120 protein-coding genes and 2 tRNA genes (1 of these 122 running past the window's edge) are annotated in these 108,328 nt (G+C 66.1%); 78 read left to right on the forward strand and 44 right to left on the reverse strand.

Translation table 11 applies throughout. From position 1 onward, the window contains the following. Positions 1-111: 111 nt before the first annotated feature. Positions 112-1,245, reverse strand: coding sequence for a LysM peptidoglycan-binding domain-containing protein (locus SSKA14_RS04395; RefSeq protein WP_008266069.1), 1,134 nt, complete (start codon positions 1,243-1,245; stop codon positions 112-114). A 126-nt stretch (positions 1,246-1,371) separates the two neighbouring features. On the opposite strand from SSKA14_RS04395, the gene def reads away from it, so the two are divergent. From def to SSKA14_RS04420, 5 genes are all read left to right on the forward strand, one after another. Then, positions 1,372-1,884 (forward strand): peptide deformylase, encoded by a 513-nt coding sequence (gene def, locus SSKA14_RS04400; protein ID WP_008267110.1) that lies wholly within the window; start codon positions 1,372-1,374, stop codon positions 1,882-1,884. A gap of 120 nt (positions 1,885-2,004) precedes the next feature. Further along, positions 2,005-2,928 (forward strand): methionyl-tRNA formyltransferase, encoded by a 924-nt coding sequence (gene fmt / locus SSKA14_RS04405; RefSeq protein WP_008266183.1) that lies wholly within the window; start codon positions 2,005-2,007, stop codon positions 2,926-2,928. A 3-nt stretch (positions 2,929-2,931) separates the two neighbouring features. After that, positions 2,932-4,263, forward strand: a complete 1,332-nt coding sequence (gene rsmB / locus SSKA14_RS04410) for a 16S rRNA (cytosine(967)-C(5))-methyltransferase RsmB (RefSeq protein ID WP_008268814.1) — start codon at positions 2,932-2,934, stop codon at positions 4,261-4,263. Between the two features lie 23 nt (positions 4,264-4,286). Continuing rightward, complete coding sequence (locus SSKA14_RS04415; protein ID WP_008268228.1) at positions 4,287-5,996, forward strand: glycosyltransferase family 39 protein; 1,710 nt, start codon at positions 4,287-4,289, stop codon at positions 5,994-5,996. Positions 5,997-6,154: 158 nt separating this feature from the next. Further along, positions 6,155-7,411 carry an O-antigen ligase gene (locus SSKA14_RS04420; protein WP_050413331.1) on the forward strand — a complete coding sequence of 419 codons (1,257 nt, stop codon included), beginning with the start codon at positions 6,155-6,157 and terminating at the stop codon, positions 7,409-7,411. Positions 7,412-7,438: 27 nt separating this feature from the next. Here SSKA14_RS04420 and SSKA14_RS04425 read toward each other — a convergent pair whose 3' ends face one another. Beyond that, positions 7,439-8,245, reverse strand: coding sequence for a glycosyltransferase family 2 protein (locus tag SSKA14_RS04425; protein WP_008268536.1), 807 nt, complete (start codon positions 8,243-8,245; stop codon positions 7,439-7,441). On the opposite strand from SSKA14_RS04425, the gene SSKA14_RS04430 reads away from it, so the two are divergent. Next, positions 8,244-9,302 (forward strand): CDP-glycerol glycerophosphotransferase family protein, encoded by a 1,059-nt coding sequence (locus SSKA14_RS04430; RefSeq protein WP_008266086.1) that lies wholly within the window; start codon positions 8,244-8,246, stop codon positions 9,300-9,302. The genes SSKA14_RS04425 and SSKA14_RS04430 overlap by 2 nt on opposite strands. A gap of 76 nt (positions 9,303-9,378) precedes the next feature. Here SSKA14_RS04430 and SSKA14_RS04435 read toward each other — a convergent pair whose 3' ends face one another. The 4 genes from SSKA14_RS04435 to SSKA14_RS04450 form a co-directional block, all read right to left on the reverse strand. Further along, positions 9,379-10,917, reverse strand: a complete 1,539-nt coding sequence (locus tag SSKA14_RS04435; protein ID WP_008268762.1) for a PH domain-containing protein — start codon at positions 10,915-10,917, stop codon at positions 9,379-9,381. After that, positions 10,914-11,414, reverse strand: a complete 501-nt coding sequence (locus tag SSKA14_RS04440) for a PH domain-containing protein (protein WP_008268436.1) — start codon at positions 11,412-11,414, stop codon at positions 10,914-10,916. Before SSKA14_RS04440 ends, SSKA14_RS04435 begins: the two co-directional genes overlap by 4 nt. Positions 11,415-11,489: 75 nt before the next feature. Then, on the reverse strand, positions 11,490-12,623 hold the full coding sequence (gene ribA, locus SSKA14_RS04445; RefSeq protein ID WP_040007000.1) for a GTP cyclohydrolase II RibA: 1,134 nt from the start codon (positions 12,621-12,623) through the stop codon (positions 11,490-11,492). Positions 12,624-12,725: 102 nt separating this feature from the next. Continuing rightward, positions 12,726-13,646, reverse strand: coding sequence for a lauroyl acyltransferase (locus tag SSKA14_RS04450; protein WP_008267479.1), 921 nt, complete (start codon positions 13,644-13,646; stop codon positions 12,726-12,728). A gap of 62 nt (positions 13,647-13,708) precedes the next feature. Between SSKA14_RS04450 and dtd the strand changes: the two genes are divergently transcribed. The 4 genes from dtd (at position 13,709) to SSKA14_RS04470 (ending at position 16,787) form a co-directional block, all read left to right on the forward strand. After that, the gene (gene dtd, locus SSKA14_RS04455) at positions 13,709-14,149 is read left to right on the forward strand and encodes a D-aminoacyl-tRNA deacylase (RefSeq protein WP_008265680.1); all 441 of its coding nucleotides are present in this window, start codon (positions 13,709-13,711) and stop codon (positions 14,147-14,149) included. A 90-nt stretch (positions 14,150-14,239) separates the two neighbouring features. Beyond that, on the forward strand, positions 14,240-16,093 hold the full coding sequence (rpoD, locus tag SSKA14_RS04460; protein ID WP_008265787.1) for an RNA polymerase sigma factor RpoD: 1,854 nt from the start codon (positions 14,240-14,242) through the stop codon (positions 16,091-16,093). A 266-nt stretch (positions 16,094-16,359) separates the two neighbouring features. Continuing rightward, positions 16,360-16,671 carry a hypothetical protein gene (locus SSKA14_RS04465; RefSeq protein WP_040007002.1) on the forward strand — a complete coding sequence of 104 codons (312 nt, stop codon included), beginning with the start codon at positions 16,360-16,362 and terminating at the stop codon, positions 16,669-16,671. A 40-nt stretch (positions 16,672-16,711) separates the two neighbouring features. Continuing rightward, positions 16,712-16,787, forward strand: a tRNA-Ile gene (locus SSKA14_RS04470). Positions 16,788-16,864: 77 nt separating this feature from the next. Here SSKA14_RS04470 and SSKA14_RS04475 read toward each other — a convergent pair. Genes SSKA14_RS04475 through SSKA14_RS04490 form a run of 4 tightly spaced genes read right to left on the reverse strand, consistent with a single transcriptional unit; the run spans position 16,865 to position 18,261 of the window. Then, on the reverse strand, positions 16,865-17,119 hold the full coding sequence (locus SSKA14_RS04475; RefSeq protein ID WP_008265763.1) for an AlpA family phage regulatory protein: 255 nt from the start codon (positions 17,117-17,119) through the stop codon (positions 16,865-16,867). After that, positions 17,106-17,516 (reverse strand): hypothetical protein, encoded by a 411-nt coding sequence (locus SSKA14_RS04480; RefSeq protein WP_040007003.1) that lies wholly within the window; start codon positions 17,514-17,516, stop codon positions 17,106-17,108. The genes SSKA14_RS04475 and SSKA14_RS04480 overlap by 14 nt, the downstream gene beginning before the upstream one ends. Continuing rightward, positions 17,513-18,085, reverse strand: coding sequence for a hypothetical protein (locus SSKA14_RS04485; RefSeq protein ID WP_040007005.1), 573 nt, complete (start codon positions 18,083-18,085; stop codon positions 17,513-17,515). The genes SSKA14_RS04480 and SSKA14_RS04485 overlap by 4 nt, the downstream gene beginning before the upstream one ends. After that, positions 18,082-18,261, reverse strand: coding sequence for a hypothetical protein (locus SSKA14_RS04490; protein ID WP_008268485.1), 180 nt, complete (start codon positions 18,259-18,261; stop codon positions 18,082-18,084). Before SSKA14_RS04490 ends, SSKA14_RS04485 begins: the two co-directional genes overlap by 4 nt. A gap of 290 nt (positions 18,262-18,551) precedes the next feature. On the opposite strand from SSKA14_RS04490, the gene SSKA14_RS23735 reads away from it, so the two are divergent. Then, positions 18,552-19,379, forward strand: coding sequence for a hypothetical protein (locus tag SSKA14_RS23735; protein ID WP_157635907.1), 828 nt, complete (start codon positions 18,552-18,554; stop codon positions 19,377-19,379). Positions 19,380-19,396: 17 nt separating this feature from the next. Here the strand turns inward: SSKA14_RS23735 and SSKA14_RS04500 are convergent, their stop codons facing one another. Continuing rightward, the gene (locus SSKA14_RS04500) at positions 19,397-21,364 is read right to left on the reverse strand and encodes a DNA cytosine methyltransferase (protein WP_050413333.1); all 1,968 of its coding nucleotides are present in this window, start codon (positions 21,362-21,364) and stop codon (positions 19,397-19,399) included. Here SSKA14_RS04500 and SSKA14_RS23740 point away from each other — a divergent pair. Beyond that, positions 21,363-21,689, forward strand: a complete 327-nt coding sequence (locus SSKA14_RS23740) for a hypothetical protein (RefSeq protein ID WP_157635908.1) — start codon at positions 21,363-21,365, stop codon at positions 21,687-21,689. The genes SSKA14_RS04500 and SSKA14_RS23740 overlap by 2 nt on opposite strands. Positions 21,690-21,715: 26 nt before the next feature. Here the strand turns inward: SSKA14_RS23740 and SSKA14_RS23745 are convergent, their stop codons facing one another. The 10 genes from SSKA14_RS23745 to SSKA14_RS04550 form a co-directional block, all read right to left on the reverse strand. After that, a complete protein-coding gene (locus SSKA14_RS23745; RefSeq protein WP_008267118.1) occupies positions 21,716-21,886 on the reverse strand; it encodes a hypothetical protein in 171 nt (56 codons plus the stop codon). Further along, a complete protein-coding gene (locus SSKA14_RS04505; protein ID WP_040007008.1) occupies positions 21,879-22,532 on the reverse strand; it encodes a hypothetical protein in 654 nt (217 codons plus the stop codon). The genes SSKA14_RS23745 and SSKA14_RS04505 overlap by 8 nt, the downstream gene beginning before the upstream one ends. Further along, positions 22,529-23,029: a hypothetical protein gene (locus tag SSKA14_RS04510; protein ID WP_008265697.1), complete on the reverse strand. Its 501-nt coding sequence runs from the start codon at positions 23,027-23,029 to the stop codon at positions 22,529-22,531. Before SSKA14_RS04510 ends, SSKA14_RS04505 begins: the two co-directional genes overlap by 4 nt. Positions 23,030-23,040: 11 nt before the next feature. Continuing rightward, entirely contained in the window at positions 23,041-23,286 is a 246-nt protein-coding gene (locus SSKA14_RS04515) for a hypothetical protein (RefSeq protein WP_008264978.1), read from the reverse strand. After that, on the reverse strand, positions 23,267-23,491 hold the full coding sequence (locus tag SSKA14_RS04520; RefSeq protein ID WP_040007009.1) for a hypothetical protein: 225 nt from the start codon (positions 23,489-23,491) through the stop codon (positions 23,267-23,269). The genes SSKA14_RS04515 and SSKA14_RS04520 overlap by 20 nt, the downstream gene beginning before the upstream one ends. 15 nt (positions 23,492-23,506) lie before the next feature. Continuing rightward, positions 23,507-23,752, reverse strand: coding sequence for a hypothetical protein (locus tag SSKA14_RS04525; protein ID WP_008267954.1), 246 nt, complete (start codon positions 23,750-23,752; stop codon positions 23,507-23,509). A 190-nt stretch (positions 23,753-23,942) separates the two neighbouring features. After that, entirely contained in the window at positions 23,943-24,239 is a 297-nt protein-coding gene (locus SSKA14_RS04535) for a hypothetical protein (RefSeq protein WP_232281361.1), read from the reverse strand. Beyond that, on the reverse strand, positions 24,236-24,460 hold the full coding sequence (locus SSKA14_RS04540) for a hypothetical protein (protein ID WP_008268131.1): 225 nt from the start codon (positions 24,458-24,460) through the stop codon (positions 24,236-24,238). Before SSKA14_RS04540 ends, SSKA14_RS04535 begins: the two co-directional genes overlap by 4 nt. Further along, a complete protein-coding gene (locus SSKA14_RS04545) occupies positions 24,457-24,741 on the reverse strand; it encodes a helix-turn-helix domain-containing protein (protein ID WP_040007012.1) in 285 nt (94 codons plus the stop codon). Before SSKA14_RS04545 ends, SSKA14_RS04540 begins: the two co-directional genes overlap by 4 nt. After that, the gene (locus SSKA14_RS04550) at positions 24,738-25,256 is read right to left on the reverse strand and encodes a hypothetical protein (protein ID WP_083797301.1); all 519 of its coding nucleotides are present in this window, start codon (positions 25,254-25,256) and stop codon (positions 24,738-24,740) included. Before SSKA14_RS04550 ends, SSKA14_RS04545 begins: the two co-directional genes overlap by 4 nt. A gap of 260 nt (positions 25,257-25,516) precedes the next feature. Here SSKA14_RS04550 and SSKA14_RS23750 point away from each other — a divergent pair, with 260 nt between their 5' ends. After that, positions 25,517-25,882: a hypothetical protein gene (locus tag SSKA14_RS23750; RefSeq protein WP_157635909.1), complete on the forward strand. Its 366-nt coding sequence runs from the start codon at positions 25,517-25,519 to the stop codon at positions 25,880-25,882. A gap of 18 nt (positions 25,883-25,900) precedes the next feature. Here SSKA14_RS23750 and SSKA14_RS04560 read toward each other — a convergent pair whose 3' ends face one another. Further along, positions 25,901-26,602, reverse strand: a complete 702-nt coding sequence (locus SSKA14_RS04560; protein WP_040007017.1) for a S24 family peptidase — start codon at positions 26,600-26,602, stop codon at positions 25,901-25,903. Positions 26,603-26,680: 78 nt separating this feature from the next. On the opposite strand from SSKA14_RS04560, the gene SSKA14_RS04565 reads away from it, so the two are divergent. Next, complete coding sequence (locus SSKA14_RS04565; protein WP_050413334.1) at positions 26,681-26,944, forward strand: hypothetical protein; 264 nt, start codon at positions 26,681-26,683, stop codon at positions 26,942-26,944. A 95-nt stretch (positions 26,945-27,039) separates the two neighbouring features. Here the strand turns inward: SSKA14_RS04565 and SSKA14_RS04570 are convergent, their stop codons facing one another. Continuing rightward, positions 27,040-27,342: a hypothetical protein gene (locus tag SSKA14_RS04570; RefSeq protein ID WP_157635910.1), complete on the reverse strand. Its 303-nt coding sequence runs from the start codon at positions 27,340-27,342 to the stop codon at positions 27,040-27,042. 126 nt (positions 27,343-27,468) lie between these two features. Here SSKA14_RS04570 and SSKA14_RS04575 point away from each other — a divergent pair, with 126 nt between their 5' ends. The 12 genes from SSKA14_RS04575 to SSKA14_RS04630 all read left to right on the forward strand — a co-directional run bounded on the left by SSKA14_RS04575 (position 27,469) and on the right by SSKA14_RS04630 (position 35,647). After that, positions 27,469-28,071, forward strand: coding sequence for a hypothetical protein (locus tag SSKA14_RS04575; RefSeq protein WP_050413335.1), 603 nt, complete (start codon positions 27,469-27,471; stop codon positions 28,069-28,071). Next, complete coding sequence (locus tag SSKA14_RS04580; protein WP_040007019.1) at positions 28,068-28,406, forward strand: hypothetical protein; 339 nt, start codon at positions 28,068-28,070, stop codon at positions 28,404-28,406. The genes SSKA14_RS04575 and SSKA14_RS04580 overlap by 4 nt, the downstream gene beginning before the upstream one ends. After that, complete coding sequence (locus SSKA14_RS04585) at positions 28,403-28,756, forward strand: hypothetical protein (protein WP_040007020.1); 354 nt, start codon at positions 28,403-28,405, stop codon at positions 28,754-28,756. Before SSKA14_RS04580 ends, SSKA14_RS04585 begins: the two co-directional genes overlap by 4 nt. Then, complete coding sequence (locus SSKA14_RS04590; RefSeq protein ID WP_008266407.1) at positions 28,753-29,733, forward strand: YdaU family protein; 981 nt, start codon at positions 28,753-28,755, stop codon at positions 29,731-29,733. Before SSKA14_RS04585 ends, SSKA14_RS04590 begins: the two co-directional genes overlap by 4 nt. Before the next feature lie 16 nt (positions 29,734-29,749). After that, positions 29,750-30,310, forward strand: a complete 561-nt coding sequence (locus SSKA14_RS04595; RefSeq protein ID WP_232281362.1) for a hypothetical protein — start codon at positions 29,750-29,752, stop codon at positions 30,308-30,310. Further along, positions 30,297-30,827 carry a hypothetical protein gene (locus tag SSKA14_RS04600; RefSeq protein WP_040007022.1) on the forward strand — a complete coding sequence of 177 codons (531 nt, stop codon included), beginning with the start codon at positions 30,297-30,299 and terminating at the stop codon, positions 30,825-30,827. Before SSKA14_RS04595 ends, SSKA14_RS04600 begins: the two co-directional genes overlap by 14 nt. Beyond that, the gene (locus SSKA14_RS24045) at positions 30,827-31,339 is read left to right on the forward strand and encodes a hypothetical protein (protein WP_232281363.1); all 513 of its coding nucleotides are present in this window, start codon (positions 30,827-30,829) and stop codon (positions 31,337-31,339) included. Before SSKA14_RS04600 ends, SSKA14_RS24045 begins: the two co-directional genes overlap by 1 nt. 5 nt (positions 31,340-31,344) lie before the next feature. After that, positions 31,345-32,127: a phage antirepressor KilAC domain-containing protein gene (locus SSKA14_RS04610; RefSeq protein ID WP_040007023.1), complete on the forward strand. Its 783-nt coding sequence runs from the start codon at positions 31,345-31,347 to the stop codon at positions 32,125-32,127. Next, complete coding sequence (locus tag SSKA14_RS04615; protein ID WP_008266921.1) at positions 32,127-32,555, forward strand: HD domain-containing protein; 429 nt, start codon at positions 32,127-32,129, stop codon at positions 32,553-32,555. The genes SSKA14_RS04610 and SSKA14_RS04615 overlap by 1 nt, the downstream gene beginning before the upstream one ends. A gap of 56 nt (positions 32,556-32,611) precedes the next feature. Next, positions 32,612-32,986 carry a hypothetical protein gene (locus SSKA14_RS04620; RefSeq protein WP_008265745.1) on the forward strand — a complete coding sequence of 125 codons (375 nt, stop codon included), beginning with the start codon at positions 32,612-32,614 and terminating at the stop codon, positions 32,984-32,986. Next, positions 32,986-34,734, forward strand: a complete 1,749-nt coding sequence (locus SSKA14_RS04625; protein ID WP_008265056.1) for a DEAD/DEAH box helicase — start codon at positions 32,986-32,988, stop codon at positions 34,732-34,734. Before SSKA14_RS04620 ends, SSKA14_RS04625 begins: the two co-directional genes overlap by 1 nt. Before the next feature lie 148 nt (positions 34,735-34,882). Continuing rightward, on the forward strand, positions 34,883-35,647 hold the full coding sequence (locus SSKA14_RS04630) for a Lar family restriction alleviation protein (RefSeq protein ID WP_050413336.1): 765 nt from the start codon (positions 34,883-34,885) through the stop codon (positions 35,645-35,647). Positions 35,648-35,701: 54 nt separating this feature from the next. On the opposite strand, the gene SSKA14_RS04635 is transcribed toward SSKA14_RS04630, so the two are convergent. Further along, positions 35,702-36,043 (reverse strand): hypothetical protein, encoded by a 342-nt coding sequence (locus tag SSKA14_RS04635; protein WP_040007025.1) that lies wholly within the window; start codon positions 36,041-36,043, stop codon positions 35,702-35,704. Between the two features lie 219 nt (positions 36,044-36,262). Between SSKA14_RS04635 and SSKA14_RS04640 the strand changes: the two genes are divergently transcribed. The 24 genes from SSKA14_RS04640 to SSKA14_RS04755 all read left to right on the forward strand — a co-directional run bounded on the left by SSKA14_RS04640 (position 36,263) and on the right by SSKA14_RS04755 (position 58,306). Then, positions 36,263-36,337: transfer RNA gene (locus SSKA14_RS04640), tRNA-Gly, on the forward strand. A 278-nt stretch (positions 36,338-36,615) separates the two neighbouring features. Further along, complete coding sequence (locus tag SSKA14_RS04645) at positions 36,616-37,128, forward strand: glycoside hydrolase family 104 protein (RefSeq protein WP_008264497.1); 513 nt, start codon at positions 36,616-36,618, stop codon at positions 37,126-37,128. Between the two features lie 8 nt (positions 37,129-37,136). Beyond that, a complete protein-coding gene (locus SSKA14_RS04650; RefSeq protein WP_232281364.1) occupies positions 37,137-37,580 on the forward strand; it encodes a hypothetical protein in 444 nt (147 codons plus the stop codon). Further along, positions 37,577-38,059, forward strand: coding sequence for a hypothetical protein (locus tag SSKA14_RS04655; protein WP_008268292.1), 483 nt, complete (start codon positions 37,577-37,579; stop codon positions 38,057-38,059). Before SSKA14_RS04650 ends, SSKA14_RS04655 begins: the two co-directional genes overlap by 4 nt. A gap of 1 nt (position 38,060) precedes the next feature. Continuing rightward, the gene (locus SSKA14_RS04660; RefSeq protein ID WP_040007027.1) at positions 38,061-38,348 is read left to right on the forward strand and encodes a hypothetical protein; all 288 of its coding nucleotides are present in this window, start codon (positions 38,061-38,063) and stop codon (positions 38,346-38,348) included. Positions 38,349-38,541: 193 nt separating this feature from the next. Continuing rightward, positions 38,542-39,045, forward strand: a complete 504-nt coding sequence (locus tag SSKA14_RS04665) for a DUF1441 family protein (protein WP_008265668.1) — start codon at positions 38,542-38,544, stop codon at positions 39,043-39,045. Positions 39,046-39,094: 49 nt separating this feature from the next. Continuing rightward, entirely contained in the window at positions 39,095-41,107 is a 2,013-nt protein-coding gene (locus SSKA14_RS04670; protein ID WP_232281365.1) for a terminase gpA endonuclease subunit, read from the forward strand. Between the two features lies 1 nt (position 41,108). Then, positions 41,109-41,324, forward strand: a complete 216-nt coding sequence (locus SSKA14_RS04675; RefSeq protein ID WP_008268422.1) for a hypothetical protein — start codon at positions 41,109-41,111, stop codon at positions 41,322-41,324. Next, the gene (locus SSKA14_RS04680; protein WP_008264973.1) at positions 41,317-42,798 is read left to right on the forward strand and encodes a phage portal protein; all 1,482 of its coding nucleotides are present in this window, start codon (positions 41,317-41,319) and stop codon (positions 42,796-42,798) included. The genes SSKA14_RS04675 and SSKA14_RS04680 overlap by 8 nt, the downstream gene beginning before the upstream one ends. Beyond that, positions 42,788-44,149 (forward strand): S49 family peptidase, encoded by a 1,362-nt coding sequence (locus SSKA14_RS04685; RefSeq protein WP_050413337.1) that lies wholly within the window; start codon positions 42,788-42,790, stop codon positions 44,147-44,149. The genes SSKA14_RS04680 and SSKA14_RS04685 overlap by 11 nt, the downstream gene beginning before the upstream one ends. A gap of 2 nt (positions 44,150-44,151) precedes the next feature. Next, complete coding sequence (locus tag SSKA14_RS04690; protein WP_008266372.1) at positions 44,152-44,841, forward strand: head decoration protein; 690 nt, start codon at positions 44,152-44,154, stop codon at positions 44,839-44,841. An 86-nt stretch (positions 44,842-44,927) separates the two neighbouring features. After that, entirely contained in the window at positions 44,928-45,929 is a 1,002-nt protein-coding gene (locus SSKA14_RS04695; protein ID WP_008267083.1) for a major capsid protein, read from the forward strand. A gap of 45 nt (positions 45,930-45,974) precedes the next feature. Next, complete coding sequence (locus SSKA14_RS04700; RefSeq protein ID WP_008268121.1) at positions 45,975-46,733, forward strand: hypothetical protein; 759 nt, start codon at positions 45,975-45,977, stop codon at positions 46,731-46,733. After that, positions 46,730-47,062 (forward strand): hypothetical protein, encoded by a 333-nt coding sequence (locus SSKA14_RS04705; protein ID WP_040007029.1) that lies wholly within the window; start codon positions 46,730-46,732, stop codon positions 47,060-47,062. Before SSKA14_RS04700 ends, SSKA14_RS04705 begins: the two co-directional genes overlap by 4 nt. Beyond that, positions 47,055-47,510: a hypothetical protein gene (locus tag SSKA14_RS04710; protein WP_040007030.1), complete on the forward strand. Its 456-nt coding sequence runs from the start codon at positions 47,055-47,057 to the stop codon at positions 47,508-47,510. Before SSKA14_RS04705 ends, SSKA14_RS04710 begins: the two co-directional genes overlap by 8 nt. Positions 47,511-47,546: 36 nt before the next feature. Beyond that, on the forward strand, positions 47,547-48,302 hold the full coding sequence (locus SSKA14_RS04715; protein WP_008266196.1) for a hypothetical protein: 756 nt from the start codon (positions 47,547-47,549) through the stop codon (positions 48,300-48,302). An 11-nt stretch (positions 48,303-48,313) separates the two neighbouring features. Then, on the forward strand, positions 48,314-48,724 hold the full coding sequence (locus SSKA14_RS04720) for a hypothetical protein (RefSeq protein ID WP_157635913.1): 411 nt from the start codon (positions 48,314-48,316) through the stop codon (positions 48,722-48,724). A 26-nt stretch (positions 48,725-48,750) separates the two neighbouring features. Further along, positions 48,751-48,948, forward strand: a complete 198-nt coding sequence (locus tag SSKA14_RS04725) for a hypothetical protein (protein ID WP_008268133.1) — start codon at positions 48,751-48,753, stop codon at positions 48,946-48,948. After that, positions 48,941-51,730, forward strand: a complete 2,790-nt coding sequence (locus SSKA14_RS04730) for a phage tail tape measure protein (protein ID WP_008264613.1) — start codon at positions 48,941-48,943, stop codon at positions 51,728-51,730. Before SSKA14_RS04725 ends, SSKA14_RS04730 begins: the two co-directional genes overlap by 8 nt. Beyond that, positions 51,730-52,086 carry a hypothetical protein gene (locus tag SSKA14_RS04735; RefSeq protein ID WP_040007035.1) on the forward strand — a complete coding sequence of 119 codons (357 nt, stop codon included), beginning with the start codon at positions 51,730-51,732 and terminating at the stop codon, positions 52,084-52,086. The genes SSKA14_RS04730 and SSKA14_RS04735 overlap by 1 nt, the downstream gene beginning before the upstream one ends. Beyond that, positions 52,083-52,544 carry a DUF1833 family protein gene (locus SSKA14_RS04740; RefSeq protein ID WP_008265867.1) on the forward strand — a complete coding sequence of 154 codons (462 nt, stop codon included), beginning with the start codon at positions 52,083-52,085 and terminating at the stop codon, positions 52,542-52,544. The genes SSKA14_RS04735 and SSKA14_RS04740 overlap by 4 nt, the downstream gene beginning before the upstream one ends. Next, positions 52,544-52,939, forward strand: a complete 396-nt coding sequence (locus SSKA14_RS04745) for a hypothetical protein (protein ID WP_008267071.1) — start codon at positions 52,544-52,546, stop codon at positions 52,937-52,939. The genes SSKA14_RS04740 and SSKA14_RS04745 overlap by 1 nt, the downstream gene beginning before the upstream one ends. A 77-nt stretch (positions 52,940-53,016) precedes the next feature. Next, positions 53,017-57,942 (forward strand): host specificity factor TipJ family phage tail protein, encoded by a 4,926-nt coding sequence (locus tag SSKA14_RS04750; RefSeq protein WP_232281366.1) that lies wholly within the window; start codon positions 53,017-53,019, stop codon positions 57,940-57,942. Position 57,943: 1 nt separating this feature from the next. Continuing rightward, the gene (locus SSKA14_RS04755) at positions 57,944-58,306 is read left to right on the forward strand and encodes a hypothetical protein (RefSeq protein WP_008268132.1); all 363 of its coding nucleotides are present in this window, start codon (positions 57,944-57,946) and stop codon (positions 58,304-58,306) included. A 53-nt stretch (positions 58,307-58,359) separates the two neighbouring features. On the opposite strand, the gene SSKA14_RS04760 is transcribed toward SSKA14_RS04755, so the two are convergent. Next, on the reverse strand, positions 58,360-58,617 hold the full coding sequence (locus tag SSKA14_RS04760; RefSeq protein WP_040007038.1) for a hypothetical protein: 258 nt from the start codon (positions 58,615-58,617) through the stop codon (positions 58,360-58,362). A gap of 128 nt (positions 58,618-58,745) precedes the next feature. On the opposite strand from SSKA14_RS04760, the gene SSKA14_RS04765 reads away from it, so the two are divergent. Continuing rightward, positions 58,746-59,678 (forward strand): SOS response-associated peptidase family protein, encoded by a 933-nt coding sequence (locus tag SSKA14_RS04765; protein WP_008267816.1) that lies wholly within the window; start codon positions 58,746-58,748, stop codon positions 59,676-59,678. Between the two features lie 543 nt (positions 59,679-60,221). Beyond that, positions 60,222-60,662 (forward strand): hypothetical protein, encoded by a 441-nt coding sequence (locus tag SSKA14_RS04770; RefSeq protein ID WP_157635914.1) that lies wholly within the window; start codon positions 60,222-60,224, stop codon positions 60,660-60,662. 66 nt (positions 60,663-60,728) lie between these two features. On the opposite strand, the gene SSKA14_RS04775 is transcribed toward SSKA14_RS04770, so the two are convergent. From SSKA14_RS04775 to SSKA14_RS04785, 3 genes are all read right to left on the reverse strand, one after another. Then, positions 60,729-61,979, reverse strand: a complete 1,251-nt coding sequence (locus tag SSKA14_RS04775; protein ID WP_008265331.1) for a Y-family DNA polymerase — start codon at positions 61,977-61,979, stop codon at positions 60,729-60,731. Continuing rightward, the gene (gene umuD / locus SSKA14_RS04780) at positions 61,963-62,445 is read right to left on the reverse strand and encodes a translesion error-prone DNA polymerase V autoproteolytic subunit (protein ID WP_008264929.1); all 483 of its coding nucleotides are present in this window, start codon (positions 62,443-62,445) and stop codon (positions 61,963-61,965) included. The genes SSKA14_RS04775 and umuD overlap by 17 nt, the downstream gene beginning before the upstream one ends. A 384-nt stretch (positions 62,446-62,829) precedes the next feature. Then, a complete protein-coding gene (locus tag SSKA14_RS04785; RefSeq protein ID WP_157635915.1) occupies positions 62,830-64,176 on the reverse strand; it encodes an integrase in 1,347 nt (448 codons plus the stop codon). Between the two features lie 366 nt (positions 64,177-64,542). Between SSKA14_RS04785 and SSKA14_RS04790 the strand changes: the two genes are divergently transcribed. Next, positions 64,543-65,109, forward strand: coding sequence for an AAA family ATPase (locus SSKA14_RS04790; protein ID WP_232281367.1), 567 nt, complete (start codon positions 64,543-64,545; stop codon positions 65,107-65,109). A 133-nt stretch (positions 65,110-65,242) separates the two neighbouring features. Here SSKA14_RS04790 and SSKA14_RS04795 read toward each other — a convergent pair whose 3' ends face one another. The 3 genes from SSKA14_RS04795 to SSKA14_RS04800 form a co-directional block, all read right to left on the reverse strand. Next, positions 65,243-65,803, reverse strand: coding sequence for a fasciclin domain-containing protein (locus tag SSKA14_RS04795; protein WP_040007043.1), 561 nt, complete (start codon positions 65,801-65,803; stop codon positions 65,243-65,245). Between the two features lie 178 nt (positions 65,804-65,981). Then, the gene (locus SSKA14_RS23270; RefSeq protein WP_083797305.1) at positions 65,982-66,233 is read right to left on the reverse strand and encodes a hypothetical protein; all 252 of its coding nucleotides are present in this window, start codon (positions 66,231-66,233) and stop codon (positions 65,982-65,984) included. 529 nt (positions 66,234-66,762) lie between these two features. Beyond that, positions 66,763-67,593, reverse strand: a complete 831-nt coding sequence (locus SSKA14_RS04800) for an alpha/beta hydrolase (protein WP_008267413.1) — start codon at positions 67,591-67,593, stop codon at positions 66,763-66,765. A gap of 201 nt (positions 67,594-67,794) precedes the next feature. Here SSKA14_RS04800 and SSKA14_RS04805 point away from each other — a divergent pair, with 201 nt between their 5' ends. Beyond that, positions 67,795-68,787: a helix-turn-helix domain-containing protein gene (locus tag SSKA14_RS04805; RefSeq protein WP_008265174.1), complete on the forward strand. Its 993-nt coding sequence runs from the start codon at positions 67,795-67,797 to the stop codon at positions 68,785-68,787. A gap of 76 nt (positions 68,788-68,863) precedes the next feature. On the opposite strand, the gene SSKA14_RS04810 is transcribed toward SSKA14_RS04805, so the two are convergent. After that, entirely contained in the window at positions 68,864-69,262 is a 399-nt protein-coding gene (locus SSKA14_RS04810; protein ID WP_040007048.1) for a DoxX family protein, read from the reverse strand. 120 nt (positions 69,263-69,382) lie between these two features. Here SSKA14_RS04810 and SSKA14_RS04815 point away from each other — a divergent pair, with 120 nt between their 5' ends. Both SSKA14_RS04815 and SSKA14_RS04820 read left to right on the forward strand, forming a co-directional pair. Further along, positions 69,383-69,802, forward strand: a complete 420-nt coding sequence (locus SSKA14_RS04815; protein ID WP_008264957.1) for an H-NS histone family protein — start codon at positions 69,383-69,385, stop codon at positions 69,800-69,802. 49 nt (positions 69,803-69,851) lie between these two features. Further along, positions 69,852-70,259 carry a hypothetical protein gene (locus SSKA14_RS04820; protein ID WP_008267978.1) on the forward strand — a complete coding sequence of 136 codons (408 nt, stop codon included), beginning with the start codon at positions 69,852-69,854 and terminating at the stop codon, positions 70,257-70,259. Positions 70,260-70,282: 23 nt separating this feature from the next. Here the strand turns inward: SSKA14_RS04820 and SSKA14_RS04825 are convergent, their stop codons facing one another. Further along, positions 70,283-70,924 (reverse strand): glutathione S-transferase family protein, encoded by a 642-nt coding sequence (locus SSKA14_RS04825; protein WP_008265466.1) that lies wholly within the window; start codon positions 70,922-70,924, stop codon positions 70,283-70,285. A 474-nt stretch (positions 70,925-71,398) separates the two neighbouring features. Here SSKA14_RS04825 and SSKA14_RS04830 point away from each other — a divergent pair, with 474 nt between their 5' ends. After that, entirely contained in the window at positions 71,399-71,851 is a 453-nt protein-coding gene (locus tag SSKA14_RS04830) for a PA2169 family four-helix-bundle protein (RefSeq protein ID WP_008267995.1), read from the forward strand. Between the two features lie 149 nt (positions 71,852-72,000). On the opposite strand, the gene SSKA14_RS04835 is transcribed toward SSKA14_RS04830, so the two are convergent. Beyond that, entirely contained in the window at positions 72,001-75,360 is a 3,360-nt protein-coding gene (locus SSKA14_RS04835; RefSeq protein ID WP_008268300.1) for an autotransporter domain-containing protein, read from the reverse strand. 188 nt (positions 75,361-75,548) lie between these two features. Between SSKA14_RS04835 and SSKA14_RS04840 the strand changes: the two genes are divergently transcribed. Together SSKA14_RS04840 and SSKA14_RS04845 are read left to right on the forward strand one after the other, a co-directional pair. Further along, a complete protein-coding gene (locus SSKA14_RS04840) occupies positions 75,549-75,749 on the forward strand; it encodes a hypothetical protein (protein WP_006472022.1) in 201 nt (66 codons plus the stop codon). Positions 75,750-75,870: 121 nt separating this feature from the next. Continuing rightward, positions 75,871-76,221: a VOC family protein gene (locus SSKA14_RS04845; protein ID WP_008265639.1), complete on the forward strand. Its 351-nt coding sequence runs from the start codon at positions 75,871-75,873 to the stop codon at positions 76,219-76,221. Between the two features lie 15 nt (positions 76,222-76,236). Here SSKA14_RS04845 and SSKA14_RS04850 read toward each other — a convergent pair whose 3' ends face one another. After that, positions 76,237-76,854: a TetR/AcrR family transcriptional regulator gene (locus tag SSKA14_RS04850; protein WP_008264561.1), complete on the reverse strand. Its 618-nt coding sequence runs from the start codon at positions 76,852-76,854 to the stop codon at positions 76,237-76,239. Positions 76,855-76,979: 125 nt separating this feature from the next. Between SSKA14_RS04850 and SSKA14_RS04855 the strand changes: the two genes are divergently transcribed. After that, positions 76,980-78,452 carry an MFS transporter gene (locus tag SSKA14_RS04855; RefSeq protein ID WP_008265207.1) on the forward strand — a complete coding sequence of 491 codons (1,473 nt, stop codon included), beginning with the start codon at positions 76,980-76,982 and terminating at the stop codon, positions 78,450-78,452. An 11-nt stretch (positions 78,453-78,463) separates the two neighbouring features. On the opposite strand, the gene SSKA14_RS04860 is transcribed toward SSKA14_RS04855, so the two are convergent. Together SSKA14_RS04860 and SSKA14_RS04865 are read right to left on the reverse strand one after the other, a co-directional pair. Further along, positions 78,464-78,766, reverse strand: a complete 303-nt coding sequence (locus tag SSKA14_RS04860; protein ID WP_008266579.1) for a KGG domain-containing protein — start codon at positions 78,764-78,766, stop codon at positions 78,464-78,466. Positions 78,767-78,929: 163 nt separating this feature from the next. Beyond that, complete coding sequence (locus SSKA14_RS04865; RefSeq protein WP_008265190.1) at positions 78,930-79,394, reverse strand: MarR family transcriptional regulator; 465 nt, start codon at positions 79,392-79,394, stop codon at positions 78,930-78,932. Between the two features lie 50 nt (positions 79,395-79,444). Between SSKA14_RS04865 and SSKA14_RS04870 the strand changes: the two genes are divergently transcribed. The 4 genes from SSKA14_RS04870 (at position 79,445) to SSKA14_RS23945 (ending at position 84,481) form a co-directional block, all read left to right on the forward strand. Further along, positions 79,445-80,356 carry a S41 family peptidase gene (locus tag SSKA14_RS04870; RefSeq protein ID WP_008267655.1) on the forward strand — a complete coding sequence of 304 codons (912 nt, stop codon included), beginning with the start codon at positions 79,445-79,447 and terminating at the stop codon, positions 80,354-80,356. Positions 80,357-80,454: 98 nt separating this feature from the next. Further along, entirely contained in the window at positions 80,455-81,348 is an 894-nt protein-coding gene (locus SSKA14_RS04875; RefSeq protein ID WP_040007053.1) for an NAD(P)-dependent oxidoreductase, read from the forward strand. 210 nt (positions 81,349-81,558) lie between these two features. Beyond that, a complete protein-coding gene (locus SSKA14_RS24240; RefSeq protein ID WP_008266489.1) occupies positions 81,559-84,090 on the forward strand; it encodes a methyl-accepting chemotaxis protein in 2,532 nt (843 codons plus the stop codon). Positions 84,091-84,310: 220 nt separating this feature from the next. Continuing rightward, on the forward strand, positions 84,311-84,481 hold the full coding sequence (locus SSKA14_RS23945; protein WP_005419553.1) for a hypothetical protein: 171 nt from the start codon (positions 84,311-84,313) through the stop codon (positions 84,479-84,481). A 58-nt stretch (positions 84,482-84,539) separates the two neighbouring features. Here the strand turns inward: SSKA14_RS23945 and SSKA14_RS04885 are convergent, their stop codons facing one another. Further along, the gene (locus SSKA14_RS04885) at positions 84,540-86,591 is read right to left on the reverse strand and encodes a TonB-dependent receptor (protein ID WP_040007054.1); all 2,052 of its coding nucleotides are present in this window, start codon (positions 86,589-86,591) and stop codon (positions 84,540-84,542) included. A 489-nt stretch (positions 86,592-87,080) separates the two neighbouring features. On the opposite strand from SSKA14_RS04885, the gene mdoH reads away from it, so the two are divergent. The 5 genes from mdoH to hemC all read left to right on the forward strand — a co-directional run bounded on the left by mdoH (position 87,081) and on the right by hemC (position 92,964). After that, entirely contained in the window at positions 87,081-89,006 is a 1,926-nt protein-coding gene (gene mdoH / locus SSKA14_RS04890) for a glucans biosynthesis glucosyltransferase MdoH (RefSeq protein WP_040007055.1), read from the forward strand. 50 nt (positions 89,007-89,056) lie between these two features. Continuing rightward, positions 89,057-89,716, forward strand: a complete 660-nt coding sequence (locus tag SSKA14_RS04895) for an alpha/beta hydrolase (RefSeq protein ID WP_008268349.1) — start codon at positions 89,057-89,059, stop codon at positions 89,714-89,716. 3 nt (positions 89,717-89,719) lie between these two features. Further along, positions 89,720-90,763 (forward strand): sensor histidine kinase, encoded by a 1,044-nt coding sequence (locus SSKA14_RS04900; protein WP_008264821.1) that lies wholly within the window; start codon positions 89,720-89,722, stop codon positions 90,761-90,763. Positions 90,764-90,773: 10 nt separating this feature from the next. Beyond that, positions 90,774-91,505 (forward strand): LytTR family DNA-binding domain-containing protein, encoded by a 732-nt coding sequence (locus SSKA14_RS04905; protein WP_008266949.1) that lies wholly within the window; start codon positions 90,774-90,776, stop codon positions 91,503-91,505. A 547-nt stretch (positions 91,506-92,052) separates the two neighbouring features. Beyond that, positions 92,053-92,964, forward strand: a complete 912-nt coding sequence (gene hemC / locus SSKA14_RS04910; RefSeq protein WP_008266348.1) for a hydroxymethylbilane synthase — start codon at positions 92,053-92,055, stop codon at positions 92,962-92,964. A gap of 117 nt (positions 92,965-93,081) precedes the next feature. Here hemC and SSKA14_RS04915 read toward each other — a convergent pair whose 3' ends face one another. Together SSKA14_RS04915 and SSKA14_RS04920 are read right to left on the reverse strand one after the other, a co-directional pair. Then, on the reverse strand, positions 93,082-93,858 hold the full coding sequence (locus SSKA14_RS04915) for a DUF481 domain-containing protein (RefSeq protein WP_006471539.1): 777 nt from the start codon (positions 93,856-93,858) through the stop codon (positions 93,082-93,084). Between the two features lie 106 nt (positions 93,859-93,964). Further along, positions 93,965-94,567: a hypothetical protein gene (locus tag SSKA14_RS04920; protein WP_040007058.1), complete on the reverse strand. Its 603-nt coding sequence runs from the start codon at positions 94,565-94,567 to the stop codon at positions 93,965-93,967. Between the two features lie 81 nt (positions 94,568-94,648). Here SSKA14_RS04920 and SSKA14_RS04925 point away from each other — a divergent pair, with 81 nt between their 5' ends. After that, positions 94,649-95,620, forward strand: coding sequence for a YafY family protein (locus SSKA14_RS04925; protein WP_008267051.1), 972 nt, complete (start codon positions 94,649-94,651; stop codon positions 95,618-95,620). 26 nt (positions 95,621-95,646) lie between these two features. After that, positions 95,647-96,441 (forward strand): MetQ/NlpA family ABC transporter substrate-binding protein, encoded by a 795-nt coding sequence (locus SSKA14_RS04930; RefSeq protein WP_008264544.1) that lies wholly within the window; start codon positions 95,647-95,649, stop codon positions 96,439-96,441. Between the two features lie 106 nt (positions 96,442-96,547). On the opposite strand, the gene glpK is transcribed toward SSKA14_RS04930, so the two are convergent. The 3 genes from glpK to SSKA14_RS04945 all read right to left on the reverse strand — a co-directional run bounded on the left by glpK (position 96,548) and on the right by SSKA14_RS04945 (position 100,397). Then, positions 96,548-98,047, reverse strand: a complete 1,500-nt coding sequence (gene glpK / locus SSKA14_RS04935) for a glycerol kinase GlpK (protein ID WP_008268321.1) — start codon at positions 98,045-98,047, stop codon at positions 96,548-96,550. A gap of 79 nt (positions 98,048-98,126) precedes the next feature. After that, entirely contained in the window at positions 98,127-99,608 is a 1,482-nt protein-coding gene (glpD, locus tag SSKA14_RS04940) for a glycerol-3-phosphate dehydrogenase (RefSeq protein WP_008266132.1), read from the reverse strand. Positions 99,609-99,761: 153 nt separating this feature from the next. Then, the gene (locus tag SSKA14_RS04945; protein ID WP_008267632.1) at positions 99,762-100,397 is read right to left on the reverse strand and encodes an OmpW family outer membrane protein; all 636 of its coding nucleotides are present in this window, start codon (positions 100,395-100,397) and stop codon (positions 99,762-99,764) included. Between the two features lie 186 nt (positions 100,398-100,583). Between SSKA14_RS04945 and SSKA14_RS04950 the strand changes: the two genes are divergently transcribed. The 3 genes from SSKA14_RS04950 to lpdA all read left to right on the forward strand — a co-directional run bounded on the left by SSKA14_RS04950 (position 100,584) and on the right by lpdA (position 104,886). Beyond that, positions 100,584-101,153 (forward strand): DNA-deoxyinosine glycosylase, encoded by a 570-nt coding sequence (locus SSKA14_RS04950; RefSeq protein WP_083797308.1) that lies wholly within the window; start codon positions 100,584-100,586, stop codon positions 101,151-101,153. Positions 101,154-101,266: 113 nt separating this feature from the next. Then, on the forward strand, positions 101,267-102,970 hold the full coding sequence (gene aceF / locus SSKA14_RS04955; protein WP_008268821.1) for a dihydrolipoyllysine-residue acetyltransferase: 1,704 nt from the start codon (positions 101,267-101,269) through the stop codon (positions 102,968-102,970). Between the two features lie 107 nt (positions 102,971-103,077). Further along, the gene (gene lpdA, locus SSKA14_RS04960; protein WP_008267618.1) at positions 103,078-104,886 is read left to right on the forward strand and encodes a dihydrolipoyl dehydrogenase; all 1,809 of its coding nucleotides are present in this window, start codon (positions 103,078-103,080) and stop codon (positions 104,884-104,886) included. A 449-nt stretch (positions 104,887-105,335) separates the two neighbouring features. Here the strand turns inward: lpdA and SSKA14_RS04965 are convergent, their stop codons facing one another. Beyond that, positions 105,336-106,154: a hypothetical protein gene (locus SSKA14_RS04965; protein WP_040007060.1), complete on the reverse strand. Its 819-nt coding sequence runs from the start codon at positions 106,152-106,154 to the stop codon at positions 105,336-105,338. Between the two features lie 459 nt (positions 106,155-106,613). Here SSKA14_RS04965 and SSKA14_RS04970 point away from each other — a divergent pair, with 459 nt between their 5' ends. The 4 genes from SSKA14_RS04970 to SSKA14_RS04985 form a co-directional block, all read left to right on the forward strand. Further along, positions 106,614-106,979: a hypothetical protein gene (locus tag SSKA14_RS04970; protein WP_006471338.1), complete on the forward strand. Its 366-nt coding sequence runs from the start codon at positions 106,614-106,616 to the stop codon at positions 106,977-106,979. A gap of 31 nt (positions 106,980-107,010) precedes the next feature. After that, positions 107,011-107,811, forward strand: a complete 801-nt coding sequence (atpB, locus tag SSKA14_RS04975; protein WP_008267476.1) for a F0F1 ATP synthase subunit A — start codon at positions 107,011-107,013, stop codon at positions 107,809-107,811. 73 nt (positions 107,812-107,884) lie between these two features. Further along, positions 107,885-108,190 carry a F0F1 ATP synthase subunit C gene (gene atpE / locus SSKA14_RS04980; RefSeq protein ID WP_005411133.1) on the forward strand — a complete coding sequence of 102 codons (306 nt, stop codon included), beginning with the start codon at positions 107,885-107,887 and terminating at the stop codon, positions 108,188-108,190. A 106-nt stretch (positions 108,191-108,296) separates the two neighbouring features. After that, positions 108,297-108,328: the start of a F0F1 ATP synthase subunit B gene (locus SSKA14_RS04985; protein WP_005419512.1), read on the forward strand. The gene runs 439 nt beyond the window's last position; only the first 32 of its 471 coding nucleotides appear in the window; it begins with the start codon at positions 108,297-108,299; its stop codon lies beyond the right edge, outside the window.

Consider the following 108,328-nt stretch of genomic DNA (forward strand, 5'->3'; position numbering starts at 1 on the left):
GCAACAAAGGCGCCCTCGGGCGCCTTCGCATGTACGTGTCAGGTTTTGCCGGAGGTGTCTGCCGGCCAGCGGCCGGCACTACCTGGGGTGGCCGGGGCAGCCCGGCAACCGTTATTTCGCGTCCGGGTGCAGCGCGTTGTAGCCCACCCGCACCGGCTTCACGCCCTGCATCACCAGCGCGTAGCTGACGTTGTCGAAGGTGCGGAACACCATCGCGTGCGCCGCGTACTCCTCCGGCAGCGCAACCCGGCCGACACTGCCGCTGAGCGCATCGTCCATGCGCGACGACGTCGGGTACTTGAGGCGGTTGGCCACATGACGACCCTGCCGCCACAGCGAGAACACGGTGCCATTGTCCACGCCCTGGGCGCGGCCGGCCGAAATCGCGATCACGTCGCGCGGGCCGCCGGCGGTGAACATGTCGGTCACCGCGAGCACGCGCACGTCCACGCCTTCCACGCCTGCGGCCGGCACATGCGGCACGAACTGCAGGTCGTAGGGACGGGCCTCGACCGGGACCAGGCGGTCTCCGACACGGACTTCGCGGCCGCCCGTGCTCTTGTCCAGCGCCAGCGTGGAGGCCCCGGCCTTGCCGTCGGCAACCCGGGTGATGGTGCCGGTGGCGAGCTGGGCCAGTTCATAGCCCAGCACCCCGCGGCGCGCGTTGGGTGCGTTGTAGGCCTTCCACAGGTTGCCGCTGCCCGGGGTGACGTCGCCGTTGGCGTTCAGGTCTTCGCTCGGCTTGGGCTGGGCGTAGCGCACGGTCGGGCGGACCACGGCCCAGCGCTGTCCGAGCTGGGCATCGGCCAGGTTCACGTAGGCGGCATCGCCACCGGACACGCGCAGGCGGTTGTCTTCCAGGCCGACCACCTGGGGCAGCTGCTCGATGCTGTCGACCACGCTCAGCTGCTTCAGGAACGGCTCGACCTGGGCCAGTGGAATGGCATCGATCGGGGCGTCCTGGCGCGGGCCGGGCTGGGCCGCCACGGTCACCCGGTCCAGATAGGCCAGGCTGAGCACGTCACCGGGATAGATCAGGTGCGGATTGGCGATCTGCGGATTGGCCTGCCAGATCTCCGGCCACAGCCACGGCTTCTGCAGGAAACGTGCGGCGATATCCCACAACGTATCCCCTTTTCGGACCACATAGGTGTCCGGGTGCCCGCCATTCACTTCCACGGCGGTAGCATAGGCAGCCACGGCCAGCATCGCCGCGGCGACGACCGTACGAAAACGAAGCAACATAGGTGTGAAGCCCTGATTCCCCAACAGGTCCGCGCACTATAGTCCAGAAACCGGGGCGCAAGGCAAGCGTTGGAGCTAGAATCTGCGACGTATGCCGGCGTGCCGGCCCCCTATCCGGAAACAGCCATGGCCCTTCTCCCCATTCTCGAGTTCCCCGATCCGCGCCTGCGTACCAAGGCTGCGTTGATCGAAGCCGCCGAAGTCACCACGCCGGCCTTCCAGGAACTGATCGACAACATGTTCCTGACCATGTACGACGCGCCGGGCATCGGCCTGGCCGCCACCCAGGTAGACGTGCACAAGCGCTTCATGGTCATCGACGTCAGCGAAGAAAAGAATGAACCGCATGTGTTCATCAACCCGGAAATCGTCGCCAAGGACGGGGGCCGGGTGTACCAGGAAGGCTGCCTGTCGGTGCCGGGCATCTTCGCCGACGTGACCCGCGCCGACACCATCACCGTGAAGTACCTGGACCGTAATGGCCAGGAACAGCAGCTGGAAGCCGGCGAAGTGCTGGCGACCTGCATCCAGCACGAGATGGATCACCTGGATGGCAAGCTGTTCATCGACTATCTGTCGCCGCTCAAGCGCGAGATGGTGCGCAAGAAGCTGGCCAAGCAGCGCAAGCACGTGGCGTGATCGCCCATCCGGGCCACCCCTCGGGTGGCCCGTGCCTGCGCGATGCGCGCGGGCTGTACGGCGCCGGCCGACGGCGCCGTTTTCTTTCCTGCACGAATCCATCCTGCAAGTGGGGTAGCCATGAGGATTGTCTTTGCCGGTACGCCGGAATTCGCGGTGTCATCGCTGCGCGCGGCTGCGCGCCATCACGAGGTCGTGGCCGTCTACACCCAGCCTGATCGACCGGCCGGTCGTGGCCGTGGCCTGGCGCCGTCGCCGGTCAAGCTCGAAGCCGTGGCCCGTGGCATCCCGGTCTACCAGCCCGAATCGCTGAAGGGCGACGCTGCCCAGCAGCAGCTGCGCGACCTGCAGCCGGACCTGATGGTGGTGGTGGCCTACGGCCTGATCCTGCCCAAGGCCGTGCTGGCCATTCCGACCCATGGCTGCTGGAACGTGCACGCCTCGCTGCTGCCGCGCTGGCGCGGTGCCGCGCCGATCCAGCGTGCGATCCAGGCTGGCGACGCCAAGACCGGCGTGTGCCTGATGCAGATGGAAGCCGGCCTGGATACCGGCCCGGTGCTGCTGCACCAGGAGCTGCCGATTGCCGTTACCGATACCGGCGGCCAGCTGCACGACAAGCTGGCCGAACTGGGCGCGCAGGTGCTGTCCGATGGCCTGGGCCTGCTGCGTGCCGGCATCAAGCCGATCGCGCGGCCGCAGCCGGAGCAGGGCGTGACCTACGCGCACAAGCTGGACAAGGCCGAAGCGAAGCTGGACTGGGCGCAGGATGCCGCTGCGCTGGCGCGCACCGTGCGCGCGTTCAATCCGTGGCCGATCGCCGAGGCGACGCTGGCCGGCGAGCGCGTGCGCATCCATGGCGCGGTGGCGCTGGATGAGGCCCACGGCCAGGCGCCGGGCACGGTGCTGGCCGCCGGCCGCGACGGCATCGACATCGCCTGTGGCCAGGGTGTGCTGCGCCTGCGCGTACTGCAGCGCGAAGGCGGCAAGGCGATCACCGCCGCCGACTACCTCAACGCTCGCCGCGACCTGCGCGTGGGGGCATAAGCGGTGTCGAAGCAGAACGATTTCTCCATCGCCAAGGCGGCGCCGGGCGCGGCCACGCGCATGCTGGCCGCACGCGTGCTGGCGCAGGTATTCACCCGTGGCCGTTCGCTGAAGGCCGAACTGGCCTGGGCGTTGCCGAAGCTGGCCGACAGCCGTGACCGCGCGCTGCTGGAGGCACTGTGTTTCGCCGTCCTGCGCCGCCGCAGCACCTATGACGCCGCGTTGCAGTCGTGGATGCAGAAGCCGCTCTCGGCGCGTGATGCCGACCTGCGCACCCTGCTGATGGTCGGCTTCGCCCAGCTGGATGTGCTGGAACTGCCGGCGCATGCCGCACTGTCGGCCACGGTCGATGCTGCCCGTGCACTGGGCCGCGAACGGCAGGCTGGCCTGGTCAACGCGATCCTGCGCCGCGCGCAGCGCGAAGGGTTCCCGGAGCAGCCCGCGCGCGATGCCTTCCCGGAATGGCTGGCCGAGGCGATCGAACGGGATTGGCCGGCGCAGGCCGAAGCAGTGTTCAACGAAAGCCTGCAGCCTGCGCCGCTGTGGCTGCGCGCCAACCGCCAGCACGGTGGCCGCGACAAAGCCCTGGCAGCGCTGGCTGAAGCCGGCATTGCCGCAGAAACCAGTGCGCTCAGTCCCGATGCGTTGCGCCTGGCGGCACCGGTGGCGGTGAACCAGCTGCCCGGCTTCGCCGAGGGTGCGCTGTCGGTGCAGGACCTGTCGGCACAGTGTGCGGCGGATGCACTGGCGCCCGCCGCCGGCTCGCGCGTGCTGGATGCCTGCGCAGCGCCCGGCGGCAAATCGGCGCACCTGCTCGAACGCGACCCGAGCCTGCGACTGCTGGCGCTGGATATCGACGCCCGGCGCCTGGCGCGCGCCCGTGACACCTATGCCCGTACCGGCGTCGGCGAACATGCGCAGACCCTGGTGGCCGATGCCAGCGATCCCGGTTCCTGGTGGGACGGCGTGCCGTTCGACGCGATCCTGCTGGATGCACCGTGTTCGGCCACCGGCGTGATCCGCCGCCAGCCGGACGTCATGTTCCACCGCCGTGCCGAGGACATCGATGCGCTGGTGGGAGTGCAAGCGCGCCTGCTGGAGGCCTGCTGGTCGATGTTGCGCCCGGGCGGCGTGCTGCTGTATGCGACCTGCTCGATCCTGCGTGCCGAGAACATCGACCAGGTGCGCGCGTTTCTCAAGTGGCATCCGGATGCCGAGGCGCAGCCGCTGGGCGACGCATTCGGCGTGGATTGCGAAGGCGTGGCGCGCCAGCGTCTGCCAGGTGACAACGATGCTGACGGTTTCTTCTACGCGCGTCTGATAAAAGCAGGCTGATCCCCGCTGCCGTTTCGAGTCCCATGCTGAAAACCCACGCGTCGCGACAGACGTGGCTGTTGGTGGTGATGGCCCTGCTGGTGCTGGGGGCCGGCCTCGGCCTCCGCGATCCATGGCCGTCGGACGAGCCGCGTTTCGCGCTGGTGGCCAAGCAGATGGTCGACAGCGGCTACTGGTTGTTCCCGCATCGTGGGCCCGAGCTTTACTCGGACAAGCCTCCCATGCTGATGTGGTGGCAGGCCACGCTGTACGGCCTGGTCGGCCACTGGCGCGTGGCCTTCCTGCTGCCTTCGCTGCTGGCAGCGCTCGGCACGCTGTGGTGCGTGGTGGATCTTGGCCGGCGCCTGTGGACACGGCGGGTCGGGCTGTATGCCGGCTGGGCGCTCCTGTTCGCGCTGCAGTTCACCTTCCAGGCGAAGAAGGCGCAGATCGACCCGCTGCTGCTGCTGTTCATCACGCTGGCCAACTATGGCCTGCTGCGCCACCTGTTGCTGGGCCCCGCCTGGCGCTGGTGGTGGCTGGGCTGGTTCTTCGCTGGCATCGGAGTGATCACCAAGGGCGTGGGCATGCTGGCGCTGCTGATGATCGTGCCAGCGGCGATCGCAGCGGCACTGCGATGGCCACGGGTAGGCCTGCACGCGCGCGACGTGCGTTTCTGGGCGGCGCCGCTGGCCTTCCTGCTGGCGGTATCGTTGTGGCTGGCACCGATGCTGCTGGCCGGCCTGGCCACCGGCTCGGACGAGTACCGGGCCTACATGGACGACATCCTGTTCCAGCAGACCGCACGGCGCTACATGCAGTCCTGGGATCATCACCAGCCAGGGTGGTACTTCCTGGCGATCATGCCGTCGATGTGGCTTCCCGCCTTCCTGCTGCTGCCCTGGGCGCTGCCTGCCTGGTGGCGTCGGCTGCGCCGCCGCGACCCGCGTTACCTGCTGCCGCTGGCCTGGTGGCTGCTGGTGGTGCTGTTCTTCTCGATTCCTGACGGCAAGCGCGATGTGTACATCCTGCCGGCGTTGCCGATGTTCTGCCTGGCATTGGCACCGTTGTTGCCGGGGTTGCTGAAGCGGCGCGATGTGCAGGCCGTGGCGGGGCTGTTCACCGGGGTGTTGTCGCTGGGCCTGGCACTGGCCGGCGCGTTGGCAGTGCTGGGCGACCCGGCCTTTGAGCTGCGCCTGACCCACAGCCGCGGACTGCCCCCCGGGGCTGTCGACGCACTGGCCTGGACGATCCTGGCGATGGGTCTATGGGGCGGACTGAGCCTGTTGGTCTGCGGCCGTCGCAGGCACCATGCGCTGGTGTCGACGTTGGCGATGGTCTGGCTGCTCTACAGCCTGGTCGGCTATCCACTGTTGAACGATTCCAGCTCCGCCCGTGGGCTGATGCGCACCGTCGGAAGTCGTATCGGCCCTGATGCGGAGCTGGGGCTGGTGGCCTGGAAGGAGCAGCATCTGTTGCTGGCCGACCGCCCTGCAGCGACCTTCGGTTTCCGGGTGCCGTGGGACGAGCAGCTGGTCGCCGCCACGCGCTGGCAGCGGCTGGTGCCCGCGCGCCGTTGGCTGCTGGTCAACGAGAACGCAATGCTGTCATGCGTCGACCGCAGCCGCTCCGAACTGGCCGGCGTGGCCAACCGGCGGCGCTGGTGGCTGGTGCCCGCAGCGGCGGTGACGGTGCCCTGCGTGGTCACCGCAGAGGAACGCGAACGTGGGAGGCGTCTGCAGGAACATGACTGACTGCCACGATTCCCGCTTGTCCGGTCTGCCCAAGCAGGGCCAAAGGCAGTAAAGTGAAATGGCAGGCTGGGACGGCCCCTGTCGGGGCATTCCTGTTCTTTCAGTAGATTGCAGCGATACTTCCTGACGTGCCAGCCTCAGCGGACAATCTGAACCCCATGGCCGGCGATCCGCTGGGCGTCCCCGTCGGTGGACGGCACGGAGTGGCACATGCACTGGCCCAGCTGGGCCTGTTCTGCCTGCCGGCACTTGTGTTGACCGTGCCGATCAACCTGTTGCCCTATGGTCTGCTGCTGCTGCTCAGCACTCTGCTGGCGCCGGAGCTGCTGTGGCGCGCGCGCGGCATGGCCGGTCAGCCGGTGAAGGTGCTGGCCTGGCTGATGCTGGCGGTGCTGGCCTTGGGCTTACTGTCGGTGCTGCTGTTCGAGCAGGGGCTGCGCGACGTCGACAACCGCTCGCGGTTCGTAGTGATCCCGTGGATCGCGCTCTGGGTCTGCGCGCTGCGTCCAAACCTGCGCTGGCTCTGGTACGGCGCGCTGGCCGGCCTGCTTGTCACCTTCGGGATGTCGCTGTGGCAGGTGCTGCGCGGGGCTCCGCGCGCGGAGCTGTTCACCAACGCCATCGTGCTGGCCGACATCGTGATGGTGCTGATGGTGCTGCTGGTGTTCTGCCGTCCATCACGCCGCTGGTCGCTGGTGATCCTCGGCATGGCTGCCGGCTGCGGCACCATCGTGCTGACCGGCAGCCGTGGCGTGTTTGCCGCGTTGCTGGCGCTGCTGGTGGTACTGGCGCTGAGCCTGCGCTGGCGTACCGGCGTGGCACGGCTGTCGGTGCTGGCTGGCATGCTGGCGATCGGTGCGACCCTGCTGCTGTCGGTGCCTGAGCTGCGCCATCAGGTCCGCCTCAGCGAGCTGCACAGCGATGTGCAGCGGTTGGAGCAGGGCGACAGTGATTCGTCCGCCGGTGCCCGGGTGGAGCGCCTCAAGGTGGCCTGGGAGACCTTCCTCGACCATCCGCTGGTGGGTGTCGGCATCGGTCATTTCGACAGTGCAATGCAGCGCGTGCCGGTCTGTCGCGAGAACCCGGGTGAGGCGCGCTGCCACCTTGGGCATGCGCACAACGACGTGGCCGAATGGGCCGCAACCCAGGGAGTGCCTGGCCTGGCACTGCTGCTGGCGGTGTACGGCATCCCGTTGTGGCTGTTCGTGCGCCTGCACCGTCGCAGTGGACGGGTGACCTTCCGTGGGCCGGCCGCGGCCGGCGTCATGCTGGTGATCACCTATGCGTTGTGCGGCCTGACCCAGTCGATGTTCGCCCACCAGATGACGGCCAGTTTCTACGTGACCCTGGTCGGCCTGCTGACCGGCCTGTCGATTCTCGAAGGTGCGCGCCACCGGGCGATCATGGGGTCGTGATGCTGTGGCGCTGGCACGGCCCGGCGATCAACGGTCCGGGGGATCCGCAACGGCCTGGCCGTTGCCCAGCATCCACAGCATGATGGTCTTCTGCCGCACGTAGTTGGCACGCACATAGGCGTAGACCAGGCCGTGCCAGCCGTCGCGGAAGCCACCGCGGAACAGGAAGCCACGCCAGAATCGCCAGGCCGGGGCCAGCACCAGCTTGCCGAGCGTGGCCCGCTTGCCGCGTGCGAACTCGTGCTCGGCCATCATCCGGGCGTACTTTTCCGTCTTCGCCAGCTGCTGCTGCAGTGAGCGGTACGGGTAGTGGATCAGGTCCCCGTGCAGGGTGCCGACGCTGCCGTCAACGCTGGCCGCCTCGTGGATCTCGCGCTTGCCGCGCCAACCGCCGCGGCGGCGATCAAACAAGCGCATCACCCGGTCGGGGTAGGCATTGCCATGGCGCAGGAACCTGCCGAAGTACTCCGACAGGCGCGCGAAGCGGTAGCCGGCGTGGCCGGCGAAGCCGCCGTCGCGGGCCTGCTCGATGGCCGTGCGCAGTTCCGGGCTGATGCGCTCATCGGCGTCCAGGCACAGCACCCAGTCATGGCTGGCCTGCTCGACGCAGAACGCCTTCTGGCTGCGGAACCCCTCGAACCGCCGCTGCAGCACGCGGGCGCCGGCGGCCTCGGCAAGGGCCACGGTGGCATCGGTGGACTGCGAATCCACCACCACGATTTCATCGCAGAAGGCCAGCGAGGCCAGGCAGTCGCCGATGCGCCCGGCCTCGTTGAACGCGATAATGCACGCCGAGATGCGAGGCCGTTCGATGGGAGCGGTCGTGGAGGACATGATGGCCGGGTACCTGTTGTTTGCGACGGAGCGCTATGCGCTGCCTATTCTCGCCCCGTTGGCGCAGGCCTTGCACGCGTCCGGGCAGGACGTGGCCGCCTGGTTCGAGGGCGGCGCGGCCGGCAGCAGCCTGTCCGGGGTCCCCAACATCGGCCTGAAGCAGGCCCTGGCGATGCGCCCGCGCGCGGTGTTCAGCGCCGCCAACTGGGTGCCGACCTTCCTGTCCGGCGCCAAGGTGCAGCTGTTCCATGGCTTCAACGTGGAGAAGCGCGACAGCGCCCGCGGCCACTTCCGGGTGCGCGGCATGTTCGACCTGTACTGCACGCAGGGCCCGGCCACCACCGTGCCGTTCCGCGAGATCGCGGCCCAGCAGGGCCACTTCGCGGTGGCCGAGACCGGTTGGCCGAAGCTGGACCCACTGTTCCGCGACGATGGCGGCGAGGGTGCCGCGCTGCGCGCGCCGGCCGCTGGCCGCCCGGTGATCCTGTTCGGTTCGACCTTCACCGAGCGGTTGAGCGCGGCCCCGCACCTGCATGCGCAGATCGCAGCCGACATCGCCGCCGGCGACCGCTACTGGCTGCTGACGCTGCACCCGAAGTGCGCGCCGGAACTGTTCGAGCGTTACCGCGCGCTGGCCGGTGCCAATGCCCGCTTCATCGAGCCGGAACAGGTGATGGCCGCGCAGCGTGCCGCCGACGTGCTGGTGTCGGATACCTCGTCGATCGTTTCGGAGTTCATTGTCCAGCACAAACCGGTGGTGACCTTCCGCAATCGCGTGCCCAAGCCGCACATGATCGATTTCGATGACCCGGCACAGCTGCCGGCGATGCTGCAACGCGCGCTGCACCCGGATGCCGCGCTGCAGGCGGAGATCGTGCGATACGCCGATGCCATCCATCCGTACCGCGATGGCCGCTCCAGCGAGCGGGTGATCGCCGCGACCGAGGATTTCCTGTCCGGCGAAATGGGCGCGCTGCGGCGCAAGCCGTTCGGCACCTGGCTGCGCGACCTGCAGATCCGCAAGGACCTGGGCTACTGGGGCCCGTCGCGGAGGTGAGGTAGTGCCGGCCGTTGGCCGGCAAGCCCGGGCACGTCTGTGATTGCCGGCCAGCGGCCGGCACTACCTGCATGGCTCACCAGCGCAGCTTGCGCCGTGCCAGTGCCGCCGCCAGCTGTTCCATCACCCGTTGTGCCTGTTCGTGTGGCAGGTAATGCAGGGTCAGTGCCACATCACCATGCGCACCGGCGGTATCCAGCTGCAGGCTGCTGGTGCCGAGCAGCTTGTCCAGCGGCGAGCGCTGCAGGCGCAGGCCCTGCACCTTGTCCAGCTCGGCCCAGCGCCACCAGCGCTTCCACCAGCCGCCGCGTACCGCCACGAAGTGATCGTCCAGGTACCAGCCCATGCGTGCCATCTGCCGACGCGCGATCAGCAGTGCCATCGGCATCCAGGCCAGCACCACCAATCCCCATGATCCCCATCGCCAGTACGCGGCCGCCGCCAGCAACGGCGCCAGCAGCAGTGCACCCAGGCACAGCCGCCACCAACCGCGCTGCGGAATGGACTGCCACTGTACCGGCGGCCATTGCAGCTGCGGCAGCAGGTGCTGCACCAGCTGCTCGCAACGCGTGCGTGGAGCCAGCGGCGCCAGTTCGCGCAGGGCACGGTCCTCATCGCGCGAAGGCCCGCCGGCGGCGCTGTCGATGCGCAGCTGGCGCAGCCCGAACCAGCGATGCAGGGTGCTTTCGCGCAGGGTCCAGGCCTGGATGCGGCGACGCGCCACGCTGCTGCGGGTGCGGCTGAGCAGGCCGGCCGAGACGGTCAGGCGGCGCTCCTGCTCGCTGAGCGTGAAGCCGTGGTAGCGCAGCAGGGTCAGCACCACCGACAGCACGCGCAGCGCCAGCCAGCCCAGCAGGAGCGCAGTGCCCGCCAGAAGGAACGCGCCGGCCACGCCCGGGTGCAGGTGGCTGGCGTAGCCGAACGCCTCGCGGCCACCGCGCTGGAGGGCGTCATCCATCACCGGCCGTGGCACGGTCTGGAACAGCACGCCGACGGCGGCGATCGCCAGCGCCCAGCCACGGTTGGACAGCAGGCCCATGCGCACCACGTCCCAGCTGGACAGGCGCAGCAGCACGTGTTCATTGCCGGTGTCGGCGATGTCGGCCACCGCAACCGCTTCGCTGGCCTGCGGCGCTTGCCCGCGCTGGCGCACCAGCCGCTCCAGGGCCAAGGCCTGGTCCAGCTTCAGCACCCGCATTTCCGCCTCCGGGCGCGCGCCACCGGCCGACTCCAGGCGCAGCTCGGCCACGCCGAACAGGCGGTGCAGCGGGTTCTGCCGCACTTCCACGTTGTGGATGCGGGCAAACGGGATCTCGCGGCGGTTGCGCGCAAGCAGGCCGCTGCGCACGGTGATCGCATCGTTGCCGATGCGGTAGCGGTAGCTCAGGTACTGCAGCACCGAGACCAGCACCAGGACAGCAATGGCCGACAACGGGATCAGCTGGGCCCACATCGGATCGCGGTCGCCGCGCTGGCCGAATACCAGCAGCGCGATTAGCGGCAGGAAGTAGTGGCGCAGCTGCATCAGCAGCACGAACAGCCACGACCACGGATGCAGGCGATGGTCTTCGCCGCCGTCGGGCAGCGATGCGGGCAGGGGCGGCGGCAGGCTCACAGGGCGTCAGCGTCCTGGTCGAGCTGGTGCGAAAGGGTGTCGCGCAGGCGTTCGGCGTCGGCCTCGTCCAGGCCGCTGACGGTCACCGCGCTCATGCGGGTGCCGGCGGTGTGCACGATCAGCGTGGCCAGGCCGGCGCGGCGCTCCAGCGGCCCCCGGCGCAGGTCCAGGTGCTGCACGCGCGAAATGGGAATGCGGGTTTCCAGCTGCCACATCAGGTCGCGGCGCAGGCCCAGGCCCTGTGCATCCAGCCGCCAGCGCGTGCGGACCAGCCGACGATGGCCCAGCCACGCACCGAAGGCGATGCCGATCAGCAAGCCGAGGGCTGCAGTCCACAGCCCGCCGGGCAGATCGAAGAACCACGCCGCCGCCGCCAGCGGCAGGCCCGGCACGAACAGGCCGCCGAAGGCGCCTTCCAGTGCGGCCAGGCGGACCGCGCGTTGCGGTAGTACCTGCCAGTCGGAGGCGGGGGATGCAGGAATCGAGGCGTCGGTCACGCGGGCTCCGTCAGGCAGCAGGGCGGGCGGTGGCGGCCATGGCCGCACCGCGCAGACGGTAGCAGGTCGGCCGCGTTACTGGGCAGCCTGGATCAGCGCGTCCACGTCCAGCATGTGCCCCGCACGGTCGGCCTTGGTGCGCAGGTAGTGCTCGTTCTCGGCGGTGATCTCGCCGGTGACCGGAATGCAGTCCAGCACTTCGATGCCGGCATTGCGCAGGCGCTGCGCCTTGGTCGGGTTGTTGCTGAGCAGGGCCACGCGCGAGATGCCCAGGCCGTGCAGCATCGCCACCGCGCTGCCGTAGCGGCGTTCGTCGGCGCCGAAGCCCAGCTGCGCATCGGCATCGATGGTGTCCAGGCCATCGTGCTGGTAGCCGTAGGCACGCATCTTGGCCGCGATGCCGGTACCGCGGCCTTCCTGGTCCAGGTACAGCAGCACGCCGCCACCCAGTTCCTTCAGCTTGCGCAGGCCACGCCGCAGCTGGTCGCCGCAGTCGCACTTGAGTGAACCGAACAGGTCGCCGGTCAGGCACGAGGAATGCACGCGCACCGGCACCACCGCCGACAGGTCCGGCTCGCCGACGATGATCGCGACCTGGTCGCGCTGCGCCACGCCGCCGCGGAACACCGCGAAGATGGTCATGCCAACGTCGCGCAGCGGGACCGGCGAGCGGGCCACCAGTTCGTAATCGTGGGCCGCATGGGCCGCGCCCTCGGCGAGGTCGCACAGGGCGACTTCGGCGGCACCGTCGAAGGTGGCGTCACCTGCGTCCAGGCGCACGGCCACCATCGCCGGCAGCAGCAGGCCCAGGCGTGCCAGTTCAACCGCGCCGGCATCGAAGGCGTCACCGGCGCTCCAGCCCTCCGGCATCGGGCCGGGCTCGCGCAGGTAGCCCAGCGAAGGCAGGGCATCGAAGGCGATGCCGGCCAGCGGCAGGCGTGCGCCTTCCGGAGCGTCCACGCCGAGCACGCGGGCGCGGGTGGCGGTCAGGAACAGGTAGTGGCGCTCGCGCGCGGCGCTGGCGAAGGCGGCAAAGCTGCTGGCGGTGGCGCTGTCCAGCGCGATCACTGCCAGGCGTTGGCCCTGGCCATCGTGCAGCAGGACCGGGCGACCGGCGCGCAGTTCGGCCACCGCGCGTTCGCAGCGGATCGCGGCCGGATCGCCGAACAGGGAAGAAGCAGGCATGGCAGGACCGGGGGAGGCGGACATCGCAGTCTCTATGGGGGCGCCGGCGTCGTATTCAACGTGGTGCGGCCGCCGGTCGCAGGGACCGGTCGGGGCTCGGTGCGGCGGCGGTCAGTGCGGCGGCCGCTAGTGGGGATGCTCTTCGGTGGCGTAGGGATCTTCCTCGCCGCTGCCCGCCGGTCGCAGCGTATAGCGCTTGTACGTCCACTGGTACTGTGCGGGGTCGCGGCGGGCGATGCGTTCGATGCCGGCATTGAGCGCGGTGGCCGCCACCTGCGGGTCCGGGTCGGCCACCGCCGGGTCGGTCGGCTCGATGTGCAGGGCGAATTCCATGTCCGGCCCGATCCGCTCGCACCAGCCATACAGCACGGTGGCACCGGTGCGCTCGGCCAGGCGGTTGACCAGGGTCATGGTCAGCGCCTGCACGCCGAAGAACGGCACGAACACACCGTCGCCGGCCTTGGGCTGCTGGTCGGGCAGGATGCCGGTGGCACCGCCGTCCTTGAGCACCTTGAACAGCTGCCGCACGGCCGGGCCCTCGGCGCGCACCTGCTGCACGTTCTGGCCGCCGCGCACGATCTGCAGGAAAGCGTCGCTGGCCTCGTCCTCCGGCGGCTTGTAGACGATGGCGATCTGCCCGCGCGAGGCCAGCCACTGGTTCAGCAGCTCCCAGTTGCCGAAGTGCGGCGCAGCCACGATCACGCCCTTGCCGCTGGCCAGCGCCGCGTCGTACAGCGCTTCGCCATGGCGCTGCTTCAGGTGCAGGCGCAGGTTGTCGGCCGGCTTCTGGCTCCACAGGCGCAGGGTCTCGATGGCCTGCAGCGCGGTGGAGCGCAGCAGCTCTCGGTGCAGGCGGTCGCGCGCGGCGGCATCCAGTTCGGGGTAGGCCAGTTCCAGGTTGCGCCGGGTGACGCGGCTCTCACGGGCGTTGAGACTGATCCACGCCCACGCCAGGGCGCGCGCGGCGCCCCGCAGCAGCGGCCAGGGCAGGCGGGCGAACAGGGTGGTGGCGCGGTAGACCAGCCGGGCTTTGCGTTGCGGATTCATCGGCGCCAGTTTAGCCAAGGGCGCTGCTATCGTGGCCGGCCCTGTTCATTCGGAAGCCCGCGATGCTCGTCCTGATCCAACGTGTCAGCCAGGCCGCCGTGCATGTCGACGACGAAGCGGTCGGGCAGATCGGCCCCGGCCTGCTGGCGCTGGTCGGCATGGAGCCCGGCGATACCGAGGCCCAGCTGCGGCGGATGGCCGAGCGCCTGCTGGGCTACCGGGTGTTCGCCGACGAGGCCGGGAAGATGAACCGGTCGCTGCGTGATACCGGCGGCGGCCTGCTGCTGGTCAGCCAGTTCACCCTGGCCGCCGACACCCGCTCGGGCATGCGGCCGAGCTTCACCAGCGCGGCGCCGCCAGACGAGGCTGAACGCGGGTTCAATCGATTTGTCGGGATCTGTCGTGAAAATCACGCGCCGGGGGTGGAAACGGGCCGATTTGGTGCCCATATGGTCGTCAGCCTGGTCAATGACGGTCCCGTGACCTTCCTTCTCAGGCCCTGAGCCTGCGGGACCACCGCCCGGCAGGCGGGGCCCCGGGCTGGTATAATGCTACGTTCCCTATTTCTCCCTAGCCGGTGGCGCGAGCACTACATGGCCAACGAACGTCCTGCCCAATCCGAAATCAAGCAACTGATCAGCAAGGGCCTGGAACAGGGCTACCTGACCTACGCCGAAGTCAATGACCATCTGCCGGACGACATGGTCGACCCGGAACAGATCGAAGACATCATCGGCATGATCAACGGCATGGGCATCGATGTCCATGAAGTTGCGCCGGATGTGGAAACCCTGCTTCTCAACGACGGCAACACGGGTAACCGCGAAGTCGATGACACCGCGGCCGAAGAAGCCGCCGCCGCGCTGAGCGCGCTCGACACCGAAGGTGGCCGTACCACCGACCCGGTGCGCATGTACATGCGCGAAATGGGCACCGTCGAGCTGCTGACCCGCGAAGGCGAAATCGCCATTGCCAAGCGCATCGAGGAAGGCCTTTCGCAGGTGCAGGCCGCCTTGGGCCAGTTCCCGGTGTCGGTCGAGTCGCTGCTGAACGACTATGAAGCCCACAAGGAAGGCAAGAAGCGCCTGGCCGAAGTGATCGTCGGCTTCAACGACCTTACGGACGAAGCCCCGGCTCCGGCCGCGGCTGCCGCTGATGACAGCGACGATGCCGACGCCGATGGCGACGAGGACGAGGACGATGATGTCGAGGGTGGCGAGGAAGAAGCCGCACCGACCGGTCCGGATCCGGAGGAAGTCGCCGCGCGCATGCAGGCGCTGAGCGATGCCTTCACTGCCTTCAAGAAGGCGGCGACCAAGGGTGACAAGAAGAACCTGCCGCGCCTGCGCGAAGAGATGTCGGCGGTGTTCGTCACCCTGAAGCTGCCGCTGCCGCTGACCGACGTGCTGACCAAGCAGCTGCGCGACACCATGGCCGACATCAAGTCGCATGAGCGCCGCGTGCTGAACCTGGCCACCGTTACCGCCCGCATGCCGCGCAAGGACTTCATCCGTTCCTGGGAAGGCAACCAGACCAACCTGGAATGGGTGGAAGACGCACTGAAGCGCAAGCAGAAGTGGTCTTCGGCACTGCGCGAAGTGAAGGACCAGATCATCGCCGAACAGCAGGCGACGATCGACATCGAGAAGCTGACCCAGCTGGACCTGGAAGAGCTGAAGGAAATCAGCCGTGCCATGGCCTACGGTGAAGCCAAGGCGCGCAAGGCCAAGAAGGAAATGGTCGAGGCCAACCTGCGCCTGGTGATCTCGATCGCCAAGAAGTACACCAACCGCGGCCTGCAGTTCCTCGACCTGATCCAGGAAGGCAACATCGGCCTGATGAAGGCCGTGGACAAGTTCGAGTACCGCCGCGGTTACAAGTTCTCGACCTACGCCACCTGGTGGATCCGCCAGGCGATCACCCGCTCGATTGCCGACCAGGCACGCACCATCCGTATTCCGGTGCACATGATCGAGACGATCAACAAGTTGAACCGCATTTCCCGCCAGATGCTCCAGCAGTACGGCCGCGAGGCCACGCCGGAGGAGCTGGCCAAGGAAATGGACATGCCGGAAGACAAGATCCGCAAGGTGATGAAGATCGCCAAGGAGCCGATCTCGATGGAAACCCCGATCGGCGACGACGAGGATTCCCATCTGGGCGACTTCATCGAGGACACCAACGTGGAGTCCCCGATCGAGAACACCACCAACATCAACCTGTCTGAAACCGTGCGCGACGTGCTGGCCGGCCTCACCCCGAGGGAAGCCAAGGTGCTGCGCATGCGCTTCGGCATCGACATGAACACCGACCACACGCTGGAAGAGGTCGGCAAGCAGTTCGACGTGACCCGCGAGCGCATCCGCCAGATCGAAGCGAAGGCCTTGCGCAAGCTGCGTCACCCGAGCCGCTCGGAGCAGCTGCGCAGCTTCCTGGATATCGATTGATTTCCAGCGGCTGTTGAAGCGTTGAGAGAAACCCCGCCTGGTGCGGGGTTTTTCTTTGGTGGGCAACGGGACATGCCCGACGGGTCTTGCCGATGTCGCATCTGCCGTTTGAATTCTTACTGCGACGGTCGCACGCTGACCGCGCAGATGCTCAACACATCCCGTAGGCGGGCCGGTCATCACCGGCGCCGATGCAAGCGCGCGGCAGGTCACGTGCAACTCGCACGGCCTGCGGCATTGATTCGTCATGCATCTGGAGTCACGCCATGAATGATGTGGAGCACGATTTGCCTGAGCCCGTACGAGCCGATTTCCCACCACTGCTGGACTGGGATGAGGTGATGCGGGATGAGTGCGAGGATCGGTTGGGGTTTGCACGCCGTACGACATACGCGCTGCTGACGCTGTCGGAGGCCGGATTGCTTGCCGGCTTCAGTGGCGACAACCAACAGGGACTGGAGGAAGTCAGAAGGATGGTCGCGTTGTTCCAGGCATACCTGAGGCGGCAGGTAGGGCTCGCGGAGGCAGCGGATAGGCGGCTGGGGCGTATTTCGGAGGCGCTTGCCGCCGCCGGGTAGCCGATCGAGCGCGGCCTCCACTACACTGTGACGCTGCGCAGGGCCTATAGCTCAACGGTTAGAGCAGGGGACTCATAATCCCTTGGTTTCAGGTTCGAATCCTGATGGGCCCACCATCGAATCAGGCACTTAGGATCATCCGCAGTGCCTTCTTCGTCAAGCCAGCGCGACCCGGTGACCGCTCGGTGACCGTTTACGCTCCGCTGCTGTCGCAGTTGGCAGCCGGCTGCCCCACATCCTCGGGCGTCCACTGCGGAGCGCTCCTGCGTGCGCGGATCCAACGCTGAATGTCGCTCTGGTACCAGCGAGTGCCGCCGCCGACCTTGTGCTTGGGCGGGAAAGTGCCCCTGTCCATCTCGCGGTAGATGTAGCTCTTCTTCATTCCGGTCTGGGCTTCGACCTGCTCGAGCTTCAGCAGGACTTCGGGGATGTTCTCAGCTGCGCCCATCTCGGGCCTCCGTTACTTCATTGGTGGGCGCCGGCAGCAGCGCGGTCTGCGAATCCGACCGTGCCGTGGTCACACGGATTGCGATCTGTGTCAGGTCCATGGTGGGGTCATCGAAGAGGGCGAGGCCGATCTGGGCCGTCAGCCGTTGGGTCGCTGTCGCCGCCACTGGCGCCGGCATGTCGATGGTGGCGAGGGCGTATGCGCGCCAGGCGTCGCACGCGGCCCGCAGCTGCGGCTCGCCGGCAAACGTGAAGGTCAATGCGCGGCCGGCGCCGCTGGCGGGATGCGTGCTGGTCAGCGCGGTTTCGAGCGCTGCTGCAACCGCAATGGCCGCGCGCTGCTGGTTGACCAGTGCTGACCGGTCATCTGCGGCGGCGATGATGTGCTTGACGTTCAAGGCGATTTCTCCTTCGTATGCTCTTCGATCGACCTACGCAGCTGTGAAATTCTGAAGTCCCATTCGTCTCTCTCCCGCTTGCTTTCACGCTTCAATGCTCGCTCCAGACGGTCGAGCACTGGGAGCACCCAAGAGGGATTGAACGGCTGGGGTTTCACTGCGATGGGCACCGGCGGCTTGGGCGGGTTGCAGTAGGGATCGGCCCAATCGAAGGGGTCGTTACAGACGATGCAGTGGGTTCGGTCCGCCGACCAGATGTGATCCCGATTTTCCCCAGCCCTGCGGATTTCGTGAAGCAAGGGCTGGGTATAGAGAGCCCGGACCAGTTCGCCGGCTGCAAGGGCGCGGTACCACTGCTTTTCATCGATCTGAAACCAGAATGATCCTCCCCATTGCTCGAGCCTGACGGCCCGTTGCTGGCCAAACAAGCTAATCAATACGGTCGCCCACCGATTCACCTGAGAGGCCGGCACGGGCTCACCAGCGCGGGCCGCGGTGCGCATTTCGCGCACGGCGTCGCTCGCAGTGGGCGGGGGTGCTTTGGTGATTGGCGAAGCGTCTCCGCTCATGCGCCGCCCTCGAGCAGCATCTTGGGATCGATGTTCCAGCCGGCCTCACGTGCAGCACGCAGGCGCAGCTCGTTGGCATCGAACTCGTCTAGCTGCAGGGGGGCGATGGCACCCTCCACCTGGTGTGGCTGCAGTGGGCGGGAGATCTTGCCGAACGCGCGCCAAACGCTGAACACTTGGCAGCCGCAAGCCGGTGCAAGGCAGGCAAGTTGCTTGCCTTGCTCGCGGCAGTGGCGCCGAATCATGTCGCGTGCTGTCACGTGCGCGGGCACGGGGCCGCGCGAAGTAGCCCTGGCGGCTGAGACCTTCGCACCGGTTCTCATGCCACGGTCACGCGAAAAGAAGGAGTGGGCTCAGGCGCGAATGTTGAAGCGTGCTGAGGGTAGGGATAATCCGATTGCATTAGGCCGCTCGGGCGTTTAAGAATTGTGAAAGTCGAATAGAAGCTTGCGCAGCGGGGGAGCGTATGGATTTCGCGTTCAACACCATTACAGGTCAGAAGCACATTGCCGTGGAATTCGCGCTTCTGCCCGCAGACCAGATTCAAGCGCTTCGTCATAATTTCATCTGCTCCGAATGCAAGGAGCCTGGTTACTACCGAAAGGCCTCTGTGTCCGGTCGAAGTCCCTGCTTCGGAGCAAGACACCTCGACAATTGCCAGCTGGCGGTTCGATCGGATGACCCTTGGGGGGAGGCCGGGGACGACCTCGTGCAACGGCTTGAAGCGGATAACACTAAAATCGTTTTGGGAATGAGTGCGGACGATGGCGATGCGAATCGAGCAGGTGCTGCAGGAGACCATCAGGAGCGAGGCGGTGGAGGTAGGCGATTTGCCGGCGGAGGGGAATCTGCAAAGACGAAGATTCAGCGCAATGCAGACAAACTGCTGGAATGGTTGTATGCAGCTCCATCCTTCAAAACGAGCAATCTGGTGATTGCTACGCCCGGTGGTGATCTTCCGGTCAACGAGTTCTTTGTGGAGATATCCAAAGCGGATAGCCGCAAGCACGTGGGTGAGTTTCGAGGCTACTGGGGCGAATTGACTCGAACCAATCGTTACTACAGCACCCAGGTCTTCAACGGTGCTCCAAAGCCGGCGCTGGGCTTTGAAATCCTGCCTCCTCTCGCGAAGAAGATCGAGACGAGGTACCAGCTTGGAGGAATTACCGAGCTCGTTGGTAGAAAAGTTCTGTTCATAGGAAGAGCGCGCGAAACCCAGAACGGATCCTTCATGATGGACGTTTCGGGCATGAGCTATGTGGGGGTCCTTCCCACAGACTTTCAGATTGGGTAGTCCTTCACAAAAGTAGGTCATGCTGCCACCGCCATGTCGGCCGGCACCCGGTCAAGGTTCGCCTCGGCCAGGGCCCGCAGCGGTGGCGGGCTCACACTGTTGCCGACCATGCGCACGGCGGCGCTGGTGCTGAGCAGCGTGCCGTTGGCCGTGCGATCGATGATGTATCCGGGTGGGAATCCTTGGGCGCGGTACAGCTCGTGAGGCTTGAGCATGCGCAGGCCGATATCCACGATGACGTAGGGGACGTCTTGGATGACGACGGTTACCAGCGCCAGGCGGTCCTTGGTGGTGATGGTGTCCAGCGGGTCGCGCGCATCGACGGCGATCCCGCTGGCGTAGTACTTCACCAAGAATGCAGCCACGCGCAGCGCACCGGCTTCCTGCTCAGGGCTCAGGGTGCATTCGACCTCGGCGAAGCGCGTAGCGCCGGCAAGGATGGTGGGCAGGGGCTCACGCAGGTCGTTGCCAACGACGTTCTGTGCCATTGCGGTCAGGTGTGCAGCGACCAGACGCTGTTGGCTGCCGCTGGCGGTAATCGTGCTGACCGGGTCGCGCGCGTCGTTGCCGGCGCCCTGATAGAACCCACCGTTCGCCTGCTCAAGGAATGCCGTTGCCACGCCGAGCGCGTGCGCAGCCCCCGCAGGTCGCGCGGCACCAGCACCTGACGTGATGGTAGGCACCGGCTCGGTGACGGCCGTACCGACGCTGTCTCCCCGGAACTTCACTAGGTGCGGCGCAACCAGCGCGGTGTCTGCTTTGGTCGTCATGGTGTAGAGCGGTTCGCCGCCTGAGCGAGGTTCGGACTGACCGGCCCGACCGCCGACACCGGCCAGGATGGGTGTCACGACAGAGAAGTGGCCACCCTTCACCCCAGCGCATACGGTGGGCAGCGGCCCGTCCGCCGCCATCGTCCGCTGGCGGCTCGCGTTTGCATGCTCGGTGAGGAACGGCGCCAGCTTCGGTGCGGCCAGCATCAGCTCGCCGCGGTTGGCGGCGGTGATAGTGCGCATGGGGTCGCGCACGTCGTGTACGCGGTCGCCGCCCTGGTGCGTCACCGGCACGATAAAGGGATCTGCCGAGTTGACGACGTGGCGCATGACGCCCTTCGCGATGCGGCGCATGGTGGCATCGGCCAGCGGTCGGGCACGGGTAAAGATGGACGGGCACGGAATTGAGAAGTCCAGGGAATCGGCTGCTGTCACGCACGGTTGCTGCTCAGGGGATTTCCCGTGGGTAGGCGCCGGCCACACAACAGGCTCGCCGTCTCGCCTCGCGCAGAGGAACAAGCGTTCACGGCTGGTGCCGGCGCCAAAGTCGCTGGCCACCATCTTGCGCCACTCCACCACATAGCCAAGCGCACGCAGCGCGGCGACGAATTGCTGCCAGGTGCGTCCGCTATGGCGCTTGTCCGGCACCAGCTGCTGGTTCTCGACCGGCACGCGCTCGCCGCGCGCTGCAACGGTTCCGTCCATCTTGATGACACGTCCGGTGACCTTGCAGCGCTTGGCCACCAGCGGACCCCAGGTCAGGATCTGCCAAACGTTCTCCATGGAAATGATGCGCGGCGCGGTGTTGGTGCCGTGTAGGCGATCAGCGCGCAGCAGCTGGCCCACCCACTTCAACACCACCCACGACAGGGCGCGGGTCTTGCGGCTGCGCGGCTGGCCGCCCTTGGCCTGGCTGAAGTGCGTGCAGTCGGGCGAGGCATGGAACCAACCGATGGGACGGCCGGCCACATCCACGCGAGGGTCTGCGTGCCAGATGTCCTCGCGGTGGTGCTGGGTCAGCGGGTGGTTGGCGGCGTGCATGCCGATCGCCAGCTCGTCGTGGTTGTAGGCCAGGGCGGGATCGATGCCCAGGGCCTGCTTGAGCCCTTCCGATGCGCCACCGCCGCCGGCGAATAGATCCACAACGATCTCGCCTGGGCGCAGTCGCGAGCGCTGCGGCATTGGGAAGTTGAAGGCGCGAGAGCCGTCAGCCATGTCCCTGACTCCTGCACAAACCATAACAGCACGAGCCCATCAACTTGCAATTCCTTATATGAGGTTCAACATGGATGTCATCTTCCGAGCAGCAGGTGTACTGATGGATATGGCAGCGACTAAACACGTGTTTAATGCTCATGGGCGTGCCTATGTGATTGAGGTGATTCCACGTGGGCTTGGCGGTCGGTTTAGCGCCGTTGTCCACGCTCCTGATGGTGCGTCTCGGCCGGTTCGCGACTCGACGCAAGGCGTCGCGTTCGCTAGTGCAGAAGCGGCGCTGGCTGCCGGCCAGGCATTCGTTCTCAGGAACAGCGCGCTTTAACGAAGTGGGGGCGCGGTGCGTGAGGCTCATTTGCCCACCGCCTGGCTGTCTGCCTGTCCCTTGTTCTCCGCGTAGTGCGGCATGTTGTTGTAGCCGCAGTCGTTGCATTCCCAGCCCGTGTCGAGGCTGGGCGATCCGCAGCGCAGGCAGCGCAGGTCGTCGTCATCCACGCCGCCGATATGCAGTTGCTCAACCACGGTTCACCTCCGCGCCATCAATGACAGCCAGCAGGCGGTTACGTTCTGCGTCCGCCTCGGCAATGCGCACATCAGCCATAGACGTCTTGCGCGCTTCGGAGACTTTCAGGAAGAACTGTGCGTGCACAGCCTCCCGGAACTGCCCCAGGTCCACGGCCTGCGCGGGCGGGGCCGCGTAGAGCGGCTTGGTGTACTTGCCGATTGGCTTCTCCCACAGACACAGGTTGACTACATCAACATGCCGTCCGCTGACACTGGGCAGCAAGAAATCGGCGTCAGGGTCCATATAGCCGACGATCTCCCCCACCGTCTGGCTGGCGGCGAGGGCGTCTTTCCGCACTCGAAGATCAAATCTCCAGCCGTTAATGATCGCTCCACAAAATCCAATCAGCTCCTCACGGCTGAATGACCATCCGGCGTATGGGCCACCGTCCCCATACTCGCCAGCTTCGCCCTCAACCATGTTTGCAAAGTCGTCAGCGCTCATGCCCGCTCCCTGACCACCCGGGGAGGGCTGGGCGGAGAGGGCAGCAATCGCTGCGTCGAGCGCTGCAGTGCGTGACGGGATGCCGGCTTCAGTGAACCGGGCGTGCATCTCCTGCAGCACCAGAACATGCGCAATGCGCTGCAGATCTTTGCCGGTCATGGGGCAACCTCCGGCGTGGTGCCCGGAAGCAGGTTCACTTCAGTGATTCCCATGACCACCAGCTCGCGAACCGCCTTGTCGCGCATGGCCATGGCCGTCTCGCTGAGCGCGCGCGCGCTGTCAGCCAGTTCCATATATCCCTTGCGCAGGTGAGCCGCGGCATGGCCGGGAATCGTCGCCAGCACTGGGCCGTGCCGGCGCTGGGCTTCGGCCTGGCACTGGCTCAGAAGTTCAGCCAGTACCGGCGCGCGTGCAGCTGCAGCTTCGCCATTCAGCGCAATATCCAGCTGCTGCACCAGGTGGGCGTGGGCCTCCTGCTCAAGCGAGAGCATTGCGTCCTGGCTGACCAGCGGTGTTGCTGCGGCCAGACCGGCACGGATGGCATCGGCATAGCCCTTTTGGGAGCCATGGGATGCGTAGGCAGCGCGGAATGCTTCGACCGCGCTGTCGGGAATGGGGTGCGGCGCTGGCGAGGCGCTGGGCTGAGGCTGTTTCATCGGGAGTGATCTCAGGCTGTGGTGGTGGCTGGCTTCTCGGCCATAGCTGCCAAGCGCTCAAGACGTTCGGCTTCGGTGATGTAGTAGTCGTGGCGGTCTTGACGGACCTTCGCGGAGAAGAACGGATCGGTCAGGGCGTGCTCGGCGGCGGCGCGGTTGGCCTTGGCCAGGCGGGCGGAGTCGTGGTCGAAGATGTCGAGCTGGTTTCGGAGGTCCATTGAGGGCTGGCCGTCGATGTCATGCGATTGCTCGGCCATGCACGACCCAGAACAGGTCCTTCAGCTCTTGCGGCAGTTCGGTCATGGCGCGGGCCGCGAGATAGGCGCGCTCCACAACCAGCTCAGCGGAAGGCACGTCGCTCGGTGCGGTGGGCAGCACGTTGAGACCCCTGGACCTGCATTCCTCCACGAGTTCCGAATCGTCGAAGTCCTCGAGGTCAACGTCGATCGTGATGGTTGCCATACAAAACCTCCTCTGTCAGTGGATGCGAACGCGCGGCCAAAGAGCCGGCATCTGCCGTTGCCATGCGGCATAGCCGATTCGGATGCCTTTCTTCAGCGAGCGCTGCAGGGTCCGGCCGAACTGCACGCGCAGGGCAAACCAGCGGCACGGGTGGGCAGCAACTGCTGCCTCGTAGCGCTGCAGCCTTTCTTCGGGCGTCGGTGCGGCCGTGCTGACGATCACCGCGTCCAGGCCGCCGCCTATTGGGTGCAGGCCATCCATCAGCGCACCAACCTGTGCAGGTTCGGCGCGACGCGCTGGCGCTGCTCTTCCGCCTCGCGTTGGCGCTGTGCGCTAGCCTGATGCGTGCAGTACACGCGGTAGGGATGGCGCCGGGGACGCTTCGCGCGCTCCAAGGCCGCGCGCTGTTCAGGCGTCAGGTCGGGTGCCGGGAGCTTGATTGCAGGCGCCCTCATGCGGAACCGCCTTGGGTACTGGTGTCCTCGATGGAAGTAATGAACGTCTGCAGCTTCTTCTGGCTCGCGGGCGGCAGTGCGAAGTAGGTGCGGCCGGCGATGACGTGATGCTGGCCGGCGGTCTCCATGAAAACCGGGACGGACTCGGAGGACACATAAGCGACCATGGCCGTTGTGCCTTTCGCCCGGCGCCAGCCCGACACGCTCCAGCCGGCCGGATCCTTCATCACACGCAGGCGCATGCCGCAGCCAGCTACCTCGATGACGGGGACGCCCGGGGCGGCGGCGGTCACGCAGCACCGCCTTGTGCCCGCAGCATGCGGCGGAGGTTGCAGCGCACATCGGCGATGGCTCGGCCGGCGCTAGCGCGGCGCTCCAGAACGGCACGAGCTGCGACGTCGGCGGCTGCGGCGACCAGGTTCGGGGCAAAGCCCATACCAGTTGCGGCAGTGGCAGCCGCCGTGGCGGCGACGGCCGCGCGCTGGGAGAGCGGATAGCTGATCGAGGTGATCACGCTGCACCGCCTTTGCTGATGGTGTAGCCGACGCCGCGGGTAGCGTTGATGCGGTAGCCGTGCTGGATCAGCTTCTGGCGCAGGCGGCAGATGGTTACCTGCACTGTGTTCGATTTCCGACCGCTGGCGCCGTACAGGCTCACTTCCAGTGCTGCGCGACTGACCGGGATGTCTCCGGCGTCGATGATCTGCTGCAGCACCTTCGATTCGGTGGGGCTCAGGGGCAGGCGCTGTGTGCCGATCATCGCGGCGCGCGGTTCAGTGCGGAGACCGGCGATCACGGCGCCACCTCCACGAAAGCCAGTTCGTGCATGACGCACTGCGCCCGGGCCAGCACAGGGGATGTGCCCGGCCTTTTGCCGTCTGCGGTCGACAGGGGGACAACCGCATTGGCCCGGACGCATGCTGCTGGGGAGACCTGGTAGGAGCCGCTCAGCACGGCATCGGCAGCGTCGAGGGCAAGTTGCCAGCGCGCCGGTTCAAAGTTCTGCGTCAGGGCTGCAGTGACGCCGGCCGCGCAGTCGGGAACCCGATCTGCGTCGTGGAAGGCGTTGAGCGCGGCGTTTGCGATGGTGGCGCGCAGGCCCCAATCGTCATCGCTGGCCAGCTCATACACCGCAAGTGCGGCGCAGATGCGCGGGCTGGTGATCACCAGGTCACGAGGGGTGCCGGCGCCGGGCTCAGAGGCGGGAGGGTCCGAGGGAGCAGCCCAGCCAACCAAGGCCAGGAGGGCAAAGCAGGCGATCACAGCAAGCCCGATGCGGGCCGTACGCTTGGAACTGTTGGTCAGGGGCATGGCGGCATCCGTCGTTGGGAACGGATGCAGATTACCAAAAGGTAAAGTTAAAGCAATACCAATTGGTAATTATTTTTTGTGCCCAGCAGGAGCTGGCCGGGCTGAGGCTTCCAACCCCTACATTGTTAAGATGAGACCGGCACAGAGGACATGTGCGGGCGAACGAGGGTTGGGCAATGGCTTTGGTGGGTTGTTACGAGTGCGGTAGGGAAATCAGTACTGCAGCCTCAGCATGCGTCGGCTGTGGGGCGCCAGTCGCGTTGTCAAAGGGAATCAAGGCAGAAGGTGGTGGACCGCAGGCTGAACTGTTGCATCCGCAGCCGTCAAGACGCCCGCAATTCAGAGCATTTCTTTGGGTATCCCTCGCCTTGCTATCGGCTTTTGTCAGCTTGCTCTTGTGGCAAATGGCCTCCAAGGCGGGTGTGCCGCAGACGCAAGCTGAAGCTAAGGCAGAGCAGTCGGAGGTAGCCGAGAGGAATTTGCTCGACGCTGTAGAGCATTGCGACAAGCGCTACGCTCAAATGAACTCCGATCGGCAGTACACGACGGCAGACCTGCGGGTGTACGCACAGCTGTGCAAGAACCTACGCGACGACTACAAGGCAAAGTGGGGCCGCGAGCCATGATGCGGCCCCAGCACTCGCTCAGTTGAAACGGTCGATTCGATTGCGCAGGTACACCTTGCCACCGATCATCGCGCCGCTTGGCAATGGGAACGCCGGGTAGAGCATCGAATTCGCGCTGACAATGTAGACCGCGTCCCCCCTGTCCTGGAGCCCCTTTACCTGTTGGCCACTGCCAGTGTTGATGAGGTAGATGCCATCGCCGTCGAACGTCTGTACACCAGAGTCGACCAGAAGTGATTCGCCCGGCTGAATGATCGGAATCATCGAGTCACCGCGACCTGTGACAAGCACCAGGCGTCCGGGCGGCGGAACAAATCCCACGATTGACCGGATGTAGCTCGATGTGAAGTCCATCGACCTGATCACTTCCGGGAAATCATCGTTGATCCGTCCATCCCCCATTGCCGCCTCTCCGTCCAGTTGTTGGACGTGAACATATCCGTACGTAGTCGCAGTCTCTGCGACACGTGAGACGGCGGGCCGGCCTGACTCGCTGGTGAGAGGGAAGGTCAAGAATCCCGGCGGCATCCCCGCCACTTCCTCCAGTGATGCCGCCCGCTTCTCACCGAAGGACTTGCGCTTCAGTAGCCCGGACAACTCGCCCTGGTTAACCCCGGTTGCAGCGGCGAACGATGCTTGGCTCCCGCCGTGATGCTCGGCGATCCACTGCTGCAGGCGATGGCGGCGGGCGGCGACGGTTGGGGTGTCATCAGTACTCATGTCGTCAGTTTCCGTTACCTACTGGTAATTGACCAAACGGTGTTGCAATGCCTTTACCTTCGGGTAAAGTCATCGCCCATGGACACACTCCGTACCTACCTCGGCACCTTGGCACCAGACGATCAGGCGGCGTTCGCCGTCAAGGCTGGAACGACGATTGGCTATCTGCGGAAAGCCCTGAGCAAGCGGACTCGATTCGATGGCGCACTGGCTCGCCGTCTCGACGAGCAGAGCGGGGGGCAGGTTTCCCGGAGCGAGCTGCGGCCCGACATTTTCGATCCGCCTGGTGCTGCCTTCGTCGACCCCGACGCTGGCCGGATCGTGCCCGTGGAGGGCGCCTGAGATGAGAGCGCCGACTCGCCCTGGAACCATGGCAGGGCTGCGCAGCAGGTTGGAACTGCTGCGCAGCCAGCAACTCACGCTTGAAGCCGCTTCAACTACATGTCCTCTGGCTCGAGCGCGTCTTTTGGCAGCGTCCAGCCATGCATTTCTTCGGTCAAGGCGAATCGCAGGTCTTCCAGAGACATTGCCCGAACAACGGATGGCAGCCAGTGGTGCTTCTCCACCAGGTAGTAGTGGATTGCATCCAAGCCAGTCAGGTCGTTCTTCCAGCCTTTCCGCTTCTTCAGCGTGTCGCCGAAGACTTCGAGCGTGTAGTCCGCATAGCCCTTCCAGTAGTGATTCTGATGCCGGATCTCGTTCATCTGGCTCCTGCCAGCCGTAACGCCCTTCTTTGCCATGTCGCCCTCCTTGCGGGCTGTGTTGTTCGCACATCCAGCGTAGCGCAAGGAGGGCGGCTCCAAGCCTTTGATTCCCGGTCGTCCTGTCCATGGCGACCAATTTGCATCGCCTCCCGAGGTGCGTAAATGAAGCCTGATCCTCAGTACCACGAGCCCCGCTCTGCGGTGGTGTTCCGGCATACGACCGACGCCATCCGCAATAGCGGGCACACCGACAGCAGCCTGGCCCAGGCGATCGCCGAGCAGTACATGGCGGACGTAGCACCTGGCGAGCGCATCCTGCAGTTCCACACCGGCGACGACGCCGACAGCGCCGAGCGCGCGCTGAAGGCCAACGCACAGATCGTGGGCCGAATTCGCAACGGCACAGTGAAGATGCCGGTGGACCTTGAGGAATCGTGGGTCCGCGCGCTTCCGCCGCACTGGCGCGACGCCTGTTCGCGTGAGCTGGCTCAGCGCTACGGCTTCCTCGGCGCCCGTATCCCCATGATGGAACCGCATGCCGGCGTACTGGCTGTGGCCCGCCTGTCGGTGGAGTTCGGGCACACCCTGGAAGCGATCACCAACGTCTTGGCCGACGGCCGCATCTGCCCGAAGGACATTCCCGAGCTGCGCCGCGCGCTGGACGAGATCGGCCAGCTGGAGGCCGAGCTTGTAACGGCTAAGCGGTACGTATCTGGTCACCTGCAGGATCTGGCACCCCGCGCGGTGCAGGGCGGGCAGCGATGACCGCCGGCGTGATGGTGAGCTGGGCAATTGCCGTAGTGGGTGAGTTCGATGGAGCTGGCCGCCGTATCCCGGACGCGGTGGTGCCCTTGCTGCCGATGGTCGAGGTAGTGCTGTGGGCGAAGGAGCAGCCTTGGCCACTGCGCGTCGAAGCACTCCAGGAACGCTTCAACCTGTCCCGCGCGACCGCCTATCGCTGGCACGGTGCTCTGCTCGATCTGCACGATCCTGCCGCAGCTCGACGCAGGGTGCCGGCGGCGCAGGTACTGCGCGGATCCATGTGCCGCGCGCTGCAGGACGCAGCACTGCCCACTGATGCTCCCGGTGGTGGCGCATGAGCCCCATCGCCAGCCTCGGGACCGTATGCGGTCCCCAGCGAACAATAGGCTTCACCGAGAGCGCCGCGCGCGCGGTCGATCATCGACGCAAGGCCGCGCTCCATGGGCAGTGCCAGACGAAGATCATCATGGACTTCGTGCTCTGGGCGAGTACGTCGTGCCCGTTCTTCCCCACGGTGGTGCAGGTGCAGGAGCGCTTCAGTGTCAGCCGCGCCACAGCGTTCCGCTGGCGCCGCACCCTGGCCGATGCGTTGTGCTTGCCCCAGATGCCGCGCAATCCATGCCCAGGATTTGAACCCGAGCCGCTGCCGATGGCTCCGCTTCTGCGTGGGGCGGGGGGCAGGGCGTGATCTATTTCGAGATGTACCCCGGCGACTACCTCAAGGACACCACGAGGCTGTCCCTGACCGACCACGGCGTGTATTTCAAGCTGATGCTCGCCTACTACTCGGAAGAGCAGGCACTGCCGGAGAGCCTGGCCGAGCTTTACGTCATCGCGGGCGCCATCACCAGCGGCGACAAAGCCGCGGTCAAGAAGGTCGCTGAGCGCTACTTCCCGGTGGCTGACGATGGCCTTCGCCACAGCAAGCGCTGTGACGAGCAGATCGCCACGGCCCAGGCGCGCATCGCGGACGGGCAGGGGCGTCGAGAAGACAGGAAGGCCGCCGAAGCGGAGCGGCAGGCGCGCACCCGTGCGCGTCGCACGATGCTGTTCGAAGATCTGCGCAACGTGGGTGTCGTGCCGAGCGGCATGGCCACCATGGCGGAACTGAAGGCGTTGCACGTCACGCACGTGACCGGCGACGAAGGCGTGACATTGGACAAGCTGTCACGCGTGACAGGGGGCGTGAACACAGGTGTGAACACGGGTAACCAGACCCCAGGCCCCACTTCTTCTACTCCAGATACATCACAGCACGCTCAAGGATCTCTGAGCGGTGTGACCGATGCGGGGCGTGCGTGCCTGCTGATGCGGAAGGCAGGCTGCCATTCGACCAACCCCAGCCACCCCGAACTGCTGGCGGCGCTGGAAGAGGGCGTGACGCCGGAGGCTCTGGGGCATACGGCCGCTGAAGGATTGGCGCGATCGCCTCCGGTTTCGAATCCGTTCTCTTGGGCGATCAGGACCGCCCGCAACCGACACGCCGCCGGCGCAGCGCCGACGAACACCACCAACACCGGAGGCCCCAATGCAAACCCTCAACTCGGTTCTGCCGAACACGTCGCTGAGCAGCGGCGACTCCACGAGCAGCGCGCGGCAGCTGGCAGCTTTGGCGGACAAGGCTGCGATGTCATCGACGGAGAGTTCCAATTCGTCCAGCACTGACCCGGACCAGCGCGCCGTGAGCGCCCTGTGGACCGTGTGGGAACGTATGGCCGGCATGTTCCCCGGGAAGTGGGTGCGCGAGAACGGCGCAGCGCCGGTGAACAACGCTGGCAGCCTGACCACCGCCGGTGAGCTGTGGTTCCAGGTGATGTCCGGCATCACCCCGCGACAGGTGGCCGAGGGCTTGGCCAACTGCCTTCGCAGCGCGCTGCAGTGGCCACCGAACCCCGGCCAGTTCCGAGCCATGTGCCTGGGCGTTCCGGCGCTGGCCGAAGTCGACGGCCAGATGCGGCCCGGCCAGGCCCACAGCGGGTTCACGGTGCTGGTGCGGTCCAAGCTGGACCTGCACGCCTACCGCACTGCGGAGAGCGGCGCGCTGCAGCAGCGCATGCTGGCCAACGCCTACGAGCGGGCGGTGAAGCACGTCATGGACGGAGGCGCTGTTCCCGCGCCGGTGGCCGCGTTGCCCCCGCCGAAGCCGGAAGTGCTGGTGGTAGGCGATCGCGCTGCCGCGCGCAGCGCCATGGCGCTCGCCGCTGCAGAGCTGGGTTTCGGAGGCGCACATGGAGCAGGCTGACATCCGAGCCTACCAGCGTCAGCTGATCCTGTTCTGCCTGGGCGTCCACGGTGGCAGCACCGCGGCCGAGGCGCTGGAGCTGATGGGCAATGCCGCGCTCGAGGGCGGCGCACCGCGCGAGGCCATGCTGTTGACGACTGCCGCCGCTGCTGGCCTGCTGCGCGAACTGGACCGGGATGGGCTGGTGAGCCGCTGCGAGAACCGCGTCAGTGCACGCCACGGCAGGCCGGAAGCCACATGGGCGGTCACCGACGCCGGCCGCGTGGACAGCATGCCCCTGCCGCCGTCCGGGCAGCAGCAGCTGGCCATGCCGCAGCTGGCACCGGCGCCGACCTTCCGCACGCGGGGCGGCCTTTCCATGGAACAGCTGATGGGCCTGCTCAACGTCGAGTTCGACTGCATGCTCGAGCAGATGGACCGCGAGCACCAGGCCGCGCAGCAGCGCGCCCGGCACGAGTTCGAAGCATTCCGCCAGCGCGCATTGCGCGTGTGGGGCGCTGCGGAGGCATCCGCCTGATGCCACCGAAGAAGACGTCCAGCCGCTCGCTGCGCTATGCCTCCACGCAGGACATGCCGGAGGGCATGCGCCGTCTGGTCCAGGCAAGCACGGCCGCCCCTGCGCCGGCGCCAACCGCGGCGCGCGCCTACAGGCCGCCGGCGCCGGCGCAGTCCACCGGCAGCGGCAACGCCGCCGGCAAGGTCGCGCGTGGCCGGCCCCGGCATGTGCCCGGCGAGATGAACAAGACCGAAGAGGCTTACGCCGCGCACTTGGCGCTGCAGCTGGCCGCCGGCGAGATCGCGTGGTTCCGATTCGAGTCCGTGAAGCTGAAGTTGGCCGAGAAGACGCACCTGACCATCGACTTCTTCGTGATGACGGCCGCCGGCGAACTGGAGGCCCACGAGGTGAAGGGCTTCTGGGAGGAAGACGCCCGCGTGAAGGTGAAGGTGGCCGCTGAGATGTACCCGTTCCGATTCCTGGCAGTCCAGCGCGCCCCCGGCGGCGGCTGGAAAACGGAGGTGTTCTCTTGAACGCGATGATGATTGGCGGCGCCAGCGTGCGCCGCGACGACGTGGGCAGGTTTTGCCTGAACGATCTGCACCAGGCCGCCGGCGGCGCCAAACGTCACCAGCCCGGCGACTGGCAGCGCCTGAAGCAGACCGAGGAACTGGTGGCCGAGCTGGCCAATTCCGGGGATTCCCGGATTTACCCTGTGCACTCGGTGGCAGGCCGCTACGGCGGCAGCTACGTGGTGCGCGAGCTGGTCTATGCCTATGCCATGTGGATCAGCGCCAGCTTCAGCCTGCAGGTGATCCGCGCCTATGACGCGCTGGCGGCCGGCACGCGAGCACCCGACCCGATGCAGGCCCTGACCGACCCGGCGACGCTACGCGCGCTGTTGCTGACTTATAGCGAGAAGGCCGAGATCCTTGAAGCTCGCGTGCAGTACCAGGAACCGCAGGTCCGCGCGCTGCTGCGGCTGACCCAGGCTGACGGCGCCTTCAACATCAGCACCGCCGCAAAGATGCTGCAGGTCCAGCCGCGCCAGCTGTTCGCCTGGCTGTCCGAGCATGGCTGGATCTACCGCCGCGCCGGCAGCAAGAACTGGCTGGCCTACCAGAACCGCCTGCAGCAGGGTGTGCTGACGCACAAGGCCTGCATGCAGCGGCGGGAAGGTGAGCCGGACCGTGTGCACGAGCAGGTGCTGGTGACCGCGAAGGGCCTGTCGCGCCTGGCCGAAAGTATTGATCGGGACCAGATGACCTGGGCGCAGGCTGATGCCGCGACGGCGCTGCAGCTGGCTAAGGAGGTGGCCTGATGGAAAGCGCATTGGTGAATGAGGCCCGCTGGCTGGCGGAAGAGGCACATGCCACCCAAACCGACAAGGCTGGCCGGCCGTACATCGAGCATGTGGCTCGGGTCGCTGCGGCAGTAGCCGGTGATGACGCCGCCGAAATGGTGGCATGGCTCCACGATGTGCTGGAGGATCAGCCAGCCTTTGGAACACGCGTAATGCTGTTCCCGCAGGACGTGGTGGAGGCCGTGTTTGATCTGACGCGCGGCGTGAACAAGAGCGAGGCGTTCTACTACTGGAGCATTCGGCAGAATCCCCTGTCGCTCAAGGTGAAGCTGGCGGATATTGCCGACAACAGCGACGAATCGCGACTGACTCTGTTGGACGCGGAGACGGCGACTCGCTTACGAGCGAAGTACGCCAAGGCGCGCGCAGCGCTGGGGGTGAAGTGATGGGGCGCTCAATCTCCACCCGGCGGGAGGTGGCACCGTTGAAGCCGGGAACTGCTATGGAAGAGCAGCTGCAGCTGAAGGGCATTGGCCGGCTGCTTGCCGGGTTCGGGTATCGCTACGGGTCGGAGGTCCAGCTGCACGAGGTTCTGGCCACCGTCCTGGACAAGGCTGGTCATGCGCACGTGCGCGAGTACCGGCTGGACGCCAGCAACCGCGCTGACTTCTGGCTGGATGGCCTGGTAATCGAGGTGAAGGTGGCCGGCTCGCTCGCCGATGCGCTGCGGCAGGTCGGGCGCTACATCAACCTGCCGCAGGTGCGCGGGGTGCTGCTGGTCACCACCGAGCGCTGGGGCGAACGCCCGCTCGTGGCCCGCCCGGCCTGGCAGGGCAAGCCCTTCAACATCATTCGCCTGAAGAGGCAGGCACTGTGATGCAGACGACCTATGGAACCCTCCTGTACAGCTCCGCCGGCAGCACCTGGCGGGTGATCTGCGAGCCGCAGGTGCGCGCGCGCATGAAGCGCGTGTTTCCCCGCGTGCGGCAGCACGCCGCAGAGCACATCGACCTGTCGGCCACGCCGGAGAACAGCCGGGAGCTGCAGTGGTTCACGCAGCGCTACCCACTGTCGATGGATGCAGACACCGAGCGCGCGCTGCAGCAGCTGGCCGCCGAGCATGTGGATATGGAACGAAGCCTGGGCGAACTGCTGGCCGGCCGCGTGCAGATTCCGGAGTTCAGCCTGGCCAAACCGCCGCGGGAGTACCAGCGCGTCGCGGGCGCACAGCTGTCTATCCGTGGCGGCCTGCTGCTGGCCGACGATCTTGGCCTGGGTAAGACGGTCACCGGCATCTGCCCCATGGCCGCGCCGGGCAACCTGCCGGCGGTGGTGGTGTACCCGGCGGCGCTGCCGAACCACTGGCCGGAGAAGCTGGCCGAGTTCGCGCCGCAGCTGCGCGTGCACCACATCAGGAAAGGTGCGCCGTACCCGCTAGTACGGCAGCCAAAGCAGCGGATCAAGGATCTGTGGGACACGCTGCCGGACGTCATCCTGGTCAGCTACCACAAGCTCCGGGGCTGGGCTGAGACGCTGGGGGAGATAGCGCAGTACGTGGTGTTCGAGGAATGCCAGCAGCTGCGTAGTCCGGACAGCAGCATCCACAGCGCCTGCCGCCACCTGGCCAGCCGTGCGCGGCTGCGCATGGGCCTGACAGCCACCCCTATCTACAACTATGGGTGCGAGTTCTTCCACGTGGTCGACCCACTGCTGCCGGGCTGCCTGGGCACCTATGACGAGTTCCTGCGGGAATGGTGCATCTCCGCGCCCGGGGAGAAGGCAAAGCTGCAGGACGCCGAGCAGTTCGGCCAGTACCTGCGGCGGCAGGGGATCATGCTGCGGCGCACGCGCAAGGAAGTAGGGCGCGAGCTGCCGGCACTGTCGAAGATCCCGCACGAGGTGGAGGCCGACACCAAGGCGCTGGACGCCATCACCGGCGACGCCGCAGCGCTGGCGCGGATCATCCTGCGAGCCAACGAGCAGTACCGCGGCGAGAAGATGCAGGCTGCCGGCGAGTTCGACCGGCTGCTGCGTCAGGCGACCGGCGTGGCTAAGGCTCCCTACGTGGCCGAGTTCGTCAGGCTGCTGCTGGAGAGCGGCCAGAAGGTGCTGCTGTTCGGGTGGCACCGGGAGGTCTACAGCATCTGGCAGGAGAAGCTGGCTGCGTACAACCCGGTCATGTACACCGGCAGCGAGTCGCCGAACCAAAAGCAGGCGGCAAAGGAGGCATTCATTGCAGGGGACAGCCAGGTGATGCTGATCAGCCTCCGCTCTGGTGCTGGCATCGACGGGCTGCAGCACGTTTGCAGCACCGTTGTGTTCGGCGAGCTGGACTGGTCGCCCGGCGTCCACGAGCAGTGCATCGGCCGTGTGCACCGCGATGGCCAGGCAGAGCCGGTCATGGCGTACTTCCTGCTTTCCGACAGCGGCAGCGACCCGATCGTGTCGGACGTGCTCGGGGTGAAGCGCGAGCAGATTGAGGGCGTTCGCAGCCCGGGGGAGCACCTGGTGGAGCGTCTGGACGTAGGCGAGAACCAGCTGCGCGCGCTGGCCCAGCAGTTCCTTCAACAACAGGGCGCAGCCCTGGAACCAACCAACGTTACAACCATGGAGACCTCCCGATGATTCACAAGTTCCTCAGCCTGGACGAGGCAACACACCACCTCTACCTCGAAGGAAAGGAGGGGCCCATCAGGTGCCAGGTCGATGACAGCCTGTGGGAGGTCTGGCAGGACGGTCGGTCCCGCTGGGTCAGCAACTGCGAGGTGGCCTGATGTCTGCAGTAGCCGAGCCTGCGGTGTCCCTGATGCCGTGTGGCAACTGCGGCAGCGGCGACGTGCGCATGCGCGCGCGGGGGGGCGCTGGCAGCCGCCGCACCGCGCAGGTGGTGTGCGCACGCTGCAGCGCGCGGGGGGAGCTGCATGTCGGGGCAGACGCAGAAGATCGCGCCGTCAGGGCCTGGGCGCACCGACCGATCTACATGCCGGCGCCGGCGGCGGTCAGGGTGGTGCATGGCCGAGTGCCGGTTCCAGAGCCGACCCTGGAGCGAGATCCGCTCGAGCTGATCGCCCGCATGCTGGTCGGCGGGAGCTTTCGCGAGCCGTCGGATGGCAGGTCAACCATGACGCCGCTGACTGCCGCCGACATCGCCGGTGCCGTCGGCATGATGCGCGACTCCGTGGCCAAGCAGGCAGTTATGGCGGTGGCGCTGCGGGGGCAGGGTGTGTCTCTTTCGTCGCTTGGGCGTTCCCTGGCTAGGCGGGTGATGCGCCAGATCCAGTGGCAGCGACGCAACGGCGGAAAGCCCGCGCTGCGCATGGACGACCCGGCCGATCGCTGGCGAATGAGGCTGGTGCTGCAGGACGCGGTGAACGACCTGGTGTGGCCTGAAGGGAAGATCGCCGCGCAGGACGCTGCCAAGGCGGCCAAGATGCGGAAGGGGGATTACCTGCGCGTGTACGGGATTGCTGCCGCAACGCTGCGCCAGGCACTGGCGGATGGGAGGAAGGAGTTCAGCGGAAGGGTGTTCAATGTCTGAACTTCCCACGTGGGTACGCGTGAGGCTTACCGGCCTCTGTAAGCCTTCACGCTCTCAGAGAAGGATCCGAGAAGGCGTTTGCCCACTCTGCTCAGCAGATGCATCCACCCCATCCTCTTCCGCATGATCCACGCCTGACTCCGGATAGGCCTCTACAGAAATACTCAACACGTCTTGGACCGTAGAGACATTGCACAGGAACTCGATCAGCTGTTCGTAGAAGGCCTCGCTCTCTTCGACAGTTCTAAACCTGAACGTGTAACGATCTCCTGAATTCATCACGATGGTCACAGTCAGGCCATCCAGGGAGCGCTCTACTGAACTGACTGCCTGACCTACGACTGCGATGTGATTGGAGGCATCTGCCGTGACAACAACGGTAGTCGGGTTGGTCATCAACGCGTCCAGAGTATTAAGGAAGATTACCGCAGTCGCCGCGAACCTTACCGCATTCGCACGACTGCGGTAAGGAACATTACCGCAGTTGCATTGGGAACCAGGATTGTTGTCCAATCGATATCGTGGGCAAGGTTCCGATCTACCCGCACTCAACGGCCGCAGGCCTGGACTCGGGAGGTCCAGTCACCTGCGGCTCGTCGTTTCTGGAGTTCGTTCGCGGGCCTGGCCGACTGGTTTAGGCATCAGCCTTCCAACCTGATCACATGGGTTCGATTCCCATGACCCGCTCCATCCATAGCGGTGTCGGCTTCACTGGACCGAGCATTCGGTGAGGGACGCACCTCGGGAGCCGATACCGCTATGGGTGGAAGACGCGCGCTGCACGCATACGAAAGCTGGTCCGTATTCCTGGAAGCCTCCCTCTATTCATAGGGGTCAAGGCCTTAAATCGTCGACCCGCCGGCCAATAGAGCCTGCCCATCCACCAGTCAATGCCCGCTCACCCCGATCGGATCAACCCTCGCGCTTAGCCGGCAGCGGAGCGGGCACATTTATGTAGGAAACCCCTGATGGCCAAGATCACCGCTCAACAGGCAGGCGGCGCCAACGTCGTCGCCTTTCTGGACATGCTGGCCTGGTCCGAGGGCACCAGCACCAGCCCCGCGACGCAGAACCAAGGTTACGACGTGATCGTGACTGGCGCTGATCGCGCGCCTGAGATCTTCACCGACTACTCGGTGCACCCTTTCTCTCGTGGGCGTAAGTCCAAGGTCATCAACAGCAAGGGCCTCACCTCCAACGCATCTGGTCGCTACCAGTTCATGCTGAAGGACTATGCCCACTACCGCGCGCTGTTGAAGCTGCCGGACTTCGGGCCTCTGTCGCAGGATCTCTGGGCCATCCAGCTGATCCGCGAACGCCGTGCGCTTCCGTTGATCCAGACTGGGCGCATCACCGATGCCATTCAGGCCGTGCGGAACATCTGGGCGAGCCTACCGGGCGCGGGCTATGGCCAGCCGGAGCACACCGTGGAGAAGGTGCTGGCGGCGTATCGCAAGGCTGGCGGGGCAGTGGCGCCGTGACCGAACCGATGAGCACCTTGAAAACCTTCGTCGGGACGTTCACTGCCGCGGTGGTGGCGCCGGCGACGGCCGATGCATTGCGCGAGGCCGAGCGAATCATCCTGGGCGTGCCGCAGTCCGTGCTGCTGGTGGCAATGGCCGGCGCACTGATCGGCGTGTTGTTGTTGCCGGAGAAGGACGCAGAGCGAGTAGCCGCCGATTCCAACCGCAGGCGTGGCCACCGATTCCTGCAGACGGCTGCGCGCTGGGCTGCGCTGGCAGTGGCAGTGGTGGCCTACGCCATCGTGGCCGCATGGGTCATCGCAGTTGCCGCGTCCATCTGGCCGGCACTGGCCGGCGCCCCACAGCTGCCGCTGGCCGGTCTGTCCGGCGTCCTGATCCGCCGGCTGTTGCCCGGCTACGTGCGCATGGTGGAGAAAGCCACCGGCGCCATCGGAGGCGAGAAGCCATGAGCGTACTGATTCGATTCTTGGGCGCGCTGTGGGCGCTGATCGGAGGCGCAGCTACCGACGCGATGCGTTGGCTGAGCAAGCCAGGCAGCAAGATCAAGGTGGTGTGCGCAGTACTGGCCTTCGGCTGCGCAGTGTCTGGTCTGACCGCATACGAGAAGGAGCAGAAGATCCGCGACCTGAGCGCCCAGGTCATCAAGGTCCGGGCCGACTGGCAGGCCGACACCGTCCGATTGCAGGCCGACGTGGACAGTCGCGATCAGCGTCTGGCCGAGGTCGCCGCCGCGCTGCGGGCGGAAGCCGAGAAGCTGGAAGCACTCAAGGCCGAGAGCGCTGCGGCGCTGCAGGACCTGGCCGGAAAGATCGAGGCCTCCGAGAAGGAGGCTTCTACTTGGCGCGGGCGCTATGAACAGCGGCCCGACACCTGCAAGGCAGCACTGGAGTTGCTCGATTCCGCCTGCCCGGCACTGAAGGGGTACTGATATGCGCGTCATCGTGGTTGTCACAGCTGCGCTACTGGCCGCGTGCCAGGCCGCACCTACCAAGCCGAACGCGTCGCCGGCAGCCGTCATCAGGGTTCCGGTGGCCACCTACGTCCCGATCGATGCTCAGCTGCGTCAGCGCTGCAGGTGGGTGAAGGACGCAGCGCCATCTGCCGTATTCGAGGTGAGCAACGGCCGGAAGCGTTGCCTGCTCCAGTACGAGGCGCAGCTCGACGCCATTGACCAGGTGCAAGGGAAGCCGGCAGCGGACGGCAGGAGTGGCGGCTGATGGTGTTTCACGCGTTCGATTCACGGCGGGAGGGGGCCCCTGGGCTTATCCACAGCAACCGGGGGGAATTCGGACCCCGGTAAAAGACAGTATTTCGGCCTCTAGGGTGCTCCACCACAGGCCACACTTTTGGCGGTTTTTGCCGGGAGAAACCGCATTTTCATGCCTGAATAGGCTGTGCATCGGGTAGGACATGGCTGACATCCACGAATTCACCAAAGGCTGGTCCGTGGCCAGGCTGGCGGATGAGTTCGGGATGGACCGCCGAACGGCCAGCAAGCGCCTGAAGGAAGCCGGCGTCCCGCCGCTGACCAAGCGCGCCGGGCACGACGTCTATCGCCTGGCCGACGCAGCCCCAGCGCTGGTGAATCCGGGTGCCGCAGCGTTCGGCGCGGAGGGTGTGGTCGATCCGCGCGATCTGCCGCCGATGGAGCGCCGCGCCTACTACCAGTCGGAGAACGAGCGCCTGAAGGTCGAGTCGACCATCGGGCAGCTGGTGCCGGCCGCAGAGGTCGAGGCCGACTACGCCGAGCTGGTGAAGAAGGTCGTGCAGTTCTTCGACACGCTGCCTGATGTGCTCGAGCGCAAGGCAGGCCTCACGCCGGAGCAGGTGGTCAAGGTCCAGGACGAGTGCGATCGCGTCCGGCAATCCATGTACGAGGGCATCACCGATGACGACGTACGCGACAGCGCGTAGCGTGCGCCAAGGCGTTGCCGAGATGATCCGGCCGCCGCGCCGAATCAGGGTGAGCGAAGGTGCGCGGGTGCTGCAGGTGGCCAATGCCGCCGGCGCCGCCGGTTCCTGGGATCCGGACACCACGCCCTATATGGTCGAGCCGCTGGATACGACCGGCAGTCGCCATTACGAGGCCGTGGTGTTCGTAGGGCCGGCGCGGTCGGGCAAGACCATCTCGCTGATCGATGCGCGTCTGGCCTACCTGATCACCTGCAACCCGGCCGACGCCATGGTTGTGCAGATGTCCAAGGATGCGGCCGAGGACTACAGCAAGACCCGTATCGCGCGCAGCATCGCCGCCAGCCCGGAGCTACGCTCCCGGCTGAGCCCGCGTGCCCACGACGACAACATCCTGCTGAAGTTCTTCCGGTCGGGAATGTCGCTGCGCATGGGCTGGCCGTCGGTGTCGGTGCTGTCGGGCAAGGACATCCACGACGTCCTGATGACGGATGTGGACAACTACACCGGTGACCTGACGATCGACGAGTGCTTCGGCCTGGGCCTGAAGCGCACGCAGACCTACATGTCCGCCGGAATGGTGGTGGCCGAGTCGAGCCCGGCAACGGACTACGCCGACGGCGCTTGGAAGCCACTGCACCCGCACCAAGGCCCACCGGCCGCCGGCATCGCCGCGCTGTATGCGCGCGGTGACCGCCGCCGCTGGTACTGGCCATGCCCAGAGTGCGGAGAGCGGTTTCAGGCAGCGCCAGGCTATGACGGGTTCGCGCTGCCGCCGATGGAGGAGCTGCTCGAGCGCGTCGTGCTGGACGACGTGCAGAAGATGGCGCGGCACTATTCGCTGCTGCACTGCCCGCATTGTGGTGTCGGGCTGCAGCATCGGTGGAAGGACGGGATGAACCGCAGCGGCGTCTGGGCTGCGGAGGGCCAGGTCGTGCACGCCGATGGAACGGTCACCGGCTACCGGCCGGAGGCGCGCATCGCCAGCTACTGGCTCGGCGGTGTCGCCGCGTCCTACCAGTCCTGGGAATCGCTGATCGAGCGCTATCTACAGGCGCTGCGCACCTTCGCCACCACCGGTGAAGAGCGTCCGCTGAAGACCACGCACAACGTGGACGGGGCGATCAACTACGTGCCGATGGCGGCGCGGTCGGCCAGCGACCCGAACGAGATGCAGGAGCGCGCCGAGGTCTGGCCTGCTGGCGCGGTGCCCGCTGGCGTGCGCTTCCTTCTGGGGGAGGTCGACGTCCAGGCCAACCGCTTCGTCGTGCTGGTGCTGGGCTTCGGCATCGGCGAATCCGGGCAGTTGGAGCGCTGGGTGGTGGATTCCTTCACCCTGCGCACGTCCAAGCGCGAGGACGGCTCGGGCGGCTTCCTGCCGCTGGACCCTCCGAAGTACCTGGAAGACTGGGAACGCCTGGTCGAGAAGGTCATCAGCCGCCGCTACCCGCTGGACGATGGCACCGGCCGCAGCATGCCGGTCCACGCCGTGGGCATCGACTGGGGCGGCAAGTCGGGCACCTCGGTGCGCGCGCTGGAATTCTGGCGTTCGCTCAAGGCTCGGAAGCTGCATGCCAGGGTCAGGCTGATCAAGGGCGACGCGCGCCGCGAGGGCGGGTTATTCCGCGAGACCTTCCCAGACAGCAGCAAGCGCCGGGACCGCAAATCCGGGTCGAAGGGCGATGTGCCGCAGCTGCTGCTCAACGTGGACAGGCTGAAGGACACCGTCGACGCGAACGTGAAGCGGGCCGAGCCCGGCCCGGGCTACTACCACTTCCCCGACTGGCTGCCGGAGGCGTTCTACGCCGAGCTGACAGCGGAATCGAGGACGGCCAAGGGGTGGGAGAACCTGGCGAAACGACGCAATGAGGCGTTCGACCTGTGCGGCTATGCCGAGGGCATGGCGCTGTGGCTGAAGGTTCCGGCCATCAACTGGACCACGCCGCCGGCATGGGCCGCGCCGTGGGATGACAACCCAGACGTGAGGGCAGACAACGTCGCGCCGGCGCCAATGCCGCGCACGCGCACCCGCCGCGTCATCCGAAGCAAGTACCTGGGACGCTGAAATGGCATTCACCACCAAGCAAGTCGAACAACTGGAAGCCGCGATCGCGGCCGGCGTGCTGAGCGTCCGATATGCCGACCGCACCGTGACCTACCAGAGCCTGGTGGAGATGCGCCGCCTGCTGAAGCAGATGCGCGATGAGCTGGGCCAGGCCGCAGGTGCACCGCGGCGCCGCCGCATCGTGCGCCTCTACCAATCGGGGACCGGCAATGTCTGATACCGCCGAGAGCAGCTACCGCGCCGCCGGCAACGGCCGCCGCCTTCGCACCTTCCGCCCGACGTCGCTCGGACCCAACGCATCGCTGCTGGGCTTGCCGACATTGCTGGCGCGGGCACGGCACCTGGCCCGGAATGACCCGTGGATGGTCAGCGCGCTCAACAAGAGCGTGTCGAACGGCATCGCCACCGGCATCCAGGCGAAACCGGTCTGGGGCACGAAGGAGCACAAGAAGAAGGTCACCAAGCTCTGGACCCGCTGGGGCAAGTACGCTGACGCCGATGGCGTGCTGGTGTGGGAAGGCCTGCAGGCGCTGGCCTGGCGCGAGTGGAAGGAGGCCGGCGAGGTCTTCGCCCGCCTTCGGTACCGACGGCCCGAGGACGGCTTGCCGGTTCCGCTGCAGGTGCAGCTGATCGAATCGGAGCAGTGCCCGCAGCACTACAACGGCGTGGCCAGCAACGGCAATGTGATCCGGCAGGGCATCGAGGTCGATAGCATCGGCCGCCGCGTTGCCTACTGGATGTACCGGGAGCACCCCGGCGACCTACAGCTGACGGTCAACGGCAACGAGCTGGTGCGCGTGCCAGCGGAGCAGGTGCTGCACCTGTACCGGCCGAACCGTGCGGGCGCGATGCGCGGCGTGCCTGGCTCGGCGCCGGCCCTGCTGCGCATGTTCAACCTGGACCGCCTCGATGACGCGGTGCTGGAACGCCAGGCCCTGGCCAACCTGTTCGCAGGCTTCATCACGACCGACGCCGATGCGGATGGGGAAGAAGGCGATGCCGTCGGAGACCTGATCACCGGTGAGGATGCCGACGGAACGGCCATCGGCGGGCTCGAGCCGGGCACCCTGCAGGAGTTGCCACCGGGTCGAAAAATCGAGTTCGCCGACCCACCCAGCGCCGGATCGGACTATGCCGAGTTCCTGCGCGGGCACCTGCTGGCGATCTGCGCCAGCCAGGACGTGCCCTACGAGGTGCTCACTGGTGACCTGCGCAACGTCTCCGACCGCGCGCTGCGCCTGATCCTCAACGAGTTCCGCCGTGTCATTGAGCAGGACCAGTGGCTCTTCATGATTCCGATGTTCTGCCAGCGGGTCCGCGAAGCCTTCATGGACCAGGCTGTTCTGTCGGGTCTGCTGAAGGTGCCGCGCTACGCGGCCCTGCGCGATGACGTGACCGAAACCCTGTGGGTGCCCGAGGGCTGGCCCTGGAGTCACCCGGTGCAGGACGTGACCTCCGAACTCAAGGCGGTGCGGGCGGGCTTCAAGTCGCGCAGCAAGGTGGTGCTGAGCGCCGGCGAGGACCCCGAACAGGTCGACGCCGAGCAGGCGCTGGACAACGAGCGCGCAGATGCGGCCGGACTTCGCTACGACAGCGACCCGAGGCGAACGAACGCCTCCGGTGCCCGGCAGGACGACGATCCCGGCGCCACTGGCGCCAACGACGATGAAAGGAATGACGATGACGAGTAAGCCTGGCCTGTTGGCCCGAATGCTGGGTCGCGGTAGCCGTGCGCCTGTGGTGGCCTCGCTCGCTGCCGCGGTCCTCAATCAGCCCCTGCTGGTGCAGCCGGCCATCGGCGAAGCACTGGTGGGCGGCTATCTGGAAGGGAAGGTCACCAGCGACGACAGCGTGCTGAAGGCCGACCGCTTCGAAGTGTCCGGCTCCGACGGTCAGCCAGTAGGCGTTGCACAGAACCTGATCGGTGTGATCAACCTGTCCGGGGCAATGGTGAACCGGCCGATGCCCGGCGCCAGCGGGCCCGGGCCGGTGAGCTATGCCGCGGTGCGCGATACCTTCGATGAACTGCTCAACGACGACGCGGTGACGTCAATCATCCTGCGGCTGGATACGCCGGGTGGTATGGCGTCGGGCTGCTTCGACCTGGTCGATCACATCTTCGAGGCGCGCGGCCGAAAGCCGTTGTACGCGTTGGTTGATGACCATGCGTACTCGGCCGGCTTCGCGCTCGGCTCGGCGTGCGATGAGATCTGGATCAGCCGTACCGGCGGCGTCGGATCGGTCGGCGTGGTGCGCTTCCACCAGGACTGGAGCGGCAACAACGCCCAGATCGGCCTGAAGGTGACGCCACTGTTCGCCGGCGCCCGCAAGGTCGACTTCAACCCGAACTTCCCGCTCAGCGAGGAAGCGCACGCTGAGGCCATGGCCGATCTGGAGGACATGCGCACGATGTTCGTGGACACCGTAGCGCGGAATCTCGGCATGGAGGCTGAGGCCGTGCGCGCCACCGAGGCGGCCTGCTACCGCGGTCAGGCCGCCGTGGCAGTGGGCTTCGCTACCCGGCTCGGCACCTGGCACGACCTGATCGCGCACCTCGGTGCCGCCGAAGCAGCGCCGCCGCCCGCGTCGGCCAATCCCGACCCGGACGACGAGCCGGAGGCAGCGGCAGAACCTCCGGTGCCCGAGGCGGCCACTGCACCGGCTGCAGCAGTGGTGGAGAACCCGGCAGCAGCGTTGGCAGCAGCAATCACATCCAGTGAGCTGCCGCCGGCACTCGCGGTGGCCCTCCTGCGGCGCCCACTGCAAGAGGCCGAGCCAGCCGCCAGCGCCATCGAATACGCGACCGCCGTGCAGGACGCCTGTGCTGCGGCGCTGCGCGGCGATGACACCCTCGCAGCCAGCTTCATCGAGAAGAACACCGACCTCGACACGGTGCGTGCACAGCTGCTGTCGATGAAGGCGGAGGAAGGCCGCAGCACCCAGGTCGTCACCGCACACCCGGCTTCCATGGCCGATCAACGCGCCGCCGACAACAAGGCGAAGCTGAATCCCAATCACATCTACAAGCAACGAGGTAACTGACGATGGAAATCTCCCTGGCCGGCACCCGTACCGGCGAATTCCTGCTGTCCGAAGCGGGCGGCGAGCGCAGCCGCGAACTGATCCGTCTGCCGGCCGGGCAGGGCATGCTGTCCGCTGGCACCCTGCTCAAGGCAGACAACACCGTCGCTGCCAACGGCACCGACGCAGTGAAGGTGCTGTACGGCCCGATCGATACCGGCACCAGTTCCGCGGCGCTGGCCGTCAAGGGCGCCGCGATCGCGCGCGACGCCGAAGTGTTCGGTGAAAAGCTGGTGTGGGCCAGCGGTGTCACCGCTGACCAGAAGCTGCTGGCCGCGTTGAGCCTGGCCGAGTCCGGCATCATCACCCGCTGGACCCAGCAGCCGATCGCGTCGAACGCCGCCGATCACCTGGTGTTTCTGTCCGCACCGCTGACCGGCACCGCCGGCGTTGCGCTGGGCCCGATCGTGGCACATGTCAAGGACGTCTTCGGCGCGTTGGTCACTGGCAGCACCGTCAGCGCCACCCTGGCCAAGGCCACCGGTACCGGCAACCTGGCCGGCGGCGGTGCGAAGGCTGCCGTAGGTGGCGTCATCACCTGGGATGCCGCGACGCTGAGCGCCGCCGGTGACTACACCCTCAAGGTGACCGCCACCGACCTGGACGAAGCCATCAGCGACACCATCACCATCGCCGCTGCCTCCGGCGGCTGATCGCCCAGCACCCACCTTTCAACTATAGACCCTTGGCCCCGCTTCGGCGGGGCCTTTTCGTATCCCCTATCGAGAGAACAACCACCATGGATCTGCAGACCCTTCTGGCGCTGGGCGTGCTGAGCTTCGATGCCCTGAACGCCTACATCAACAACCTGCCGCGCATCTCCACCCGCCTCGCCGACATGGGCCTGTTCCAGGAGCAGGGCCTGGTCGGCACCACCATCGTCAAGGTGGGCATCAACGGCACCAAGCTGGTGCTTGTGCCGAACGTGCCGCGCGGTGCCCCCGGCCAGCCCAAGGGCCTGGAGCGTGGCAAGGTGAAGCTGCTGGAAACCACTCACCTGCCGCAGAACTCGACGGTCATGGCTGACCAGCTGCTGGGCGTCTATGACCCGGCCGACCCGGAAGGCAACAACGTTGCCGCCGTGGTCAACGCGCTGCAGGCGGTGCACAAGCGTGACCTGGACTTCACCATCGAGTATCACCGCATGGGCGCGCTGCAGGGAAAGATGCTTGATGCCGACGGCTCGGTGATCATCGACTTCTATGAAGAATTCGGTGTCGACCAGGCCGTCATCGGCATGGAGCTGAACAAGGACGCCACCAAGGTCCGCGCCAAGTGCATGGCCATCAAGCGCGCGATCGAGGAAAAGCTGGGCGGCATCCCGTACACCGGCATCCATGTGTTTTGCAGCGCCGGCTTCTTCGACGCCCTGACCGACCACCCGGACGTGCAGAAGGCCTACGAGCGCTGGCAGGACGGTGCTGCGCTGCGCGATGACGTCCGTAAGGGCTTCGTGTTCGGCGATATCACCTTCGAAGAGCTGCAGGGCAACACCGGCGGCGACCTGGCCTTGGCCGACGGCGAAGCCATCGCGTTCCCGCTGGGTGTGCCGGACATGTTCCTGACCCGCTTTGCGCCGGCGGACTACCTGGAAACGGTGCGCGGCATCGGCCTGCCGTACTACACCAAGACCGCCCCGATGCGCATGAACAAGGGCATCCAGCTGGAAAGCCAGTCCAACCCGCTGAACATCAACACCCGACCGGACGCGGTGATCCGCCTGAAGGCCGGCTCGAAGTAAGCAAGCAGTGCCTGGCCCGCTTCGGCGGGCCGGGCAGGAGGGTGTATGGCCCAGATCAGTATCGGGGTCGACCCCGACAACGCCTTCGGGCGACAGCTGACCGACCTGGAGCAGTCGCAGCTCCCCTATGCCGCATCGCAGGCCGCCAACAAGGTGGCCTACGAGATCCGCGAGCGATGGAAGCGCCAAGCGCCGAAGGTGTTCGACCGCCCGACGCCGCTCACGGTCAACGCGGCCATGTACCGCAAGGCCACCAAAGACCAGCCTTACGCCGAAATCTTCATCCGAGACGAGGCATTTAAGGGCACGCCGCCGGCCAAGTACCTGCTGGCCGAGGTCGATGGTGGTCAGCGCCGCCGGAAGGGCTTCGAGCGGCTGCTGCAGAGCCGAGGTCTGCTTTCGCCGACGCAGTTTGCGGTGATGGGGCGCGGTGCCCAGGCGAACCAGTTCGGCAACGTGCCGGCCGGCCAGGTGACCAAGATCCTGTCGCAGCTGGGCGCCCAGCGGGACCGGTACCAGAACCAGACCAACGTCAGCCAGAAACGACGGCGGGGCAAGCGCAACAACCGTGATGGCGAGTACTTCGTGATCACCAAGCGCCGCGGCGTGCTGCGCCCGGGCATCTATGAGCGGATCGGGCGCGGGTCAGGTGTCCGATCCATCTTCATCTTCACCAACACCGCCGCCTACACGCCGCGCTACGACATCTTCGGCATGGCCGAGGACACCTGGAAGCGGCTGATGCCGTTCTTCCTGAAGCGCGAGCTGGAGAAGGCGATGGAAACCGCGAGGCCGCTGCCTTGAACCAGAAAGCTTTCCTACAGGCGTTCGACGCCGTGGCCATGGGCGCATTCCGCGCCGCCGGCGTCGCAGACGGTGCCTACTACCTGCCACCAGGTGCGAGCGCGGAGGTGCCGTGCACGGTGCTACTGGATGAGGGCGTCGAGCAGTTCACGTCCGATGACGTGGCGCCAGTGGCCACCACCATCGACAAGGTGACCTTGCAGCTGGCCGAGGTGGAGCCGCGGGCTGGTGGTGTGGTGCGCATCGAAGGCACCGGCCGCCGCCTGAAGCTGGTGCAAAAGATCCGCGGCGACGAGTCGACGGCGGTGTGGGAGGTGGCCAATGTCTGACCGGCCCCCCAGCCCACGGAAGCAGCTGCTGCTGGCGATGGGCAAGACACTCCAGCTGATCAGCACCGCGAACGACTACCTGACCGACGCTGGCGCAGGGTGGACGCTGGAGCCGAAACCCGGTGACCAGGACACCCAGGCCGTGCTGACGGCCGTGATCGAGAAGCAGCAGCGGGCGGAGAGCCCGTCGAAGGTCAACACGCACCGCCTGACCACGGTCAGCGTCATCGCCAAGGTTCCCTCTGACACCGAGCAATACCAGCAGGTGCTGGACGACCTGGTGACCGACATTGAGGCGGCTCTGGACACCCGCATGGTTGCCCGCAACTTCCCCGACGGCATCCAGGTGCCGGTGTACGTCGGCATGGAGCCGCTGATGCCGGAGAGGGCCGGCGCGGGCTGGGTCGGCGTGCTGATGACCTACCAGACCCACATCCCCAAGAAATAACCCGCCGCTCAGCGGCAACCCAACTGGAGAGCCATCATGGCCGAAGATTACAGCTACCTGGGCAGCGGCATCGTTCTGATCCGCGAGTGGAACACCACTGACCCATTCCTCGAGGTCGGCAACGTTTCTGCCTACACCCTGGCACCGCAGACGAACACCATCGAACTGGCGGACTACCAGAACCCGGGCGGCGGCACTGCAAACCGCGTCGACCGGGTGACCGGCTACAACCTCAATTACACCTTCCACGACTTCAACCCCGAGAACTTCGCCCGGGCGACGCGCGGCAAGGCCAGCAGCATCGCTGCGGGAACGGTGGCCGATGAACTGGTGGTGGCGACGAAGGGCAGCTATACGCCCCTGGTCCGGCTGGCCAGTGAAATCACCTCGGTCAAGCCCGCAACTGGTACGGCCACCTACGAGGCGGGTAAGGACTACCGTCTGGAACGCGGCATGTTGTTCGTCCCGGCGGACTCTGCCATCACCCCGTCCACCCAGGCAGGCACTCCCAACATCAAGGTCACCTACAAGAACTCCGACCTCGGCCACGTTGAAGCGGCTGTTACCTCGCAGAAGTTCTACGAGATGCAGTTCTACGGCGCCAACGAGGCGCGCGGCGGCAAGTTGGTTCGCTTGGTGGCACATAAGGTGACCGGCGGCGTCATTGAGAGCATGGGCCTGATCGGCAACGAGTTCGGCGCCGGCAGTGTGCCGGGCGCATTGCTGAAGGACACGTCCAAGGCGACTGGGGCTGACAAATCGGCCTACTTCCACATTGAGCAGGAGCAGTGACGGTGCAGGACTTGGACGCCATCACTCCACCCACTCGCTCGGTTGCCTTCCGCGGGGAAGTCCTGGCCGTGCGGCCGCTGCGCCTCGAGCAGCTGGGACCGTTCATCACCGCCAGCCGCTCCACGATCGGGCGTATCGCGATGATTGCCGGCTTGCCCGATGGTTCGTCGGCCGTCGACGTAGGTGCGCTGGTGTTGGACCTGCTCGAACAGGACAGCACCGAAATCGCAACTGCCCTGGCAGTGGCTGTTGACCGTGAGCCGCAGTGGATTGCGGCGGGCTCGCTGGAGGAAGTGGCTCAGCTGCTCGAGGCGGTGGCGGGCCTCAATCGCGATTTTTTTGCCCTACGACTGAGGCGAATGGTGGGGGCGATCCGGGAGGCGGTCAGCCCTTCGGCGCCGCCGACCTCGCCCAGTTCCTGATCGCGCGCGGCCACCAGCGACGGGAAGTGATCGGCTACACGTTGGCGCAGCTGCGGGCCTTCACCGCAGCTGCGGCCAAGGACGATCGGCAGCGGCTGGCCGAGCTCGCATTGGCTGTTCGTGTGGCATTCGGAGCCGATGCCGCTGGTTGGCAGCAGTTCCAGAGCCTGATGACCGGCACTGCTCCGGCTCAACCGCAGAAGGAGTTACCCACCAATGGCTGAGCCATCCGCAAACCTGCGCGTCCGTATCAGTGCGGACCTGGCCGACATTCGTCAGGGCCTGGGTGTGCTGACCAGGCAGCTGCGCGAAGTGCGCAGCGAGGCCGCCCGGCCGCTACCGGCAAAGAATCCCATCTCCGATCTGGGCATCTCTGCAGGGCAGACGGCGCAGGCGATGCGTCAGCTGCCGGCGCAGTTCACCGACATCTTCACCAGCCTGCAGGGTGGCATGCCCTTCTTCACCGTGCTGGTGCAGCAGGGTGGCCAGATCAAGGACAGCTTCGGCGGTGTCGAGCCGGCGCTGAAGGGCGTGTCGTCGGCGCTGCTGGGCATGGTGAATCCATACACCGTGGCTGCTGCTGCGGTTGGAGTGCTCGTCTACGCCTGGTACGACGCCCAGAAGCAGCAGGAGGCATACACCAAGGCGCTTGTCCTGTCTCGCAACGAGGCCGCCGCGTCGACACTGACCCTGGTGTCCCTGGCGCAACGGACGAGCGAAGCAATGCAGGTGAGCGCGGGCGCCGGTGAGGAGGTGGCGTTGGCTATCGGCGCGAACGGGCGGATTGCCGAGCGGAACATGCAGGCCGTGGCAAGCGCCGCCGTTGCGATGAAGGAAATCACTGGTCAGTCGATTGACGAGACAGTGTCGGCGTTCGCAAAGCTTGCCGAGGATCCGATTAAGAACGCGCAGAAGCTCAACGAGCAGGTCAACTTCATGACTGTTGACCTCTATGAGCATGTCAAGGCGCTGCAGGATCAGGGAAGAACGCAGGATGCTGTGACGGTGATAACTCGAGCTGCAGCAGATGAGACGGTGACGGCTCTTGCAAAAGTTCGCGCCAGCCAGAATCCGGTGATACGGGGATTCAAGGAGCTCTGGGCTGAGGCGACCAAGGCCTGGCAGGCGATGCAGCTGAGCGTCGGACTTGGCCCGGCCGCGGCACAGATGCAGCAGCTGCTTGCGGAGAACCAGCGCGAACTGACCAAGCTCAACGACCTCGCGTCAGGCACTCAGAGGGGCCTTCCGCTGGCGCGCAATCCGTTTGCTCTGGCTGCAATGGAGCAGTCGATCAAGGACCGGTCTGAGAAGATCAAAGCCCTTGCCGCCGATCTGATCAAAGAGCGCAAAGATGCGGAAGTGAAGGCCACCCAGAGCGCTTCGGTGGAGTTTCTGGCCGCGGCCGATGCGATCGCCGATGCGCAGGCGAGTAAGCAACAGAAGAAGCGCGAGGAAATCGCCAGAATTAACGGTCAAGCCGAGACCGTGCGCCTGCGGGCCGAGGCTGCCGGGCTTACAGCCGAGGTCCAGAAGATCGAAGAGCGCCGTGCGGCGGCGGTTGCGGCGATCGAGAAAAAGTACAAAGAGAAGCCCAAGGCGAGCAGCGGGGCAACTGCACGTGGCGCTGGGCTTCAAGGGTATAAGGACGACCTGGTGCAGGAGCAGGCGTCCATTACTGCCAGTACCCAAACGCTGCGCGCCCAGTATGCCGCGCGACAGATAACCGCCGAGGCCTACTACAGCCGGATGCGGGAGCTGACGCAGGCTGGCACTGACGCCGATGCTCGCTCCTTGGAAGGGCAGATTTCGTTCCTCCAACGGCAGAGCGTTGCCGGCAAGGAGGGGATCACGGTCAAGCGCCAGCTGGGAGAGCTCGAGGCACGGTTGGCCAAGGTGCGGACTGAGGGAGCCGCAAAGCTGCAGGTGCTGGCGACAGAGGAAGAGCGGGCGACCAAGACCCGCAAGGCCGCGATCGATGCCTACACCGATGCACTCGAGGCCAGCAATGTGGCCCTCCGTCGCCACTTGGAGACACGCGTCGACCAGGTTGGAATGGGCGATCGGCAATATGAGATTCAGCAACGCATTAACGATGCGTACGACGACCAGGCCGAGAAACTGCGGCAGCTCACGCTGCAACGCAACGCCGACCAGATCGACGATTCGACCTTCGAAGAAGAGAAGGCAGTTCTCCTGGCCAAGACGCTGGACCGCGTGCAGGCCATCCGTGATGGTTACGATGAACTACAGGTCGCCGAGGGCAACTGGCTGCTTGGTGCTGCTGCAGCGTGGGAGAACTACCGGCAGCAGGCCAGCAACGCCGCGCAGCAAATGGGCGGTGTTGTGGGATCCGTGTTCAGCGGCCTCGAAGACGTGTGGGTCAAATTCACGCAGAACGGCAAGGTCAGCTTCTCGGAGATGACGCGCTCGATTCTGGCCGACCTCGCACGCATCCAGATCCGCCAGGCCATGGCAGGCATTGGCGGATCCTGGGTCACGGGTGCGCTTGGCGCCCTGACTGGCGGCATCAACGCTGCGGGCAATGCAGCAGTCACCAGTGGCACCAGCGCGATCAACAACGACCTGCTCCAGAAGTTGCTGCGCGGGGGCAAGTCCGAAGGCGGCTATACCGGCCCGGGCGGCAAGTATGAGCCGAGGGGGATCGTGCATGCCGGAGAGGTGGTTTGGTCCCAAGCAGACATTGCTCGTGCCGGCGGTGTCGACATCGTGGAAGGCATGCGGCGCGGGTTGCGCGGATACGCGCTGGGTGGAGCCGTCGCTGGCGGGACTGCCTTGGGTAAGAGTGGCTTTGGAGCAGTGAACATCGAAGTATCGAACGCACCTCAAGGCACGACGGCCAGCGCATCGCGGACCGCGAACGGCGGTCTCGAGATCGAGGTGATGCTTGGCCAGCTGGACCAGGCAATTGGCGGTCGTATCGCTGGCGGCACAGGTTCAACGTACTCGGCAATCAAGGACCGCTTCGGTTTGGGAGATGCGATCTGATGGAAACTCTGCCAGCTGTTGCCAGGATCACTTTCGACGGGCAGAAGCGTTCGTTCGATCCCTCGGTCGAAAGAACAGAGATGGAGCGGGGAGTTCCGCGGCAGCGGCTTCTGAACAGCCAGGTGCTCGTCAAGCAATCCATGAATTTCTACTTCGCGAACATTGACGACGCCATGACTTTCGAAGCGTGGTACTTCGACGCGATCAAGCGAATCGGGTGGTTTGAGATGGTGCATCCATATACAGGGAAGGTAATCAAGGTACGGTTCGAAAATGGCGCCATTGGCGATCTTGTGCCTGACGAAAAGCTCCCCGGTGACTTCAGGCTGGATGCGGTCGTGGAGTACCTTCGATGAGTACTTTCACCGAGCGCCGGCAGCGCACGACCGACACCGATAGCGCCTTGGCCCTGATCGAGATCAGCGCGCCGTCGTTCCCCGAGGTTCTGCGCATTGCCAACGATACGATCGATTGGACAAGCCGGGGGCTGGTATACGTGGGCTACCCCTTCGGCTTCAAGTTGCCGGAGGACGTGAGCGGCCAGGCTCCGCGGCTCCAGCTGGTGCTGGACAACGTCGGCCGAAACATCACGGAAGATCTGGAAGGCCTGTTGCCCGGCGAGATCGTGAACGCACGGCTGATCATCACCGATCGCGCAGACCCCAACGTCATTGAGGCGGAGTACGACCTTCCGATGGCACAGGTGTCGGTGAACAGCCAGACGGCGACAGGGCAATGCGGTGTCGACTACCTGACCCGGCAGCAGGCGGTGCTGCTGCGTGCCAACCCGTTCACCCTGCCGGGGATCTTCTGATGCGCCTGGCAGATGTGGAGAAGTTCGTGGGCGTCCCCTACGACGCCGATTGCTTCGACTGCGCCGACCTGGTGGTGCTGGTGCAGCTGCAACTGTTCGGACGACCGATCACGCTGCCTGGGCGCCGCCCCCGCGGTGCTCAAGGTGCGGCCGAGCTGGGAACCCTGTCGCGGCCATACGGGCATCGGCGAGACGGCCCCCCTGAAGACGGCGACCTTGTCCTGATGTTCGATCAGGGCCACCGAAACCCCGGCCATGCCGGGGTTTTCTTTTTCCTGGCCCATGAAGGCTGGGTACTCCACAGCAACGAGCGCAACGGCTGCAGCGTGCTGCACCGCGTGCGTGAACTGCCCGGCTTCGGGCTTCGAATCGAGGGCTTTTACTCATGGGTCTGATGGACGCCCCTGTCCCCGCCGGTCGCTTGATCGTCACTCCCCACCCGGTGCTGCTGGACGGGCAGCGCAGTGCGCCGGTGGACCTGCGTCCGGGCGAGTCTCTGTATGCGTTCCTGATGCGCCACGTAGAAGGGCTCGACGGGCAGGCGTGGCTGGTAACAATCGGCGGTCGTCCTGTCGATCGTCACCTCTGGAGCCACGTCTATCCGAAGCATGGACAGATCATTGAGGTCCGTGGGGCAGTGGGCAAGAGCGCAGTTCGCCTGGTCGCCATGGTCGCGCTGACCTACTTTGCGTTCCAGGCGCCGATGCTGGCGGGCTGGCTGGCCAAGGCGGGCTTGTCTGGTGCTGGTCTGGCGGCAGCACGTGCGGGCGTATATCTGGCCGGCAGTCTGCTGATCAACAAAGTGCTGCAGCCCAAGCAGCCCAGCGCCGCCGCGCCCGCCGAAAGCACCTTCGCTCTGTCCGCGCCCCGCAACCGCCCGCGGCCCTACGAGCCTCTGGGCCTGCTGTTCGGGTCGGTGCGCATCGCTCCGGACGTGGCGAGCCTGCCGTACACGAACTACGAAGGCGACCAGCAGTTTGTCTCGCTGCTGCTGACTCCCGGCATCAACGTTGCCAGAGTGGAAGAGCTCTACAACGGGGATGCGTTGCTCTCCAGCTTCGAAGGGGTGCAGGTCTGGTACAACGGCTTCTCTGGCATGCCCGACCAGGACATCCCGATCTACAGCAACGTGGCTGTGGTCGAGGGTGGCCGGCTGCTCGACACCAGTAGCGACCCCAAGAATCGGCCGGGGCAATGGGTGCAGCGTACCGGCAGTGAACGGACGATCCGCCTAGTGGTGGGCGTTGAGTTCCAGATCTGGGACGTGACGTCGAAGGGAAAGGAGAAGGACAACCGAGAGCAGCTTCAGGTTCAGTACCGGGCCGTCGGCACCGGCAACTGGCTGAACTTCGGCAACTACAGCGTCTCTGGCCGCACCCAGAAGACCCAGAAGCGCAGCTACACCTTGGATGTGCCCGACGGGCAGTACGACGTGCGCGTGCGAGTGGCTGGTCAGAACACCGATGGCAGCGGCGCCCAGGCCAACTTCACCTGGACCACGCTGACCAGCGTTCGACGCGAGCCGCCGGGATACCCGGGCATTTCGCGCATCGGTATCCGTATGCGAGCCTCGGGCCAGCTCAACGGTGCGCCTGATGAGATCCGCTGTGTGGCGCACTCGTCACCCATCCCGGTGTGGAAGGGCGATGCCATCGGCTGGGTGACCGAGTCCAGCAACAATCCAGGTGCGCAGATCCTTGCCTATGCCCGAGGCTTCACTGATCCCACCGGCAAGCGCATTGCCGGGATGGGGTTGCCCGACCGTCAGATCGATGTCGAAGCGCTGAAGGCCTTCACACTGCACTGCGCTGCGAACGACCTGACATACGACCATTGGTTGACTGAAGTGCGCAGCCATCAGGGCGTGCTCGACGCGATCGCACTGGCCGGTTTCGGCCAGATCGCTTGGCCCCGCGGCCGGCTGGCTGTGGTGTGGGCAGCTGACGAACAGCCGTTGTCGGGCGTGGTCAATATGGCCACCATCAAGAAGGGGCAATTCCAGGTCGACTACACCCTGGCCAGCGCCGCCGATGGCATCGAGTACAGCTATCTCGACCGCACCACGTGGGAGGCCAAGACGCTGCGCGTGCCGGCACCGGGCATAACGACCATGCTCAACCCGGCACAGGTATCCGGCGAGGGCGTCACCAGTGAGGCACACGCGGCACTGCTGGCGCGCTGGCACCTGGCGCAGAGCCTGTATCAGTACAAGGCGATCACCTACAGCACTGATATCGAACACATGTCCTACGGCCGCATGTCGGTGCTTGCGCTGCAGCACGACCTGACGCAATGGGGCTTCGGCGGCCAGGTGCTGTCCGCATCGATGGGGCCGGGGCGAGCCGTGACACTGCAGCTCGACGTGCCGGTGCCTGCGCCCGCGCAGGGCAGCGCCTACATCGGCCTGCGCATCCCTGGCGAGCGGGTGTACCGCGTGCTGCGGGTCGTGCCCTTCACCGGCGATAGCGACCAGCTGAAGCTGGCCGACCCGTGGCCGACCGATGCCGAGCTGCCGGGCAACGGCAGTGCCAATCCGGCCTGGGACACTATCTGGATCTACGACTTCAAGCAGACCCCGGGCTACCGCGTGCGCGTGGTAGGCGTACGTCCGGAAAGCGATCTGAAGGGCGCCGCTGTGGATGTGGTACCCGAGAGTCAGGAGTTCTGGCACTACGTCAAAACCGGTGAGTACATTCCCCCCGGCAATGGCTCGCAGCTGCAGACGCGGCCAGTCGCCAGCAACCTGAAGATGACCGAACGACAGGTGGTGCAGGGCGATACGGTCTACACCGAGCTTCAGGCCTCGTTCGACATCTCTGGTCCGGTCGGAGACATCGTGGTGCTGAGCGACCTCGACGGCAACGCCGCGTTGGAGGAAGTCGCGCGCACCGTCACCCGTTCGGCCAGCTGGCGCATCCCTGCAGCAGGCACCTATCCAGTTACCGTGCGGCCGTACAGCCCCGACGGACTGGCGGGTGTTGCGGTCAGCCTGATCTACAACACCATCGGCGCAGACGTACCGCCGGTGCTGGTTGACCTGTTCGACGTGGAGGAGCTGAGCGGCGGCGTGCGCCGTTACACGTGGGGATTCCTCAGTGACACCATTCAGTCGGCAGACTTCGCCGGCGTAGAGATCCGCTACATGCCAGGCCTGATCGCTTCGCCGGCCTGGGACCAGATGACGCCTCTGGGCGATACCGGCTATCACGCTGCTGCCTTTGAGGCAGTGCTGCCAAGCTCGGGCGAATGGACGTTCGCTTGCCGATCGCGCAACACCAGCGGCGCGCTGTCCACGGGAATGCGGGTGCTGTCCCGGACGCTGGGGAACAACCTCGGCGAGCAGATGCAGGAGACCTGGGAAGAGGCGGAGCGGGCCAATCAGCGGGTGGGGCAGGAGATCATCGATCGACTGGCCGGCGATGTGGCCGCGGTAAACGAAGCCGTGGGTAAGGCGCGGCAGTACACCGACGAGCAGGTGGCCGCGCTCAACGGCATCCTGGAGGACATTGTCGGCGCCGACGAATGGGCGGCTGGCACGACCTATCCGGTCGGCGACTTCGTGCGCCACGATGGGACTCTGTATCGGGCGCTGGCCGAGAACGTCGATGTGGAGCCGGGCACTGATCCGGCGGTGTGGGAGGCCATCGGCGACTACACCTCGGTGGGCGATGCGCTGGCGGCGGCCATCAGTATGTCCACGAAAAACGCCAGTGACATTGAGGCTGAGGCCAGCCGCGTGGATGCGGTGGTTGCGCGGATGCCGGCGGGTGCTGGCACGCTCGCCACTTTCGCACAGGTGGCCAGCGAGCAGCAGGCACGCGCCGATGCTGACTCGGCCTTGGGCCAGCGTCTCGAAAGCACCAGCGCAGCGCTGGACGGAAAGGCGAGCACGGCGAGCGTGAATGCAGTCGAGCAGGCCAGTGTCAGTCGCGACAGTGCATTGGGCGAGCGGATCAATACGACCAATGCGGCATTGGAAGGAAAGGCGTCCACAGGCTCCGTTCAGCTGTTGAGCAGCGAGCTTGGCGTCCAGAAGGGGCGCATTGACGCGCAATCGCAAGCGCTGACACAGGTGAATGCGAAGCTCTCTGGTTCTCCCCTGGAAATTATTCGCACGGGACGTTTCACGGCGAGCACCGGCGTTGGAGCGTGGCAAACAGGCCTCGTCCAGTCTGATCCGGGACATTCGTCTGGGTATGTGCTGCGCGTTGCTACAAACAACGGCTATGAAGGTGGCATTGCGGATGCCGTCCCGTGCTCGCCGGGCGAGATCATCGACTTGCGCGCAGATTGCTACGGCGGCTATATGCCTGCTGGGACAGGCAGCTACTTCGCATTGCACTTCATAGACGCAGTTGGCGGGACCGTCAGCCATGTCTATCCCATCTACTGTCCCGGTGGCTCGGGGTGGCGCTACGGGGTCGCCGCTTCAGTGCCGGTGCCGACGGGCGCCTGCTATGTGCGCGGTGTGCTCTTCAGCGGATCTAGTGGCTATGCGTTCTGGCAGGACTTGAGTGCGAAGCGGAGGACGGTGTCCGAGGCGGCTAGTGCAAGCGCAACCCAGGCGCTGTCGGTGCGTGCCACGCAGCTGGAGAATGGGCAGAGCCAGCTGCAGGCGTCCTACACCTGGGCACTGGACGTCAACGGCCGAGCCATCGGCATGACGTCTGTCAACAACGGCACCATCGGTCGGATCGACTTCGTTGCCGATCGATTCGGCATCGTTGATCCAAACAACACCGGTAGCACGACGTTCGAAGGCGGCCGCTGGGTCACCCGATCTGGGGCCTACATGATGGTGCACGGCAAGCCGTTCGGCGTGTCCAACGACCTGATGATGTGGTTCGGTATTGGTTCCAACCCGGCCAATGCCAGCAAGGCGAATGCCCTGTTCTGGATCGACAACCAGGGCAGTGGCTACTTCGGCGGCAGCCTGTCGGCCGGCGTGCTCAAGAACGCGGTGCAGACCACCTCGACCAACGGCAACGCCGAGATCGTCAACGGGCCTTTCTCGACCCTGGGGCGCGCCAAGAACGTCGTGGTCAGCTACGACATGACCAAGACCGACACGGCGCACACGGGCCGGTGGACCGGGGTTTCCGGGCCGGTGAACGCAACCATCGCGATCTACCGCAAGGTCGGAAACGGCGGCGAGCAGTTCATCACCAACTTCAACGTCACGGGCAACTACGAGGTGCTGAACGAGCAGGGTGGCCCATCGCAGCTGATCTCGCGCATGGGGGGCTCGCACACCTTCACCGACAACACCCCGGGCACCGAGCAGTTCACCTACCGCGCCATCATCGTCACCCGCAACGTGGCCACCGGCACGGCGAGCGGCGGTACGGTCGGCGTGGTGATCAATCAGACGCTGGGCATCATTTCCGTGGAGCAATGAGATGTCACCGATTCTTTCCGAGAGCAACAACAACCGGGTCGAGATGTTGGCGACCCGGATTGAGGTTCAGTGGGATTTCCGAAACAACGATGGCCAGGTGCTGTTCAACTTTGACCGGGTCGACTGGGACCCGGTCGCGAACCACGTGAACAGCCGGGAGTACGACCGAACCATCCCGGCACGGATCCAGACCTTGATCGATCGCGAGTACACCATCATCCACCCGGTGACTGGCGAACAGGAAGTGGTGCCTGGCTGGAAGCTCATGGCGCTGATCAAGGCCGCGACGGACCGGGTCTGGGAGGCGGCGACCTCGCCCGCACCGGTGGTTGCAGCGCCGCTGGGGGATGGTGGGGCCACGTAGCAGTAGGCGGGCGGTGGACGGGGCACCGTGCCGCTGGGGCGCAGGCCAGAAGGCTATCGACCGCGAGGGGATAGCAGGCGCTCGAAGGCCCGGTGCTGACTTTGCGCCTGCAGAATCCTCACCATCACCGCCACGTAGGCGGCGCCGTCGATCATGGCGATGCCTTTCAGCTGCTCGGGGACATAGAGCATGGCGCCGGCGGCCATCACCAGAGAGAGCGCTACGAGTGCTTGATAGAGGATCGGCTGGCCGGTGCCTGGCAGCTTGGACCATGCCCGATGGGGACTGGTCGATTGGGGCGCTGTCCGCATTGGATTCTGTCTCCTGTCGATGCGAGTTCAGAGTCACGGCGGCTTTGGAGTTTGACAAGAGCGATTGACGACACTGTGCGGGGGATGCCCTCACATCGCCGCAACGGCCGCTGCTGCCAGATTGCGCCATGTGCTATTCCGCCCAGATCACCGCCGCCTACCAGAAGCTGATCCGGATGACCGGCGCCACGCTGTCGCTGCAGGAGTTCGCAGCGCTGTACGCCCACGACCCCGGGAAGAAGCGGCCGAAGACCCCGAAGGCGATGGATGACGCCTTCCGCACCGGTGCGAGCCCGGCCGAGCTGGCGGTGTGGGCGGAGGTCGAGCAGTGGAACCGGGCCGAGGCCGCGGTTGTGGAGCAGGAGCTGTTCGCCAACCGCAGACGCCTGGCCGACGCCGAGCGGGCACTGCAGGTGAAGGAGACAAAGAAGGCCCGGGAGGACGTGCGGATCGCCGGCAACAAGATCGATCGCGCCCTGGCGAAGCTGGCCGACCTGAAACGCACGGAACCCAAAGACCGCGACAGCCGAATCTTCCCCGGCGTCTACGCCCCGGTGATCGTGTCCGACGGCGCCAGGCTGATCATCAAGCCCATGCGCTACCAGTGCCGCTTGGACGGGAAGCCGGCCAGCTACGATCGGCGCTACCCGGGCACCTACAACGCCCGCCGCGACAGCCTGGAGAAGTTCTGGGCGCCGGCCTTCGGCCACACCCATGGCCTGCTGGTGGTCGACACCTTCTACGAGAACGTGGAGGGGCCAGACGGGAAGAACCAGGTGGTACAGTTCACGCCGCGCACGGGTGAGCCGATGCTGGTGGCCTGCCTGTGGTCACATTGGACGGACCCCGCTGGCAAGGAGCCGGATCTGCTTTCCTTCGCCGCGATCACCGATGACCCGGAGCCAGAGGTGGCCGCGGCTGGTCACGACCGGACCATCATCAACATCAAGCCCGAGCACGTTGACGCCTGGCTAAACCCGGATTCCTCCGACCTGGCCGCGCTCTACCGGATCTTTGACGACAAGCGGCACCCGTTCTACCAGCATCGGATTGCCGCATAAACAGCTTTTCCACTGTTCTTCCACTGCTTATCCACAGGCTTGTCCATGGCCGCCAGATCGCCGGTCATGGGAAGCTGTCATCGTTCCGTTTGTGCAGGGCGTTGTACCGCTCCTGCTACCCGTTCCGTGCTTGACTGCGCAGACGGTTCAAGCAGGCCAGAAGCCTTTAATTGCAAGGGCCATGGCACGATCCTTGCGGCGCAAGGGATTGCCAAATTTCACTACATTTAGCGTTGACGGACCTTAATACCCCCACTATCTTGAGCCCGTCGGTCGGAAGTGCTGAGTTCCCCCAAACTTCCACCCGGCAAAAACGCAAAACCCCGAGGCCTTCTACAAGGTCAGCCTCAGGGTCGCGCAAAACTCAACTGGTTGTACCGATGGCATAGCCACCAAGCGGAGCAAATGATCGACTGCAATCGATCGAAGCTCCCGTCCTGCAGTCTGGCGAGTAATCGCCAGACGGTTAGAACAAAGTTGATCTTATCGGATTTACGTAAAGCGTCAACTTCTCGGTGGTTCATGCCATCCCTTAACGGATGGATGAAAATGCTTAAAAATCATGGCTTTGAGGTCAAGCTGGGCGTTTCGCACTTTGCTAAATTGGAACAGGTTTCACTGTCCCATTTAAGTGAAAGCACCCAGGTCCCGGCGGAGGCACTCCTGTCCCCGGCCAATCAGGCGCTGTCCTCGATTCCGGCAGGCGTGCTGTCGCCTGGCCCGGTCGCTGTGCACGTCGATGGTATCCGCAGCTTCACGCCAACCGACTTGGGTCGGCGGAAGGGGCTGACGCCACAGAAATTCAACCGTCTCTTGGTTGAACATGGGTTGCAGGAAAAGCGCGATGGGCAGTGGTGCCCCACTGAGGCTGGAAAGGCCTTCGCGGTTCTGCTTCAGGTCCACAAGAAGCAGCAGGCTGGCACCGACGTGCTGCAGCTGAAGTGGAAGGAAAACGTTCTGGTCCTGCTGGACGGTCAGGGCTGATTTGCACGCCTGCGGCGGCCATCTGGCGGTCGCAGGCTACTCGCCGAGACGCGGCTCAAACTCTCATCAGCATCCGGCGGGCGGGATCTCGTGAACTGATGTCGTGTAGTTCGGTGACAGCATGTGCTGCCGCATGCCCCATGCCGGCCGTGCCTGCCAACCTGATGCGCCAAGGCCGGCCGTGCCGCGCCCGAACTTCTGGTTAATTCGATCCATAGCGGCCATCAGCTTTTCATCGCCGACCACTGTCGGCCCAAACAGATCTGCCTGCAGCTCATTCGGCCGGGCTAGGTCGAGCAGTGCCACACCAGCTTTCTTGTATCCGATTCCGTCGCGGAGTAGGCCGCGCAGAAGCTTGCGCACGACGCCCAGCACCACCGTGGTATCCGAAGTCGACGCCGGCAGGCCCACCGTCCTGCTAGCGTTATGCTGCCGAAGCTCTGGCCGGAACACGTCGGATTGAGCAAACACCCAGACGCCGGCGGTGACGAGGCCCCGAGCACGTAGCTTCTCGCATGCGCGCACGGCGAAGGTCGCCAGTGCATGGGCAACTGCTTCGTGGTCCTCCACTCGGTCTGCGAACGATCGGCTGACCATGATCTGTTGGCGATCCGGCTCCACTTCCTCCAGCTCCAGACAGGGATGTCCCTGCAGCTCGCGCTGGGTGCGTGCTAACGTGACCCCGAAGGTGGCTAGGATGTCGTCCGCCGGCGCGTCGCGTAGTGCTGCTGCGGTGCTGATGCCCATGGATTCCAACCGCGGTGCCAGCCGGCGGCCGACACCCCATAGATCCGCAACGGAGAATGTCCGCAGCACGGTGTCCCGGTATGCTGCATTGCCGAGGTCGATCACACCGTCGGCGCCCTTGGCCACTTTGTTGGCCAACTTGGCTAGGGTCTTCGTAGGGCCAATGCCGATGCAATTCGGTATGCCGGTCCAGCGGTGCACACGTTGGCGCAGATCCCGGGCGAACCGCTCGCGATCCCGGATTCCATCCAGGTCGATGAAGCTCTCATCGATGCTGTAGACCTCCACCCGCGGCGCGGCCTCCCGTAGAACGCTCACGACCCGGGCGCTCATGTCTCCATAGAGCCCGAAGTTGGCCGAGCGCATCTGCAGGCCATGTTGGCGCACAAGGTGCTTCAGTTCGTGAGCAGGCTGGCCCATCTTGATGCCCAGCGCTTTGGCCTCGGCCGAGCGCGCGATGGCGCAGCCGTCGTTGTTGCTTAGCACCACCAGCGGAACGCCGCGAAGGCCCGGCTGAAACACCCGCTCGCAGCTGGCGTAGAAGTTGTTGCCGTCAACGAGCCCGAACACGGCCGCTCCGGCGTTTGATCTGGCGGACGACTCCCACGACGGCGAACACTTCCACCTCGGTGGATTGTTCCAGCACGATGGGTGGGAAGTCCGGATTGGCCGAGTGCAGCTCCATGTGGCTTTCAAACAGCTGCAGCACCTTGCAGGTGGGCTGGTTCCCGTCCCAGATGGCAATGACCAGGTCCCCCCCCTGAGGCGTTACCGACCGGTCCACCACTAGGATGTCCCCGTCGCTGACGCCGGCACCGCTCATGGACCAGCCATCGGCGCGGTACAAGAACGTGGCGGCGGGGTTGCGCACCAGCAGGCGATGCAGGTCGATCGCATCGTCCATGAAGTCGTCGGCCGGAGAAGGGAAGCCAAGCCGCGCGCGCGCTGCGGCAAGGGGTACGAACTGCGCCGGGCCATCGATCAGGGCCGGGCCAATGGGGCGGGCCAGCGTGTGGAAGTAGGGGAGGGACTGCATGGGCGTACTCTGGGAGCGGCATGTCTCACGGGTCGAGACGGGGCGCATGTTAGTACAATTACTAACTCCTGACGCTGGTCGCCGCCCTCGAATTGCTGAACGTGTTCCAGATGGAGGCCCAGGCGCCGCTCCAGTCGCGACCTGCGCGACGCCCAGCGGACATTCTGCAGCAATGGCGAATTGGCAAATGGATCGGGCCTCACTGGAGGCCAAGGCTGCGGCCAAGCTGCAGCAGGCGTCAGACCTCGAACGAGATTCTTCTGGAAGTTGGCGTTGCCGCGCGCGCCGCCGGCAGAGCGCGCAACGTCTGCGCGCTACGGCTAGCAGTCATCAACGCGCCGCAGGCCGCCTGGTAGGCCTGGATCTGCCCGAGGACCTGCCGTTCTAGCGGCTCAGGCCCTTGCGCATCGGCACCACCGTCGCACCGGTGCCAGTAAGTAGTTCGTACAGGGCCTCCACCGCAGCGCGCTTCTCCGCGTCGTACTCGAAGAAGTTGTAATGCCGCTTCTGGACGCCACTCAGGCCGTGGGATTGTAGGTGGCCACGGACTTCTTCCGACAGGCCCAGCGCAGCGAGCCGGGTCTCCACCGTGCGTCGTAGGTCGCCTGGCGTGAATGGCGACGTCAGCTCGCCGGCGGCCACCATGTTGGCCACCACCGGATCCATGATTCCCCGGAACTCGTCATAGGTGGCCGGCGCCTTTCCGGCGGTGAGCGAGAACAGGTGCGGCCTGGCGCCGCCGCCGCCGCCGTCACTGTCATCATCGCCGCGCATGACGGCGAGATCCGCAGCCATCAGCGGGAGCAGTGGCACCAGGTGCACACGGGGCACGCGGCGACGCCCCTTGATGTCGAGCAAGCGGACGGATCCGGTGCCGCTGTCCGTGTCGTGATCGTGATCCGACCACTTCAGCCGCATCAACTGCGCAATGCGCTGCCCGCCGGTCAGCAGATGGAAGCGCAGGAGAGCGCCCTGCCGCCCGGGCAGCGCCTCAATCCGGCGCCAGTAAGCACGAAGCTCGGCCACCGAGAGAACCCGATCGCGGGGCTGCCCGCTGTCTAGCGTGGCGAGGTCGCGCGCAGGGTTCCTGGATACGTTGAGCACGCGCAGTGCGTCCGGGGCGGACGCGTCCTGCTTCGCCGCGATCGCCGCCGCATACGCCGCACGCAAGTACGACCGGATCTTGCCGCCCTCGCGCAGCTTCTTGGCGCGCACCAGGCGCGACAGGATCGGGAGCAGGTCATCCAGCTCGAGTTCTGATGCCGGGCGCGCCCAGAGGGATGGCCACGGATCTTCGATGTGGCGTTTGATGGAAGCGCGCGTTGCGGCGGCAGATACCTTGCCGGCATCTTCCAGGCTCTGGACATAGGCCATCATCAGAGCGCCCAGCGTTGCACCTGATCGGCGCGTCGATTCGGCCAGAGCGTCGGCCTTCGCGCGTTCCGCTGCAGCAGCCTCGGTCTCCATCGCCTCGCGCAGATCCCGGTCGCCGGACTGGTACCGGCGGGACAACGCCGCCGCTGCCTCGCGTGCCGCGGTCAGGGCTAGGCCCGTGCCGAGCAGTAGGCGGTCGCGCTGCCCGTTGGCCTTCGTGTACCGGTAGTAGAACCGCAGCTGGCCGCCAGCGAGCTTGCGCACGTCCAGGCAGCCTGTGCCGCGCGGAGCAGGATCAGAGGCCCATTCGCCGACCGGCAAAGCGGCCAGTCCCTTCGCTGTAAGCATTCCCTTCATTGCGCCCATTGGTGACCGCTCGGTGACCGCTTGTCCGTGGAAAGAGGTGGACGATGATGGGCGCAGGTGGTCGCACAACCTGAGAAAATCAACCACTTAGCTTAAAGTCGGAACGCCTGTGGAAGCGCGTGGAAGCCCCATAGAGGCCTCATAATCCCTTGGTTCCAGGTTCGAATCCTGGTGGGCCCACCACAAGAATGGCACTTGGGTTCCGCCCAAGTGCCTTTTTTGTGCCGCGGGCAGAATTCACGTTGGGCAGGGGCGCGGGGTTGCCAGCGGTGCAGGTAAGCCTGATCGTCAGTGTCACGGGTGTCCATGGTCATACCCACAGCTCCGTTATCCCCCCGAAACAGCGATTGGTCTCCGATGGCCGATCTGTCTCTGAATGCCATGAAGGATGGCTCAACCACGATGGCAACGATTCACCTGGTCGAAGGACCCGTAGGTGCGGGTAAATCCACGTTTGTTGCCGAGCTGCGACGTCTGCATACGGCCGCAGGATTCATCCTGGACGCGTGGTTCGTCCGGCTGTACAGCCCGGACCGTCCCGCCGCCAACCTGATGGAATGGTATGCGGCAAGGAAGTCGCGCTGCCTGGATCAGCTATGGGTCACAGCCAGCGAAGTGCTCGATGCGGGGTGCGACGTTGTGCTTGAGCTGGGTCTGGTGGAGAGAGCCAGCCGCGAGAATTTCTACGCGAAGGTCAGGGAGGCAGGCTACGATCTGGCCGTGTATCTGCTGGATGCGCCACGTGAGGTTCGTCGCGATCGCGTCCGCCAGCGCAATCGGGAGAAGGGCGCAACGTTTTCCATGGACGTGCCGGATGCCTTCTTTGAGTTGGCGAGCGACCATTGGGAGCCGATGGACCAAACCGAATGTGAGCTCTACGACGTTCAGGTAATCAGCTGGAATCCCGGCTCTGCTTCTGGCTGACAAGGGTGATCAAGGCTGCTGGACACATGAGGTAGCGCGTCATCCGCTTCGCAGCGCTGATTCTGGTTCAAGGGAAGCGACAGCGGCAGCCGCTGTGCGACTGCCGCGCTTATGCTCGAGCCGCCGGTCGTCGTTACTTCGGCATCAACACGGTGTCGATCACGTGGATCACGCCATTGGACTGGCCGACATCGGCAATGCTGATTCCCGCCTTGCCACCCTTGGCATCAATGACCCACAGCTTTCCGTCATGCAACGCGATGGTGAGGGATTCACCTTCAACGGTCTTCAGCATGGCCTTGCCGCCGTGCTTTCTGGCATCGGCCATCAGCTGCGCGGAACTGTAATTGCCCGGCACCACGTGGTAGGTCAGGATCCTGGTCAACTGCGCCTTGTTTTCAGGCTTTACCAGCGTATCGACCGTGCCTGCGGGCAACTTGTCGAAGGCTGCATTGGTGGGTGCGAAAACGGTGAAGGGGCCAGCACCATTGAGCGTATCGACCAGCCCGGCTGCCTTGACCGCGGCGACCAGGGTGGTGTGGTCCTTGGAGTTGATGGCGTTCTGGACAATGGTCTTGCTGGGATACATCTCCGCTCCGCCCACCATCACGGTGTTGGCGGCGAAGCTCAAGGAAGTGGCTGAAACGAGTACGGCGAAGCTGACGGTGGCGGTTATCCGCTGAAGAGCTTTCACGGCGCGTTCCTCTATGGGAGGCCCGCAAGGCGCGGGCATCCTACATACGCGGGGGCGCAGTGCTTGGATGCAGGCAGATGCATCCGGGTGCTTCTTCGCCGGAGGTGGCGACGCGTTGTAAAAGGCGAGTGAACGCCTGCGTCTGCTGGCGCGCTATGCGATACCAACCGCGTGCCACTCAGCGGCGCGGATGACGGATGTCGGATGGGCTGCTTGAAAGACGCGCGTTGCTGATGGCCTGGCGGACGCCACAGTTGCGGCAGGCCAGCACGGTTCCCCCGGCGACATGTTCCATCTCATGCTCGCCCCACACGCTCGTAGCGCCGCACGCAGTGCACGTCGCTACGATCTGCAGTGCCCGCGCCAGAGTGCCATGCTCTCCGGCTTTGTACGTCAGGTCGGTGATCTGAAACAGTCCGGTATGACTCATGGGAAGGCCGGCAAGTATCGGTTGACTGAAGGCTAGTGCCGAACAGGTATCGGCAGTGTCGGTGCGATGTTGAGGGAAGGTCCAGGCGCTGGCTATTCGCCGTTGCGTCGATTGAGCTCTTCGAGCCGTGCCCGGCTGACGGACTGGTGATTGCCACAGGTTGGGCAACTGAGGGCCGCTGCCCCATCAAGATCGACCAGCCCATGATTGGGAATCGCCCTGAACTGCCATGAGCACTTGATGCAGGCGCAATCGATTCGAGTGACCTGCAGGAGTGTGCCGTCCGCGCGCGTCACTCCCTCGACGCTGGTTACGTAGAACTGTCCGATGTCACGCATGAAGATGAACGGAAACCCTGACTTGGAGGGCGCTCATCATGCTGCTTTGCCGGACGCATGGCACGAAGGGCGCTTGATCGAATTCTGAAGAGTTAAGAATGCGCGTCTCGACCTGGACCTGGTGTGTGTGACAGCGGCTGTCGCCGTCCATGGCCGGGAAGTGCCTGAAGCACTTCCCGGTTCCTTCATGCTCAGCTTTCCAAAAACGCCAGCAGGTCGGCGTTGATCCGGTCCGCGTGCGTGGTCGGAATGCCGTGCGGTGCACCTTCGTAGGTGATCAGCTTGCCGTTCTTCACCAGCTTCGCGGAGAGAACGCCGGAATCCGCATACGGAACCACCTGGTCATCGTCGCCATGGATCACCAGCACCGGAATGGAAATGCCCTTCAGGTCATCGGTGAAATCGGTCTGCGAGAAGGCAACGATGCCATCGTAGTGCGCCTTCGCCGAGCCCTGCATGCCCTGTCGCCACCAGTTCCAGATTACTGCGTCGGAGGGCTTCGCACCGGGGCGGTTGTAGCCATAGAAGGGACCTGACGGCACGTCGTGGTAGAACTGCGCACGGTTGGCCGCCAGCTGCGCCTGGAAGTCGTCGAAGACTTCCTTGGGCGTGCCCTGTGGGTTTGCGGCGGTCTTGACCATCAGCGGCGGCACCGAGCTGATCAGCACCGCTTTGGATACATTCTTCTCGCCGTGGCGGGCGATGTAGCGAACCACCTGGCCACCACCGGTGGAATGGCCGACGTGCATCGCACCCTGGGTGCCCAGCTTCTCGACCACCGCGGCAACATCGTCCGCGTAATGATCCATGTCGTGGCCATCCCACACCTGGCTGGACCGTCCATGCCCGCGGCGGTCGTGCGCGACCACGCGGTAGCCCTTGTTGACGAAGAACAGCATCTGCGCGTCCCAGTCGTCGGAGGTGAGCGGCCAGCCATGATGGAAATGAATGACCTTGGCGTCACGCGGACCCCAATCCTTGTAGAAGATTTCGACGCCATCTTTCGTGGTAACCGTAGCCATTTCAGGGTTCCTCGCTGTTGTGAGTCGGGGGGCGTCCTGCATGCCGGCGACCTTGTATCGGCGCAGGAGGAAGGACGCTGTCAGTGCGGGTTGCGGAGTGGCCTCAGGCGCGCATTTCCCTCTATCCTGAGGCGGCCATCACTCCGTCCGAATCCATTCTAGGTAGCGCTGCATCAATTGAAATTGGCGGAGGTGACATTCATGGGTATCGAAACTGACAAGCGGATTGAAATCGCTCTGCTGATCTATCCAGATTGCCAGATGGCGGCGATCCATGGCCTGACCGATCTGTTCCGGATCGCGAATGAATGGGCCACGTATCCGCACGAAGATGACCGGCAGTGTTTCATCCGGGTGACACACTGGCAGTTGAACCCGGCATCGGGGCGCATGGAATGCTGCTGGGACAGTGATCCCGGCGATGTGAATGCTCCCGCATTCGTGATCTCACCCCCCAGCGTTGCGATGCCCGGACGGATGTCCGCGATGCCACGCCAGGCACAGTGGCTCAAGGAGCTCCATTCACTTGGCGCGATCATGTGTTCGGTCTGCGCAGGCGCCTTCGTGCTCGCGCAGACCGGCCTGCTTGCGCGACGCCGGGTCACCACGCATTGGGCATTCGCGGAGTTGCTTGCCAGCACGTACTCCGACGTGCAGGTGACGACCGAGAACGTTGTCATCGATGACGGTGACGTCATTACGTCCGGCGCGATCCTTGCCTGGAATGATCTCGGTCTGTTGATCGTCGATCGCACGATGGGCTCCAGTGTGATGCTGGCAACGGCGCGCTTCATGCTCAGCGATGGGATCCGGCAGGACCCGCGGCCACTGCAGGGATTCCTGCCAAGGTTCGATCATGATGATGCCGCGGTGCTGGCCGTCCAGCGCTTCATCCTTTCGCAGCCGGGTCAGCGCCACACCGTGATCGCCTTGGCCGAGCGTGCGCATCTCACCGAAAGAACCTTCATCCGCCGCTTCCAGAAGGCCACCGGATTCAATCCGGCCGACTATATCCGCCAGGTCAGGATGGCCAAGGCGAGGGACGCGCTACAGCTCGGGGACCTTCCCGTTGCCCGGATAGCCGCGTCACTGGGATACGACGATGCGGGATCCTTCCGCAAGGCGTTCCAGGGCATCGTTGGCATGTCCCCTTCAGCGTATCGGGATCACTTCCGGACCCGGCGGCGGGGCTGAGCTCATCTGCGCTGAGGTGTGCGCGTCGCCCTGCGCGCGAAGACGGCACCGGGCAATGCCTGGCATTGCGTCTCCGTTACCGCTGCGCGCGCCGCCCGCGCCCATCAATGCTGTAACGCCCGGCCCCGGTGCAGGCCAGCAGCAGGAATCCACCGGCCAGCCCCAGGTTCTTCAGGAACATGATCTGCTGGGTCGGGTCGGCGACGTTGTGATGGAAGATGAAAGCGGTCACCAGGCTGAAGCCCGCCAGCACCCCCGACACCAGGCGGGTCTGGAAGCCGAGCAGGATGCAGAGCCCGCTGCCGATCTCAAAGGCGATGGTCGGCCACAGCAGGATGCCCGGCACGCCCATCGCTTCCATGTAGCCCTGGGTGGCACCGGGGTCGCCGAGCTTGCCGATGCCGGAGACCAGGAACAGCGCCATCAGCAGGAGCCGTGCAAGCAGGTAGGCGAGCGAATGCGATGAGGTGCTCACGTCGATGTCCTCGGGGATGGCGTGCGAAGGCGATCGGAGCCCAGCGGCGGTGAAGCCTGTGTGTATGCCCGGCCATCAGGATGCCTTGACAGCCGCCACGGCGCGGTAGACCTTTCTCGCATGACGATTGATATTGAATCGCTCAGCCTTCGCGAGCTGGGCGCCCTGGTGGTTGCCGCTGAACAGCGGAAACAGCTGATTTCCAACCGCCGCCCGGCCAGTGCGGTACGCCGCCTGCTGAAGGCCGCAGCGGCCGAAGCGGGCTACACCCTCGAGGAGCTGTTCGGCGGAGAGGCCATCGAAGAGGCCGCCCCGCGCCGGAAGCCGGCACGGCGCAGGACCGGCAAAGTGGCGGCCAAGTACCGCGACCCGGAGTACAAGCGGCTCACCTGGTCCGGCCGTGGGCGCATGCCGCGCTGGCTGGCCGCCAAGGTCCAGAAGGGCCACAAGGTGACCGACTTCCTCATTCCGGGCCTCGCCAAGCCGACGGCGCGCAAGAGCAGCCCGATCGGCAAGCGCACGGTCTTCAAGAAGGATTGACCCTGTGGCGCTGTTACCCTGCCCAGGTCTTTGAACGAAGGAGCAGGCGATGGCATACAGCGGCAGCATGACGATTCCGCCGAAGTGGCTGTACCTTGCCGCAGGCCTGTCGGTGCTGGTCAGCCTGCTGGCCTGGTCGGTGGAATGGAGCGGGCTGGCCTATGTCTGCCCCTACTGCCGCGTGCAGCGCACGGTGATCGGCGTGTTGGGGCTGTTGATGCTGTTCGCGCGGCCGGGTGGCCTCATCGTGCCCTGGCTTGCGTACACGTCAGGCGGCTTCGCGTTCGTGGTGGCCGCCATGCAGCACTTCAACGGCTGGAAGCGCATCTCCGCCGGAGAGTTCAGCTTCAACGCGCAGTGGTACATCGATCCGTGGCTGTTGTCCGGGTGCGCGATGCTGATCCTGGTGGCACAGCTGATGCTGGTACAGGCCGCCTGCCGGCCCAGGCCGCGCTGAGTGCTTCCACGCCGGGCGCGGAACTACCTGTTCTGGAACACCGCCCGCTGCGCGGCGAACGCGCGCTGGTAGGCGGGGCGTTGCGTTGCCCGGTCCACGTAGCCGCTCACCCGCGGGAATTCATCGAGCAGGCCGCTGCTCTTCAGCCGCAACAGCACCGCAGCCATCATCAGGTCGCCCGCGCCGAATCCGCCGTCCAGCCAGGCGGAATCACCCAGCGCTGCGGACAACTGCGCCAGCCGCGTCCGCACGCGCTCATCGAGCATCGGTAGCCGCTGCGCATACCAGGGCTGCTCGCGCTCCAGTACCCAGGCCATCGAGCGCTCAACAACCGGCGGCTCCACCGTGTTCAGCGCGGCGAACATCCACATGATCGCGCGCATGCGCGCATCCGGATCGCGCGGCAACAGGCCCGGGTGCTGTTCGGCCAGGTGCAGGACGATGGCGCCGGATTCGAACAGGACCTGGCCGCCGTCCTGCCAGGTGGGAATCTGCCCAAATGGATTCCTTGCGAGGTGGGCGGGCTGCTTCATCCCGGCAAAGGTCAGCAGCTGCACGTCGTAGGCCACGCCCAGTTCTTCCAGCGCCCAGCGCACGCGCATGTCGCGGGCCAGGCCCTGGCCGCGATCGGGTGAGGTGGCGAAGGCAGTGAGGATGGGACACATCGGGAGGCTCCTGCAGGCCGACGGGCCTGGCTTCCAGTGTTCCGACGAACGACAGCGCCTGGAATCGACATACGCTCCGGCGCGTGCACGTCGCATGCACGTGCCCTCTACGCGGGCACTGATTCAGATCCATCAGGCTGGCGGGGTCATCCGCAGAAACAGGTGTGCATCCATGAATACCCCAGGAAAACCGAAGCCCAGCTGGCGCCAGCGAAACGTGCTGATGGCAGCGCTCGCTGCGGTGCTGATCATCGTTCTGGTCATTCTCTTCATCCCCTGGTGAGGCACGCGCGGACAACTCTGCGTGAACGCAACACCACCGTGGCGTGAAGCGGTCAGTGCGGGTTGGGCGAGGTGATGCATGCATCAATCGATGCTCACCCACGAAGCACATGACCCTGTCCACAGTGGTCCCCGCAGGCAGCACTCAAGGCTGCCTCTCTCCCACGGAATCGACTACACAGGAGCAATGACATGAGCACCCAGTCCACCATCGAACATCGCCTCAACGACCTGATCGAGATCGCCCGTGATGGCAAGTCCTTCTATGAAGAGGCCGCGACCAAGGTGAAGGATGCCGAGCTGTCGGCACTGTTCACCCGCATTGCCGGCGTCAAGGGCCGCATCGTCGCCGCACTGAGCGGCTCGGTCGCTGCCAGCGGTGGCAAGCCGGCCGAGCACGGTACTGTCGTCGGCTCGATGCAGCAGTTCTACGGCAAGGTGCGTGCTGCCTTCGGTGATACCAACTACGGCTACGTGGCCGAGCTGGAAGAATCCGAAGATCGCCTGCTCGGCGCGTTCAAGGACGTGCTGAAGGAGAACGATCTGCCGCCGGCCGTGCGCCAGGAAGTGACCCAGCTGCTGCCGGACGTGCAGGAATGCCACAACGTCATGCGCGCGCGCAAGCACGCGATGAAGGCAGCCTGACGCTTGAAGGCGGCCTTCTCCCCGGGGCCGCCGCGGCCGGGGCAGTGCGCTGCCCCGGCCACCTTTGCCCAGAGAACGCGCATAAAAAAGGGGCGGCCGCGAGGCCGCCCCAACCCGTCAAGAGAGCACGTGACTAACCGGGCACGTGACTAGAAGCGGATCGACCAGCGGGCATTGGCACCGTGATCGCGGCTCTCGCTGCCGAACTGGCCGCTGTAGCCCAGTTCCAGCTGCTGCCGCGGGGTCAGCCAGGCCGACAGGCCCAGTTCGGCCACGACCGCATTGTCGGCAATCGGTGCGCCCTCGACCGCGAACGTCGTGGTGCTGTTGGCGAAGGCGAGGTTGGCCACCTGGCTGCGGTCACCCGAGGCGCGGCGATAGCCCACGCCACCGCGCAGGTGCAGCCAGCTGTCTTGTTGGAACGACGCCTTCAGGCCCTTGTCGAAGCGCACGCCGGCGGTGGCGACCGTGGTGCCGGTGTCGTCCACCTTGCCGTGCAGTGCCGCCGCACCGCCGCGCTCGTCGATCTGCTTGAGGTCCACTTCCACGCGCGCGAACTGCACATACGGCTCCAGGCCACCCTCGGCGCTGCCGAAGCGGTAGCCCGCCTCGATGAAGGCCTGGCGGGTGTGTGCGTTGTAGCGCGCGCTCAGGCTGTCACTGAAACCGGCAAAGGCCACATCGCGGTTGCTCTTCACTTCGTTGCGGCTCCATGCGACGCCGCCACGCAGGCCGAATCCGCCCCAGTTGTGGCTGGCGTAGGCACCGAAGTGGGTGTTGTCGATCTTCGACCGGGCGCGACGCTCCTGCTGCTTCACGTCGGTGCGGCCAGTGCCGGCCAATACGCCGATCTGCCAGCCGCCGAACTCGCGGTCGACGCCGACCAGCACGCCGTTGCTGTTGGTATCGGTGCGCGCGGTGTTGGAATTGCCATCCAGCTTGCCGTTGCCGCCGATGGCCTGCACCCATGCGCCGGTGGCGTCGCCCGGCTCCGCACCGGGGGCCGCCGCGCCGGCGCGACGCGACAGCGCGGCATCACGGACATGGCGGCTGCCTTCGACCAGGGCCAGCGCGGTGGCAGCGTGCAGTTCGCCGCCGATGCCGTCGAGCACGCCGCCGACCTGCTGCGGGAACAGCTGGGTCAGCGGCTTGGGCAGGCCCTGGTTGATCGCCAGCACGTCGGCGGCCGCGGCGATCGCGCGTTGGTTCGGCGTGCTGGCCGCGCTGGCCAGCAGCGCACCGCGTGCGACGTCGATGCGGGCGCCGTTGGCACCGTAGGCCAGGCTGAACTGCAGGAACGGCGAGAAGGCGCTGAAGTCGGTCCTGGCGAACTGGCCGCTGACGCCGCCGTCGGCGCGGATGAAGTTGAACTGCTCGCCGAGGTAGTAGGTGCCCGGTTCCGGCAACGCCACCAGGGTGCCGCCGAGGGTCGCGGTGCCGGTCACGTGCAGCTGGTCGCTGCGCCCACCCGGGGCCAGTTCGGCGGCAAACACGCCGCTGGCGCCCTGCACGTAGTTGCCGTTGATGGTGAGCGTGCCGATGGAGTTGCCGGGGGCGATGGTGCCATCGACGCGGGTGCTGCCCAGCGTGCCGACGCCCTTCAGCAGGCCGTTGGCCCCGACCGTGGTGGTGCCACCGGTCTGCGTGCCGTTGAAGGACACCACGCCGCCGTCGACCGTCAGGTTGCTGTTCTTCAGCACGCCGCTGGCGCTGACCGTGCTGACGCCGCCGTGGGTGGTGAGCGCGGTGGAGACCAGGCTGCCGTTGAGCAGGAACTGGCCACCCTGCACGTCGACCGCCGAAGTGAGCGCGTTGCTGCCGTTCAACTCCAGCGTGCCCTCGCGCAGTACAGCACCGTTGAAGGTGTTGTCGCCGCTCAGGCGCAGCCAGCCGATGCCGGATTTGGTCAGCTTGCCGGGGCCGCCGATGGCGTTGGTCCAGTCATCCCATGCATCGCCTTCCCACACCTTCAGGCCACCGGCCTTCTGGTTCATCACCACATTGGTATCCACCCGCAGCGATCCATAGCCTTCGATGGCCTTGCGCAGGTCGACCATGCCCCAGCCGTAGATGGGGTCGATGCCTGCCGCACCCAGATCGCGCGCGGTGGTCAGCAGCACATCGCGCACCTGGGCGTTGTCCAGGTACGGGAAGCGCTCCATCAACAGGCCGAGGGCGCCGGTGATGTGCGGTGCGGCCATCGACGTGCCGGTCTTGGTGCCGTAGGTGTACTGGGTGTTCTCGCTGTCGATGATCAGCCGCACGTACGCCGAGGTGTTCTCGATGCGGCCCTTGATCTCGCCGGACACGATGGTGCTGAGGATGTCGGTGCCGGGAGCGGAGATGCACCAGTTGGCGGCGACACCGCAGATGCTGGAGCTGCCGTCGATCACGTAGTCGGTTTCGCCGGCGGCGGCATTGGGCCGGCGCACATTGGCCACCGCCAGCCAGTAGGGTTCGATCTCCGGCTTCCAGCGCGGCATCGACGCGGTGATGCCGGCCACCGCACCACTGCCGTTGCCGGCCGACCAGACCTGGATCAGCGTGGAGCCGGGCTTGTCGCCGCTGACGGCATAGATGCTGCCGTACACGTCGTAGCCATCACCGATCGCCGCATACTGCGCGTCCAGCGCGGCAGCGGTCATGTTGCGGGTGGAGATGCCCCAGCTGTGGTTGATGGCGCGCACGCCCTGCGCCTGGATCTGCGCATACATGTCCAGCGTGGCAGCGTCATCCGGATCGGTGCGGTACAGCGCACGCGGGCGATAGAAGTTGTCAGGGTCCAGGCGCCACTCGTAGTAGGTGTCGCCGAAGACGCGGGCAGCGGTCAGGTTGGAACCGAACGCCACGCCGTGCATGCCCTTGCCATCACGGTTGGCACCGATGGTGCCCAGCACGTGGGTGCCATGGTCGGCGTAGCTGAAGCCATAGGGCTGGCCTGCGGCGATCAGCCGTGCGGCCAGCGCGGCGGGAACACCGGGGCCGAGGCCGTAGTAGTTGTAGCCCGGCTGCTCGCCACGGGTCTGGCCGCATGCGCCGGCACCGGCCACCACGCCGGGTGTGGCGCAGTCCGCACCGATGGTGATGCTGGAGGTGTTGCGCCCGGCAAATTCGGGGTGTGCCAGTGCCGAGCCTGAATCGAACAGGGCCAGGCGCACGCCCTGGCCGGTCAGGCCGCGCGCGTAGGCGTAATCGGCGCCCATCGCAGCCAGTCCCCAATCGGCGTTGAATTCATCGCTGCGCCAGCTGGCTGCATCGCCGGGTTTGCCGAGCAGGGCGGTGTTTTCCGTTGCAGGCGCAGTGGTGGTGGGCGCCGTGGAAGCCGACGACACATCGGCGACGGGCCGTGCCCACGCTGCCTGCAGCTGGCGTTGATGCTGCCAGGCATCGAGTGATTCGCTGGCCATGGCCGGCAAGGTGGTGGCCAGCAGCAGCGAGCTGGCAACAGCAAGTGCCAGCGGGCGATGCGGGAGGGAGCGGGACGAACGGCCGTGCAGCGGGTGATTCATCGGACAACTTCCTTGGTTGACGGACAACAACGCCGTTAACGCGAAGGCAGGCCGATGCCCCCCAGTCGTGTGAAGGAAATTTTATGAACTGGTTAAGGATTCGTGACGTGGATGTTCACCTCGCCTCCCGGCGGCCCCGCTACGGTGGGCCGGCCTGGGCTCACCAGGCTTATCAAGGAGTGATGACGATGCGTGCATTGAAGAAGATGGTCGCCGGTGCGGTGTTCGCGCTGGCCTGTACTGGTTCGGTGGCAGTGGCAGGGCCGGTCGAGCCCTGTGACAAGCCGTGCTGGCGGGCCTATCAGATGTGCCTGGCCAGCGGCGTTGATGCCGGTGAGTGCCAGCAGGCGTACAACACCTGCGTGGTCGACCTGTGCATGGGCGTGTGAGTCGCGCCTTCTAAGTTCTGTGCCGTCTGGAGCCCCGTCATCGACGGGGCTCTTCTGTTGCAGAAGGTGACGCTGGCATCGATGCGGTACTCTCGATGCGTCTTCCGGGAGAGGGAATGCCATGGCTGTCAGGCGCGTCGTTGCCAACATCGCCACGTCCGATCCGCAACGGGCTGCTGCCTTCTACGGCGACCTGCTCGGCATGCCGGTGGTGATGGACCACGGCTGGATCGTCACCCACGGCGGGCAGGGCAATGCGCTGGCACAGGTCAGTTTTGCCAGTGAAGGCGGCTCCGGCACCGCGGTGCCGGACCTGTCGATCGAGGTGGACAATCTGCAGGACGTGCTGGAGCGCATGCGCGCGGCCGGCATCGCGCTGGAGTACGGCCCGGCCGATGAACCCTGGGGCGTGCGTCGCTTCTTCGTGCGCGATCCGTTCGGAAGGCTGTTGAACATCCTCGCCCATTGCTGAGCGGAGGGTTGCGGGTCAGCGATGCATCGCGACCGGCGCTACGCCGACCATGCGCAGGCAGTCGTCCACCACGGCCGTAATGAAGGCGTCGGCGTCCTGCGCGGGTGCGGCGATCAGGTCATCGGTGGCGCCGTGCACGCCGGCATAGATCAGCGAGGCGGTGACCTGCGGCGACGGCAACTGCCACAGACCGGCGGTCATTCCCGTTTCAAGAATCGACAGCAGCTGCTGCTGGATCGCATTGCGCTCGGCATTGCCGCGCTGGTGATGATGGTGATGGGCGAAGACCACATCGTGCACGGCGTGCGTGCGCACGTAGATCTCGATGTTGGCGCGGATCCAGGCGCGCAGGCGTGCCACGCCATCGGCGGCGGGCTGCTGCTGCACGGCCTGGTCGACGTCCTCGATGAAGTGCCGGGTGTAGCGCTGCGCCAATGCCTGCAGGATCTCGCCGCGCGAGGCGAAGTAGGTATAGAAGGTGCCCTTGGCCACGTCGGCTGCGGCCACGATGTCACTGACGGTGGTGGCCTCCACGCCCTGTGACAGGAACAGCGCCTGCGCGGCGTCCATCAGTTCTTCCTGGCGGGTTTCGGCGGGCTTGGTGCGAGGCCTGGCGGCAGCGGGGGTCTGCATCGTGGCTGGGTCCGGGTGTGTCGGCCGCCATTCTAGCCCTGCCTCAGGAATGACTGACCGTCGCTCATTGACCGACGGTCAGTCAGTGGCTACGATGCGCGCACGTCCTCCCCCGGGATCCGAACATGCAACGCTTGCGACGACCGGCGCTGGTACTGGCGGCCTATCTCGGCACCTTCCTCGCATCGCTGGACATCAGCATCGTCAACGTCGCCCTGCCGACCCTGCAGCAGGCGCTGGACACCGACATGGCCGGCCTGCAGTGGGTGATCAACGCGTATGCCATCGCATTGTCGGCCCTGATGCTGTCGGCGGGCCCGCTCGGTGATCGCTATGGGCATCGGCGGATGTGGCTGCTCAGCGTGGCCACCTTCACCCTGGGGTCGTTGTTGTGCGCCTGCGCCGGAAACCTGCCAACGCTGGTGGCCGGGCGGGCGGTGCAGGGCATCGCCGGTGCGCTGCTGATTCCCAGCGCCATGCCGCTCCTCAGCCATGCGTTCCCCGATCCGCGCCAGCGTGCACGCGCGATCGGGGGGTGGTCGGCATTCAGTGCGCTGGCCCTGGTACTCGGCCCGTTGTTGGGCGGCGTGCTGGTGCAGCGCGCCGGCTGGGCGAGCATCTTCCTGATCAACCTGCCGCTGGGCCTGCTTGCCCTCATGCTCGGTGCGTGGGGTATCCCGGAGCGACGGCATCCACACCATGCAGCGCTGGACCCGGCGGGGCAACTGCTCAGCGTCGTTGCACTGGGTGCGCTGAGCTATGGCCTGATCGCGATCGGCGAGCAGGGCCTGCTGGCGCCGGCAACGCTGTCGGCGATGGGCATCGCCGCTGCCGGGCTGGTGTTGTTCGGCCTGGTCGAACGCCGGGTGGCACGCCCGCTGCTGCCGCTGGACCTGTTTGCCGATCGCCGTTTCGGCATGCTCAACCTGGCTTCGTTCGTGCTGGGATTCACCGCCTATGCGAGCCTGTTTTTCCTGTCCCTGTTCTTCCAGCAGGCGCAGGGGCTCAGCGCAGCCTCGGCAGGCTCGCAGCTGGTGCCACAGTTCCTGTTGATGGGCGTCGTCTCGTTGTTGTTCGGTCGCCTGGTGGTACGCGTGGGGCTGCACACCGCACTGGTCTGCGGCTATGTGCTGGTCGCCGTGGCGCTGTGCGCGATGGCCACGTTGCAGCCCGCGACGTCGGGAGGGCAGGCCAGTGCCTTGCTCATGCTGCTGGGCATCGGCATGGGGCTGGCAGTGCCCGCCACCGGCATGGCGGTCATGGCCCAGGTACCGGCCGAGCGCGCGGGCATCGCGTCAGCCACGATGAATGCATTGCGCCAGGCGGGCATGAGCCTGGGCATCGCGCTGCTGGGCAGCCTGATGGGCGTGCGTGCGGTACACCAGTTTGCCGCGTCCGCACTGGCCGCCGGGCAGCCAGGGCTGGCGGCCCATGCACGCGGGCTGATCCTGCACCCGGGCTCGACGTATTCCACGCCACAGGTGGTGGCGTGGTACCGCAGTGCGATGGCCAGTGGCTTCGGGTGGGCGATGGCGGTGGCAGGCGTGCTGGCCCTGCTTGCGGCCATCGGTCTGCGCCGACTTCGCCTCGCGCACTGACCGCGCAGCGTTCATCCCTGCTGGCGTTGCGGGTCCTTTGCGGTGGGGTCGAGCGATGCCTGTTGCTGCTGCTGGCGTGCGTTGGCGTGGCGTGCGTGGCCGCCTTCGCGGCCGATCGCCGCCATGTGCTGCCGATCGCGGCTGATGGCTTCGCCGCCCTTGCGGCCGGCGACGCGGGCCTCGTCCGGGCTGAATTCATGCGCGTTGCCGGAGGCATGCGCGGCGCGTCCGCCCTTGGCGGCGATCGCACGTTGCTTGTCCCCGTCCATCGAGGCGAAGCCCCGGGTGGAGCTGCGCGGGTTCTGGCCAGTCATGTGAATCCTCCTGCGGTGTGGGCGTCGCCGTCGTCGGCGACAGCGGCCATGCTTGGCCATCGCGCGCTAAGTCCAGGTCGCCATCCTTGCAGATGTCTTCACGCGGCCTGCGCACAGGGTTCAAGCGGCCGGCCGCCCTCGGCCGCAGCGGGGGCGAACCGTGTCAGCCTTCGCGTGCCTCGCGCAGGCGCTGCGCGAAGGGGCGTCGTTCGAGCGCCTGCAAGGCGCTGCGCAGCACCTGCTCCAGTGGCTGGCCGAGGTCGGCCTCCAGGCTGCGTGCTGCACGCGCGGTGGCCTGCCATTGGGCCTGCAGTGCCGGCACGGCCCGCAGCGCATGCGGGCTCAACTGCAGGATGCGTTCGCGGCTGTCTTCACCGATGACGCTGTGCAGCCAGCCGTCGCGCACCATCGCTGCCACGGTCTGGCTGAGCGCCGAATGGCTGAGCCCGCAGGCCAATGCCAGGTCCTTGATGCGGCACGGCCCCTGCGCCATCAGCGTGCGCAGCACCGGGGTGTAGCGCGGCCGATAGTCCAGCTGCAGATCGCGGTAGGCCTGTTCGACGGCCGGGTCGAGCTGATCGAGCAGGGCGCGCAGCAGCGTCCCCAGGGTGGCGTGTTGGAGATCCATGATCGCGATGATATATAAGCACTTATACATCATCAATACGGGGTGGGGTCATGGCGGTTTCGTGGATGCTGGGTGCGTTGCTGGCGGCGGCATGCCCGTCCCAGGATGCGGTTCTGCAGGCCGCGGCCACCGCAATACAGGCGCAGTACCTGGACGAGGCCGAGGGTGCCCGCATTGCCGCAGCGGTGCGCGGCTGGTCCAGCCAGCGGCGCTATGCGGACAGTTGCGCCGACCCGCAGGCGTTCAGTGCACGCCTGAACCAGGATCTGGACGTGTTCGATGGTCACTTCCATGTGGAACGCGTGGACGCCGATGCCGGCCAGGACGACTGGCTGATGGCCTGGCGCGCGGACGCGCGCATCAATGGTGCGGGCGTGCGCGAGGTACGGGTGCTGGAGGGCAACATCGGCTACCTGCGCCTGAGTACCTTCTATCCGCTCGACCTGGCCCGGCCGAAACTGGCGGCAGCGTTCAGCCTGCTGGCCGATACCGACGGCCTGGTACTGGACCTGCGCCAGAACGGCGGCGGCGATGATGGCAGCGCGGACCTGCTGGTGCGGACCCTGCTGGAGCCGGGAATCACCGAGGTACAGGCGCTGGAGCAGCGCGGTCGGCGCACTGCGGTCCGGTTGCCGCCGTCCAGCCTGCCGCCCTACCTGAAGCCGCTGGTGGTGCTGATCGACCGTCGCACCGGCTCGGCGGCCGAGTTCGTCGCGTACTCGTTGCAGGCGGTGGGGCGCGCACGCATCGTCGGCAGCCGCAGCGGTGGCGCCGCGCATATGTTCGATGATCCTGTGCAGCTGCCCGATGGTTATCAGATCAGCATTCCGGACCGTCAGCCGATCAACCTGCGCACCGGCGGCAACTGGGAACGAACCGGCATCACGCCTGATGTGCCCGGCGGTGATGATCCGCTGTTCATCGCGCGGCAACTGCTGGCACCGCCAACGTCGCCACGATGAACGCGTTTTTGCAACATCCGGCTATCGCAGACGACATGCCGCTTGCCTAGAATCGAATCATCCCGGTAGTTCCCGGGCGCTTCGAGCGAATGGACTCAATGAAGATTCTGTTGACCGGCAGTTCCGGACGGATCGGGCGTGCGATCTTTGGCGCACTCGCGGCCGCCCACGAAGTGGTGGGGCTGGATCGCAGCCCGTTCGCCACCACGCGCATCATCGCCGATGTCACCGATCGCCAGGCGGTGGAACGCGCTGTCCGTGGCGTCGACGCAGTGATCCACACCGCCGCCCTGCACGCACCGCATGTGGGACTGGTGCCGGATGCGGTGTTCCAGCAGATCAACGTGGAGGCCACCGCGCACCTGCTGCAGGCAGCTCGCGAGGCTGGTGCGCGGCGGTTCGTGCTGACCAGTACCACCGCGCTGTACGGGCATGCGGTGGTGGCGGGAGGCTGCCGCTGGATTGATGAAGACACCGAGCCCCTGCCCCGCACGATCTATCACCGCAGCAAGCTGCAGGCCGAGGCCCTGGCCGTGGCCGCCGCAGCACCGGGCTTCAGCGTGCGCGTACTGCGCATGGGCCGCTGCTTCCCGGAGCCGCCCGAGCGCATGGCGATGTTCCGCCTGCACCGTGGTATCGACGCGCGTGACGTGGCCAGTGCGCATGCCGCGCTGCTGCTTGATGACGGTGCCGCCTTCGCCCGCTACATCGCCTGTGCGCCGACGCCGTTCCGGCGTGAGGACTGCCTGGAACTGGCCACCCAGCCGCGCAACGTGCTGGCGCGGCGCGTGCCGCAGCTGCTGGCCGAGTTCGAACGCCGTGGCTGGCCGCTGCCGATGAACATCGACCGCGTCTACGACAGTGCCCGCCTCCGCAGCGAGCTGGGCTGGCAGCCGCGGTTCGGCCCGGACGATGTGCTGCAGCAGTACGCCGCGGGCAGCATCGAAGTGCTGCCGCGGGCGCAGTGGATCAAGGACCGCGTAGCCGAGTAGCCCGGCAGCGGGGCGGGTTGCTGACCCGTCCCTGAGCAGATTCAGGAATGTGCATGCGGGCTGCCTCAACCTCGTGGGTGGGCGGCCGCTAACCCGGTGCGCTTCCAGCGCCGGGCGTGCCCCGGCGGCCGGCGGCCTGCGCGACGGATCGCGCGCCTGCGCGGTGCCCTCGCGGTGCCGGTCATCCCGAACTGCCTAGCGGACCCTTCCATGCCTCCTTCCCGTTCCGCCGCTGCCCGACGCCCGGGCAGCATCGCCCACAAGTTGATGCTGGGCACCGCCGTGATCGCGCTGCTGTGCTTCGGCCTGACCGCGTTCCTGATCTACCGCCAGGCCAGTGCCAGCCTGATCGATGCCTCGCGCCAGACCATGACCAGCGAAGCCAACGCCGAAGCGCGCCAGGTTGCCGCCGATCTGGGCACGGCCTTCGCCAGCAACGACGCGATGGTCGAAGCCGTGCTCGCCCAGCGTGCGCGCGGCGATGTACCCGACCGCGCCAGCCTGGCGGCGGTGCTCGGCGAGCAGCTGCGCACCCATCCGGAATGGCTGGGCAAGAGCACCATGTGGGAAGCCGACGCGTTCGACGGCAAGGACGCCGAGTTCGTCAACACCGAGGCGCACGATGCCACCGGGCGCTACATGAGTTACTGGGCCTGGCAGGACGGCGCACCGCAGCAGTCGCCGATGACGGACTACACCGAAGCCGCCGATGGTTCGGCCGACTGGTACATGGATCCCAGCCGCGACAAGCTGCCCAAGGTCAGTGAACCCTATGCCTATGACATCGGCGGCCAGCAGGTGCTGATGAGCACACTGAGCACGCCGATCATCGAGAAGGGCACCTTCCTCGGCGTGTTCACCGTCGACTTCTCGCTGGCGGCGCTGCAGAAGCACCTGGCCACGCTGACGCCGATGGGCGCCGGCCGTGTCGAACTGCTTTCGCCCAAGGGCGTGGTACTGGCCTCGGCCAACGCCGCCGAGATCGGCAAGCCGCGCAGCGACGCGTTGACCCGCAGCATGCTGGCGGACATCGCCGCAGACCGCCGCTTCGAGGCCTTCACCCCGGATGCCGCCGGCAACGTGCGCGTGTACGTGCCGCTGCGCGTTGGCGACGCCCCGCAGCGTTTCGCGCTGGGCGTGGTGATGCCGCATGCGATGATCGTGGCCGAGGCGCGCCAGCTGCTGTGGCTGACCCTGCTGGTCGGCGTGGTGGCGGCCCTGGCCCTGAGCGCGGGTGTCTACGTGCTGCTGCGCCGGCTGGCGATCCGCCCGCTGGCCGAAGCCGTGCGCGTGGCCGGCGATGTCGCCGCGGGCAAGCTGGACAGCACTCTGCCGGCGCGCAGCAATGACGAAGTGGGACGCCTGCTGGAGGCGATGCAGGGCATGCGCGGCCAGCTGCAGGCGGTGATGGCCGCGCAGGCGGAAATGGCCCGCCGTCATGACGCCGGCGAGCTCAGCTACCGGATGGACGCCTCGGCGTTCCCGGGCGAGTACGGCCGCATGGTGGCCGACAGCAACCAGCTGGTGGCCTCCAGCAATGCCGTCACCCAGCGCCTGGTCGAAGTGATGCAGCGCTATGCCGTGGGCGACCTCAGCGTGGACATGGAGGCGCTGCCGGGCGAGAAGGCCGTGTTCAGCGCCGCGATGGCCACCACCAAGAGCAACCTGGCCGCGATCAACGATCAGATCCAGCAGCTGGCCGCGGCCGCCGCTGCCGGTGATTTCGCGGTGCGTGGAGATGCGCTGCGCTTCGAACACGACTTCCGCCGCATGGTGGAAACGCTCAACACCATGATGCAGGTCAGCGACCACAACCTGGCCGAGCTGTCGACGCTGTTGCGTGCGATCGCCGCCGGTGACCTCACTGCCCGCATGCAGGGTGATTTCCACGGGGTGTTCGCGGTGATGCGCGACGATGCCAACAGCACCGTGCAGCAGCTGACCGGAATCGTCGGGCAGATCCAGCAGTCCGCGGCCAGCATCCGCCTGGCAGCCGGCGAGATCGCAGCCGGCAACAGCGACCTGTCGCGGCGTACCGAACAGCAGGCCGCGAACCTGGAAGAGACCGCCGCGTCGATGGAGGAACTGACCTCCACCGTGCGCCAGAACGCCGATCACGCGCTGCAGGCCAACACACTGGCCGGTTCCGCGGCCGGCGTGGCCAGCGAAGGGGGACAGGTGGTCAGCCAGGTGGTGCAGACCATGGAGCAGATCGAGGCCTCGTCGCAGCGCATTGCCGAGATCATCTCGGTGATCGATGGCATCGCGTTCCAGACCAATATCCTGGCGCTGAACGCCGCAGTGGAAGCGGCACGTGCCGGTGAGCAGGGCCGCGGGTTTGCGGTGGTCGCCAGCGAAGTGCGCGCGCTGGCGCAGCGCTCGGCCGGCGCCGCCAAGGAGATCAAGGAGCTGATCGATGCCTCGGTCGCGCAGGTCGGCGCCGGCGCGGAACTGGTGCATGGCGCCGGTCGCACCATGCAGGAGATCGTCGGCCAGGTCGGGCGGGTCAACGAGATCATGGCCGAGATCTCGGCCGCCTCGCGCGAGCAGTCGGCCGGCATCGAGCAGGTCAACCAGACCGTGGTGCAGATGGACGAGACCACCCAGCAGAATGCTGCGCTGGTGGAGGAAGCCAGTGCCGCCGCGCGGGCGATGGAGGAACAGGCCGAGCAGTTGGCGGTGGCGGTGTCGCGCTTCCGCCTGCAGGCCGGGCCGGTGGCGGTGGCACGCCGCGCGGCGTGAACCCTTGGGAGACAGCCGGGGCGTTCATGGCGATGAACCGTACACACGGCAACGGGTTCAGGAATGCACCCCGACAGCGGGAATTCAAGCGTATGGCTGCCGTGGCGCTGCGGCCGGGCGCCGCACCGTCACCCATCCGCCTTGTTTTTAGGATAGGGTGCGCAGTTCCGCTGCCGCCCCAGCTGAATCCGTGCGGCGGCGGGATGTCCATGGAGGTTGCATGACCACACCTGCTACACCGGAAAACGCACCGGGACCGGTGCTCCTGCCGACACCTGAAGTGGTGCAGGCACAACAACTGCTCGCACGCCAGCAACTGGCGGTGGCCATGGACCGTGCACGCACGGCGGCCACGCGGGACGCGGCACCGGCCGCACTGGAAAGCGAGTAACCCGCAACACCGCCGATCGCGCTGGCCTGCCGCCAGCGCGATCGCCGCGCGCGCTCGGTCAGAACCGTGCGGTCATGCTGAGGAAGTAGCTGCGCCCGGCCACGAAGTAGTCGGTCGAGCCTTCGGCATACAGCTTCTTGTCGGCCAGGTTGCTGACACCGCCGCGCAGGGTCAGCACCTCGTTGACGTTCCATGCAGCGGTCAGGTCGTACAGCGTGTACGCCTTGAGGAAGGTCGTGGCCACGCCGTCCTGCTTGCCGGTGTACTGCGCCGACAGGCTGCTGGAGAACGCCGCGTTGGGCGTCCAGTCCAGCGACGAATAGCCCGAGAACTCCGGCGTGTCGATCAGGTTGCGGCCGGTGGTCAGGTTCTTGGCTTCCTTCATCCAGGTCGCCGAGGTGCGCCAGCGCCAGTGCTCGCCGAAGCGGAAATTGAGGTTGCCTTCCATGCCGCTGGTGCGTGCGCGCTGCACGTTGCTCATGCGCGTCCACCAGATGCCGTTGAACCTGCCCAGCGGGGCGTACTCGATCTTGTTCCTGAAGTCGGTGTGGAAGTAGGTCAGGCCGGCATCCACCCAGTCGTTGTCGAAACTGATGCCGATCTCGCGGTTGGTGCTGGTTTCCGGGTCCAGGTCCGGGTTGCCGGCCATGTAGCAGCCGCCTCGGGTATAGCCCAACGGAATCAGTGAGGTGCAGCCACGGCCACCGGACTGGGTGGCGGCAGTCGCTGAATTCTCGGTCAGGCTGGGCGCGCGGAAGCCCTTGGAGACGCCGCCACGGATCGTCCACTGCTCGGCCGGGTGCCAGACCAGGTAGGCACGCGGGCTGACGTGGCCGCCGAATTTCTCATGGTGATCCATGCGTGCGCCCAACGTCAGCGCCAGGGTGCGATGCAGTTTCAGTTCGTCCTCGACGAACAGCGCCCAGGTGTCCACTTCCAGATCGGAGCCGCTGACCGCGTTGCCGGCATAGTCGATCGGTGCACGGCCGATGGTGTCGGTGTTGGTCAGCTCCTGGCGCTTCCATTGGCCACCCACCGCGAACTGATGTTCAACGCCGAGGGTGAACGGCGTGGTCAGGCTGCCTTCGATGATGGTGTCGGTGGCCTCGGAGCGGCCGGTGGCGCCGATGTCGTTCTTGTACTCGGTCCAGTACGCGCTGATCTTCGAGTTGCCGAAGCGCCACTTGCCATCGTGGTTGAGTGCCAGGGAGCTGCGCTTGAGTTCGGTGGCACCCCAGGCACCTTCGTCCTGCTTTTCCAGGGCGGCATCGATGAAGGCCTGCTGCACGCCGTGGCCCGCTTCCAGCGACAGTTCCTGCGCGTCGCTGAGTTTCCACTGCAGCAGCGCGTCGACATTGCGGTCCTTCTCGCCGGCATAGGCATTGCCGTAGACGCCGCCATTGGACTGGTCGGAATCGCGGCGCATGCTGTTGGCACCGATGCGCAGGCCGAAGCGCTCGCCGAGCGGGCCGGAGAACGTAGCGCCGATCTGCTGGGTGTCGCCGCGCTTGTCGTCGCCCGGTCGCGTGTAGCTGTGGGTGGCGCTGCCGTTCCAGTCATCACCGATGCGTTTGGTGATGATGTTGATCACGCCGCCCATGGCGTCGGAGCCATACAGCGACGACATCGGCCCGCGCACCACCTCGATGCGCTCGATCTGGTCGGGCGAAATCCAGTTCAGGTCCTGGCGTCCGAGGTCGGGGCGATAGTTGGTCGAGGCCGAGCTGCCCATGCGCTTGCCGTCTACCAGCACCAGCGTGTAGTTGGACGGCATGCCGCGCAGCTTGATCTTGGACTGCTCGCCGGCCGCGCTGAGGCCACCGGTCACGCCGGGCACGCGGCTGAGCAGGGTGGCCAGGTCGTGCACCGGCTGGCGCTCGATGTCCTCGCGGCTGATCACGCTGATGCTGGCCGGGGCATCCTTGATCCATTGCTGGTTGCCCGAGGCGGTGACCACCACGGTGTCCAGATCCTTGGTGGAGGCATCGGCTCCGGCTCCGGCTCCGGCGGCGGCCAGGCCGGGCAGGGCAAGCAGGCAGGTGGTGGCAACGGCGACGGCCAGGCGGCTGCGCGCGGGATGCGCGGAATGGGAACGGAATGACAGGGACATGACGGCTTCCATGGGAGAAGGAGAGACCCGGTGGAAGCGCAGGCGCAGGCAGACAGCAGGCAGCCCCCTTCCGTGGGTCGTCGGCGCGCGGCGGGCCGGCGCGGCTGGGTGGGTCTCAACCGTTTTGGAGACGGTGACCTGCCTGGTTAATGAAATGATAACCGTTCGCGTTTGTTACGATCCAGTACCTGTCGTGACGAAGCGACAACATCGCTTGCGGGACGTCATCGCCTGCTGTTTGCTGAATGGGGGCAATTCCCGGCGTAGGCCTTCGCACCCGGCTTACATCCGGCGCCCTAGACTGGGCCGCATTTTCGATTCCGCCCCGTTGGAGATCGTGTGGGTTCCGGTAGTGACAGACATCGACTGTGCGGCCAAGGGCCGGCACAGCCAGGACAAGTGCGGGCGCCGGGAAGGCGCGCCGGGAACCTTCGTGCATGCAGCCCGGCCGGGATGGCCGGCCGTGCCGAACGTGCGGAGTAGGCGGTGATGGGGGGTCAGACCATCCACGCGGAAGCGGATGCGCCCCGGCTGGATGCCGGCTGGGCGCTGCTGCCTGCTGAATCTCCGTTGCAGATGCCCGAGCAGACCCTGCGCGAAGGCGCCCTCAAGGTCCGCCGGCATCGCACGTCGCCGCGCCTGATCGGCCTGCGGCGCTTCTATATTTTCGGTGGCACGCTGGGCATGACCGCCGTGGCCACGCGGATGATGTGGCGGGTGCTGTCGACCAATGGCATCAGCGTGCTTGAAGCCTGCCTGCTGGTGTTGTTCGTGGGCCTGTTTGCCTGGATCGCGCTGTCCTTCGCCAGCGCGCTGGCGGGCTTCCTGACCGCCGTGTTCGACCGTGGCTATCGCCTCGGCATCGACCCGGACAAGCCGCTGCCGACCGTGCACAGCCGCACCGCGCTGCTGATGCCCACCTACAACGAAGATCCGCGCCGCCTGCTGGCGGGCCTGCAGGCCATCTATGAATCGGTGGCCGCCACCGGCCAGCTTGAGCGCTTCGACTTCTTCGTGCTCAGCGATACCCGTCGCGAGGACATTGCGCGCGCCGAAGAGCAGGTGTTCGCCGAACTGCGCGACCGCGTGCCGGAGGGTAGAACGCGACTGTTCTACCGCCGCCGTGGCGACAACACCGGGCGCAAGGCCGGCAACATCGCCGACTGGGTGCGACGCTTTGGCGGTGCCTATCCGCAGATGCTGATCCTTGACGCCGACAGCCTGATGACCGGCGACAGCATCGTGCGCCTGGTCGCAGGCATGGAGCACAACGCCGATGTCGGCCTGATCCAGACGCTGCCGGCGGTGATCGGTGGCCGCACCCTGTTCGCCCGCATGCAGCAGTTCGGTGGCCGTGTGTACGGCCCGGTGATCGCCCGTGGCGTGGCCTGGTGGCACGGCGCCGAGAGCAACTACTGGGGCCACAACGCGATCATCCGCACCCGCGCCTTCGCCGACCACGCCGGCCTGCCGGCGCTGCCCGGACGCAAGCCGTTCGGCGGCCACGTGCTCAGCCACGATTTCGTGGAAGCGGCGCTGATGCGCCGTGGCGGCTGGGCCGCGCACATGGTGCCCTACCTGGGGGGCAGCTACGAGGAAGGCCCACCGACGCTGACCGACCTGCTGGTGCGTGACCGCCGCTGGTGCCAGGGCAACCTGCAGCACGGCAAGGTGGTGGGCAGCCGCGGCCTGCACTGGATCAGCCGCACCCACATGCTGATCGGCATCGGCCATTACTTCACCGCGCCGATGTGGGCGATGCTGATGTTGATCGGCATCGCCATCCCGTTGTTCCAGCAGGGCATCGACTTCAACGCCCTGCTGCACCTGTCGCCCAGCGTGTACTGGCGCGCCCAGGACGAGGAGCAGGTAGTGCGCCTGTTCGCCGCCACCATGGCGGTGCTGCTGCTGCCCAAGGTGCTGGGTTACCTGGCGATGCTGCTGGACCCGGTCGACCGCCGCGGCTGCGGGGGTGCGATCCGTGGGTTCGTCTCGATGCTGGTGGAAACCGTACTGGCTGCGCTGATGGCGCCGGTAGTGATGTACGTGCAGTCGCGCGGCGTGGCCGAAGTGCTGTCCGGCCGCGACTCGGGCTGGGACGCACAGCAGCGCGACGACGGTGGCATCTCGTGGCTGGCGCTGATCCGTGGCTACGGTGGCCTGGGCGTGTTCGGTGCCTTCATGGGCGTGCTGGCCTGGGCGGTATCGCCGTCGCTGGCGGCGTGGATGGCGCCGGTGGTGATCGGCATGGTACTGGCGGTGCCGGTGGTGGCACTGACCTCCTCGCGCGGCCCGGGCGCCTTCCTGCACCGCCTTGGCCTGCTCGACATCCCCGAGGAGAACATCCCGCCGCCGGTGCTGGTGCGGGCCGCACAGCTGCGCCGGGAAGCGGCCGAGCAACCGCCGCTGTACTGATCGCCCCGCGCCAGCGGCATAATGCGGCTCGAACTTGAAGGAGCCGCATCATGCTGCAAACGGTGGAACAGGAAACCGGCGCCTCGCCGCAGTGGTCGGTGATCTGGCTGCACGGCCTCGGCGCCGACGGCCATGATTTCGCGCCGATCGTGCCGGAGCTGGTGCGGCCGCATTGGCCGGCGCTGCGCTTCGTGTTCCCGCACGCGCCGGTGCGGCCGATCACCATCAACAATGGCGTGCCGATGCGTGGCTGGTACGACATCGTCGGCATGGATTTCCGTTCGCGCGCCGACATGGCCGGCGTGCAGGAATCGGTGGTGCAGCTGGACGCGCTGATCGCACGTGAGATCGAGCGTGGCATCGCGCCGGAGAAGATCTTCCTGGCGGGCTTTTCGCAGGGTGGGGCAATCATCCTCACGGCGGCGCTGTCGCGCACCGCACCGCTGGCCGGCCTGATCGCGCTGTCCACCTACCTGCCTGAGGCTGAAAGCGCCAAGCGTGTTGACGGTGCCGTGCAGGTGCCGGTGTTCATGGCCCATGGCAGCAGCGATCCGGTGATTCCGCAGGCGGTGGCCGTACACAGCGCGCAGGCATTGCAGGCGCTGGGCCTCGAACTGGAATGGCACAGCTATCCGATGGCCCACCAGGTCTGCGCCGAAGAGATCCAGGCGCTCGGTGACTGGCTGCAGGTACGGCTGGGCGCTGCCTGAGCCATGGCCCCGGCCAGCGCACCACCGTGGATGCCGGAGCTGTGCCGCCTGCCGCGGTTGGCGGCGATGCTGGGCCTGGCCGAGCTGGTGGTGGTGGTGCTGGCCCTGGCGCCCGACGGCAGTCGCCACTGGACCTTCGGTGAACTGCTGTCGGCCAGTGGCTTCGCGCTGTGGCTGGCGCTGGCGGTCTCGGCCAGCCTGTGCCTGCTGCGGCAGGCGCTGTCGAGGTTGCCGCAGGTACTGGGGGCGGTCGCGGCGATCGCCCTGGCAACCCTGATCGCGGTGGTCTGCGCCGGCATCGTGCATGCGCTGTACGCGGTGCTGGGCGACAACTTCGCCAGTGGTATCAGCTTCTGGCGCTTCACCCTGGGCAGTGCCGCCACCACTGCACTGATCACGGCGTTGGCGTTGCGCTACTTCTATGTGAGTGATCGCTGGGCCGCGCAGGTGCAGGCCAACGCGCGCGCGCAGGCCGATGCGCTGCAGGCGCGGATCCGCCCGCATTTCCTGTTCAACAGCATGAACCTGATCGCCAGCCTGCTGCATCGCGATCCGGCCGTGGCCGAGCGCGCGGTGCTCGATCTGTCCGATCTGTTCCGTGCCGCGTTGGGCGCAGGCGAGGGCGATTCGACCCTGCGCGACGAATGCGAGCTGGCCGAGCGTTATCTGTCGATTGAATCGCTGCGCCTGGGCGAGCGCCTGCAGGTGCAGTGGCAGCGTGACGAACCATTGCCGTGGGACCTGCCATTGCCGAGGCTGGTATTGCAGCCACTGGTGGAGAACGCCGTGCTGCACGGCATCTCACGCCTGCCCGAAGGCGGCACCATCGAGCTGCAGCTGGTGCGCGAGGGCCAGGAGCTGCAGATCCGCGTGCGCAATCCCGCACCCGATCCGCAGGCCCCGGGGCTGGCGCTGGCGCGCGGTGCCGGGCATGCCCAGCACAGCATCGGCCATCGGTTGGCCTGGCGCTTCGGCAGTGCCGCGCGGATGACGGCCGGCTGGAGCGAGGGCTACTATGCCTGCCAGGTGACGGTGCCGATCCAGTGAGGGGACGATCGTGAGGGTAGTCATCGCCGATGACGAACCGCTGGCGCGCGAGCGCCTGCGCAGCCTGTTGGCGGCGCAGGAAGGCGTGGACGTGGTGGCCGAGGCCGGCAACGGCGAGCAGGCCCTGCACGCCTGCGCGGAGCTGCAGCCGGACCTGGTCCTGCTGGATATCGCGATGCCCGGGCTGGATGGCCTGGAAGCGGCCCGCCACCTGGCCAGCTTCGAGCCACGGCCGGCAGTGGTGTTCTGTACCGCCTATGACGCGCATGCCCTGTCGGCCTTCGAGGCGGCGGCCATTGATTACCTGATGAAGCCGGTGCGTGCCGAGCGTCTGGCCGCCGCGATCGCACGTGCACGTACCTTCCTGGCCGGGCGCGACGGCCAGCCGCAGGACAACAGCGGGCAGCAGGCACGCAGCATGCTGTGCGCACGCCTGCGCGGCAGCCTGCGGCTGATTCCGCTGGACGACATCCATTACCTGCAGGCCGAAGAGAAGTACGTGGTGGTGCACCACGCGCGCGGCGAAGACCTGATCGAGGAATCGTTGAAGTCGCTGGAGGAAGAATTCGCCAGCCGCTTCATCCGCATCCATCGCAACTGCCTGGTGGCACGCCACGAACTGGTGGAACTGCGCCGTGGCTCGGGCGGGCAGGTGCAGGCGATGTTGAGGCATGGCAAGCAACCGCTGGAAGTCAGCCGCCGCTGCGTGGCGATGCTGAAGCAGGAATTGCGGCATCTGTGAGGGTTCCGCGCGGCCTGCGGCCGCGACTGCTTACAGATCAACATCAAGATCAAGATCAACAGCAGGTTGGTCGGCTCGTTGTTCTTACGTGCTGGGTCGGGCCGGGGTGAGGTGGCGGGACACGCCGTAAACCCATCCATGGGGGCTCGATGGCGCCATCCATGGCGCCAACGGTCCCGCCACCCCACCCCGACCCAACCCTCTCGTTCTCCACTGCACCGGACAGCAAAAGCGTTGGTGTTATCGGGTGGGGAGGTAAATGTAGAGTCGAGCCATGCTCGACTCAGAGCGAAGCGACCCGCTGTTGCGCCTGATTTTCTTTTGATCTTCCGTGGCTGACGCACACGGAAACTGTCAGAGGCCGGGGCGGTGGGGGCAGGCGGGGTGTCCGCGGCATGGATGCCGCGGACAAGCCCCCAGGGATGGGTTCACGGCGTCCCCGCCTGGCCCCACCGCCCCGGCCTAGCGCAATGATCCAGCCGTTCGCACCAGCCACGAGGGGCTCCGCCGTTGGCCGTATCCGCGCCGAAGGCGCGATAATGCCCGGATGGAAACCGTCCGCATCGCCACCCGCAAGAGCCCGCTCGCCCTCTGGCAGAGCGAACACGTCGCCGACCGCCTGCGCCAGGCCCACCCCGGCCTGCACGTGGAACTGGTGCCGATGAGCACCCGCGGCGACGAGGTGCTGGACCGCTCGCTGGCCGCCATTGGCGGCAAGGGCCTGTTCCTGAAGGAGCTGGAGCTGGCCATGCTGCGCGGTGAGGCCGACTGTGCCGTGCATTCGCTGAAGGACGTGCCGATGGAGCTGGACGCGCCGTTTGCGTTGCCGGCGATGCTGACCCGCCACGATCCGGCCGATGGTTTCGTCTCCAACCTGTATGCCTCGCTGGAGGCGCTGCCGATCGGTGCGCGTGTCGGCACGTCCTCGCTGCGCCGCCAGGCCCAGTTGCGCGCGCTGCGCCCGGACCTGGAACTGCTGGACCTGCGCGGCAACGTCAACACCCGCCTGGCCAAGCTCGACAATGGTGGCTACGACGCCATCGTGCTGGCCGTGGCCGGGCTGGAGCGGCTGGGGCTGGGCCAGCGCATCGTCGCGCGCCTGCAGCCGCCGCAGTGGCTGCCGGCGCCGGCACAGGGCGCGGTGGCGGTGGAGTGCGATGGCGGCAACGCACGCCTGATGGCCCTGTTCGCGGGACTTGATGACGCTTCCACGCGCGCCTGCGTGGAGGCCGAGCGGGCGATGAACCGTGCGCTGCATGGCAGCTGCCACGTGCCGGTGGCGGCGATCGCGCAGTGGCAGGGCGATGACCTGCACCTGCAGGGCCTGGTCGGCAGTGCCAGTGATGGCCGCGCGGTACGCGCCGAAGCGGTGGGGCCGGCCAGCGACCCGGATGCGCTGGGCCAGCGCGTGGCGACAATGCTGCTGGACGCCGGTGCCGGCGAGCTGCTGAACGTCTGAGCCACCGTAGGTAGTGCCGGCCGCTGGCCGGCAAGCTGATGCCCCCAGTTGGATGCAGTTGCCGGCCAGCGGCCGGCACTACCCAAAAGAAGAACGGGCGCCTCTGGCGCCCGTTGCTTATTTGAACTTGTAGACCACGTTCATCGTGGTCAGCGTATCGGTCTTGCGCTTGTCCTCGGCCACGTCACTGTTGTAACGCGCCTGCCAGCCGGCTTTCAGCGCCAGGTGCTCGTTCATGCTCACCGAAACACCGAAGTCATTCTGGCCGAAGGTGTTGTACGAACCGGATTCGACCAGCAGGGTGTTGACCAGATCGGTGTTGTCGGTCAGCGAGTACTTCAGGTCGAACAGGCCGCGGCCGATCATGCCGGTACGGGTGCGATCGTCCTCGGTGCTGTGGGTGCGGCGCACACCGGGGCCGATCTGTGCGTCGAAGGAGAAGCGCTCGGTGTTCCACAGGCGGGTGCCGTAGCCCAGACCAAACGAACTCTGGCGGTCGTAGGTGGCGAAGTCGTCGCGTTCGGTACGTACCGTGGCGGTCAGCTGGCGGTGTTCGCCCAGCTGCAGCGCGCTGCCGGCGCTGCCGGTGTAGCGGTTGGCGGTGGTGTTGTTGCGACGGGTGGTGGTGCCGTCGTCGGCGGTCTCGGTCACCTTCGAGCTCGAGCGCAGGCCGAACAGGTCCATGCTGTGCACCCAGTCGCCATCGGTGTAGCGCAGGCGCAGGCGGCCGTTGAAGCTTTCGGTGCTGCTGTTGCCGCGTGCCGATGCGAAGCCGAGCTCGCCGCCGCTGCCGCTCCACGGCGAGGACATCGCCGCCAGTTCGGAGGCATCCTGTGCATACGCGAGCGGCGCGCACAGCAGCAGGGGAATCAGCAGGGACACGCGCAGGGACATCGAGGCTTCTCCGAAGCGATTGACAGCCGGTGATGATACTGGAAGCGTGATGGCGGTCCGAATCGATCCAATGCGCGCTTCAGCGAACGTTGCCGCGATCGCCTATTCAGGGCAGATCGACGCGCAATGCCGGATCGTTGAAGCGCGAGTAGCGCAGGCGCAGCTGGAAGCTGCGGCCATTGCTGCTGCCGCTGCGCACCAGCTGCCGCGGCAGGCCCTGGGCATCGACCCAGTACTCCAGCCGCTCACCGGGCTGGCCGCCACGCAGCCGGTAGTGGCGGGTCTCGACCCCATCCAGCGTCTGGGGGCCCAGGTCCTCGGCCTGCAGGTCGGCGGGCAGCGCATCGGCCGGCAGCGGGTTGCGCCATTGTTCGAGCAGGCCCGGCGGGGCCGGCACCTGGCGGATCGCGCCTTCGGCCTGCAGGAACAGCGTGTCACCGATGATCGTCTGCGGTCCGGCCGGGGTCTGCACGCGGAAACGGTCGGGGGCGACGAAGTCCATGGCGCTGCGCACCGGCTGGGGCGCGCCCAGCACCTCCAGCTCGGCGTGGAAGCTGCGCAGCGCGGCGAAGCGCTGGCTGGCGCCCAGCACGGCCTGCGCCGGATCGGCGGCCGGTACCGGGGCTTCGGTGCTGGCCGGCGCCGGTGCGCGATCGCAGGCGGCCAGCAGCAGGCAGGCCAGCAGGGACAGGGCAGGCAACCGGCGCATCGGGCGTTCCATGGGGGTGGGGGCGACCACGATAGCCCAAACGTCCCACACAAGACCCGCGAGTCGGACATAATCGGGGGTATGGACCGATACGAACGCATTACCGCCCTGCATCGTCTGCTCAAGTCCGCGCGCTATCCGGTGACGGTGGCGACCCTGCAGGACAAGCTCGGTTGTTCCCGTGCCACCGTCTACCGCGACCTGGCCTTCCTGCGCGATGCGCTGATGGCGCCGATCGAGGGCGACGGTGAGGCCGGCTTCCGCTACCACGCCGACGAAAGCGATCGCTTCGAGCTGCCCGGCCTGTGGCTGAGCTCGGAGGAGCTGCATGCCCTGCTGGCCTCGCAGCACCTGCTGGCGCGCACCGGCGGCGGCGTGCTGTCGTCAGTGCTGGCACCGCTGCAGCAGCGTATCGAAAGCCTGCTGGCAGCCCAGGCCGGCGTCTCCAGCTGGCCGGTGGACCGCGTGCGGGTGATCCCGCACCGTGGCCGCAAGTTCGATGAAGGCAGCTTCCGCAGCGTGGCTTCGGCGGTGCTGGAGCGCCGCCAGCTGGCGTTCGAGTACCGCGCCCGCTCCACTGATGAGCCGACCAAGCGCACGGTCTCGCCGCAGCGCCTGACCCACTACCGCGACAACTGGTACCTGGATGCCTGGGACCACGACCGCGACGCGCTGCGCAGCTTCGCCGTCGACCGCATCCACAAGGCGCGGGTGGTCGACAGCACTGCGCGCGATGTTGCCGACAGCGAACTGGACGAGCAGCTGGGCGCCAGCTACGGGATTTTCTCCGGCGCGCCGAAGGGCTGGGCGACCATCCTGTTCAGCGCCAAGGCCGCGCGCTGGGTGGCCGACGAGCACTGGCACTCCAAGCAGCAGGGCCGTTTCCTGGCCGATGGCCGCTATGAACTGAAGGTGCCGTACAGCGTCTCGCGCGAGCTGCTGATGGACGTGCTGCACTATGGCTCGGATGCCGAGATCGTGGAGCCGGTGATGCTGCGCGAGCAGGCCAAGGCCCTGCTCGAGCTGGCCCTGAGCAACTACGACAACGCCTGACCCTTTCCACGAGAACCCCACCGCCCATGAAGAAGACCCTGTTGCTGCCCCTGCTTGCCGCTGCGCTGGCCCTGACTGCCTGCGGCAAATCCGGCGAACCCTCGCAGAAGCTGGTGGTGGCTGCCACGGCCGTGCCGCACGCCGAGATCCTCGAGGTGGTCAAGCCGATCCTCAAGCAGGAAGGCGTGGACCTGGACGTGCGCGTGTTCAACGACTACGTGCAGCCCAACGACCAGCTGGTGCAGAAGCAGGTGGACGCCAACTACTTCCAGACCGAGCCGTACCTGGATGCCTACAACCGCGACCGCAAGACCGACCTGGTGAAGGTGGTTGGCGTGCACATCGAGCCGTTCGGTGCGTACTCGCGCAAGATCAAGTCGCTGGCCGAGCTGCGTGAGGGCGCCGACGTGGTGATCCCGAACGACCCGAGCAACAACAGCCGCGCGCTGATCCTGCTGCACAAGGCCGGCGTGATCGAGCTGAAGGACCCGACCAACGCGCTGTCGACCCAGCGTGACATCATCGCCAACCCGAAGAACCTGAAGTTCCGCGAGCTGGACTCGGCAATGCTGCCGCGTGTGCTGGACCAGGTCGACCTGGCCCTGATCAACACCAACTACGCGCTGGACGCCGGCCTCAACCCGACCCAGGACGCGCTGGCGATCGAAAGCAAGGATTCGCCATACGTGAACTTCCTGGTCGCGCGCCCGGACAACAAGGACGACGCCCGCGTGCAGAAGCTGGCCAAGGCCCTGACCAGCCCGCAGGTGAAGACCTTCATCGAAGCCAAGTACAAGGGCGCGGTGCTGCCGGCGTTCTGACCGGCGCTACGGACGCTCTGGCCATGCGCCAGTGCCGGCCGCTGGCCGGCAATCTGCAGACGCCGCCAAGGATCATGGGGGTGCCGGCCAGCGGCCGGCACTACCCTCAGTCGACGTGGAAGGCGAGGGTGGCAGCTACCGCCTGCTGCCACCCCGCATACAGCTTCTCGCGCCGCGCCACCTCCATCTGTGGCTCGAAGCGCCGGTCCAGGCCCCATTGCGCGGTGATCTGCTCGCGGCTGGTCCAGAACCCCACCGCCAGCCCGGCCAGGTAGGCCGCACCCAACGCGGTGGTCTCGGTCAGCCGCGGCCGCAGCAACGGCACACCGAGGATGTCGGCCTGGAAACCGGCCAGGAAATCGTTGCCGATCGCACCTCCGTCGGCGCGCAGCTCGGTCAGCGCGATCCCTGCATCGGACTGCATCGCATCCAGCACGTCGCGGGTCTGGTAGGCCATCGCCTCCAGTGCCGCGCGCACGAAGTGCGCCTTGCGCGTGCCACGGGTCAGGCCGAACATCGCGCCGCGTACGTCACTGCGCCAATAGGGCGCGCCCAGTCCGACGAACGCAGGCACCAGGTAGGCACCTCCACTGTCGGGCACCTGTGCGGCCAACGCCTGGCTGTCGCCGGCGCGCTCGATCATGCGCAGGCCGTCGCGCAGCCACTGCACCACCGAGCCGGCCACGAAGATCGAGCCCTCCAGCGCGTACTCCACGCGCCCGTCCAGGCCCCAGGCGATGGTGGTCAGCAGTCCATTGCGCGAACGCACCGCCTGGGTGCCGGTATGCATCAGCATGAAGCAGCCGGTGCCGTAGGTGTTCTTGACCATGCCCGGCTGGAAGCAGGCCTGGCCGAACAGCGCCGCCTGCTGGTCACCGGCGATGCCGGCGATCGGGATCGGATGGTCAAAGAAGAACTGTGGCCGGGTGTGCGCGTAGACCGAACTGGAATCGCGCACCTGCGGCAGCATCGCGCGCGGGATGTCCAGCAGCGCCAGCAGGTCGTCATCCCAGTCCAGCGTGTGGATGTTGAACAGCAGGGTGCGCGCGGCGTTGCTGTAGTCGGTCACGTGCGCCTGGCCGCCGCTGAGGTTCCACACCAGCCAGCTGTCGATGGTGCCGAACAGCAGCTCGCCGCGCTCGGCCCGCTGCTGCGCGCCCTCCACATGGTCGAGGATCCAGCGCACCTTCGTTGCGGAGAAGTACGCATCGATCAGCAGGCCGGTGCGCTCGCGCACCAGCGCCTCGTGGCCATCGGACTTCAGCCGCTCGCAGAGGGCATGGCTCTGCCGCGATTGCCAGACGATGGCGTTGTGGATCGGCTGGCCGGTGGCGCGGTCCCAGACCACCGTGGTCTCGCGCTGGTTGGTGATGCCCAGCGCGGCGATATGGCGCGGGTCGATCTGCCCGCGGCTGAGCAGTTCGGTCAACGTGGCATAGACGCTGGTAAGGATCTCGCGCGGGTCATGCTCGACCCAGCCGGGGTGCGGGAAGATCTGCGCGAACTCGCGCTGCGCGCTGCCGACGATGTTGCCGGCACGGTCGAACAGGATCGCGCGCGAACTGGTGGTGCCCTGGTCGATGGCCAGCACGTAGCGGGGCGTCATGCAGCGTCTCCGGTAGCGATGGTATGGGTAGAGTCGAGCTTGCTCGACTGCTCTTCATGCCAGTCGAGCAAGCTCGACTCTACCGTCTATCCATCCATGCCTGCAGCCGTGCCACCTGCGCGGCATCCAGCCACAACCCCAGCTTGCTCCGCCGCCACAGCACATCGTCGGCGTTGCAGGCCCACTCATGCTCCCGCAGGAAATCCACTTCGCGTGCATGCAGGCCCGCACCGAAGTGCTCGCCAAGATCGTCCACGGTCTGTGCTTCACCCAGCAGCATCGCGCTGCGGCTGCCGTAAGCCGCGGCCCAGCGTCGCGCGATGTCCGCGGGCAACCAGGGAGCCAGCGCCCTCAGCTGCGAGCGGGCCTGTGCAGCGTCCCCCCAGTCGCTGCCCGGCAGTGCGGCTCCGGTTGCGGTCCAGGCGGGCCCCATCTGCGGCAGGGCAGGGCGCAGCAGGTCCAGTACCTCTTCGGCCAGTATCCGGAAGGTGGTCAGTTTGCCGCCGAGCACGTGCAGTGCCGGCGCGGGATCGGACTGTACCTGCAGGCGGTAGTCGCGGCTCAGCTTTGCCGCACGCGGGTCCGGGTCGGCCAGCAGCGGGCGCACACCGGCGAACTGCCAGACCACGTCTGCGGGAGCGATCGGTTCGCGCAGGTAGCGGTTGGCCGCATCGCACAGGTAGGCCACCTCGGACGGCAGCACGCTGCAGCGCGCCGGGTCGCCACGGTAATCGGTGTCGGTGGTACCGATCAGCAGGTGGCCATGGGCGAACGGCAGCAGGAACACCACACGTCCGTCGGGCTGCTGCAGCAGGCAGGCACTGTCATCGGGCCAGGGGCGGCGCACCACGATGTGGCTGCCCTGCACCAGGCGCAGGGCGGGACCACCGCTGCGGGCCTGCATTCGTTCCAGCAGGCCACCGGCCCAGGGACCGGCCGCATTGGTCACCGCGCGTGCGGTCACCTGCCGTTGCTGACCATCGCGGGTTTCCAGCACGGCCTGCCAACGGCCCTGCAGCGCACGCAGTTCGGTGCAGCGGCTGCGCACCTGCACCTGCGCGCCGCGCTGCGCGGCATCCAGTGCGTTCAGCAGTACCAGCCGCGCATCATCGACCTGCGCATCGGCATAGCTGAAGGCCTGCCGCAGCGCCGGGGAGAGCCAGGCGCCGAGGGAATCCTGCTGCAGGTCCAGCGCGTGCGAGGCGGGGAACGCAGGGCTGCGCCGGCCCAGGTGGTCGTACAGCCACAGCCCCACGCGCAGCATCCAGCGCGGGCGCAGGTGCGGTTCCCAGGGCAGCACGAAGCGCAACGGATGGACCAGGTGCGGTGCCAGCCGGCGCACCACCTCGCGCTCGCCCAGCGCCTTGCGCACCAGGCCCAGCTCGCCCTGTTCCAGGTAACGCAGGCCGCCGTGGATCAGTTTGCTGCTGGCGCTGGAGGTGTGCGCGGCCAGATCGTGCTGTTCGCACAGCAGCACGCGCAGGCCGCGACCCGCCGCGTCACGGGCGATGCCGGCACCGTTGATGCCGCCACCGATCACCAGCAGGTCGACCTCCTCCATCGCGCCTCCGTGTCCTGTGTCTGTAGAGTCGAGCTTGCTCGACCGCGTTGACGATAGTCGAGCAAGCTCGACTCTACAGACAGCGGGTGACGGAAACGACGACGGGCCCTGCAGGGCCCGTCGTGTTGCATCAATGAAGCGGTGCTGCCTGGATCAGAAGCGGGCGCCGATGCCGAAGCCGACGGTCCACGGATCCATCTTGGCTTCGCCGATCTTCTCGCCGCCGACCTTGATGTCCGGGCGGGCGCGCATGTAGCGGGCGTCGGCACGGGCGAACCAGGTGGAGTTGATGTTCATGTCGACGCCGACGGTGCCGATCACGCCCTTGGCATCCTTGAAGCGGATGTCGGTGTCAGCGCCGTTGCCCAGCTTCTCGTTGCTGAAGCTCGACTGGTAATAACCGACGCCCACGAACGGGCGGAACACGTTGTCAGCCTGGCCGAAGTGGTACTGGCCGCTCAGCGCGATCGGCTGCTGCTCGACCGAGCCCAGGCGGGCATTGTTCGGGCCCTTGAACTTGTTCTCGAACTTGTCGGCAGCGCCCCACAGCTCAACGGCCCAGTTGTCGTTGATGTAGTAGCTGAAGCTGACGGTCGGCGCCGGGCCGCCATCGGTCTTCTTCACGCCGGTGATCGGGTCGTTCTTCGGTTCCAGCAGCGAGATGCCGCCAACAACGGCAAAATGCTTGCCCGAAGCGGTATCGGTGCTGCTGTTGTCCTGGGCGAAAGCGGCCGGCGCGAACGCGGCGGAGGTCAGCAGGGCGAGACTCAGGATACGGATGGAGCGCATGGGGGTATCTCCTAATGTTTCTTGTTTTGGGCCCCCGGTTGCGGGGCGAGCACACCGTAGTCGCCTCAACATGAATCGAATCCGACGCGCGTTAAAAATTAGTTTTCCTTGTTCAGCGACTAGTGCGAAAAGCCTGTATTCATGGGGTTTTTGTACATCCGTGGCATTCATTCAGTTGGAGAAGATGTGAGCGCCGCGACGATGTGCATCGGCCTGCAAGCGCAGGTGAACGTGGATTGCAGAGTGCTGCTGCTGGGTTCGATGCCGGGTGTGGCGTCGCTGCAGGAGCAGCGCTACTACGCGCACCCGCGCAATCGCTTCTGGCCGCTTTTGGCGGAAATCTGCGGGTTTGATGCTGGCCTGCCGTATGCACAGCGGTTGCAGGCATTGAACGTCGCGGGCATCGGCCTGTGGGATGTGATCGGCCAGTGCGAGCGGCGCGGCAGTCTGGACGCTGACATCGTGCGCGGCACGGAAGTGCCCAATGCGCTGCCGTCACTGGTCGCCTCGCTTCCTGAGCTGGAGCTGATCGGTTGCAATGGTGGCGCCGCATCGCAGGCGTTCCAGCGCTGGGTGCTGCCCCGGCTGAAGGCGCCGCCGAGGCTGCTGGCGCTGCCCTCCACCAGCCCGGCCAATGCGGCATGGTCGCTGCCGCGGCTGCGCCTGGCCTGGCAGCCGGTGGCCGACGTGCTGGCGACATCAAGCGGACATCGTCGGGACAATACGCTACCGACTGGTCAGGGCCGCAACCCATGAGCAACAGCGTGTCCCGGCTGCGTGCGTACTGAAAACACCTGTAACGGTTGGCGCTGGGCCCCGCTGGCCGCACAATAGACGTTTCCCTACACCAGATTGCCGGAGTTATCCCCATGGCCGAAATCAAGGAAGCACTTGTCCCCGATATCGGTGACTACAGCGATATCCCGGTAATCGAGGTGCTTGTCGCCGTCGGCGACACGGTCAAGAAGGACCAGGGCCTGGTGACGCTGGAAAGCGACAAGGCGACCATGGAAGTGCCGTCCTCGGTGGCGGGCGTGGTCAAGGAACTCAAGGTCAAGGTCGGCGACAACCTGTCTGAAGGCAAGGTCGTGGCGCTGATCGAAGTGGCCGAAGGCGAAGCTGCGAAGCCGGCCGCACCGGCACCGGCACCGGCCAAGGCCGCTGCCCCGGCACCTGCCACCCAGAGCGCCCCGGCCGCTGCTGCTGCTCCGGCCGCACCGGCCGCCAGCGGTGGCGCCGTTGAAGCCCTGGTGCCGGACATCGGCGACTATTCCGGCATCCCGGTCATCGAAGTGCTGGTCGCCGTCGGCGACACGGTCAAGAAGGACCAGGGCCTGGTGACGCTGGAAAGCGACAAGGCGACCATGGAAGTGCCGTCCTCGGTGGCCGGTGTGGTCAAGGAGATCAAGGTCAAGGTCGGCGACAACCTGTCGCAGGGCAATGTGGTCGCCATCATCGAGGCCGAGGGCGCTGCAGCGCCGGCCCCGAGCAAGGCCGCCGCTGCCCCGGCCGCCGCCGAAACCGCCACCAAGGTCGAGCCGGTCGCCGTTCCGGCCCAGCCGGACAAGCTGGCCGCCCGCGAGATCGCCTCGGCCGGTACCCCGTCCAGCCCGCCGGTGCAGTTCAATGCCGATGGCGTGCTGCCGGCCAAGGTGCCGTACGCCACCCCGGCGGTGCGCGTGTTCGCCCGCGAGCTGGGCGTGGACCTGCTGCAGATCAACGGCACCGAGAAGGGCGGCCGCATCACCAAGGGTGACGTGCAGAAGTTCGTCAAGGCCGCGCTCAGCGGCGGCGTGCCGGCGGCTGCCGGTGGTGCCGTTGCCGCCGGTGGTGGCCTGAACCTGCTGCCGTGGCCGAAGGTCGACTTCAGCAAGTTCGGCGAGACCGAAGTGCAGCCGCTGTCGCGCATCAAGAAGATCTCCGGCGCGAACCTGGCCCGCAACTGGGCGATGATCCCGCACGTCACCCAGTTCGAGCAGGCCGACATCACCGACCTGGAAGGCCTGCGCGTGGCGCTGAACAAGGAGAACGAGAAGGCCGGCATCAAGCTGACCATGCTCGCCTTCCTGATCAAGGCCAGTGCCGCGGCGCTGAAGAAGTTCCCGGAATTCAACGCCTCGCTCGATGCCAGCGGTGAAAACCTGACCCTGAAGAAGTACTTCCACATCGGCTTCGCCGCTGACACGCCGAACGGCCTGGTCGTGCCGGTCATCCGCGACGTGGACAAGAAGGGCGTGGTGCAGATCGCGCAGGAAACCGGCGAACTGGCCAAGAAGGCGCGCGACGGCAAGCTGGGCCCGGCCGACATGAGCGGCGGCTGCTTCTCGATCAGCTCGCTGGGCGGCATCGGCGGCACCGCGTTCACCCCGATCGTCAACGCACCGGAAGTGGCCATCCTCGGCGTCTCCAAGTCCTCCATCCAGCCGGTCTGGAATGGCAAGGAGTTCGCACCGAAGCTGATGCTGCCGCTGTCGCTGAGCTACGACCACCGCGTCATCGATGGCGCCCTGGCCGCACGCTTCACCACGTACCTGTCGCAGGTACTGGCCGACATGCGCCGCGTGCTGCTGTAAGGCACCGCTTCGCCCCCACCGTGTGGCCGCTGCCCCCTGGCGCGGCCGCGTGAACAGATGCAGTGACAGCCCGCCGGCCATGCCGGCCGGGCACGAGGAAAACCACCATGGCCACGATTGAAGTCAAGGTTCCCGACATCGGCGATTACAGCGATGTGCCGGTGATCGAAGTGTTGGTCGCCGTCGGCGACACGGTGAAGAAGGATCAGGGTCTGGTGACCCTGGAATCGGACAAGGCCACCCTGGAAGTGCCGTCCTCGGCCGCCGGCGTGGTCAAGGAACTGAAGGTCAAGCTGGGCGACAGCCTGTCCGAAGGCGCCGTGGTCGTGGTGCTGGAAACCGAAGGCGCCGCCGAAGCCCCGGCCAAGGCCGCGGCACCGGCTCCGGCCGCAGCTGCGCCGGCCAGCAAGCCGCCGGTGACCCCGTCGCACCGCGCCCCGGCCGAGCCGGCTGCGCCGAAGCCGGCGCTGTCCAGCGGCAAGCCGGCCGATATCGAATGCGAAATGGTCGTGCTGGGCTCGGGCCCGGGCGGCTATACCGCCGCCTTCCGCGCCGCCGACGTCGGCCTGGATACCGTGCTGGTCGAGCGCTACGCCAGCCTCGGTGGCGTCTGCCTCAACGTCGGCTGCATTCCGTCCAAGGCGCTGCTGCATGCCGCAGCGGTGATCGACGAAGTGGCCCACGCCGGTGATTTCGGTGTCGAGTTCGGCAAGCCGACCATCACCCTGGACAAGCTGCGCCAGTACAAGGAAAAGGTCGTCAACCAGCTGACCAAGGGCCTGGCCGGCATGGCCAAGCAGCGCAAGGTCCGCAGCGTGCAGGGCGTCGGCAGGTTCGTCTCGGCCAACGAGCTGGAAATCACTGCTGCCGACGGCAGCACCCAGCTGCTGCGCTTCCAGAAGTGCATCATCGCCGCCGGTTCGCAGGCGGTGAAGCTGCCGAACTTCCCGTGGGACGACACGCGCGTGATGGATTCCACCGACGCGCTGGAGCTGGCCGAAGTGCCGGGCTCGCTGCTGGTTGTCGGTGGCGGCATCATCGGCCTGGAAATGGCCACCGTGTATGGCGCGCTGGGCAGCAAGGTCACCGTGGTCGAGTTCATGGACCAGCTGATGCCGGGCGCCGACAAGGACCTGGTCAAGCCGCTGGCCGACCGCCTGAAGAAGCAGGGCATCGAAGTGCACCTGAAGACCAAGGCCTCGGGCGTCACCGCCGATGCCAAGGGCATCACCGTCACCTTCGAAGCCGCCGAGGAAGGCCAGTCGCCGGCCCTGGCGCAGGGCACCTTCGACCGCGTGCTGGTGGCCGTGGGTCGCTCGCCGAACGGCAAGAAGATCGATGCCGAGAAGGCCGGCGTGCAGGTCACCGAGCGTGGCTTCATTCCGGTCGATCGCCAGATGCGCACCAACGTGCCGCACATCTTTGCCATCGGCGACATCGTCGGCAACCCGATGCTGGCCCACAAGGCCACGCACGAAGGCAAGCTGGCCGCCGAAGTGGCCGCCGGCCACAAGAAGGAATGGGTTGCGCGGGTGATCCCGTCGGTGGCCTACACCAACCCGGAAATCGCCTGGGTTGGCGTCACCGAGACCGAAGCCAAGGCCAAGGGCCTGAAGGTCGGCGTGGCCAAGTTCCCGTGGGCCGCGAGCGGCCGTGCGATCGGCATCGGCCGTACCGAGGGCTTCACCAAGCTGATCTTCGACGAAGAAACCCACCGCATCATCGGTGGCGCGATCGTCGGCGTGCATGCCGGTGACCTGCTGGCCGAGATCGGCCTGGCGATCGAGATGGGTGCCGAAGCCGAGGACATCGGCCACACCATCCATGCGCACCCGACGCTGAGCGAATCGGTGGCGATGGCCTCGGAAATCTACGACGGCACGATCACCGATCTGTACATGCCGAAGAAGAAGTAAGGCGCCCGCGCCGTTCCGAACGAAAAGCCCCGGCCTTTGCCGGGGTTTTTTTTCTTCGATCAGGGCTGCGGTAAACGGTGGGGCCGCTGCGCGGGTGGCGGGCATTTCGACAAATGTCCCCCGTCGCCCGCCTGTGGCGGTCGCCTCCTCCTTTACTTTGTCGAAACGCCCGCCACCCGCGCAGCGGCTCGCCTTGCGGACAGTCGAGAGCAACTGCCTGCGGCCGCGTGGATGCCTGGCACGCGGAGGGAGCGGGGGCTGTGTGCGAAGTAAAGGAGGAGGCGTCGGCCGCAGGCTGGCGCCGGGGGACATTCGCACGCAGCCCCCGCTCCCTCCAGCGCTCGACCATCTCGCTTCTGCTGTCCTGTCAGGAGCCCACGAAAAAGCGCGGCCTCGATAGTCCGGAGGCCGCGCCAGGAGAGAGAGAGTGTCGTGGAAGGGGCGGGGGATCAGAACACGAAGCTGACGCCTGCGACCGGGCCCTTGAATTCCTGCTTCAGGCCGACGGTACCGTCGCTGCCCTTCTTGTCCACGTCCAGCTTGAACCAGTCGTAGCCGGCGAACACACCGAAGTTCTTGGTGAAGCGGTAATCGACGATGGCATTGGCGCGGCTCAGGTCGCCCTTGTAGTCATCGAAGCTGCCCCAGCGCGTGTTCAGGTACTGGCCCTGCAATGTGATCATCCAGCGCTCGGACGGGGTGAAGGTCATGCGCGCACCGACCACCGGCGCGATGCCGTCGGCCTTCTCGTTGAGGAACTGGCCTTCGTACACGGTGCCCAGGTCGGCATAGCCCTTGGTGCTGACCTTGGCGTACTCACCACCGATCTGCAGGCCGAGGTCGAAGGTGTCGGTATCGACGACCGAGTAGTCGTAGACCAGGCTGGCCACCTGGTACTTCAGTTCACCTTTCACGAAGCTGCCGGCCGGCACGTTCTCGCCGCCGAAGGAAATGCCCTGGTCCAGCGTCTCGCGGCGATCCTTGTCGTACTTGAAGTAGTTGAACAGCAGGCGCTGGCGGTTGCTGATGCGGAACATGCCGTCGATGCGCGGCTCCCATTCCTTGCCACCCAGCTTGAAGTCCTGGTTCAGGGAGACATCCTGGCCAGCCACATTGGTCTTGCCGCGGATCGTGTTGTCCGAATCGATGTTCATCGCACCCAGGCGGATGGCGAAACGGTCGTCGCCTTCAGCGGCATGGGCGGCATTGGCGAACGAGGCGCCGGCGGCGAGCAGGGAGAGGGCGAGCAGGGTGGGAACGGAGCGCATCGAAGAGTCCTTGCAGTGGTTCATCAGAATGAAATCCACTGTGCCGGACGATGCCGTCCACCATCCGTGAACGTATGGTCCACGCGATGTGCACGGTTCAGCGCTGTCGCGACGATGCAAAAAGATGGCCCCGGAGCCGGGCTTCGGGGCCATCGTGGGACCTGCGGGGCGAAGCGTCGACGAGGTTGCTGCAGGCAGGTCGAATGATCGGACCGGTGCCTGCGGCAAAAGTTCCGCGCCTGCGACCAAAGTTCAATATTGCAGCGCAACATGACACGGACGTCATCGTCCCCCGGGTGGTACGCAAAAATGTAACCGTTACCGCAACTTGCGGCTTCCCGGGATGAACAGGCAGCGGTTGTCTCGCAAATTGTCCCATTGCTATAATTTGGCGGCTCGATGAGGCCCCCTCTGCTGTAGCCGCCTCAGCCCTCCACTTGCAACCACGCGGGACGTCCTGTGCTGAACTCCGTTGATGCGGGTCGGCGACTGATGCTGCGCGCCGCGGTCTACCCGCTGGCCGCGGTCGCTGTCCTGGCCCTGGCCTTCCTGCTGGTGGGTCCGAAGTATGCCCTCGGCGCGCTGGCGTCCGGTGTGGCCATTTCGGCAGGTGGCTGGGTGGCAGCGCGGATGGCACTGAGCGGGGGAGCCGTGGCCGCAGGATCGGCGATGGCTCGCCTGATCATCGCGATCGTGGCCAAGTGGGTGGTGGTTTTCGGCGTCCTGCTGGTGGGGTTCCTGGTCTTCAAGCTGCCTGCATTGGCGCTGTTGGCCGGTATCGCCGTCGGCTTGATGTTCCAGGTCCTGGCCATGGCCAGGCGTTGACAGAATTCAATTAACTGAAGGTTCCGGACACATGGCGGGCGAGGCTCTAACCCCTACCAGCTACATCCAGCATCACCTGCAAAACCTGACCGCGCCGGTCGGCAAGGGTGAGGGTATGTTCTGGCATATCCACGTCGATACCTTCCTCACCGCGGTCCTGATGGGCCTGGTGATCGTGGTCGCCTTCTGGCTGGGCACCCGCAAGGCCACCGCCGGCGTGCCGGGCAAGTGGCAGGCCTTCGTCGAGATCTGCCTGGAGTTCGTCGACCGCCAGGCCAAGGACACCTACCACGGCAAGAGCAAGCTGGTCACGCCGATCGCCATCACGATCTTCTTCTGGATCCTGTTGATGAATCTGCTGAAGATGATCCCGGCCGATTTCATCGCCAAGCCGCTGGAAATGGCCGGTATCCACTACTGGAAGCCGGTGCCGACCGCTGACGTCAACGCCACCCTGGGCATGGCCTTCAGCGTGTTCTTCCTGATGCTGTTCTTCGCGCTGAAGTCGAAGGGCCTGCTGGGCTTCATCAAGGAATTCCTGACGGCGCCGTTCGGCAAGTGGATGATGCCGTTCAACCTGATCCTCAACATCGTCGAGTGGCTGAGCAAGCCGATCTCGCTGGCGATGCGACTGTTCGGCAACATGTTCGGCGGCGAAATCGTGTTCCTGCTGATCTGGGTGCTGGGTGGTGCCGGTTTCTTCGGTGCCATTGCCGGTGGTGCGTTCGGCCTTGGCTGGATGCTGTTCCACCTGCTGGTGATCCCGCTGCAGGCCTTCATCTTCATGATGCTGTCGATCGTGTACCTGAGCCTGTCGGAAGACGCTCACTGAGTTTCAAGCTTCAACGCGTTTCAACCTTCATCCGTTTCATCACCCTTAGCAACTTAAGTTCCTGGAGATAACCATGTACTTCGCCGTCCTGACCAACTTCGCGCAGATTCAGAGCTCCACCGCCCTTGCCGTCGGCATCATGATCGGCCTGGCCGCGCTGGGCGCCGGTCTGGGTCTGGCCATCATGGCTGGTAAGTTCCTGGAGTCGGCCGCCCGCCAGCCGGAACTGATCCCGGTCCTGCAGGTCCGCATGTTCATCACCGCCGGCCTGATCGACGCCGCGTTCATCATCTCGGTCGCCGTCGGCCTGCTGCTGGCCTTCGCCAACCCGCTGTCGGCTGCCTTCGCTGGCGCCGTCACCAAGGCTCTGGCCGGCTGATACAGCGGTTTGAGACGACCGGGTGCTGATGCACCCGGTTTCGGATGAAGGCCGGATGCGCCGCTACGGCGGCGCGTCCACCCCGAAACCAGCGATCGAGCTAACCATGAATATCAATTTCACCCTTCTTGCGCAGGC

This window comes from Stenotrophomonas sp. SKA14, assembly GCF_000158575.1.
GTDB classification, from domain to species: Bacteria; Pseudomonadota; Gammaproteobacteria; order Xanthomonadales; family Xanthomonadaceae; genus Stenotrophomonas; species Stenotrophomonas forensis.

Excerpts from the sequence above, each read along its gene's own strand:
- SSKA14_RS04735 (WP_040007035.1), top strand. The coding sequence starts at position 51,730 with ATGGAAACTCTGCCAGCTGTTGCCAGGATCACTTTCGACGGGCAGAAG.
- SSKA14_RS24240 (WP_008266489.1), top strand. The coding sequence starts at position 81,559 with ATGCCTCCTTCCCGTTCCGCCGCTGCCCGACGCCCGGGCAGCATCGCC.
- SSKA14_RS04710 (WP_040007030.1), top strand. The coding sequence starts at position 47,055 with ATGTCTGACCGGCCCCCCAGCCCACGGAAGCAGCTGCTGCTGGCGATG.
- SSKA14_RS04875 (WP_040007053.1), top strand. The coding sequence starts at position 80,455 with ATGAAGATTCTGTTGACCGGCAGTTCCGGACGGATCGGGCGTGCGATC.
- SSKA14_RS04580 (WP_040007019.1), top strand. The coding sequence starts at position 28,068 with ATGACCGCCGGCGTGATGGTGAGCTGGGCAATTGCCGTAGTGGGTGAG.
- SSKA14_RS04820 (WP_008267978.1), top strand. The coding sequence starts at position 69,852 with ATGGCATACAGCGGCAGCATGACGATTCCGCCGAAGTGGCTGTACCTT.
- SSKA14_RS23270 (WP_083797305.1), bottom strand. The coding sequence starts at position 66,233 with ATGAGTCATACCGGACTGTTTCAGATCACCGACCTGACGTACAAAGCC.
- SSKA14_RS04630 (WP_050413336.1), top strand. The coding sequence starts at position 34,883 with ATGTCTGCAGTAGCCGAGCCTGCGGTGTCCCTGATGCCGTGTGGCAAC.
- SSKA14_RS04425 (WP_008268536.1), bottom strand. The coding sequence starts at position 8,245 with ATGTCCTCCACGACCGCTCCCATCGAACGGCCTCGCATCTCGGCGTGC.
- SSKA14_RS04850 (WP_008264561.1), bottom strand. The coding sequence starts at position 76,854 with ATGCAGACCCCCGCTGCCGCCAGGCCTCGCACCAAGCCCGCCGAAACC.
- glpK (WP_008268321.1), bottom strand. The coding sequence starts at position 98,047 with ATGACGCCCCGCTACGTGCTGGCCATCGACCAGGGCACCACCAGTTCG.
- SSKA14_RS04700 (WP_008268121.1), top strand. The coding sequence starts at position 45,975 with ATGGCCCAGATCAGTATCGGGGTCGACCCCGACAACGCCTTCGGGCGA.
- SSKA14_RS04550 (WP_083797301.1), bottom strand. The coding sequence starts at position 25,256 with ATGCCCCTGACCAACAGTTCCAAGCGTACGGCCCGCATCGGGCTTGCT.
- SSKA14_RS04510 (WP_008265697.1), bottom strand. The coding sequence starts at position 23,029 with ATGAAACAGCCTCAGCCCAGCGCCTCGCCAGCGCCGCACCCCATTCCC.
- SSKA14_RS04575 (WP_050413335.1), top strand. The coding sequence starts at position 27,469 with ATGAAGCCTGATCCTCAGTACCACGAGCCCCGCTCTGCGGTGGTGTTC.
- SSKA14_RS04920 (WP_040007058.1), bottom strand. The coding sequence starts at position 94,567 with ATGCGCCGGTTGCCTGCCCTGTCCCTGCTGGCCTGCCTGCTGCTGGCC.
- rpoD (WP_008265787.1), top strand. The coding sequence starts at position 14,240 with ATGGCCAACGAACGTCCTGCCCAATCCGAAATCAAGCAACTGATCAGC.
- aceF (WP_008268821.1), top strand. The coding sequence starts at position 101,267 with ATGGCCGAAATCAAGGAAGCACTTGTCCCCGATATCGGTGACTACAGC.
- SSKA14_RS04665 (WP_008265668.1), top strand. The coding sequence starts at position 38,542 with ATGGCTGACATCCACGAATTCACCAAAGGCTGGTCCGTGGCCAGGCTG.
- SSKA14_RS04620 (WP_008265745.1), top strand. The coding sequence starts at position 32,612 with ATGGAAGAGCAGCTGCAGCTGAAGGGCATTGGCCGGCTGCTTGCCGGG.
- SSKA14_RS23740 (WP_157635908.1), top strand. The coding sequence starts at position 21,363 with ATGTCCCTGACTCCTGCACAAACCATAACAGCACGAGCCCATCAACTT.
- SSKA14_RS04925 (WP_008267051.1), top strand. The coding sequence starts at position 94,649 with ATGGACCGATACGAACGCATTACCGCCCTGCATCGTCTGCTCAAGTCC.
- SSKA14_RS04860 (WP_008266579.1), bottom strand. The coding sequence starts at position 78,766 with ATGACTGGCCAGAACCCGCGCAGCTCCACCCGGGGCTTCGCCTCGATG.
- SSKA14_RS04765 (WP_008267816.1), top strand. The coding sequence starts at position 58,746 with ATGTGCTATTCCGCCCAGATCACCGCCGCCTACCAGAAGCTGATCCGG.
- SSKA14_RS04600 (WP_040007022.1), top strand. The coding sequence starts at position 30,297 with ATGGAGCAGGCTGACATCCGAGCCTACCAGCGTCAGCTGATCCTGTTC.
- SSKA14_RS04895 (WP_008268349.1), top strand. The coding sequence starts at position 89,057 with ATGCTGCAAACGGTGGAACAGGAAACCGGCGCCTCGCCGCAGTGGTCG.
- ribA (WP_040007000.1), bottom strand. The coding sequence starts at position 12,623 with ATGTCCGCCTCCCCCGGTCCTGCCATGCCTGCTTCTTCCCTGTTCGGC.
- SSKA14_RS04715 (WP_008266196.1), top strand. The coding sequence starts at position 47,547 with ATGGCCGAAGATTACAGCTACCTGGGCAGCGGCATCGTTCTGATCCGC.
- fmt (WP_008266183.1), top strand. The coding sequence starts at position 2,005 with ATGAGGATTGTCTTTGCCGGTACGCCGGAATTCGCGGTGTCATCGCTG.
- SSKA14_RS04770 (WP_157635914.1), top strand. The coding sequence starts at position 60,222 with ATGAAAATGCTTAAAAATCATGGCTTTGAGGTCAAGCTGGGCGTTTCG.
- SSKA14_RS04815 (WP_008264957.1), top strand. The coding sequence starts at position 69,383 with ATGACGATTGATATTGAATCGCTCAGCCTTCGCGAGCTGGGCGCCCTG.
- SSKA14_RS04415 (WP_008268228.1), top strand. The coding sequence starts at position 4,287 with ATGCTGAAAACCCACGCGTCGCGACAGACGTGGCTGTTGGTGGTGATG.
- SSKA14_RS04900 (WP_008264821.1), top strand. The coding sequence starts at position 89,720 with ATGGCCCCGGCCAGCGCACCACCGTGGATGCCGGAGCTGTGCCGCCTG.
- SSKA14_RS04645 (WP_008264497.1), top strand. The coding sequence starts at position 36,616 with ATGGCCAAGATCACCGCTCAACAGGCAGGCGGCGCCAACGTCGTCGCC.
- SSKA14_RS24045 (WP_232281363.1), top strand. The coding sequence starts at position 30,827 with ATGCCACCGAAGAAGACGTCCAGCCGCTCGCTGCGCTATGCCTCCACG.
- SSKA14_RS04805 (WP_008265174.1), top strand. The coding sequence starts at position 67,795 with ATGGGTATCGAAACTGACAAGCGGATTGAAATCGCTCTGCTGATCTAT.
- dtd (WP_008265680.1), top strand. The coding sequence starts at position 13,709 with ATGCTCGTCCTGATCCAACGTGTCAGCCAGGCCGCCGTGCATGTCGAC.
- SSKA14_RS04695 (WP_008267083.1), top strand. The coding sequence starts at position 44,928 with ATGGATCTGCAGACCCTTCTGGCGCTGGGCGTGCTGAGCTTCGATGCC.
- SSKA14_RS04485 (WP_040007005.1), bottom strand. The coding sequence starts at position 18,085 with ATGAGCGGAGACGCTTCGCCAATCACCAAAGCACCCCCGCCCACTGCG.
- SSKA14_RS04790 (WP_232281367.1), top strand. The coding sequence starts at position 64,543 with ATGGCCGATCTGTCTCTGAATGCCATGAAGGATGGCTCAACCACGATG.
- SSKA14_RS04560 (WP_040007017.1), bottom strand. The coding sequence starts at position 26,602 with ATGAGTACTGATGACACCCCAACCGTCGCCGCCCGCCGCCATCGCCTG.
- SSKA14_RS04745 (WP_008267071.1), top strand. The coding sequence starts at position 52,544 with ATGCGCCTGGCAGATGTGGAGAAGTTCGTGGGCGTCCCCTACGACGCC.
- SSKA14_RS04585 (WP_040007020.1), top strand. The coding sequence starts at position 28,403 with ATGAGCCCCATCGCCAGCCTCGGGACCGTATGCGGTCCCCAGCGAACA.
- SSKA14_RS04675 (WP_008268422.1), top strand. The coding sequence starts at position 41,109 with ATGGCATTCACCACCAAGCAAGTCGAACAACTGGAAGCCGCGATCGCG.
- SSKA14_RS04825 (WP_008265466.1), bottom strand. The coding sequence starts at position 70,924 with ATGTGTCCCATCCTCACTGCCTTCGCCACCTCACCCGATCGCGGCCAG.
- SSKA14_RS04680 (WP_008264973.1), top strand. The coding sequence starts at position 41,317 with ATGTCTGATACCGCCGAGAGCAGCTACCGCGCCGCCGGCAACGGCCGC.
- atpE (WP_005411133.1), top strand. The coding sequence starts at position 107,885 with ATGTACTTCGCCGTCCTGACCAACTTCGCGCAGATTCAGAGCTCCACC.
- SSKA14_RS04635 (WP_040007025.1), bottom strand. The coding sequence starts at position 36,043 with ATGACCAACCCGACTACCGTTGTTGTCACGGCAGATGCCTCCAATCAC.
- SSKA14_RS04570 (WP_157635910.1), bottom strand. The coding sequence starts at position 27,342 with ATGGCAAAGAAGGGCGTTACGGCTGGCAGGAGCCAGATGAACGAGATC.
- SSKA14_RS04845 (WP_008265639.1), top strand. The coding sequence starts at position 75,871 with ATGGCTGTCAGGCGCGTCGTTGCCAACATCGCCACGTCCGATCCGCAA.
- mdoH (WP_040007055.1), top strand. The coding sequence starts at position 87,081 with ATGGGGGGTCAGACCATCCACGCGGAAGCGGATGCGCCCCGGCTGGAT.
- SSKA14_RS04840 (WP_006472022.1), top strand. The coding sequence starts at position 75,549 with ATGCGTGCATTGAAGAAGATGGTCGCCGGTGCGGTGTTCGCGCTGGCC.
- SSKA14_RS04450 (WP_008267479.1), bottom strand. The coding sequence starts at position 13,646 with ATGAATCCGCAACGCAAAGCCCGGCTGGTCTACCGCGCCACCACCCTG.
- SSKA14_RS04835 (WP_008268300.1), bottom strand. The coding sequence starts at position 75,360 with ATGAATCACCCGCTGCACGGCCGTTCGTCCCGCTCCCTCCCGCATCGC.
- SSKA14_RS04800 (WP_008267413.1), bottom strand. The coding sequence starts at position 67,593 with ATGGCTACGGTTACCACGAAAGATGGCGTCGAAATCTTCTACAAGGAT.
- SSKA14_RS04830 (WP_008267995.1), top strand. The coding sequence starts at position 71,399 with ATGAGCACCCAGTCCACCATCGAACATCGCCTCAACGACCTGATCGAG.
- SSKA14_RS04730 (WP_008264613.1), top strand. The coding sequence starts at position 48,941 with ATGGCTGAGCCATCCGCAAACCTGCGCGTCCGTATCAGTGCGGACCTG.
- SSKA14_RS04565 (WP_050413334.1), top strand. The coding sequence starts at position 26,681 with ATGGACACACTCCGTACCTACCTCGGCACCTTGGCACCAGACGATCAG.
- SSKA14_RS04610 (WP_040007023.1), top strand. The coding sequence starts at position 31,345 with ATGATGATTGGCGGCGCCAGCGTGCGCCGCGACGACGTGGGCAGGTTT.
- SSKA14_RS04660 (WP_040007027.1), top strand. The coding sequence starts at position 38,061 with ATGCGCGTCATCGTGGTTGTCACAGCTGCGCTACTGGCCGCGTGCCAG.
- SSKA14_RS04785 (WP_157635915.1), bottom strand. The coding sequence starts at position 64,176 with ATGAAGGGAATGCTTACAGCGAAGGGACTGGCCGCTTTGCCGGTCGGC.
- SSKA14_RS04430 (WP_008266086.1), top strand. The coding sequence starts at position 8,244 with ATGATGGCCGGGTACCTGTTGTTTGCGACGGAGCGCTATGCGCTGCCT.
- SSKA14_RS04855 (WP_008265207.1), top strand. The coding sequence starts at position 76,980 with ATGCAACGCTTGCGACGACCGGCGCTGGTACTGGCGGCCTATCTCGGC.
- SSKA14_RS04395 (WP_008266069.1), bottom strand. The coding sequence starts at position 1,245 with ATGTTGCTTCGTTTTCGTACGGTCGTCGCCGCGGCGATGCTGGCCGTG.
- SSKA14_RS04475 (WP_008265763.1), bottom strand. The coding sequence starts at position 17,119 with ATGGGCGCAGCTGAGAACATCCCCGAAGTCCTGCTGAAGCTCGAGCAG.
- SSKA14_RS23945 (WP_005419553.1), top strand. The coding sequence starts at position 84,311 with ATGACCACACCTGCTACACCGGAAAACGCACCGGGACCGGTGCTCCTG.
- SSKA14_RS04760 (WP_040007038.1), bottom strand. The coding sequence starts at position 58,617 with ATGCGGACAGCGCCCCAATCGACCAGTCCCCATCGGGCATGGTCCAAG.
- SSKA14_RS04690 (WP_008266372.1), top strand. The coding sequence starts at position 44,152 with ATGGAAATCTCCCTGGCCGGCACCCGTACCGGCGAATTCCTGCTGTCC.
- def (WP_008267110.1), top strand. The coding sequence starts at position 1,372 with ATGGCCCTTCTCCCCATTCTCGAGTTCCCCGATCCGCGCCTGCGTACC.
- SSKA14_RS04870 (WP_008267655.1), top strand. The coding sequence starts at position 79,445 with ATGGCGGTTTCGTGGATGCTGGGTGCGTTGCTGGCGGCGGCATGCCCG.
- SSKA14_RS04465 (WP_040007002.1), top strand. The coding sequence starts at position 16,360 with ATGAATGATGTGGAGCACGATTTGCCTGAGCCCGTACGAGCCGATTTC.
- SSKA14_RS04505 (WP_040007008.1), bottom strand. The coding sequence starts at position 22,532 with ATGACCGGCAAAGATCTGCAGCGCATTGCGCATGTTCTGGTGCTGCAG.
- SSKA14_RS04930 (WP_008264544.1), top strand. The coding sequence starts at position 95,647 with ATGAAGAAGACCCTGTTGCTGCCCCTGCTTGCCGCTGCGCTGGCCCTG.
- SSKA14_RS04885 (WP_040007054.1), bottom strand. The coding sequence starts at position 86,591 with ATGTCCCTGTCATTCCGTTCCCATTCCGCGCATCCCGCGCGCAGCCGC.
- SSKA14_RS04650 (WP_232281364.1), top strand. The coding sequence starts at position 37,137 with ATGAGCACCTTGAAAACCTTCGTCGGGACGTTCACTGCCGCGGTGGTG.
- SSKA14_RS04945 (WP_008267632.1), bottom strand. The coding sequence starts at position 100,397 with ATGCGCTCCATCCGTATCCTGAGTCTCGCCCTGCTGACCTCCGCCGCG.
- SSKA14_RS04615 (WP_008266921.1), top strand. The coding sequence starts at position 32,127 with ATGGAAAGCGCATTGGTGAATGAGGCCCGCTGGCTGGCGGAAGAGGCA.
- SSKA14_RS04500 (WP_050413333.1), bottom strand. The coding sequence starts at position 21,364 with ATGGCTGACGGCTCTCGCGCCTTCAACTTCCCAATGCCGCAGCGCTCG.
- SSKA14_RS04915 (WP_006471539.1), bottom strand. The coding sequence starts at position 93,858 with ATGTCCCTGCGCGTGTCCCTGCTGATTCCCCTGCTGCTGTGCGCGCCG.
- SSKA14_RS04625 (WP_008265056.1), top strand. The coding sequence starts at position 32,986 with ATGCAGACGACCTATGGAACCCTCCTGTACAGCTCCGCCGGCAGCACC.
- umuD (WP_008264929.1), bottom strand. The coding sequence starts at position 62,445 with ATGCAGTCCCTCCCCTACTTCCACACGCTGGCCCGCCCCATTGGCCCG.
- hemC (WP_008266348.1), top strand. The coding sequence starts at position 92,053 with ATGGAAACCGTCCGCATCGCCACCCGCAAGAGCCCGCTCGCCCTCTGG.
- atpB (WP_008267476.1), top strand. The coding sequence starts at position 107,011 with ATGGCGGGCGAGGCTCTAACCCCTACCAGCTACATCCAGCATCACCTG.
- SSKA14_RS04755 (WP_008268132.1), top strand. The coding sequence starts at position 57,944 with ATGTCACCGATTCTTTCCGAGAGCAACAACAACCGGGTCGAGATGTTG.
- SSKA14_RS04515 (WP_008264978.1), bottom strand. The coding sequence starts at position 23,286 with ATGGCCGAGCAATCGCATGACATCGACGGCCAGCCCTCAATGGACCTC.
- SSKA14_RS04865 (WP_008265190.1), bottom strand. The coding sequence starts at position 79,394 with ATGGATCTCCAACACGCCACCCTGGGGACGCTGCTGCGCGCCCTGCTC.
- SSKA14_RS04525 (WP_008267954.1), bottom strand. The coding sequence starts at position 23,752 with ATGGATGGCCTGCACCCAATAGGCGGCGGCCTGGACGCGGTGATCGTC.
- SSKA14_RS04420 (WP_050413331.1), top strand. The coding sequence starts at position 6,155 with ATGGCCGGCGATCCGCTGGGCGTCCCCGTCGGTGGACGGCACGGAGTG.
- glpD (WP_008266132.1), bottom strand. The coding sequence starts at position 99,608 with ATGGAGGAGGTCGACCTGCTGGTGATCGGTGGCGGCATCAACGGTGCC.
- SSKA14_RS04965 (WP_040007060.1), bottom strand. The coding sequence starts at position 106,154 with ATGCGCTCCGTTCCCACCCTGCTCGCCCTCTCCCTGCTCGCCGCCGGC.
- SSKA14_RS04685 (WP_050413337.1), top strand. The coding sequence starts at position 42,788 with ATGACGAGTAAGCCTGGCCTGTTGGCCCGAATGCTGGGTCGCGGTAGC.
- SSKA14_RS04655 (WP_008268292.1), top strand. The coding sequence starts at position 37,577 with ATGAGCGTACTGATTCGATTCTTGGGCGCGCTGTGGGCGCTGATCGGA.
- SSKA14_RS04740 (WP_008265867.1), top strand. The coding sequence starts at position 52,083 with ATGAGTACTTTCACCGAGCGCCGGCAGCGCACGACCGACACCGATAGC.
- SSKA14_RS04520 (WP_040007009.1), bottom strand. The coding sequence starts at position 23,491 with ATGGCAACCATCACGATCGACGTTGACCTCGAGGACTTCGACGATTCG.
- SSKA14_RS23735 (WP_157635907.1), top strand. The coding sequence starts at position 18,552 with ATGGATTTCGCGTTCAACACCATTACAGGTCAGAAGCACATTGCCGTG.
- lpdA (WP_008267618.1), top strand. The coding sequence starts at position 103,078 with ATGGCCACGATTGAAGTCAAGGTTCCCGACATCGGCGATTACAGCGAT.